The organism is Janthinobacterium sp. GW821-FHT03C08 (genome assembly GCF_059420905.1).
In genome coordinates this window covers 112,606-224,986 of record NZ_JBWKUP010000011.1, presented here as the reverse complement: position 1 = coordinate 224,986, position 112,381 = coordinate 112,606, and the positions used below count along the sequence as shown (strand labels likewise).

Below are 112,381 nucleotides of genomic sequence, written 5' to 3'. Positions count from 1 at the left end.
GTATGCATGAATTCCTGGTGTTCCCGCTGCGCGTTGTTGACCATCGCCAGCGTCGGCGCGGCAATCGCCGCCAGGCGCGCAATTTCTCCCGGATGGTTCATGCCCATCTCGATGACGGCCGCCTTGTGCTCTGTATTCAGGCGGAAAAGCGTCAGGGGCACGCCGATTTCGTTATTCAGGTTGCCGCGCGTGGCCAGCCGTCCCTCGTCGCCAAAGGCCGCTGCCAGGATGGACGAAATCATCTCCTTGACGGTGGTCTTGCCGTTGCTGCCGGTGACGCCGATGACGGGCAGGCTGAAACGGCTGCGCCAGTAATGGGCAATGCGGCCCAGCGCCACCAGGGTATCGGGCACCACGATGGCCGGTACCGTGGCGCTGTCCCAGCCTGCGGGCAGGCGCTCGAGCACCACGGCGGCGACGCCGCTGGCGGCCACCTGGCCGAGGAAGTCATGTGCGTCGAAGCTCTCGCCGCGCAGGGCGACGAACAGCGAACCGGCTTGGGCGCTGCGGCTGTCCGTGGATATGCCGGAAAAACTGGCGTCGCCCGTCAGCTGCGCGCCTTGCAGCGATGGCATCAGTTCCGTCAGGGTTGCGTGCATGAGGCGATCCATCAGTTCGTCCTCATCATGGTCAGGCGCGCGGACAGGGCCAGCTGCGCATGGTCGGCATCGGAGAACGGCAGTTTCTTGCCCTTGATTTCCTGGTATGGCTCATGGCCCTTGCCCGCCAACAGGATCACGTCCGGCTTGGCCGCGTGCTTGATGGCCGACAGGATGGCCGCGGCGCGGTCTTCGATGGCCTGCGGCTGCGGGCCGTCGGCACGCATGCCGGCGACGATCTGCGCGATGATGGCGTGCGGATCCTCGCTGCGCGGATTGTCGCTGGTGACGAGCACGTGGTCGGCCAGCTGCGCGATGGCGCCCATCTGCGGGCGCTTGCCCGGATCGCGGTCGCCGCCGCAGCCGAACACGCACCACAGGTCGCCGCCCCGTTCCTGCGCCACCTGGCGCAAGGCGGTCAGGGTCTTTTCCAGCGCGTCCGGCGTATGCGCGTAGTCGATGACGACCATCGGCGCTTCCTGGCCGCCCACCTGCTGCATGCGGCCCGGGGCCGGCTGCAGCGATTCGATGCCGTCGATGGCCGCGCGCAGGCCGGTGCCGTGCGCCAGCAAGGCCCCCAGCACGGCCAGCGCATTACTGATATTGAAGTGGCCCACCAGCTGCGTCTTGACCAGCGCCACGCCGAGCGGGCATTCCAGGTGGAAGTCGGTGCCGGCATTGCGGCTGCGGAACTGGCTGGTGCGCAGCATCAGCACCCCCGGCAGGTCGGGCAAGGCCGCCGCATCCTGCAAGGTGTAGCCGATGACGGGATACTCGCCGGCCAGCTTGCCGTCCACATGGCGCGCCAGGCGCAGGCCCATGGCGTCGTCCAGGTTGATGACGGCCGTTTTCAGGCCGGGCCAGTCGAACAGCTTGACCTTGGCCGCCTCGTAGGCAGCCATGTCGCCGTGATAATCGAGATGGTCGCGCGTCAGGTTGGTAAACATGGCGACGTCGAAATGCATGCCTGCCGCGCGTTCCTGGTCCAGGCCGATCGACGACACTTCGATGGCGACGGCCTGCGCGCCAGCATCGCGCATGGCGGCCAGTTTGCGCGCCAGCAGCACGGCGTCGGGCGTGGTGTAGCCGGTGACGTCAAAGTCGATCCCGCCGCGCGGGCGGCACAGGCCCACGCCCAGTGTGCCGATCACGGAGGAAGTGACACCGAGGCGCGCCAGCGCCTGCGCCAGCCACAGGGCGCACGAGGTCTTGCCGTTGGTGCCCGTCACGCCGGCGCTGAACATGGCGCTGTCCGGCATGCCGTAGAACGCGTGGGCGACAGGGCCGGCCAGGCGTTTCAGCCCGGCCACGGCCAGGTGCGGCACGTTCCAGGCCGCGTCCCAGGAAAAGCCGGCATCGTCGAACAAGATGGCGGCGGCACCCTGCTCGATGGCCGCAGCGATGAAATGGGTGGCGCCCGCATAGGCGAAAAACACGTCGCCGCGCTGCACGCGGCGCGAATCGGACGTCAGCTGCCCGGACGGGGCAGCCGCTTTGATCCACAAACTGATGTCTTGTATGGTCATGAGTGACTTCACATGGCCTCCGGGCCGGCATTGGCCGGGACCACGATTTCGGTAACGGAGGAGTCGGGCGGTACGTTCATCGCGCGCAGCGCGTTGGTCGCAATCGCCGCGAAAGCGGGAGCGGCAACCTGGCCACCATAGTGGGCCGGGCCGGTCGGTTCATCGATCATCACGGCAATGATGAAGCGCGGCGCCGACATCGGCACCATGCCCACGAAAGAGCCGATGTATTTGCGCGGCATCGCATAGCGGCCGTTTTCAACCTTGTAGGCGGTACCCGTCTTGCCGCCCACGCGGTAGCCGGCGACCTGGGCGCGCTTGGCCGAGCCGTGCGCGCCGGAGACCACCAGCTCCAGCATGGCGCGCATTTCGGCGGCCGTCTTCGGCTTGATCACTTGCTGGCCCACGGGCAGTTCATTGACCTTCTGGAACGACAATGGAATCGTGTCGCCATCGCGCGCGAACATCATGTACGAGCGCGCCAGCTGGATCAGCGAGACGGAAATGCCGTTACCGTAGCTCATGGTCGCCTGCTCCACCGGGCGCCACGATTTATACGGACGCACGCGGCCGGCGACGGCGCCGGGGAAGCCCCATTTCGGCTGCTGGCCGAAGCCCACCTTGGTAAACATTTCCCACATTTCCTGCGACGGCATGCCCAGCGCGATCTTCGAGGTGCCGATGTTCGACGACATTTCGATGATCTCGGAGACATTGATGACGCCATGCGGCTTGGTGTCCGTGATCGTGCGGTCGGCGATGGTATAGCGGCCCGGCCCCGTGTCGATCAGGGTGGTCGGCTTGACCCGGCCCGTGTCGAGCGCCAGCGAAACGGTGATCGGTTTCAGCGTGGAGCCGGGTTCGAAGGTATCCGTCATGACGCGGTTGCGCAACTGCTGGCCCGTGAGCTTGCGGCGGTCGTTCGGGTCGTAGCTGGGGTAGTTGGCCAGGGCCAGCACTTCGCCCGTGTGCACGTCGAGCACCACGGCGCCGCCTGCCTTGGCATTGAATTTTTCCACCGCTTCCTTCAGCTGCGTGAAGGCGATGTACTGGATCTTGCTGTCGACGGACAGGGTCAGGTCCTTGCCGTCATGCGGTTCGTGGATGAAGCCGATGTCTTCGACGATGTGGCCCAGGCGGTCCTTGATCACGCGGCGGCTGCCGGTGGTGCCGACGAGGGTTTTCTGCTGCGCCAGCTCCATGCTTTCCTGGCCCACGTCTTCCACGTTGGTAAAGCCCACCACGTGGGTCATCACTTCGCCCTGCGGGTAAAAGCGCTTGTATTCCTTGCGCTCGTCGATGCCGTCGATGCCCAGCTTGGAAATCTTGTCGGCCACGTCCATCTCGACCTGGCGCTTCAGGTAAACAAAGCTGCGGTCCGAATCGAGCTTCTTGCGCAATTCGTTGACGTTCATTTCCAGCAGGCCGGCCAGCGCGTTGATTTTTTCCGGCGGCGCCTGCAGCACGTCGTCGGGAATCGCCCAGATGGCCTTCACGGGGACGGACGAGGCGAGCACCTGGCCATTGCGGTCGGTGATCTTGCCGCGCGTGGCGGGCAATTCCAGGGTGCGCTCATAGCGCGCCTTGCCCTGCTTTTGCAGGAACTGCGTCGACACGCCCTGCAGCCACAGGGCGCGCGCGCCCAGGCCGGCGAAAGCGAAGAACAGCAGGAACAGCACGACGCGCGAACGCCAGACGGGCAGACGCACCGCCAGTACGGGGTTCTTCGAGAATGGCACGCCTTTCGATGCCGCCACCCGGCCGTTGCTGTTACCGCCCAACTTCATTATTCACCCTCCGTCAGGTATTGCGTACGTGCCGCCGTCAGCGGCGTCATGCTCAGGTCGCGCCGTGCGATGGCTTCGATGCGTTCATGCTTGCCCAGGGTCGACTGGTCCAGCTGCAGCTGCGCCCAGTCGATGTCGAGCTGGCGCGACAGCGCCTGTGCGCGTTCCAGGTCGATCAGCAGGTGGCGCGACTGGTACTGCGCGTTCACCAGCGACAGGCCGCAGCACACCAGCAGGGCCGACAGCACGACACACAGCTTGCCAGTCATCGGGCGCCGCCATGTGCAGGGGCAGCCAGCGGCAGACGCTGCGCCACGCGCATCACGGCCGAACGCGAGCGCGGGTTCGCCTCGATCTCGGCATCGGACGGCTTCATCTTCGAAATCAGTTTCATTTCCGGCTGCGGCAAGTCGACGGCGCGGATCGGCAGGCGGCGGTCAGGCTGCGCCACGTTCGCCTTCGAGGCGAAGAAGCGCTTGACCATGCGGTCTTCCAGCGAGTGGAAGCTGATCACGGCCATACGCGCGCCGGGCGCCAGGCAGGCATACGCCTGGTTCAGGCCGATCTCGAGATCCTCGAGCTCTTTGTTAATGAAAATGCGGATTGCCTGAAAGGTGCGGGTAGCGGGGTCCTTACCCTTCTCGCGGGTCTTGACGGCGCCTGCCACGATGCCGGCAAGCTGTCGTGTGCTTGAAATTGGCTGGACTGCCCGGCCAGCAACAATCGCCTTTGCAATCTGAAAAGCAAACCGTTCTTCCCCATAATCGCGTATCACTTTCTCTAAATTCTGCTCGGTTTCCACCGCCAGCCATTCGGCCGCGGAGATGCCGCGCGTGGTATCCATGCGCATGTCCAGCGGTCCGTCGTTGCGGAAGCTGAAACCGCGCGCCGCGTCGTCGACTTGCGGCGACGAGATGCCCAGGTCGAGCAAGATGCCGTCCACCTGCTGCACGCCGCGCTCGGCCAGGCTGGCCGTCATGGTGGCAAAGCTGTCATGGACAATTTCAAAACGGGGATCGCCGATCTGTTCGGCCGTGGCGATGGCCTGCAAGTCCTTGTCGAAGCCGATCAGGCGCGCATCGGGCGCCAGGCGCGACAGGATCAAACGGCTGTGCCCGCCGCGGCCAAACGTGCCGTCGACGTAAATGCCATGCGCGCGGTCGCCCGACAGGTCGAGCGCATCGACCGCTTCATCAAGCAGCACCGTGCGATGCTGAAATTCCGGCACCGTGAGTAGTGTCATTACGGAGCCTTAGAAAGAAAAATTGGAAAGTACATCGGGAGTGCCGGCATCGATCGCCTGCTGTTCTTGTTCGGCCAGTTTGGCGGCATCCCATATTTCAAAGTGGCTGCCCATGCCGATCATCATCACTTCGCGCGACAGCCCCACGGCGTTGCGCAATTCAGGCGAGATCAGCACGCGGCCCGCCGAGTCGAGTTCCACGTCAACGGCGTTGCCGAGGAAGATGCGCTGCCAGGCGCGCGCCGACATGGGCCAGGTGGCGATTTGCTGGCGGTGGCTTTCCCACACGGGGCGGGGAAAAAACAGCAGGCAGCCGTCAGGGTGTTTGGTCAGGGTCAAGCGGCCTTCGCATTGAATCGCCAGCGCGTCACGGTGCTTGGCAGGGATAGACATCCTGCCTTTGGCATCGAGATTGATTGCGGACGCGCCTTGAAACACGGAAGACCTTTTTGAGCTTGGGTTGTGATGCCTTGGCATCACGCCGATATGGGGAAATTTCCCACAAAAATACACTTTTTCACACAGTTGCCCACTTTAGAGTAAGCAAAGATAGTGGTCAAGCGGTTTCCGATTGGCAAAACAGGAATTTTATTAATGAAATTAAGGACTTAGCGCATATCGTTGAAGGAGTCTCAAATAAAAATATATCGATAAATTAGATACTTATGGAACATAGTGAATGTGGTACCTCATCTGCACACATGTGTTTTCCTACCGTAAACATCGAAAAAGACGAAATCGAAAAATTGAATTTTTTACAGTTAGTTGACACACGACAATAGTTTCGTCGTGCGAGCACAACGGCAATTTACACCCAAGAAACACTTGGTTTTCGGCAAAAAATTACCGCAGATGGCAGCCGCTGCCGCCATTTACCGGGGCTGGCATCGCCAGCGAAAACTTTTTTTGCATTGCAGCAATTAATTGGAATCAAGAAACTTTAACCAATTGTTCATTTTTAGTTGTCTATACAACTTTATCTTAAACGCTATATTTTTAGAAACAAAAAAAGCCCCGTTGCGGGGGCTTTTGGACGGTGCGCGGCAGGCATGCGCCGCGGCCGGTATGCTCCCCCCTGCAAGCCGGGAAGCCAAGAATTCAAGTGAAGCAGGCCGGTAGGCCGGATTTTGTTACGGCGCCTTCCTTGCGGTCGGCGCTATGACAGTCATTCCTCTAGGCGCCAGATTACTCGGGCGCTCAAGCTTTCTACCCGCACGCTCCGCGAGCAGCATCATCGCGTGCCTATTTGAAATTGCACCAGGTGGAGGTTACCGCGTTTCACCGTAACTTAATACGCTCGTCTCTGTGGCCCTATTCCTCGCCTTATACCTTGCGGCTTTCAGCGGACGGCCGTTAACCGTCACCCCGCTCTATGGAGTCCGGACCTTCCTCCCGCCAGCGCATTGCTGCACCGGCCAGCGACTGTCTGGCCTGCTTCACCCGCCATTGTACCGCGCCGCAGCATGTTTCTGCAAAAGGCCCGTGCGGGCGCGGCACCGCGTGCCGGAGGCCCTCGCTCGCCGCCGCCCCGGGGGATTGTGTAATTCGGTGTCGCCATTTCAAAAGCCGGGCCAAATCGGCTCACATAGAATGACGCAAGCTGCGCGCATCCCGATGCGGCGCATGCGCTCCGTTTGCCCGATTTTTCTTTGCCATTCAACTAGAACATAAAGAGCCGAACATGACGCAACAACCCCGTACCGGCGGCCAGATCCTGGTCGATGCCCTGCAGATCCACGGTGTCGACACCGCCTTTGGCGTGCCTGGCGAAAGCTACCTCGACGTGCTCGACGCCCTGCACGACTCGGGCATCCGCTTCATCATCAACCGCCAGGAGGGCGGCGCCGCCTTCATGGCCGAAGCCTACGGCAAGCTGACCGGCAAGCCGGGCATCTGCTTCGTCACGCGGGGACCGGGCGCCACCAACGCCTCGATCGGCGTGCACACGGCCTATCAGGATTCCACGCCGATGATCCTGTTCATCGGCCAGGTGGGCAATGATTTCGTCGACCGCGAAGCATTCCAGGAAATCGACTACCGCCGCATGTACGGCCAGATGGCCAAGTGGGTGGCGCAGATCGACCGCGCCGAGCGCATCCCGGAATACCTGGCGCGCGCCTTCCAGGTGGCCACCAGCGGCCGCCCTGGCCCCGTCGTGCTGGCCTTGCCGGAAGACATGCTCATCTCGCTGGCCACGGTGGCCGACACGCGCGCCTACCAAGCCGTGCAGGCGGCGCCATCCGACGCGCAACTGCAGCAGCTGCGCAGCATGCTGGCCGCGGCGCAACGCCCGCTGGTGTTGCTCGGTGGCACCACCTGGACGCCGCAGGCATGCGCCGACCTGCAGCAGTTCGCGGAAACGAATCACTTGCCCGTCGCCTGCGCCTTCCGCTTCCAGGACTTGCTCGACAATGCCCACCCTAACTACATCGGCGACGTGGGCATCGGCATCAATCCGAAACTGGCCGCGCGCGTCAAGGAGGCCGACCTGGTCATCGCCATCGGCCCGCGCTTGGGCGAAATGACGACGGGCGGCTACACCCTGTTCGACTCGCCCGTGCCGCGCCAGCGCCTCGTGCACATCCACACGGATGCCGAAGAGCTGGGCAGCGTCTACCAGGCCGAGCTGATGATCAACAGCGGCATGCCGCAGGCGTGCGCCATGCTGGCCGCCATGGCTCCCGTCGACGCTTCCGCATGGAAACACACGCCGGCCGCCGCCAGGGCCGAGCTGGTCGCCTATCAGGGGCAGCCGCCCATCTTCCAGGATGGCCAGGCGCCGCTGGACCTGTGGCAGGTGACGCAGGACATTATGGCGCAGGCACCAGCCGACACCATCCTGACGAACGGCGCCGGCAATTACGCCTCGTGGGCGCACCGTTTTTATCGCTACGGCGGCATGCGCACGCAGCTGGCGCCGACGAATGGCGCCATGGGCTATGGCGTGCCGTCCGGCGTGGCGGCGAAGATCGTGCACCCGGAGCGCACCGTGATCACCTTTGCCGGCGACGGCGAATACATGATGAATGGCCAGGAACTGGCCACTGCCGTGCAATACCAGGCGGGCGTGGTCATCATCGTCTTCAACAACCAGATGTTCGGCACCATCCGCATGCACCAGGAGCGCGACTACCCGGGCCGCGTGTCGGGCACGACCCTGCACAACCCGGACTTTGCGGCACTGGCGCAAGCGTATGGCGCCCACGGCGAAGTGGTGAATGCGACGCAAGAGTTCGCTCCCGCCCTGCAGCGCGCCCTGGCGCACGCGAAAACGCACAACTTGCCGGCCTTGATCGAGCTGCGCTATGACGGCAACCTGATCACGCCGAACGCGACGCTGGCCACCATCCGCGCGACGGCGGAAAAGGCGCAGGCGGCAAAGTAGGCCCGCGTCCAGGCGAGAAAATGCAAAGGCCCGGTCGAGACCGGGCCTTTTTCATGTCACGACAACAACATTGACTACGCGGCGGGCGTCTCGGCGCCATCCTGCGCGGGCACCGGCGCGGGCGCCTCTGGCATGGGCGGACATGGGGTGCACGTCTTCAAGGGGCGGCCGAAGTCACGCACGCGGCTCAGTTTCATGGGCATGCGCACATTGCCGCCGCAGTAATCGCCTTCCAGCGTCAGGGTTTGCCCGTCTTTGGAAAACTTGCCGACGATGGTGCGCTCTTCGTTGTCGGCGCCGGCGATGGTGAAGTCGAAGGCGCCCGTGGCCGCGTCCAGGTTGACGTCGTTGGCCACGATGGGCCAGCTCAGGGCCCCAGCCGTGAATTCATAGATGACGGAATCGGCCTCGGCAAAGCGGTGCAGGGTCACGCGCTGACCGCCGATCTCGCCGCTGTCCTTCTGCAGGCACAGGTCCGAATACACGGCCACGCCATAGCGCTCCAGGCCGGCAGGCTTCTTGCCCTTGGCGGCGGCAATGGCGGCGCCCGTGGCGCCGGCGAGCAGCAGCGCGGCCAGCATGGCAGCCAGGCGCGGCGATTTCAATGAATTCATGGCATTCCTTTACTTTAGTAACGGCAACATTATAACTGGCGCGCCCACGCAAAAACGCGCCGCCAGGACTAGCCTGGAGACGCGTTTCTTTGCTTTAAGACATCCCCGGAGGGATGCCTGCAGCGGTACTAAGCTTCGCTTGCGCGAATATTAGAACGAGTGACGAACGCCAACGTTGAAGGCTTTGTCGCCCGTACCGACGTTGCTGTTGTTGCCAACAGTGTAGCCAGCGAAGTTTTTGTTCTTGATCTTGGCGTACGAAGCGTAGGTGCTCGTGCGCTTCGACAGAGCGTAGGAGTAACCCAGTGCCCATTGATCAGCATCAGCGTTAGCCGAAGTTTTGTCGTTCGTGCGGATGAACGAAGCCATTACGGTGCCAGCTGGGCCGACAGGTACGGTTGCGCCAACCAGGATGTTGTTGCTGTCGGTGCTAGCAGCTGCCGAGGTGTAGTTGAAGGCGTTGACGGTGCCGTTGTTACGGTTAGCACTGTTGTTGCCTTTGTTCACGCCGTAAGCGATGTAGCCTTTAGCAACTGCGAAGTCGTAGTTAGCTGCAGCCAACCAGTTGCTGCCGCTACCTTGTTCGATGGTCGCGGTGTCGTTGCTGGTGTTGTTGTAAGCCAGACGTGCGTTCAGAGGACCGTTCGAGTAGCCAGCCGACGCGCCGATTTTGCGGCCGATTTTGTTCGAATCAGCGTTTTCGCCGAAGGTGTAAGCCACGTCAGCGTCAAAGCCGTTGAAGTTTGGCGAGGTGTACAGCACGGTGTTGCTGGTGCGGGTGTTCGATGGGAACAAGTTCTTAGCGGAACCAGCGTAGCCAGCTGCGAATGGATCAGCAACTTTCGACAGGGTGTTGTACCAAGGGGTGTATTGACGACCCAGGGTCAGGGTACCGGTCGTTTTGCTGCTCAGACCAACGTAAGCTTGACGGTTGAACAAGGTGCCCGAAACGTCTTGCTGACCGTTGTCAACGCTGAAGCCCGATTCCAGAACGAACAGAGCCGACAGGCCGCTGCCCAGATCTTCGGTGCCTTTGAAGCCCAGACGCGATGCCGAAGCAATGCCGCTGTCCAGTTTGTTGACGTTGCCGTTAACACCGCCGCGCTCGCTGACGAAACCAGCGTCAACGGTACCGTAGATAACAACGCTCGATTGAGCTTGGGCTACGCCAGTGGCTGCTGCCAGGACTGCCAGGGTGATCAGAGTTTTTTTCATTGCAATTTCCTTTAATTTTTGAAGCAAAAAGTAATACAGCCTATGCATCTCGAGCTGCGCTCTAACAGAGCGCTTTTTATGAGTGAGGGCAAGGTCTCCACCTGCCACATTGCTGTTCCGGTCAGGGGAACAGTCATATCGGTATCGGCACGCTATTGCACCGATAAGCTTGAAGGCTGCATGACGACCGTATTTTCGTGCGCCGGTTCGGTGCTCAAAGGGCACCGGAAGCGGCACTATAACGACCGTTTCACATTCCATCAAGTTCCAACATGTTACTTCCGGTACCAGGCCGAGGGCTTTTTCAGGCATCCCGACCATCGCCAACCGTACTACGCGACAGAGCCAGTGCCCCTTGCCAACCAATGCATTGGCCTGATTGACCATTCCATCATAGCGCATGCCTTGTGGACACCCGTTGTATTAGTGCAACAGTATCAGGCGCATGATTAAAACATCAACATGCTTCACCCATCATTCACCGTTCACGACTTACGCGACAAAGCGCACAGTTTGTAAGGTGATAATGGATAAACGGGACGAAGCATACACCGCATCGCCAATGTTTGCTGCGCAGCGCCCAAAAACGGGATATTCGGCGCCCTGTTTTGGTGCGTTGCCGCATTATTCAGGGGCGTAGGGCCGAATTTCGAGGTCGATGGCGGCGGCAGGAAAATAGCCAGAGTAACAATGGAATTACTGACTCATCGGTAATTTAAATTGCTCACATAGAAATGTTTTCCATGTTTTTTGCTGCCATTTCCCGCCCCCGGTTCGGCACCGCCGGGGACGACTCTTGCTTGCAAATTCCGCATCAATTGAAACAATTTCTTACAATGTTGTTTTCTCAATATGTGGATATATCTGTGTCAAAAAAACGACATATTGATCAAAATCAAGTTTATCCTTGGTCAATTTCTCAATCTTTTCTTTTTCTTTTGCTCATTTTTTGCTTAAAAGCATGTAATACGGCCACTAGCGGCGCCCTGCGCGCTTGAGCAGGCGCATGAAACCGCCCAGCAGCGGCAGCTTTTCATACAATTCCTCGGCCACATCCCAGTAATCGCGGTGCTCGGCCACCCTTCCCTGCGCATCGAAGCGCACGTGCGTGGCGCCACGGATGCATTGTTCGCCAGCCACCCGCCGCTTCATGCGGAAACGAAACTCCCACGTCAGGAAGGCTTGCCCGCCCTGCGCCATGCTGTCGAGCACGATGAAACGGGGCGCATCGACTTGCACGAACATGTGCTCGAAGATGGCCAGGATGGCGGCATGGCCCTGCACCTCGTTGAACGGGTCCTTGAAGCGGGCATCCGGCGCGTATACGGCCCCCAGTTGGGCCAGGCTTTCCAGGCTCATGTGCTCATAGAATGCCACCAGGCGCGCCAGCGCGCCCTCCACGTCCGTCATCGGCGGCATGCCGCTTGCTCCCTTCATAGTCCCGTCACCTTGCGGATCAGCCAGAAATAGGCGCGGTACGGCAAGAGCCGCGCCAGCCGCAGGAAATTCGTAAAGCGCCTGGGAAAGTGGATGTGAAACTGTCCCCGCTCGATGCCGTCGAGCATGGCCGCAGCCGCGTCCTGCGCCGTCATCAGGGCCGGCATGGTGAAATCGTTGCCGGCCGTGAGCGGCGTGTCGACAAATCCCGGGTTGATTTGATACACATCAATCCCGCGTGGATGCAGGTCCAGGTACAGCGACTCCGTCAGGTTGATCAGCGCCGCCTTGCTGGCGCCATACGCGAGCGCCTTCGGCAAGCCGCCGTAGCCGGCCACCGAGGCGACGATGCCGATGCCGCCGCTGCCCTGGCGCAGCAGCCATGGCAGGGCCTGCTCCAGGCAGTTGAAGACGCCGCCCACGTTCAGGGCCAGCAAGCCCTGCGCCCCTTCCAGGTCGAAAGCGTCGGCGCGCATGGCCTGGTAGCCGCCGGCCACCACGAGGATCAGGTCGATATGCGGCCACTGCCGCGCCAGTTCCCCGCACGCGGCCCGCACCTGCGCATGCTGGGTGATGTCGAGCGGCAAGGCCAGCGCCAGCGGCTGCCCCTCGCACAGCCGCTCCAGGCTGGCGCGGTGGCGGGCCGACAGGGCCACGCTGGCGCCCTGCTGCAGCAGCAAGGTGGCGCAGGCGGCGCCGATGCCGCTGGACGCGCCGATGATCCACACGCGCCTGCCGGCCCAGCTGCCGATCTTGCGGTTCATGGCGCCACCTGCGCGCGCTTGCTGAACGACAGGGTCACGGCGCCCAGGCTGACGCCGAACTTGCTCATGGCGGCGCGGTTGAGCATGACCTTGTCATCCATCAGGAACATCCAGTCCTCGAAATCGACGTGGTAGACCGTGCCATCGACGGGCAGCGCCAGCACATACTGCCAGCGCAAGGCATTGCCCGCCACCTCGCCGACGGCTTCCCCGATCACGTCGGGCGCCGTGCCGATGAAGCGCCCAGGCGCCGTCTTGCGCAAGGTCCACACGCGGCGCTGGCGGCTGCCGTCGGCATAGGTGAAGTCCTCGTCCAGAGTGCCCGTATCGCCCTGCCAGCTGGCCCGCATCAGCACCGTGAAACGCCGCACGACCTTGCCGGCGCGGTCCTGGAAGATGCCGTGCGCGTCCAGCGTGCCATTGAAGTACTGCTGCAAGTCGAGTGTCGGTGTTTCCTGCGCGTAGGTGGCCGGCGTGGGCGGCGTGGCGCAGGCACCCAGCGCCAGCAGCAGGAGCGCCGCACCCATGCGGCGTGGATAAAAAGTCATGAGGCGCATGCGTGCTTCTCCCGGTGAGCGCTATATATATGTTGCAGGGGGGCGCGCCACAGCAGCAGGGCCGCCAGCAGTTTCAGGGCGCACGGCAGCAAGGCATAGGCGGCGGACAGGGCCGGCAAGCCCTGGCTGCTCCCCGGCACATAGCCGAGCCAGGCCAGCCAAGGCAAGGCGAGGCCGGCCGCGAATGCCAGGCTCATCTGCACGCCCCAGTTCCACCAGCCGAAATACGCCGCCTCGTGGCGGCCCGCATGGCCGGCCGCGCCGATCAGGCCCGCCAGCAGCGCGGGCGGCAAGGCCAGGTCGGCGCCCAGCGCCAGGCCCGACAGCAGGCAGATGGCCGCAAACCCGCCGGCGGCCCCTGCGCCAAGGCCATACGCCCAGACGAACACGCAGGCGGCCAACAGCATGGCGCCACCCCAGGCGCGCGCCTCGCCAAAGCGGCGCGCCAGGGCCACCCAGGCGGGCATGGAAGCGGCCGCCGCGCAAAAATACAGGATCAGGAACGGCCCCGCATAGTGTCCCAATTGCAAGTAATCCGTGGCAAAGAACAGGAACAGGGTGGCCGGTATGGCGGCCGCCACGCCGTTGACGAGCAGCACGGCAAACAGCCAGCGGAACGGGCGCTGGCGAAACGGCGCGCGCCAGCCGCCAGGGGCATGGGCCTGGGCGGCGCCATGCGCGGCCGGGCGCGGGGCGCGCGCCAGCAGCAGGGCGCCCGCTGCCAGCAGGCAGACGGCAAAGGCCAGCGACAAGCCTTCATAGCCCAGCAGCGATGTCAGGCCCGCCGCCAGGATCACGCCCGCCAGGCCGCACGCCTCGCGCACGGCCGTCACGCGGGCGCGCAGCCCCCGCGCCTGGGTGAGCGCGGCGCCCCAGCTCTGATGGGCGATGCTGGCCAGGCCGTAGGCGGTGTAGACGAGCAGCAAGGAGGCCAGGAACCACGCCAGGGTGGCGGCCTCGGACAGGACGGGCGGATGAAACAGGGCGCCAAAGCCCAGCAGCAGCAAGGGCAGCGCTGCGCCGATGCAGGCGGCATAGGCGCCAGTGCCGCGCGCCATCCACGCGCCGATGGCCGGATCGATGAAGGCGGCGGCGATGCGGGCCGCCAGCAGCACGGCGCCGATCTGCGCCAGGCCCAGGCTGCTGCGCTGCGCATAGAATGGCGCCACATATATATAGATGGGCAGCGCCAGCATGGCCAGCGGCAGGCCGAACAGGCCGTAGTTGAACAGGGCTGGCAAGCCCAGCGCGCTGGCCGGCGGCGTCATGGCAGCGGCGCCGCGCCCTGCAGCAGCGCCGTGCGCAGCTTCGGTGCCGTCGACTCGGGCGATAGCCAGATGGCGAAGAAGGCGCGCGCGAACTCGCCATCGGGCACGTCGGCCAGGACGTTGCCATCGAGATAAAAACGCACGCCGGGCGCGATGCCGGCCCGGTAGGCGCCCGCGATGCGCTGCCCTTGCCGGACGTCGGGAAAGATGCGCTGCATGGTATCGCGCCAGGCCAGGCGCTGCGGCGGCGTGCCCACGCCCAGCTTTTGCATCTGCTCATAGCTTGCTTCAGCGATCTTCCTGCCGTCGAGCGCGCGCGCATAGCGCAATTCCAGCACGAACGGCGCCGTGGCGGACGCCGCGCCCTGGTAGCCTTGCGGCCCCACCCACAATTGCGCCTGATAAATACGCATGCCGAACCAGGTGTACTCGCCTTCGCCCGCCAGGCGGGCTTCGGGCACGTCCGCCGCGACAAAGGCCGGCGGGGCGGCCAGGGCGGCGAGCGTGGTCAACGACAGCACCGCGGCGGCTAGCAGCTGGCGCATGGTCACTCCTTGATCAGCGTAAATTGCATCACATCCGTGTTGTGCGCCTGGAAGGCGGCCTCGCAGTACGCCAGGTAAAACTCCCAGGTCAGCAGGAAACGCCCGTCGAAGCCCTGCTTTTCCAGCGCCACGCGCTGGGCCAGGAAACTGGCGCGCCACTGGCGCAGGGTTTCCGCGTAATCGAGGCCGAAGCTGAAGGCGTCTTCCACGCGCAGGCCCTGGGCTTCGGCGGCGCGGCGAAATTCGGCCGGCGATGGCAGCATGCCGCCCGGGAAGATGTACTGTTGAATAAAATCCGTGCTCTTGCTGTAGCGCTCGAACAGCTCGTCGGCGATGACGATGGTCTGGATGCAGGCGCGCCCGCCCTGCTTCAGGTTGCGCGCCACGCAGTCGAAATAGCCGGGCCAGTAGCTTTGGCCCACGGCCTCGAACATCTCGATCGAGGCGATGGCATCATACTGGCCGGTGCTGTCGCGGTAATCGCACAGCTGCAAGTCGGCCTGCGCCGCCAGCCCCGCCGCCTGCAGGCGCTGGCGCGCATACGCCAGCTGCTCGGTGGACAGGGTCAGGCCCGTCACGTGGGCGCCGTAGCTGCGCGCCGCCGTTTCTGCAAAGCCGCCCCAGCCGCAGCCGATTTCCAGCACGCGGGCGCCCGGCGGCAGCCGCAGCTGGTCCGCGATGCGGCGGTATTTCGCCTCCTGCGCCGCCTCCAGGCTGGCGCCTTCGGAAAACAGGGCGCTGGAATACGTCATCGACGGGTCCAGCCACAGCTGATAGAAGGCGTTGCCGATGTCGTAATGGGCGTGGATATTCTTCCGGCTGCCGGCGCGCGAATTGCGATTGAGCAAATGCCGGACCTTGTAGACGAGATTGCCCCACCAGTTGCCGTAGATCAAGGATTCGACCTGGGCGCGGTTGCGTATCATCAACTCGATCAGGCCCGGCAAATTGTCCGTGCGCCAGTCGCCCGCGATGAAGGTCTCCGCAAAACCGATGTCGCCCGAGCGCAGCACGGCCGGGCACAGGCGCCAGTTGTGCAAGTCCAGGGTGACGGGATGGCCGCCATCGCCATACAGCAGGACGCTGCCATCGGGCGTGCGCAGGCGCAGGGCACCCCATTGCAGCTTGTCGAGCAGGCGCAGGATCACGCGCGCGGACGCGGGCGCGTCCAGGTGCGCGTGGTCATGGCACGCGCTGCGTGCATGCAGGCCGGTCGGCAGGGAATCGGAGCTCATCGGGACACCTTTTCTTGTGGGGGAAGGGGTTTGCTGAAAAACGGCACGCGGCGCAGCCACAGGCGCAAGGCTTGCCAATGGATGCGGGCCATCACGCCCAGGGTCATCAGGGGATAGCGCAGCAGGGCGTGCGCGATGGCGGCGTCGCGCAGGGGCCGCGCCGTGCCGGACAGGCTCGTGCGTAGCAGCGGACCGTCCAGGTCGTCGTAATCGACCCGCGCCAGGTGGCGCTCACCGCCCTGTTCGCTGTTGCGCAGGAAGCGGAAGCGGTACTGCCCTTCCACCTTGCAAAATGGCGAGACGTGGAAAATCTTGCTGGCGCGCAATTCACTGCCATACGCGATGGGGCCGCCCTGGTCGAGCAGGTACAGGTGGCGCTCGCCAAAGGTATTGCGCACATCACACAGCACGGCGCGCAGCGCCCCGTCGGCACGGTGGCAAAACCAGAAACTGACGGGATTGAAGACATAGCCGAACATGCGCGGCATGGTCTGCAGCCAGATTTCCCCTGCCGCATCGTCCACGCCATGCTGGCGCAGCAAGCCATCGATCCACGCCAGCAGCGGCGTCGTGCCGTCGCCATGGTCGCTGTCGCGGAAAGACAGCACGTTGACGCCGTTGCGCGAGATCAAACGGGCAGGGAAATCCTGCAGCCCCATGCTGCGCAGGGGCAGGCGCAGGTAAAACATGCCATAGCTGAAGGCGTGCGGGCGGGGCCGCAGGCGCGCATGGCGCACCAGCCCCAGGCACAGCTGCGGCTGCGGCGCCGTGGGCGGGCCGGCATCACGCGGCATGATAGCGCTCCGCCGCCGCCATGCCGTTCAAGACCGCGGCCACGGCCAGGCCCGACTTCAAGCCGTCTTCATGGAAGCCGTAGCCAGTCCAGGCGCCGGCGAACCACGTGTGCTGCGTGCCCTGGAAGCCGGCCAGGCGCGCCTGGGCGGCGATGGCGGCCCCGTCGAACACGGGGTGGGCATAGGAAAACTCGTCGAGGATGGTCGCCGGGTCCGGTTCGTCGAGGGGATTGAGCGACACGAGGACGGGGGTGCTGAACGGCAAGGGTTGCAACTGGTTCAGCAAATAATGCACGCACACTTGCGGCGCCTCGCCGTCCTGCGCCGCGCGGCCCTGGTAATTCCAGGCCGACCAGGCCTTGCGGCGCTGCGGCAGGCAGGCAGCGTCCGTGTGCAGCACGGCCCGGTTGGGCTGGTAGCGCACGGCTTCGAGCACTTGCCGCTCCTCGTCGCGCAAATCGGCCAGCAGGGCCAGCGACTGGTCGCTGTGGCAGGCCAGCACGACATGGTCGGCATGCTCGACGCCGGCCGCCGTGTGCAGCTCGACCATGCGCGCTCCGCCCTGCGGCTGGCGCCGCACGGCCAGCACGGGACAGGCCAGGCGCTGCTGCGGGATACCTGCCAGCAATTTCTCCACGTACACACGCGAGCCGCCCCGCACCGTGCGCCACTGTGGCCGGTCATTGACCTGCAGCAAACCGTGGTTGTGGCAGAAGCGGATGAAGGTGGCGAGAGGAAAGGCCAGCATCTGGCGCGCCGGGCACGACCAGATGCAGGCAGCCATCGGCAACAGATACCAGTGGCGAAATTCCTCGCCATAGCCGTGCAGGTCGAGAAACTCGCCCAGCGACTGGGCCGGCGCCGGCACGGCGGCCATGGCCAGGGCGCTGGCCTGGCGGTTGAAGCGCAGGATGTCGCGCAGCATGCGCAAGAAGGCGGGGCGCAGCAGGTTGCTGCGCTGGGTAAACACGGTATCGAAATTGGCGCCCGCCCATTCCAGCACGCGGGCATCGGGCGACGTTCCCATGGGCATCTTCACGGAAAACGACATGTCGCTGTCGGCCGCTTCGACACCGAGTTCATCGAACAGCTGCACCAGATTCGGATAGGTGGCGTGGTTAAACACGAGAAAACCCGTGTCGACGCCATGCGTGACGCCATCGAGCGTGACATCCACCGTGTGGCTGTGGCCGCCGAAATAATCGCCCGCCTCATACAGGGTGACATCCTGGCCCGCCTGCGCCAGGCGATACGCACACGACAATCCTGCAATTCCCGCACCGACGACCGCAATTTTCATGAGTACACCTGTATTGAGTTTGTCCTGGACAAAACGAGCATCACGGATAATCGATGAAATACTGATTCATGTCAATGATTGCTCCCTTGCCGTTCACAAACTTATACGCCGGCCATTTCCAATCGGATTCAGCTATTTGGTCCGGGGCGACGGAAGGCGTAAAATGCATGCCACGTTCTTCCGCAAGCGAGCAAAGCCACCCTGGTATGGATACTGACCTGCAACCTACTTCCGCCTTCAGCATCAGCGATGTCGAACGCGACACCGGGCTGGCCAAGGAAACCTTGCGTGTCTGGGAACGGCGCTACGCCTTTCCCCAGCCGCAGCGCGACGCCTTTGGCGAACGCTGCTATCCAGCCGAGCAGGTGCAAAAACTGCGCATGGTCAAGCACCTGCTGGACCTGGGCTTTCGCCCGGGTAAAATCATGCAGCACAGCACCCTCCAGCTGCAGCAGCTGGCCAGTGCGGGCAGCGCGGCGCCGTCCTCGCCACAACCGCAACTGGCGCACTACCTGGCCCTGTGCCGCGGCCACCAGATGGCGGAATTGGGCGACGCCCTGCGCCAGGCGCTGGCCGTGCTGGGTCTGAAATCGTTCACCATCGACGTCATCGCCCCCCTCACCGGCATGGTGGGCGAGGCGTGGGCCTGCGGCGAGCTGGCCGTGTACGAGGAACACCTGTATAGCGAAACCCTGCAGACGGTGATGCGCCACGCGATTTTTTCATTGCCGCAGCAAAGCAGCCCCAGCACGCGTACGCCGCGCATCGTCCTCAGCACCCTGCCGCAGGAACGCCATGGCCTGGGCCTGCTGATGGCCGAGGCGCTGTGCGCAGCGGCCGGCGCGCACTGCATGTCGCTGGGCGTGGAAACCCCGCTGACGGACATCGTCGCGGCCGCGCGCGCGCAGCGGGCCGATATCGTGGCGCTGTCGTTTTCCAGCGCCAGCAAGCAAAGGCAGACGCGCGACAGCCTGCAGCAGCTGCATGCAAGCTTGCCTCCAAGCATGGAATTGTGGGCCGGCGGACGCAGCCCCGCCCTGTCGCGCCGCCCGCCACCCTTCCTGCACGTGCTGGACTTGCGGCAAGTCGAGGAAAGCATCGCCGACTGGCGCCGCCGCCATCAGATGGATGCCCTGCAAACCCATTAAACGCGAGGGAACTGCGGCGATCTCCGTGGATACCCGCGCAATGTTGCCAATCGAACAGTAAAGCATGAAGCGCCGGGCGCGCTCTGGTAGAATAGCCGGATCAACAGTGTCCGGCGCCGCCGGGCCTAAGGTCAGCACCCGCCACCACACATCCATGTTTAGTTTCTTCAAGAAAAAACCCGTCGCCCCCGAGGCCGCGCCAGCCGAGCCCCTCGTCCCTCCCGCCGCCACGCCGCCTGCCGCGCCAGCATCCGCTGCACCGGCCGCGCCATTGACTGGCGCGCCGGCCGAAGTCGTGCCCGTGATCGTGGCCGCCGAACCCGAGAAAAGATCGTGGATGACGCGCCTGAAGGCGGGCCTCTCCAAAACCTCGAACACCCTGTCCGTGCTGTTCGTCGGCGCGAAGATCGACGAGGCCCTGTACGAGGAGCTGGAAGCGGCGCTGCTGATGTCCGACGCGGGCATCGACGCCACCGAGTTCCTGCTCACGGAACTGAAGAAAAAGGTCAAGGAAGACAAGTTGCTCGACGCCGCCGCCGTCAAGGCCGCCCTGAAAGTGCTGCTCATCGACCTCTTGCTACCGCTGGAAAAGCGCTTCGAGCTGGGCCGCCACAAGCCGCTGGTGATGATGATTTCCGGCGTGAATGGCGCCGGCAAGACCACCACCATCGGCAAGCTGGCCAAGCACATGCAGTCGAACAAGCAGTCCGTGCTGCTGGCCGCCGGCGACACCTTCCGCGCCGCCGCGCGCGAGCAGCTGATGGTGTGGGGCGAGCGCAACAACGTCACCGTGATTTCCCAGGAATCGGGCGACCCGGCCGCCGTGGCCTACGACTCGGTGCAGTCGGCCAAGGCGCGCGGCATCGACGTGGTCATGGTCGACACGGCGGGCCGCCTGCCGACGCAGTTGCACCTGATGGAAGAATTGAAGAAAATCAAGCGCGTGATCGGCAAGGGCATGGATGGCGCGCCGCATGAAACCCTGCTCGTCATCGACGGCAACACGGGCCAGAACGCCTTGACCCAGGTCAAGGCCTTCGACGATGCCCTGCAGCTGAGCGGCCTGGTGATCACCAAGCTGGACGGCACCGCCAAGGGCGGCGTGCTGGCGGCGATTGCCCGCGTGCGCCCCGTGCCCGTGTATTTCATCGGCATCGGTGAGAAAATTGAAGACTTGCAGCCCTTCGTGGCTGCCGAATTTGTCGAAGCGCTGCTCGGATAAGCCCCTACATGATTGAATTTCAGCACGTCTCCAAGCAATACACCTCCGACGCAGTGGCGCTCAGCGACATTTCGCTGAATATTGCCAAGGGCGAGCTGGTCTTCCTGGCCGGCCCGTCCGGCGCCGGCAAATCCACCTTGCTGAAAATGATCGCCGCCATGGAACGCCCCACGTCGGGCAAGCTGATCGTCAATGGGCAGGACATGGCCAAGCTCAAGCCGGCCGGCGTGCCCTTCCTGCGCCGCAACATGGGCCTGATCTTCCAGCAGCAGAAACTGCTCAACGACCGCTCCATCCTGGCCAACGTCATGCTGCCGCTGCTGGTGGTCGGCGCGCATAAAGTGGCCGCCGAGCAGCGCGCGCGCGCCGCGCTGGACAAGGTGGGCCTGCTCGACCGCGCCCTCGCGCGCCCGCTGTCGCTGTCGGGCGGCGAGCAGCAGCGCGTGTCGATCGCGCGCGCCATCGTCAACCGGCCGCAGATCATCCTGGCCGACGAACCGACGGCCAATCTGGACCGCGCCAGCGCCGACAAGGTGCTCGATGCCCTGAAGGCCTTCCATTCCGTGGGCGTGACCTGCCTTATTTCCAGCCATGACGAACAGATGCTCGACGCCGCCGCCCGCGTGATCCACCTGAAGAACGGCCAGCTGGTCGCCATCGACAAGGCCACGCAGGCGCCCGTGTTCGCCCCGCCCGACCCCGATTTCGCGCCCGGCGTGGATGATGGCGAAGGAGAACGCGCATGAGGGGCTGGTTCCGTCAACACCGCTTCGCGCTCGGTTCGGCGCTGATCCACCTGCGCAAGTCGCCGGGCGGCTTTTTATTGAACGTCGTCGTCGTCGCCATCGCCCTGTCGCTGCCGTTCGCCGGCTTGACCATGCTCGACAATGTGCGCCCCATGTCGGAACAGATGTCGGTCGACCCGGAAATCAGCGTCTTCCTGAAGATCGACACGCCGCGCGAGCAGGCCGTGGCGCTGGCTGGCGAGATGCGCAAGATCGTGCACGACCAGAAGGCGAAGATCGTCTTCATCCCGCGCGAACAGGCGCTCGACACCCTGAAGAACAAGAACGGCCTGGCCGACGTGCTCAGCACCCTGGGCGACAATCCCCTGCCCGACAGCTATGTGCTGAAACTCGATGCCTTCAACAGCGCCAGCGAAGCGCAGGACGTCGATGCGGTGGCGGAACAGCTGCGCCACCTGCCCGGCGTGGAATCGGCGCAAGTCGATTCGGCCTGGGTCAAGCGCCTGGCGGCCCTGCTGGGCGTGCTGCGCCTGGTGCTGCTATTGCTGGCCATTACCCTGGGCGTGGCCGTCATCGCCGTGGTCTTCAATACCATCCGCCTGCAGGTGATGCAGCAGCGCGATGAAATCAGCATCTCGAAACTGATCGGCGCCACCGACACTTTCATCCACCGCCCCTTCTATTACACGGGCGCCCTGCTGGGCCTGTGCGCGGGCGCGCTGGCCCTCGGTGCCGTGGCGCTGGCCTTGCAGCCGCTCAATACCGCGATCGCCGAGTTTGCCCGCCTGTATGCATCTGAATTCCAGCTGGTGCCGCTGGCGCCCCTGCCGATGGCTGGCTTGCTGGCCCTGAGCGCCGGCCTGGGCCTGATCGGCGCCTTCCTCTGCGTGCAGCGCCACCTGGCGCGCCTGAACTGACCTTCCCTCCCATGGCGGCGCCTGCGGTGCCGCCATGCGCCCCCCCATCTGCTGTTATCTTGATATTTAGCAAGTATTCTTAAGGCTCGCTTCAGCCAGAGGCCGTAGACTGGCCATGTTGTCGTGAAGCGGCCTGCAGTGCTGTTCAGATCGCTGTTCAGACATATTTATCAAGCATTCATTCGCCATAGTATTTAGGCTATCAAGACGATTAAATGTGCCGATTGGCACTCTCAAGCAGAGAGTGCTAATATAGGGACATACCAAGGCAGAACCGCCATGGACGCCAGATGAAGATGGTGCCGCGATCTGCAAAGTGCAAGACCGAATACGCAAAACAGAACAGACAATCGGGCCACGTCGGGTGATGTGGCCAACTGGAACACAGCAAGACTACGAGGGAGAAAACATGACTATGATGTCCGCAACATCCGCATTGGTTCCGACCAAAAGTAATGCGCTGGGCCTCGGGTTCACTGGCAATCTGGGCAATATCGACGCCTATATTTCGGCCGTGAATCGTCTGCCCATGTTGACCCACGACGAAGAAATTTCGCTGGCGAAACGCCTGCGTGAAAAAAATGACCTGGCCGCCGCGCAAGAGCTGGTGCTGTCGCACCTGCGCCTGGTGGTCTCGATTGCCCGCGGCTATCTGGGCTATGGCTTGCCGCACGCCGACCTGATTCAGGAAGGCAATATCGGCTTGATGAAAGCCGTGAAACGCTTCGATCCGGACCAGGGCGTGCGCCTGGTGTCGTACGCCATGCACTGGGTGAAAGCCGAGATGCATGAGTACATCCTGAAAAACTGGCGCCTGGTCAAGGTCGCGACGACGAAGGCGCAGCGCAAGCTGTTCTTCAATCTGCGCAGCCACAAGACGGGCCTGGACGCGATGACGCCGAAGCAGATCGATGCGCTGGCCAAGCTGCTCGACGTGAAGCGCGAAGAAGTGATCGAGATGGAAACGCGCTTGAGCGGCCGCGACATCGCGCTGGAATCGCCGACCGACGATGAAGACGACAAGTTTTCGCCGATCGCCTACCTGTCGTCGGAGCAGAGCGAGCCGACCAAGGTGCTGGAAGCGGAACAAGTGACGCGCTTGCAATCGGAAGGCCTGGAAACGGCACTGTCCAAGCTGGACGCCCGTTCGCGCCGCATCATCGAAGCGCGCTGGCTGGCCAACGACGACGGTTCCGGCGCCACCCTGCACGCGCTGGCAGAAGAGTTCGGCGTATCGGCCGAACGCATTCGCCAGATCGAAGTGGCGGCGCTGAAGAAAATGAAGGGCGCCCTGGCGGCCTACGTGTAATCGCAAGCCATGCCGCAATGCAAAAGGCGCCGCAAGGCGCCTTTTAGTTTTGAATCTTGATGTTTATCAACAGATAAACATTGTCGGCCCTTACGCTGCAGCCAAGCCCTTGGTGATCAGTTCGGCAACGACGTCATTCAGATCCGCGCCGCGCTCCTTGGCGATGGTCTGCAATTGCAACACCAGATCGCTGTTCAGCTTGACGGCGAACGGCACCAGGCCCAGGGCCTGATCGCGCTTGCGCTGCTCGCGGCGGTCGACGACCACCGCTTCCTTACCGAATGCACCGGCGCCGGGAACATGCATCTTTCCCATCAGTTTCTTGGCATCGCTTTTGGCCAGGTCGGTTTTTTTCATGGTTGTTTCCTGATTTTCAAAACAGCCATTCTACGCAGTAATCGGCGCGCCGCGTGGCCGGCACGTCAATTCATCCGCAGCGCGCCAGGAGTGCGCCGGAAAAATATCATTTTGTTATTATCATTTTCATCCCACGCGTGGATGCCACGCCGGGGACGCGCCATCTGAAAGGAAAAAACATGCATTACCTCCATGACTCGTATCGCCGCTTGTTCCTGCCCCTGCTCATCGCCTGCCTGGCCGTGCTGGCCGGCTGCGGCGCGGCCAGCAGCGCCGGCGACGCGGAAAACACGCCGCGCAGCGTCACCTACGTGCTCTCGCCGGGAGAACAGGTGGCCATCACGGCCACCGATACCCTGAAACTCGAGCGCGTCAACGACAGCCGCTGCCGCAAGGGCGCCGTGTGCGTGTGGAAAGGCTACGTCAGCTACAGCTTCAGTTTGCTCAACAGCGCGGGCGCCACCGACATCGTCTTGTCCGAATCCATGCCCGGCGCCGCCAGTTCCGTCACCGTCAACCACCTGACGTTCACCCTGCTCGACGTCGACCCGGCCACGCCGCCCGCCCTCGACGCAGCCGAGCCCACCTACCGGGTCAAGGTCAAGATTACGCAGGGCGCGCTGCCCCGCTAAATACCGTGGCGGCGCTGGCTGTCGGCGGGCGCCTGCTGCCGCTCCAGCATGCCGTAATCGCGCACCACGCCGGCGATGCGCAGCCGGTAATCGTCGAACACGCCGTGCCGGCCGGCCGACTGCGCCGCCCGGTGCGCTTCCAGCTGCCGCCACTGCGCCAGCGACGCTTCGTCGCGAAAGAAAGACAGCGACAGCAATTTGCCTGGCTCGCTCAGGCTGCTGAAGCGCTCGATGGAAATAAAACCATCGACCTCGTCGAGCAAGGGCCGCAGCGCGGCGGCCAGGTCCAGGTACTCCTGGCGCCCATCGGCGCTGGGCCACACTTCAAAGATCACGGCAATCATGCTGTTTCTCCAGTGCTGAAGAGGGGGATGCGGGCATTTTGCGAAGGCCGGTACGACCAGCCCAGCGGCATGTGTTCCAGCCCATCGGCCCATGCCTGCAGGCAAGCCGTGGCGATGGTCTGCGCGATGGACTGGCCCGGACAGGCGTGGCGGCCATGGCCAAAACCTGACGCCACCCGGGCGGCGCTGGCCAGCACGACGACGATCATCTGCCCGGCCGGTATGCGCACGCCGAACAACTCCACGGCATCGGCCGTGTAGCGGCGCGTGTTGTGGATGGCGGGATCATGCCGAACCACCTCGCGCAGCATGGCCGGCCATCGCCGGGGCGCGGCACGCAACTGGGTCGATAACTCCGGCTGCGCGCGCAAGGCAACGATGGCATTGCCCAGCAAACCGGCCGTGGCGTCGCAGGTCTGCGACAGCAAGCCCACGAGGTTGGCCAGCAGGCCGTCCCCCATGGCATCCGCCTCGGCCACGATGTCGTGCAGCAAGCTGCCGGGCAAGGCATCCCCCTCGCGCAGCAACACGCTAAAACCGTGCAAGAGGGCATCGGCCGCTTGCTGCGCGCTGGCCAATTGTCCTCCATTGCTCAGCGGCGACAAACAGGCGACAAAGTCGCGCGTCCAGGCGGCCAGTGCCGGCCATTGTGCTGGCGCAAAGCCCAGCAAGTCCGCCATGGCGAACAGGGGCAGCTCAAAAATCGCTTCGTTCAGCTGCGCGGCGCTGCCGGGAACGCGGTCGCCGGCAATCTGCATCACCCGTCCATGCAGGCGCGCCAGGTCCACCCGGTCCAGCGCGCGCGCCAGCACCTGTTTTGCTACGGCATGCCGCTCGCCCTCGTTCATGCGCACCAGTTCCATAAAAATCGCGCCGCACGGCGTGCCTGCCAAGGTATCCGGTATCGGCTGGCCGGACGGGCGCACGCGGCAGGCGGGATGCGCGAGCACCGCCCGCACGCCAACGGCTCCCGTTGCCAGCCAGCAATCGAGCGACGCCTCGAAACGCAGCGGCGGGCCTTCCGCCAGGCGGCGATAGTAGTCATACGGCGCCGCGTGGGTGACGGCGGAAAACGGGTCGGCGAGCGGCATGCGCATTCCATTGCAGTGAGGTGGGGACACGAGTATGCTGGTCCTTCCACCACAACACTTCGCCCGGGAACGAATCATGGATGATGTACTCGCTTTCCCCTCGGCCGACATGGGCCTGGCGCAGCTGGCCGGCGCCATCGCCGAACCGGCGCGCGCGCGCATGCTGTGCAGCCTGCTCGATGGCCATGCGCGCACGGCCACGGAATTGGCCACCTTGGCCGAGGTAGGCGCCTCGACGGCCAGCGCCCATCTGAGCCGCTTGCGCGAGGATGGCTTGCTGTCCATGCTGGCGCAGGGCAAGCACCGCTATTACCGCCTGGCCAGCGTGGAGGTGGCGCGGGCGCTGGAAGCGCTGCTGGTGGTGGCCGGCGTGCCCGCAACGCCGTTTACGCCCTCCACGCCGGACCGCTTGCGCCATGCGCGCACCTGCTACGACCACATGGCCGGCACCGTCGCCGTCACCGTGCACGACCAGTTGCATGCGCAAGGCTGGCTGCTCGACGATGGCGGCGAAGGCCAATATTGCCTGTCGGAAGCGGGCGCGGCCGGCATGAGGGCGCTGGGCATCGACGTGACGCAATTGCAGCGCCAGCGCCGCCGCTTCGCCTGTGCCTGCCTCGACTGGAGCGAACGGCGCGCCCACCTGGGTGGCGCGCTGGGGGCCGCCCTGCTGCAGCTGGCCCTGCGCCAGCGCTGGGCCGAGCGCGAACTCGACAGCCGCGCCCTGCGCCTCACGCCCGATGGCGAACGGCGCCTGCTGGCCGCCATCGGCGGATTCTGAACGGCGCGGGCATTTGTATCTAGGAAGCAACTATCGAAAGAAAAAATGCGCTTTTATCATTGTTTTCATTCATCATATGCTGCGCCCTTCAGCGCGCATTTTCCCCTTTCCGCGATAGAAAGAGTCCATCTTGAAAACAGTGTCACCCAGCACGCATGCCGCCAGTACTTGCCATAACTGCAATACCGCTGCGCCAGGCAACTTCTGCAGCGCCTGCGGCCAGGCAACGACCTTGCACATGCCCAGCGCGCGTGAATTCCTGCATGAATTTGTCGCGCATTACGTGGCACTCGAAGGCAAGCTCTGGCGTACCCTGGCCCTGCTGCTGTTCCGTCCTGGTGCGCTGAGCAATGAATACATCGCGGGACGCCGCGTGCGCTACGTCGAGCCGCTGCGCGTCTACCTGACCTTCAGCATCCTGTTCTTTGCCATCCTCAAGTTCAGCAACCCCGACGTATTCTTCACCGTCCCCGGCCAGCAAGCCCAGGTGAGCGCCCACGGCGCCCATCAAGTTCCGGAAAACAAGACATCGCGCATGCAGGTCAGCATTTTGGGCCAGACACCCGCCCTGCCACGCCAATGGCAAGACTTTGTGCAGCTGCCCACGGCCGAGAAACAAAAACTCGTGGTGGAAAGCTTTTTCCATTACGCGCCGTACGCCATGTTTTGCCTGATGCCGCTGTTCGCCCTGTTCCTGAAAATCCTCTACCTGGGCAGCGGACGGCGCTATGGCGAGCATTTCCTGTTCGCCCTGCATACGAATGCCTTCGCCTTCATCACGATGTCCCTGATGACCTTGATTCCCATCGACCTTGTCCGCCTCGCGCTCGGCGCCTGGCTGCTCGTCTATCTGCCCTGGGCCATGTGGCGCGTGTATCCAAGCGGCAAACTCGCTACCGCCTGCCGCTGGCTGCTATTGATGGCCGCCTACGTGCTCGCCATGAGCCTGGCGATCGTCGCCTGCATCGCCATCGGCGTGATGTTGCGACATTAAATGGCGCCACTAAGAGCGCTCTAAGAAGTGCCCTGGCGGCGCCGTATCGGGCTATCATCCTGCACGCTACGTTTTTTGGGATGCATGATGATCGCCTTCGAGGGTTTATCCAAACAGTACGGCAGTTTCGACGCCGTCAAGCCGCTCACCTTGCAAGTGGGCAAAGGCGAAGTCTTCGGCTTCCTGGGCCCGAACGGGGCGGGCAAGACCACCACCATCCGCATGCTGATGGGCATCCTCGTGCCCAGCGCCGGCCGCGTGCTCATCGATGGCCTCGATTGCCACCGCGACGGCGCCGCCGTCAAGCGCAAGGTGGGCTATCTGCCGGACAATCCCATCTTCTACGATTATTTGCGGGGCCGCGAAATCCTGCAGTTCGTGGCCGAAATGCATGGCTATGCGCGCGCGGAAGCGGCCGCCCGCGCGGCGCGGCTGCTGACGGAATTCGGCCTAGAGGAGGCGAGCGAGGATTTCGCCGTGAATTACTCGCTGGGCATGAAGAAAAAGCTGGGCCTGGCCTGCGCCCTGATCCACGATCCGGCCGTGCTGATCCTCGATGAACCGATCAACGGCCTCGACCCGCGCGCCTCGCGCGACGTGCAGGAGCGGCTGCTGCGCATCGCCGCCGCCGGCACCACCATCTTCGTGTCCACGCATTTGCTCGACATGGCGCAAAAGCTGTGCAGCCGCGTGGCCATCATCCACCGGGGCGCACTGGCCGCCACGGGCAGCCTGGACGATATCCGCCAGCAACTGTCCAGCAATGGCAGCCTGGAAGACATTTTCCTGCAACTCACCGACGAAACGGCTGCCGCGTGATGCCCGCGTCACCGGGCAACTGGCGCGCCGTCTGGCTGCTGACCCGCTTGCGCCTGCAGCGCCTCGTCAACGTCAGCGGCAGGGGATTTTCTTTCAAGAAAGGCGCCAAGAGCCGCGCCGCCACGCCCGGCAAGAAACGGGGACGCTGGCTGCTGGGCGCGCTGCTGCTCTTGCCCATGCTGTTCTCCTCCGGCAATATCGCCCGCCACAACCTGCTGAACATGCATTGCCAGCTCGACCAGGTGGCCGTCTGCCAGGCGAAAGGCAGCATGCAGGCGGGCGAACGCCTGCTGGCGCCCGTCATCGCCCACCTGATCGAGCAACCATTCAGTACGGCGCTGGCCGGCGCCCTGACCCTGCAATTGGCACTGCTGTGGCTGGTGAGCCTGTTGCTGCCGCTGGGCATGGGCGAACTGTCGAAGCCGGACTGGGATCTGGAGTGGCTGGTCACCTTGCCGGTGGAGAAAGGCACGCTGCTGTGGGCGCGCGTGCTGGAACGCACGCTGGTCAACCCGGTCGGCTTGCTGGTGCTGTGGCCCTGCACCAGCATGATCGCCTGGTACTCGGGCCAGGGCTGGCTTGCACCACTGTCGGGCCTGCTCGCCTGCCTGCTCCTGCTGGCCCTGGCCGCTATGCTGCGCACCCTGGTCGACACGGGCTTGCGCCTGTCGCTCAGCCCCGCCCAGCTGGGCAACCTGCAGGCGCTGCTCTCGGTGGCCGGCATATTTCCCATGTACATAGGCATGTCCTTCGGCATGGGCACGGGCGGCCTTGCCCACGGGTGGGCGGCGGCCATGCCCGCCTGGAGCGCCTGGACGCCGCCCGGCCTGCTGGTGCGCCTGCTGAATGCCAACGGCGCCGCCACCTTGCTGCCGGCCGCCCTGCTGCTGGCGCAAAGTGCGCTGCTAATGCTGCTGGGCATGGCCATCCTGCGCCGCCAGCTGCGCCACGGCGTGGTGGGCGCGGGCCAGCGCGAAGCCAGCCGCAAGCGGTCTCCGGCGGCACCGCCTGCTGGCAGGTGGCGCGCCGGCATCGGCACGGTGATCCAGCGCCGCGAACTGACCTTGCTCTTGCGTGACCGCAATTTTCTCGTGCAAACCCTGCTGCTGCCCCTGCTGATTCTTGGCGGCCAGGCCTTGTTCTCGGGCCAGGCGCGCGACCTGCATGCGCTGCTGGCCAGTCCCGCCCTGCTGGCCTCGACGGGCTTTTTCCTCGGCAGCTACGTGCTGATGATGTCGGCCTTCCAGACCCTGAACAAGGAAGGTGCCGCGCTGTGGCTGCTGTACACCTTTCCCGTCTCCGTCGAGCAGGCGCTGCGGCAAAAGGCGCAGCTGTGGGCCGTGCTGGCCCTCGTCTACCCCACGCTGCTGTTCGCTGCGGCACTGGCCTGGCAACCCGCCTGGCAGTGGCAGATGGCGGGCCTGATGCTGCTGGCCCTGGCCGGCATTCCCCTGTATTCGATCATCGCCGTGGCGCTGGGCGTGTTTGCCAGCGACCCGCTGGCCACCGAGGCGACGGCAAAGGTGCACCCCACCTACATGTATCTGTATCTGCTGCTCACCAGCCTGTACATCGCGGCGCTGGCGGCCGGCAGCCTGGCGCAGCAGCTGGTGTTCGTCGTGCTGACGGCGGCGCTGGCCGCGGCCCTGTGGCAAAAGGCGCGCGACGAGATGCCGTATCTGCTCGATCCGGCCGCCTCGCCGCCGGCCAGGGTTTCCGCCTCGGATGGCCTGATCGCCGCCATGCTGTTTTTCACCCTGCAAACCCTGGCCTTGCTCCTGCTCAAGGGCAACGTGGCCTCGCCGCTGGGGCAAATAGCCATCGCCTTTGGCGGCGCCGGCGCGCTCACGTATGCGCTGGTGCGCCTGGTATTCTGGCGCAGCAGGACGGCCGGCGTGCCGCGCATCGCCCAGGGACGGCAGCCGTGGCGCTGGGGCGCGGCGGGCACGGCGGTGACGGCCCTCTTCGGCATCGGCTACACGCTCTTGCTGCAACTGCCCGCCGCCCCGCCCTGGGCCGGCAGCCCCTGGAACGGCCTGTGGCTGCTGGGCCTGACAGTCCTGGCCGCGCCCCTGTGCGAGGAATTCATCTTCCGCGGCCTGCTGCAGGGCGGCTTGCGCCGTTCGCTGGCCGCCTGGCAAGCCATCACCGTCGCCGCCGCCTTCTTTGCCATCGTGCATCCACCTGCGTCGATGCTGCCCGTCTTCGTGCTGGGCCTGTGCACGGGACTGGCCTACGAGCGCAGCGGATCGCTGCTGGCGCCCATGCTGGTACACGCGGGCTACAACGCCGCCATCCTGGCATTCCAGCTGGGCAGATGACGCGTTTTTGCTAGAATCGCACACGCCTTGTGTCTGTATTCCCAAACAATGACTACACACCGATCACGCATCTTCCACGCCGTGCCCGCCCTGCTGTGCTGTGCCGCCATGCTGGGCGGCTGCACCGTGCTGGCCCTGCAGCCCAACCGGGGCGTCGAAAACCGCACGTTTACCGTGCAGGAATCACCGCGCCTGCGCATCGACGCGCCCAAGGCGCGCATCCAGAACCCCATGCCCAGCGAGCATTTCATCGGCATCGCCCTGTCCGGCGGCGGCAGCCGGGCGGCCAATTTCTCGGCCGCCTCGCTGGAACAGCTGGAGCAGTTCGGCCTCGTCAGCGGTGCCTCGGCCATCTCCGGCGTCTCGGGCGGCGCCATCGCGGGCGGCTACTATGCGCTGCACGGCCGGCAGACGGATTGGCCCTTGCTGCGCAGCAAGCTGAAAACGGATTTCTTCGGCCAGACCATCCTCAAGCCGGCCAACCTGACGACGATGCTGTTGACCAACAAGACACGCACTTCCTTCCTGTCCGACGTGCTGGACGACGTGCTGTACGACAAGAAAACCTATGCAGACTTGCCCCACGACGGCCCCATCTTCCTGGCCAATGCGACGGACGCCACCGATGGCGGCAAGCGCGTGGTATTTTCTTACGAGTATTTTTATAACACCCTGCATTCGCCCATCCAGGATATCCGCCTGGCCACGGCCGTGTCCACCTCGGCCGCCTTTCCCGGGGTGTTCGATTCCGTCACCTTCGAACGCTTCCGGCCGAAGAACAGTTTCGTGCCGGAACTCGGTTCCGAATCGCGCGAATCGCCGTCCTACGTGCACCTGTTCGACGGCGGCGCGGCGGACAACCTGGGCGTGGAAACCCTGTGGGACGCGGCCCTGACGCAGCTGTACGGCAATGACATGGCCACCGTGCCGCCGCGCCTGGACAGCAAGCCCTTCATCCTCATTTCCATCGACGCCAACGCGCCCAATTCCAGCGCCGTGTTTGAAAAGGTGCCGGACGAGCGCCAGGCGCTGGACCGCATCTTCAACAAGAATATCTACGACGCCGTCGACGCCCTGTTTTCGCGCCAGCGCAAGGAAAACCTCGTCAAGATGGGCTTTGGCCAGGCCCGCTTCGACACCATCACGCACGAGAACTTTGGCGACCTGAGCCAGAAATTCGTCAAGGGCAAGCGCACCTCGGCCTTTGCCATCCCCGTGCTGTGCCGGCCCCACCTGGGCCAGTACCGCTGCGAAGTCGACGCGGCCGATCCCCTGCCGGGCCAGATCCGCACCACGCTGGAAGGCTTTGCCTGGCACATCTCCATCGATGAAATCGCCTCGCTGGCGCTGCGCCTGGCCAGCGACGATGCGCAGGTGAACTTTGCCCGCAAGCAGGAGCGCGCCGCCCTCGTCAAGCTGCAGCGCCTGGCCACGCAGACAAAGACTCACCTGAAACTGACGGGACCGGAAAACTGCAGTCCGGAAGTGCTGCAATCGGCCCTGTACAGCGCGGCGCGCGTGCTGATCCTCGACGACGAGGAATCGCGCTTCGCCCTGTGCGACTACATGCTGTCAGGCGGACTGATCAACAACGACACCGTCTGCAAGCAGCGCTTCGTGCACGCCACGCCCAGCTTCGCCATCGAAAGCGAAGACTTGCAGTACCGCAACCTGAGTTCGGACGGCAATTCCGTGAACGTGCCGATACGCTGCAAGAAGTGAGCGGCCTGCCCGACAAGGTTAACTCTTGATTGTAATCAAGACAGCCATGACGTCGACGAAGAAGAATGCACTATACGGCTGTTGCTGGAAATAAACCCATGCACCGCAGCCGCCTGTTCACCATTCATCGTGAAGGATAGCCCATGTTTTGCACGGCATGCGGGACGCAGCAAACGGAAGGCACGACGCACTTTTGCGCCAACTGTGGCGCGCGCAGCGACGCCGCCGAGGCACTGCCTGCCGGTGTGGCGGGTTGGAGCTGGGGCGCCTTCCTGCTGAACTGGATATGGGCGATCGGCAACCGCACGTGGATAGGCTTGCTCGCGCTGATTCCCTACGTTGGCATCGGGGTCGCCATCTGGCTGGGCATCAAGGGCCGTGAGATGGCCTGGAAAAATGGAAAATGGCAAAGTGTTCAACACTTCAACCAGGTACAACGAAAGTGGTCGCAATGGGGCATCGGTCTTTCGCTTGTCATCGGCGTGATCAGCCTGCTGCTGTCTTTCGCCTTGGTCGTATCGTGGTCGAAAGACATGAAGCGCGTTGACGCCAGCGCCGTCGAAACCCTGCTGGCGGCAGCGGAAACGTCCTCGCCAGAGGTGGCACAAGCGGCAATATGCCCCGCCAAAAGCGATGAGTAGCGCGTCGCACGCGCACAAAAAAGCCCGCACGATCGCTCGTGCGGGCTTTAGCGCAAGGATTCCTGGCGCCCGGCTGATTTAGATCAATCGACCTTAAATCAAGCGACTACGCCTGCGCATGTAGCTGCGGCTTAATGCACCTTCCAGTTCCTGCTCCGTTTTATGCTGGTTCACCGTGTACAGGGCCCACAGGGCCGCCGGCGCCCAGCCGATCACAGTGCACTGCAAGATCAAGGCGGCGGCACCGGCCAGCGGGCGCCCCAGCATGAAAAACGTGAGACACGGAAGTAGCAAGGCTATCAGCAATCGCATCACGACATACTCTCCTTCAAAATAGAGCAGCGGACAAGGGCCGGTATCCGGTCCGTCCCCCGCCCGCTGCGTACTGCTCCTTATAGATGCACTGAGATTTGGGGCATCAAGTCATCAAACGTCCGACCGTTGCCGTTTTCTCCGATGGCGTGCATCTTCCATTCGCCGTTATGGCGGTACAGCTTGGCCATGATCTGTGCCGTGTGGCTACCTTGCACAGACAGGTTGAAACGCGCGACTTCCTGGTTATTGCTCGCATTGACGATGCGGCAATAGGCGTTTTCCACCTGCGAGAAGTTCTGGCCAGTAAAGCTGTTGACGGTGAAGACGAGGCTTTTCACGTGCGCCGGCACTTTCGACAGATCGACATTGATCTGTTCGTCGTCGCCATCGCCCGCGCCGGTGCGGTTGTCGCCCGTGTGGACGATGCTGCCGTCCTTGCTTTTCAGCTGGCGGAACCAGACGATATCGGACGTGCCCTTGTTGTCATCGAACATGACGCACGAGGCGTCCAGGTCGACGGCTTCCGTCTTCGAACCAAAACCGAGGAAACCCTTGGTCTTGGCCGCATCCCAGCCAAGGCCCATGGTGATACGGGTCAGGGTGGTACCAGCTTCCTTGTCCAGAGAAATCTTCTGGCCCTTGCTCAAATTGACAGACATACGCATAGCTCCTGTTGGGTTGGTTACTGCTTGATTACGCCGGCTTGCTTTGGGTCCAGGCGAGGAAGGCCGCGCGGTTGCGCGAGCACACGAGAATTTTTCCCGTGCCCGAAAACTTCAGCACCATGCCTTCGCCGCTCGTCTGGCTATTGATCAGATTGCCCAGAAAGCCGCCGCTGCTGCCGGTCGTCATGGAAATTTCGTATTGCAGGCGGTTATCCCAGCACACGACGTGCGAATTGTCGATCACCACGTCCTTGCCGGGCGTCACTTCCAGTTCCGACATGGCGCCAAAACCGGACACCGCCAACTGGCCGCTGCCTGCCGTCTCGGTGATGAAAAAGCCACCGCTCTGGGCAAACAGCGCATTGCCAAGGCTTTGCGTGCGCACCTTCAATTCCACGCCAGACGTGGCCGCCACGAAGGCGCCGTCGCTGATCATGTATTGCTGGGCGCCAACCTCGAGCACCCGCATGGCGCCGGGCAAGGTGGGCGACAGCAGACAGTCGCCGTCGCCCCGCACGGCCTCGATATGCTGCTGAAAGAACGATTCGCCGTTGGCAAAGGTGCGCATCAGCGCGGCACCTATGCCGCCGGTCATCTTGCCTTTCAGCTCAAGATTGGTTTCCATCATCACCATCGCATCGGATTCGCAATAAATCTTCTCGCCCTTGGCCAGCGACACATGCAGAAACGGGTCGACATCCCCGGTAATAGTAAAAACTGGCATCTGACTGTTCCTTCCTCAACGATGATGGTGATGGCGGCGGCCCGCGCTGCGGACCGCCTTGATTATTTTCAACTTATACGCCGACGCCGAACGAGGCAGCCAAAGGACCTAAACCGCCTTTGTAGCCCTGGCCGATGGCCTTGAACTTCCAATCGCCGCCATTGCGGTAGATTTCGCCGAAGACCATGGCCGTTTCCGCCGAACCGTCTTCCGACAGGTCGAAGCGGGCAATTTCCGTGTTGCCGTTGGCATTGACGCAGCGCACATACGCCTTCGATACCATGCCAAAGTTCTGCTTGCGCGCCTCGGCATCGTGGATCGTCACGCAGACGGCGATCTTGTCGATGTCGGCCGGCACCATGGCCAGGTCGACAACGACGGTTTCATCGTCGCCATCGCCGGCGCCGGTGGTGTTGTCGCCCGAGTGGGTGACGGAACCGTCGCTCGACTTCAGGTTGTTGTAGAAAATCATGTCGACGTCGGCGCGAACCTTGCCGTCGGCCTTCAGCAGGAAGACGGAACCGTCGATGTCGAATGCGGCGCCATCGGTGGCGCGGGCATCCCAGCCCAGGCCGATGATCATCTTCGAGATGCCGGGAGCTTCCTTGCTCAGGTTGACGTTGCCGCCTTTTTGCAGACTGATTGCCATGATGTATTTCTCCTAAGTGGGTTGTATATGACCAAACACCTGGCGTCCTCCACCGGCCTGACTCCCCAGGCCGGCGGCGACGCTTGCTACAACTAGCCGGCAAACGGGTGCAGTCGTTTGCCGCGCATTCCTTACGCTGCCGTTGCCTTGACGGCGGGCAGCGCTTCCGTCTTGCCTTCCTCGAGGGCCATCCTGCGCTTGTAGCGGATCGACGACCACAGCGAGGCGAGAATGAAGGCCACGCCGATCAAGCCCGTGAAGATCTCGGGAATGTGGTACTTCATGCTGACCAGCATGATCACGGCCAGGATACCGATCGCATAGTGCGCGCCGTGCTCCAGATAAACGAACTCGTCGAGCGTGCCCTTGCGCACCAGGAACACCGTCATCGAGCGCACGAACATCGCGCCGATTGCCAGGCCCAGCATGATGATCACGACATCCTTGGTGATGGCAAACGCGCCGATCACGCCGTCAAAGCTGAACGAGGCGTCGAGCACTTCCAGGTACAGGAAGCCGCCAATGCCGCCGCGCTTGACGATGTCGCCCACGTTGCCGTCGCCGTTATCGCCTTCCAGCAAGCCGCTGACCACATCGACGCCCACGTAGGTCAGGATGCCCCACAGGCCGGCCGTCAGCACCACCAGTTTCTGGCCTTCGGCGATCATGCTCAGGCTGGCCATCAGGGTGCCCAGGGCGATCATCACGGAAATCGACGAGATCTTGCCCAGCGCGCCCAGCTTTTCTTCAATGCGGCCCAGCCAGTGCGTTTCCTTCTCCGAGTCCAGCAGGAAGTTCAGGAACACCAGCAGCAGGAAGATGCCGCCGAAGGCCGCCACTTCCGCGTGGTGGTTCGTCAGGTGCATCGAATACTGTTCCGGATTGCTCAGCGCCAGATTCCACACTTCCATCAGTCCCAGGTCCGCCGCTTGCGCCACGATGACCAGCGGAAACACCAGTCGCATGCCGAAGACGGCAATGATGATGCCCACGCCGAGGAACAGACCCTGCCAGAACTTGTCCCAGTTCTTCAGCACCGAGGCGTTGACCACCGCGTTGTCGAAGGACAGCGACACTTCCATCACGCCCAGGATCACCGCGATGCCGAGCGCCGCCAGCATCGTCTGCACGCCACCGTGCGTGTAACCCCACCAGGCGGAAATGCCCAGGCAGATAAATGTCACTAAAAATGACACTCTGAAATGTTTCATCGATAGTTCCCCTTTATCCAAATTCAATGGAGGAGAGTATAGGCACGTGTGACACATTTAAAAATAGAAGATAATGGAAGCATTACTTCGTAAAAACAGAAGATTGGACGTCGCGATGAAAACCACGGGTTTCAATTACCGCCATTTATACTTTTTTTGGGTCGTCGCCAAGGAAGGCGGCGTGACGCGCGCGGCCGAACGGCTGGGCCTGGCCGTGCAAACCATCAGCACCCAGCTGGCCCTGCTGGAAAAGGAGCTGGGCAAGTCGCTGCTGCAGCCGCAGGGACGGCGCCTCGTGCCGACGGAAGCGGGCCGCCTGGCGCTCGGCTATGCCGACCAGATTTTTCTCTTGGGCGAGCAGATGCAGGATGCGCTGGCCGACGCCGACGCGGAAAAGATGCGCCTGACGGTGGGCATTTCCGATTCCCTGCCGAAACTGATGGCCTACCGCATGCTCGACGCCACGCGCAGCCTGGAGCGGCCCGTGAAACTGGTGTGCCTGGAAGATGAATTCGAGTCCCTGCTGGCCGACCTGGCCCTGCACAAGCTGGACCTGGTCTTGACGGACCGCGCCGTGCCGGCCGGCGCCAGCCTGCGCGTGTCCAGCCATTTATGGGGAGAAAGCGCCATGAAGCTGTTCGCCATCCCCGCGCTGGCCGAACGCTACCGCGACGATTTCCCCCATCGCCTCAGCGGCGCGCCATTTTTGCTGCCGGCGCGCAATAACGCCCTGCGCGGACGCATCGACGAATGGATGGTGCAGCAAGGCGTGCGCCCCGACGTGGTGGGCGAATTCGAGGACAACGCCATGCTCAACGCCTTCGGCCGCAAGGGCCTGGGCCTGTTCTTCGCCCCGGCCAGCCTGGCGGCCGACATCGAGGAGCAGTTCGGCGCCGTGCTGGTGGGCGACGCCTCATCCCTGCGCGAACAGTTTTACGTCATCTCGAACGAGCGCAAGATCATGCACCCGGCGCTGGACGTGATCCTGGCGGCCATCCAGGGCCCGCCGAAGATTCACAAGGAAAGCTGATAAATCCATTCGAAAATAACGTTTGAATAATCAATCAAAAGCGATTGTAATGAAGCCTGAGACAAACGCGCGCCCTTCCCTCGCCGGCAGGGGGCGACCACCATAAAAAGACAGGAGCGGCACCATGTCCACGGCAGGCAAGACGATCGATATTCCCGATCTCATCAATAACAACCGGATCGGCTCCTTCCAGATCGGCATGCTGATCCTGTGCGGGCTGTGCGTCATCATGGATGGCTTCGACGTGCAGGCGATGGGCTATGTGGCGCCCGCCATCATTGCCGACTGGCATGTAAGCAAGGCCAACCTGGGCCCCGTGTTCGGCGCGGGCCTCTTGGGCATGCTGGTCGGCTCCCTCGTCTTCAGCATCACGGCCGACAAGTTCGGCCGCCGCCCCGTGCTGATCGGCTCGACCATCTTCTTCGCCCTGTGCATGCTGGTCACGCCCCTGGCAACGAGCATCGAACAATTGCAGCTGATACGCTTCATTACCGGACTGGGCCTGGGCGCCGTGATGCCGAACGCCATGGCGCTGGCGGGCGAATACAGCCCCCTGCGCAAGAAAGTCACCCTGATGATGCTGGTGTCCTGCGGCTTTACCCTGGGCGCCGTGCTCGGTGGCTTGTTGTCGGCCGCGCTGATTCCCGCCTTCGGCTGGCAATCCGTGTTTTACGTGGGCGGCATGGTGCCGCTGGTGATCGGCGTGCTGATGTTCTTCCTGCTGCCGGAATCCATGCAATTCCTGGTACTCAAGCAACGCAAGCTGGAGAAAGTTGCCCAGTGGCTCAAACGCATCGATCCCACCGTCAACATCACGGCCGACACGCACTACGTCGTGCATGAAAAGGAACACAAGGGCGCGCCCGTGCTGCAATTGTTTACGGGCGGCCGCGCCAAGATGACGATTTTGTTGTGGGTCATCAACTTCATGAACTTGCTGAACCTGTATTTCCTGTCCAACTGGCTGCCGACGATTGCCAAGGAAGCGGGCCTGTCGACGGCCAACGCCGTGCTGGCCGGCACGGCCCTGCAAGTGGGCGGCACCATCGGCACCCTCGTCATGGGCCAGCTGATCGACCGCTCCAGCTTCCGCCGCATCCTACTGCCGTGCTTCCTGGTCGCCGCCGTGGCCATTGCCCTGATCGGCCGTCCCGACGTGTCGCTGGCCTTCCTCTTCATCACCATCTTCATCGCCGGTTTCTGCGTGGTGGGCGGCCAGCCGGCCGTCAATGCCCTGGCGGCCAGCTACTACCCCACCACCCTGCGCTCGACGGGCATAGGCTGGAGCCTGGGCGTGGGCCGCATCGGCTCCATCATCGGCCCCGTGCTCGGTGGCGAGCTGATACGCCTGAACTGGCCCAACAGCACGATCTTCCTCGTCGTCGCCATCCCGGCGGTGGTCTCGGCCGCCATGGTGTTTGCCATGCGCGGCGGGCCGCAAACGGCGGCCAAAGGCTGAAATAGCGGGAAAATCCGGCCGCGCGCGCCCGCCTGCACGGGCGGCGCGCGCGGCTAAATTAGGCTATGCCGGCCTTCGTCGTTTAAGATGTCGTTTTTACAGCCCATCTTTTGCGCCCCCATGCACAATGTCTTGCTAGTCCTGCTCGCCCTCTTCCTGGTCGCGCTGAACGGTTTTTTTGTTGCCGCCGAGTTTGGCATCGTCACCTTGCGGCGCACGCGCATCCGCGCCATCGCCAAGACGCAAGGGCTGCGGGGCCGCATCCTGGCCAAGGTGCATGGCCAGCTGGACGCCTACCTGTCCGCCTGCCAGCTGGGCATCACCCTGGCGTCGTTGGGCCTGGGCTGGGTCGGCGAACCGGCGTTTGCCGGACTGCTCGAGCCGCTGTTCGGCGCCGTCGGCATCACCTCGCAAGAGCTGATCCACGGCGTGTCCTTCGTCGTCGCCTTCAGCGTCATTTCCTTCCTGCACATCGTCGTCGGCGAACTGGCGCCCAAATCGATGGCCATCCGCAACCCGGAAGCCGTCGGCCTGTGGAGCGCGATTCCCCTGTACGGCTTTTACTGGACCATGTACCCGGCCATCTACCTGCTCAACGCCAGCGCCAACTGGGTGCTGCGCCTGGCGGGCCTGTCCGGCAAGGGCGGCCACGATGCCCATTATTCGTCCGAAGAACTGAAACTGATCCTGCGCACCAGCCAGCCCGGCGAAAAGTTTACGCGCGATGAGCGCAACATCCTGGCCCAGTCGCTTGATTTCGAACAGATGACGGTGTCGGACCTGATGCGCCCGATCAATGAAGTGATCGCCCTGCATGCGTCCAGCACGCTGGAAGAAAACCTCGACACGGTGCTGCGCAACCGTTTCAGCCGCTACCCGTATTTCGACACCAACGGCGACGACGTGCTGGGCGTGGTGCACCTGAAGGACCTGTTCTTTGCCCAGCAGGCGGGCAAGCCCATCACCTCGCTCACGCCCTTCCTGCGTCCCGTGGACATCATTTCCGCGCGCACGCCCGCGCTGGAACTGTTCCGGCGCTTTCGCGACGGCGCGCCCCACTTCGCCCTGATCGGCGAAAAGGGCAAGCGCCCGCTGGGCTTCATCACCCTGGATAACTTGCTCGGCGCCATGGTCGGCGAAATCCGCGACGAATTCCGCCGCAATGAAAACGACTGGCTCAAGCAGAGCGACGGCACCCTGATCGGCAAGGCCAGCCTGCCCATCTTCTCGCTCGAACGCATCCTCGGCATCGATATCGAAAACGAGGAACTGGGGCTGGACGACGTGGAATCCGTGGGCGGCTTGATCATGGTCAAGCTGGGCGACATTCCCAAGCAGGGCCAGCGCATCACCTTCGTCGACTTCGACATCGTCGTCAAGAAGATGAACGGCCCCCGCATCGTGCTCATCAAGGTGATCCCCAAGCAGGAACGCGATCTCGATGCCGATCTACGTGATTAGTCTTTCTTCAAGGTCAGCGTATCTTTGCCCTGCGGCACGGTGGTCTCGCCCACCGTCCACGTTTGCAGCAGGCTGTACAGCACCGCCAGCAGGGTCGGCCCGATAAAGATGCCGACGAAGCCGAAGGCCAGCACGCCGCCCAGCACACCGAGCAGCACCAGCAGGAACGGCAGGCTGCTGCCGCGGCTGATCAGCATGGGCTTGACGACGTTATCCACGCCGCTGATCAGCAGCGCGCCCCACACCAGCATGAAAATGCCCCAGCCCGTCTGGCCGTCGGAAAACAGCCAGATGGCGGCGCCGCCCCAGATCAGGGGCGGGCCCACGGGGATCAGCGAAAAGAGGAAGGTGGCCACGCCCAGCAGCGCCACGGCCGGCACGCCGGCGATCAGGAAGCCCACCACGGCTACCAGCGCCTGCGCCAGCGCCGTGCCCAGCAAGCCGTACATGACGCCGCGCACGGTGCGGCTGATGGTCAGCGCCACGCCCGGCGCGCTGTCGCCGATGATGCGCCCGGCGCCCGTCATCAGCACGCGACTCAGCTGCTGGCCGTCGCGGTAGAGGAAGAAGCTGACGAACACGGCCAGACTGGTCTGCGCCAGGCCCGTGCCCAGCACGATGCCGCCCGAGGCGAGGAAATGGCGCGCCGGCTCCAGCATCGTCTTGCCTAAATTCAATAACTCCTCACGGTCGTCCAGCAGGCGCCGCACGTAGCCATCGATGGTTTCGCCCACGACGGGAATGCTGGCCAGCCAGGCGGGCGGATGCAGGCCGCCCGCTTCCAGCGCGGCGCGGATCTGCTCGTAGATGCGCGACACGTTGTCGGCCAGGTTGTAGGTGACGAGGGCCAGGGGCAGGACGATGACCAGGATCAGGGACAGGGTCATGATGGCGGCCGCCCAGTTGCGGCGGCCCTTCAGGCGTTCGAGCAGGAGGATGTACAGGGGCCAGCTGGAAATGCCCACGCAGGCGGCAAACAGCATGGCGGCAAGGAAAGGCCGCAGGACGAAGAAGCAGCCGATCAGGAGAAAAATGATGGCCGCCAGGCGGGCGTAAGGCTCGAAACGTTTTTCCATGTACCGCTGATCCTGAAGATGGCGCCCCGCGGGCGCGACCGGGTCAGGATAGCAGAAGTTTAAGATCGTGCGCGATGGTGGCCGGTTTTTCGCCGTGGCGCACGAACAGGCGGATCTTGCCGTCGCGGTCGAACACATAGGTGCCGGCCGTGTGGTCCACCGTGTAGCTGCTGTCCGTCTCGCCCTCGACCTTGGCGTAATACACCTTGAATTCCTTGGCCACCTTGGCCGTCTGATCCAGGCTGCCATACAGGCCCACGAAACGCTTGTCGAAGGCGGGCACGTATTGCGCCAGCAGCTCCTGCGTGTCGCGCTCCGGGTCGACGGTGACGAACAGCACCTGCACCTGGTCCGCCTGCGGCCCCATTTCCTGCATCACCTGGGCCATGTCGGCCATGGTGGTGGGACAGACGTCCGGGCATTGCGTGTAGCCGAAGAACATCAGCACCAGCTTGCCCTTGTAGTCGGCCAGGGTGCGCGGATGGCCCGTATGGTCCGTCAGGGCAAACTCGCGCGCGTAGCCCAGGCCCGTCACGTCCGTGTTCTTGAATTCCAGCTTGGGCGCGGCAGGTTTGCCGCAGCCGGCCAGGACGGCGACCAGCGCGGCCGCCAGCAACAGGGTCAGGGTTTTTTTCATGATCCGAGGGGAATGTAGTGGTCGACCAGCAATGCCGCGAACAGCAGGGCCAGGTAAATGATGGAAAACGTAAATGCCTTGCGCGCGATCAAGTCCGTGTAGTGGCGGTACATCTTCCACGCGTAATACAGGAAGCCGGCATTGAGCACGACGGCCGAGACCAGGTAGATCAGGCCGCTCATGCGCACGGCGTACGGCAGCAAGGTGGTGGCGGCCAGCGCGATCGAATACAGCCAGACGTGGAATTGCGTGAATTGCATGCCGTGCGTGACGGGCAGCATGGGCAGGCCCGAGCGCGCGTAATCGTCGCGGCGGTACATGGCCAGCGCCCAGAAGTGCGGCGGCGTCCAGACGAAAATGATCAGGACCAGCAGCCAGGCCTGCATCGGCACGTCGTTGGCGACGGCGGCCCAGCCCAGCGCGGGCGGCATGGCGCCGGACAGGCCGCCGATGACGATATTTTGCGGCGTGGCCGGTTTGAGCACCATGGTGTAGATCAGGGCGTAGCCGACGAAGGTGACAAAGGTCAGCCACATGGTCAGCGGATTGACGAGGTGGTACAGGATCGCCATGCCCAGGCCGCCGATGAGCAGCGCGAACACCACCGTCTGTTTCACCGTGATGTCGCCCATGGCCATGGGGCGGCGCGCCGTGCGGGCCATGCGCGCATCGATTTCGCGCTCGGCCAGGCAGTTGACGGCAAAGGCGGCGCCGGCCAGCAGCCAGATGCCGACAGTGCCGAACACCACCGCGTGCCAGTCAGGCAACTCCTCGCTGGCCAGGAACATGCCGATGACGGCGCAAAACACGGCCAGCTGCGTCACGCGGGGCTTGGTCAGCGCCCAATACTGGGCGATGCGGGGGGTAGGTTTACGGCTGAGTGTCTGAGTAGTCATTTATGCGATACGGGAAGAACTGGCTGGTGCCGTGGGCACTGGCGCGGCGGCGGAGGCAGGTGTCCGCGCTACATCGAGTTGGAATTTAGCCTTGTAGTTTAACATGGTCAGCAACAACACGAGCAGCGCCGCCCCGCCGTTATGCAGGACGGCAATCGACAATGGCCAGCTCAGGTAAATCGTCGCGAGGCCCGTGGCCGCCTGCAGGGCCAGCACCACGGCAATCCACCGCGCCGTGCCGCGCAGGGATGGCAGTTTCCACGCGCGCCACACCGTGTAGCCGACGCCGGCCAGCACGACGAAGGCGAAGTTACGGTGCACCCAGTGGATGGCCGTCAGCGCGGAAAACGGCAGGTAATGGCCGGCGGCCGTCTTGCCCAGTTCGCGCCACAGGTGGAAACCATGCTCGAAATCCATTTCCGGAATGACTTTCCCGCCGCACAGGGGGAAATCCGTGCAGGCCAGGGTGGCGTAGTTGGTGCTCACCCAGCCGCCCAGCGCGATCTGCACTGTCAGCAGCACGAGCGACAGGACGGCCAGCGCGCGCACGGGACGCAGCACGGACGCGGCCGCATCGGCGCGTTGCAGGGGAGAGACGGCGTTATCCTGGCGTCCGCCCAGCCACGTCAGCATGGCCAGCAAGCCCATGCCCAGCAGCAAGTGGATGGTGACGATCACCGGCTGCAGCTTCAGGGTGACGGTCCAGGCGCCGAACGCGCCCTGCAGGCAGACGAACAGGAACAGCGCCGTCGGCAACGCGGGAGCAAACTCCTCGCGGCGATGTTTGCGCCACTGGCGCCACGCCTGCACCATCATCGCCACGATCAAGACGCCGATGGCCATGGCCAGGTAGCGGTGCGTCATCTCGATCCACGCCTTCACCACCGTGACGGGGCCCGTCGGCATCATGGTCTCGGCCGCCACGATGTGCTCGTGCGCAAGGAAAGGATTGGCAGAACCATAACAACCGGGCCAGTCAGGGCAGCCCAGGCCGGAATCGGACAGGCGCGTGAAGCCGCCGAACATGATCAGGTCCACCGTCAAAAAGACGGCGATCCACACGAGCTTGCGGTACTTATTGGCGTCCGCGGACACCCAGACCATGGTCAAGGGCAGCAGCGCCACCAGCAAGCCCGTCAAACCCAGCTGGGCCAGCGCGGAAAGGTGCATCGTCGGCATGCGTGCTCCTCAACCGATCGCCGAAGCTTTGAGCAGCTTGGCGATGTCTTTCTTGACCTTGCTCGGGTCCGCGTCTTTCGGGAAGCGCATCATCAGGTTGCCCAGCGGATCGATCAGGTACAGGTGGTCGTCGGCCTTGCCGCCCGGCTCCACGGGCAGCCATGCCTTCAGGGCGTCGCCATTCACGCGCAGCATGCTGGTGCCGTCGAATTCGCGCATCACCAAGGTGTCGAGCGGCTGCGCATCCGTCACCAGCCAGACGCGCTCGATGCGTTCGCGTTCCTTGCCCTGCATCAAGCGCAACTGTTGCATTTCAAACAGGCTTTTCTTACACGCTTCCTGGCAATCGGCCGGCCCCGTCTGCAGCAGCACCCACTTGCCCTTGAATTGCGCCAGCGGCGACGCCTTGCCGTCCAGTTGCGTCACGTGCAATTGCTCTTCGGGAATCGGGTGCAAACGGGGGTCGATGAGGGCGCCGTAATTGTTGCGGCCCGTGGGCTTGATGATGTAATACGTGAAATACGAGGCGATGATGGGAAAGGCGCACACGGTCACGACGGCCAGCAGTTTCCAGCGTCCGCTGTTCTGCGTCTGTTTGCCGGTGCTGTCTTGCATTGCTTCAGGGTTGTTTGTTTGCACGTCGAAATCCTGTAAAGACAAAAAATAAAAAAGCCATCAGTGCCAGTGCATACCACTGGAATGCATAGCCGCGGTGCTTGTCGGCCCCCAGGTCGGGCGCCGGCCAGTCGCGCACGGGAAGCTGGCCGGACGCTGGCGCCGTGGCTGCCGCATCGACTGGATCAACTGTTTGTTCGATGAGCAGGGGTTGCAGTGCCAGGCCGCTGGCCGTGGCCAGCTGGACGATATCGGCATTTTGCACGATGGCGTGCGGCGCCAGGGGCGGCGCCGTGCCCAGTTCCATCACATGGCCCGCATTCAGGCGCGCGATGCCGGTGATGGTGACGGTGCCGGCCGGCGTGGCGTAATCGGGGATGCGCGTGCGCTCGGCATTGTTGCGCGGCAACCAGCCCTGCGCCACCAGCACGTGCATGGGCGAGCCGTCGATCTGGAACGGCGTGAGCACGTGGAAACCCGCCTGGCCCTGGTAGGGGCGGTTGTCCAGGTACACGGTCCAGGCGGGCACGAAATGGCCCGTGACGGTGACGCGGCGATATTCGATGGCTTGCGCATCGGCCGGCAGCAGGGGCTCAGCCGTCAAGGCCAGGGGCGCGGCCTCATTGCCTGCCGCCAGCCGGGCGGCGCGGGCGATTTTTTCATCGCCGCGGCGCTGCTGCCATTGCGCCAAAGAAATCCCCAGCGCCACCAGTAGCAGCATTACAACAAACGGAATCCATCTAAAATGGAAGCGGATACGCATTACAATGAAACCTCCTCAAGCCTGGCGCTACCATCCATGAAAATCCTCGTTGCCATCGCCTTCATCCTGATCCTGGGCAGCCTGGGCTCGGCCCTGTTCTTCCTCATGCGCGACAAGGGCAAGAGCAACCGCACCGTGCAGGCGCTGGCCCTGCGCGTGGGCTTGTCGATCACCCTGTTTTTGCTGATCCTGCTGGCGCACAAGCTTGGCTATATTCAGCCCACTGGAATTCATTAACACCCGACATTGCCTGATTGGCAAAATCTTCACGCTAAGAAAAAAGCCGTACCCAGGATGTCCCGGTACGGCTTTTTTTATGGTGCCGGCGCACGCGTCAAGCACGCGCGCCCTGCCCCGCCATTATAACCAATACACGACGACGTACAGGCCCAGCCACACGACGTCGACAAAGTGCCAGTACCAGGCGGCGCCTTCGAAGCCGAAGTGGTGCTCGGGCGTGAAGTGGCCTTTCAGGACGCGGTACAGGATGACGGACAGCATGATGGCGCCCAGGGTCACGTGGAAACCGTGGAAGCCCGTCAGCATGAAGAAGGTGGCGCCGTAGATGCCGGACGTCAATTTCAAGTTCAGTTCGCTGTAGGCATGAATGTATTCGTAGACCTGGAAGCCCATGAAGATGGCGCCCAGCACGATGGTGGCGAACAGGAACAGGGCCGTCATGGCGCGGTGGCCGGCACGCAGCGCGTGGTGCGAGATGGTCAGGGTGACGCCCGACGTCAGCAGCAGGGCCGTATTGATGGTCGGAATCCAGAACGGCGTCATGGTGGTGAATTCCTGCACCGTGCCGGCCGGGCCCGTATTGCCCCAGTGGGCGGCGAAATCGGGCCAGATGACCTTGTGGTCGAGGTCGGCCAGCCACGGCATCGAGATGCTGCGCGCATAGAACAGGGCGCCGAAGAAGGCAGCGAAGAACATGACTTCCGAAAAGATGAACCAGCTCATGCTCCAGCGGAAGGAGTGATCGATGCGCTCGCTGTACAGGCCCTGTTCCGACTCGCCGATGGCGTCGCCGAACCAGAAGTACAGCACCAGCAGGATGCCGGCGATGCCGATGAAGTTCGCGTACGGTCCCCAGGAGACGTCGTTGACCCAGGCGGACGCGCCGACCATGGTCAGCAGCAGGCTGGCGCCGCCCAGCAGGGGCCAGCGCGACGGCCCCGGCACAAAGTAATAGGGTGCGGCGGCGTGGTTGGAACTCATCATCATCTCCTCAAAAAACTTGTAGGGTGGTTTTTATACGTTATAGATATCGATGCAGCAAAAACTCATGAGACAGCGAATTTGACCAGGGACAACAGGATGCCGATCAGGCAAGCGACCACCAGCAAGCCGGCGATGACGATGTGCACGGGATTGAGCTTGGCCGAATCCGTGTCGAAATCGCTCTTGCGGCGCAAGCCCGTAAACGACCAGACGACGGCCCGCAGCGAATACAGGAACGACGCTTTTTCAGGCTGCTTGGATTCGCCCATGGTGCCCTCCTATTGGACGGCCGGGGTTTGAGCCTGGCTCAGACCGGCAATCTCGAAAAACGTGTACGACAGGGTGATGGTTTTCACCTCTTTCGGCAGGGCCGGATCGAGGAAGAACACCACCGGCATCTGCCGCGCCTCGTGCGCCTTCAAGGTCTGCTGCTTGAAGCAGAAACACTCGACTTTCTTGAAATGCGGCGTCGCACTCTGCGGTGCGTAACTGGGAATGGCTTGCGCGTTCACCACGCGGTTTTGCGTGTTGACCACTTCGTACATGACGGTGACCAGCTCGCCCGGATGCACCTGCATGCTCGATACGGTGGGACGGAAGCGCCACGGCCCCTGCGCATTGCCGTCGAATTCGACGGTGATGCTGCGCGTCGTGTCGACCTGGGTATTGTTGTCGTAGGCTACCGTGCCATCCTTCTGCGTCAGCACGTTGATGCCCATCACTTCGCAAATCTGCTTGTAGACGGGAATCAGGGCGTAGCCAAAGCCGAACATCAGCACGGCAATGACGAGCAGCTTGCCCAGCATCTTGCGGTTCAGGCCGCGCGTTTCCTGTTGGTGGGGCGTCGTCACGACAGCCACAGCCGCTTGGCGAACACGGACAGGAAGAAGAAGGCCGCCAGGGCGGCCAGTATCAGCCCGGTACGCAGGTTGTTCGGTTTCTTACGTTCGGTCATGGCAGGCACTTTATTCAAGACGGGCCGGAGCACGCGCCGGCCCGGGATACCTCATTTCACGGTCGGCGGCGTTTCAAACGTGTGGAACGGGGCCGGGCTCGGCACGGTCCATTCCAGGCCTTCCGCGCCTTCCCAGGGCTTCGCCGGGGCCGCCTTGCCGCCGCGGATGGTCGGCAAGACTACGAAGAACAGGAAGTACACCTGCATCAGGCCGAAACCGAAGGCGCCGATGGAAGCGATCATGTTGAAGTCCGTGAACTGCGCCGGATAGTCGGCGTAGCGGCGCGGCATGCCGGCCAGGCCCAGGAAGTGCATGGGGAAGAAGGTCACGTTGAAGGTGATCAGGGACAGCCAGAAGTGGATCTTGCCGCGCGTCTCGTTGTACATATGGCCCGTCCATTTCGGCGACCAGTAGTAGAAGCCGGCAAACAGGGCGAACAGCGAACCGGCCACCAGCACATAGTGGAAGTGCGCCACCACGTAATACGTATCCTGCAGCTGGATGTCGATCGGCGTGACGGCCAGGATCAGGCCGGTAAAACCACCCATGGTGAAGACGAAGATGAAGCCCACCGAGAACAGCATCGGCGTCTCGAACGTCATGGAGCCCTTCCACATGGTGGCGATCCAGTTGAACACTTTCACGCCCGTCGGCACGGCGATCAGCATGGTCGCGTACATGAAGAACAGCTGGCTCGTCACCGGCATGCCGGTGGTAAACATGTGGTGCGCCCAGACGATGAAGGACAGGATGGCGATGGACGCCGTGGCATACACCATCGAGGCATAGCCGAACAGGGGCTTGCGGGCAAAGGCGGGCAGGATCTGCGAGACGATGCCGAAGGCCGGCAAGATCATGATGTAGACCTCGGGGTGGCCGAAGAACCAGAAGATGTGCTGGTACATGACGGGGTCGCCGCCGCCAGCCGCATTGAAGAAGGACGTGCCGAAATGGCGGTCCGTCAGGGTCATGGTAATGGCGCCAGCGAGCACCGGCATGACGGCGATCAACAGATATGCGGTAATGAGCCAGGTCCAGCAGAACATCGGCATCTTCATCAGGGTCATGCCGGGCGCGCGCATGTTGAGGATGGTGACGATGATGTTGATCGAGCCCATGATGGACGAGGCGCCCATCAGGTGCATGGCGAAGATCGCCATGTCCATGCCGGGGCCCATCTGCGTCGACAGCGGCGCGTACAGGGTCCAGCCGGCGGCCGTGGCGCCACCGGGCACGAGGAAGGACGTGGCCAGCAGGATGGCGGCCGGCGGCAGCAGCCAGAACGAAAAGTTGTTCATGCGCGCAAATGCCATGTCGGAGGCGCCCACCTGCAGCGGGATCATCCAGTTGGCATAGCCGACGAAGGCCGGCATGATGGCGCCGAACACCATCACCAGGCCGTGCATGGTGGTCAGTTGATTAAAAAATTCTGGGTGGAAGAATTGCAGGCCGGGATGGAACAGTTCCGTGCGTATCATCAGGGCCAGCACGCCGCCCGACAGCAGCATGATGAACGAGAACCACAGGTACAGGGTGCCGATATCCTTGTGGTTGGTGGCAAACAGCCAGCGGCGCAGGCCTGTCGGGTGGTCGTGGGCGTGGTCGTGATCGTGACCGGCGTGGTCCAAGGTGCTAGTGCTAGTGCTCATGTACGGCTCCTAATTACTTGCGTGCAGCCACGATTTCGGCTGGTTGAACGATGTTCTCTTCGGCCTTGTTCGACCACGAATTGCGCGTGTAAGTGATCACTGCGGCGATTTCCGTGTCGGACAGCTGTTTCCACGCCGGCATTTCAGCGGGGAACTTGCCGCTCTTTTGTCCGTTCAACAAGACATGGATCTGTGCCGCCTTCGGACCATTCACCACGGCAGAGCCGTCCAGCGCGGCGAACGCCCCTGGCACGCCCTTGCCCGTCGCCTGGTGGCAGACGACGCAGTTGGCCGCATACACTTTCTCGCCCTTGACCTTCAGCTCGTCGATGGTCCACACCTTGCTTGGATCATCAGCCAATGCGGCCATTTCCTTTTGTTTGACATCAACCCAGGCCTTGTAATCATCGGCGGAGACGACCTTGACGACGATGGGCATGAAGGCGTGTTCCTTGCCGCACAGTTCGGCGCAATTGCCGCGGAAGGTGCCGATATGGTCGGCCTTGAACCAGGTGTCGCGCACGAAACCGGGAATCGCATCCTGCTTCACGCCGAAGGCGGGCACGGACCAGGCGTGGATGACGTCATTGGCCGTCAGCACCATGCGGATCTTTTTATTGACCGGCACGACGACTTCGTTATCGACTTCGATCAGGTAGTTTTCACCGCGTTTTTCCGTCGGCGGCATGCCGGGCGCGCCCACTTGCGAGCGCGGCGTGGCCAGGTTGGAGAGGAAGGAAATGCCTTCGCCCTCGCCTTTCAGGTAGTCATAGCCCCACTTCCACTGCATGCCGGTGGCCTTGATGGTGATGTCGGCGTTCGACGTATCCTTCATGCCGACCACGGTGCGCGTGGCAGGCAGGGCCATGCAGATGACGATCACGAAAGGCACGACGGTCCAGGCGATCTCGACGGTGGTGCTTTCGTGGAAGGTAGCCGGTTTGTGGCCCAGGGACTTGCGGTGCTTCAAGATGGAATAGAACATGACGCCGAACACGGCCACGAAGATCACCAGGCAGATGATCATCATCAGGGTGTGCAAATCGTAGATTTCATGGGCGATCTGTGTCGCCGGCGGCTGCAGATTCATTTCCAGCGGTACGGGACCGCCGGTGCCGGGATAGGTGCTGGCAGCCGGTGCCGCCGTGGCCCATCGCCCGATGCCAAACGCTGTCAAAGACAGCCCGAGCAGCAACGATTGAAGTCGCTTTGCATGTGTCATGTTTTCCCCAACCACCCAAAAATAATGATATTTTAAACGGCTGCGGACTTCTCCGTACTGGACCGCTGCCGCTCCTCCATGAAAGCACCGCGGCCAAAACATGGCCACGGGCGTCAAGCACCAGCGAATTCCATGCTGGCTGCCGCGCCAAAAACGGCGGCGCCCAACCATGCTGGAACCCTGTTTTTCTTCCCCACGGCGAAATGGCCCCGGGTGGAAGATGGTTACTATACTAATGCAGTAACTTCCAATAAGTCTTGCTTTGTTTTTTTTATTTTGTATGCAGCCCTTGTTTTTTATAATTAACAAGCTGACAAAACAATCAACGATTATAATCAAGTAAACTTGAATCCATCAAGCAATAATCGGCATTGTGCGCGCCCTTCCCCTGGCCGCCGTGCGCTTTGCAACGCTTGCTGCAACATCAACATGCGCATGGCGACCAAGTGTCGGTTTCTTTCGGCTTTTTTGCCGCTGTTGCGCGGCTTTTATCTGGGCTTGCGCGGCAGGTCGAAGCGGATGATGGCCTCGCCATCGCGCGTCACGCGCGGCGCCGGACGGAAGGCGTGCCCATAAATGATTTCGAAACTCAGGCCCAGCTTGCCGTCGGGGCGGCGCATCTTTTCCAGCGCGGCCAGCATGCGCTGCCATGCCGCCTTGCCCATCAAGCCACGCCGGCGCGTCGTCAGGGGGTTGCCGCCGAAGGCGCGCACGTCCGCCAGCAGCTTTTCCGCCGTGTCATACGTGACCGTGATGATTTCCATGTCCAGCACGGGCGTGGAAAAGCCCGTCTCGACCAGCATGTCGCCAAAGTCGTGCATGTCCACGAAAGGCAGGGCGTGCGGGTACAGGTCCGCCTCGGCAAAGGCGTCGCGCACTTCGCGGAAGGTGTCGGGACCGAAGCAGGAAAACATCAGCAAGCCGTCCAGGCGCAGCGCGCGCCGCCATTCGGCAAATACGCGGTCGGGCTGGGCATGCCAGTGCAGGGCCAGGTTCGACCACACGAGGTCGATGCTGCTCTGCGCCAGCGGCAGGTCGCCCAGGTCGCCGCACAACAAATCCACGCCTGTCTTGGCCGGCAATAATTTGCTGAGGAACTGGTTCAGGCTGGCCAGTTTCGACGCCGGCGCGCGCGCCGCCTGCATCATCGCTTGCGCTGCGTCGAGACCGATAATCTGCGCGGCGGGATAATCCTTTTGCAGCTGCGCCAGGTCCGCGCCGGGGCCGCAGCCCGCGTCGAGCACCCGGCGCGGCGTGATCTTCACCAGCTCCAGGCGTTCGTGCATGCGTGCCGACACTTCGCGGCGCAGGAAGTCCGACGGCGCGACGCGCGCGGGACGGGAAAAGAAATCGCGTACTTGCACCGCATCGATGGGCGCACTCATTTTGGGCGGAGTGGTGGGAACTGGCATGTTGAAACCGGTGAGGTGAGATAATGTCGGCAGTGTACATGGAACGACGCCATCGCGATGCGGACCGCCACCCGACACCGCCTTGACGCCGCCTGGCAGTCGCTGCGCCAGTGGCTGGGCGCGGCCGTGCTGCCGGCGCAATGCGCGCTGTGCGGCATGGGCTGCCCGGAAGTGCTGTGCCCGCCCTGCCGCGCGCAATACCTGGGACACCGGCGTGGGCGCTGCCGCCAGTGCGCCAATCCGCTCGCCGACACGGAGGTGGCGCTGCTGTGCGGACGCTGCCTGCGCCGGCGGCCCGCGTATGACGCCACCGTCACGGGGTTTGATTATGCGGCGCCCGTCGACCAGTTGCTGCTGCAGCTGAAATTCGGCGCGCGCCTGGCGCTGGCGCCCCTGCTGGCAGAACTGCTGCATGTTGCCATTCAGCAACAACAAGGGTGGGATGCGCCGCAACTGCTGTGTCCCGTGCCGCTGGGCCCGGCCCGGCTGGCCGAACGGGGTTTTAATCAGGCGCTGGAGATTGCCCGCCCGCTGGCGCGCCTGCTGGACGTGCCCTTGCAGCCCCGACTGGCGCTGCGCGTGCGCGAGACGCGGGCGCAAAGCAGCGTCGCGCCGCAGGAACGGCAAGCCAACCTGGCGCAGGCGTTTGCCATCGCGCCAGAGCATGCGCCGCTGCTGCCCGGCTGCCACGTGGGCATCGTCGACGACGTGATGAGCAGCGGCCACACGGTCCACGCGCTGGCGGCGGCCTGCAAGAGCGCCGGCGCGGCCAGGGTCAGCATATTGGTGGCGGCGCGCACGCCGCCTCGCCAGCTTACCGACAGATTAGATTACTGACATATATAAGGAGAGCATTTTGTTTCACGTCGTCTTGGTAGAACCTGAAATCCCGCCCAATACGGGCAACGTCATCCGCCTGTGCGCGAACACGGGCGCGCAGCTGCACCTGGTCGAACCGCTGGGCTTCCCGCTCGACGATGCCAAGATGAAGCGCGCCGGCCTCGATTACCACGACTACGCCAGCATGAAGGTGCACAAGAACTGGGCCGCCTTCCTGGCCGACACGCAGCCGGACCCGGCGCGCATGTTCGCCATGACCACGCGCGGCTCGCGCCCGTTCGGCGACGTGGCCTTCCTGCCCGGCGACGTGTTCGTATTCGGTTCCGAGACGAAAGGCCTCGATCCGGCCCTGCGCGACGGCTTTCCTGCCGAACAGCGCATCCGCCTGCCCATGCGCCCGGACAACCGCAGCCTGAACCTGTCGAATACGGTGGCCGTCGTCGTGTATGAAGCGTGGCGCCAGCACGGCTACGCCGGCGGCGCGTAGCTGACACCGCACCCGGCCTGCTGCGCGGCGCGCTTTGCGGCCGGCGATGCTCACGCTACTGTAGCGCTGCGCTTCCCGGCCAAAAATCATCGCCGCTCGCTACGACGCGATGAGATGTTGATACTCCTGCAATTTACCGCAATGCCAGCTGCGCCGCGCCGCTGGTGTCGTCCAGCATCACCAGCTGCGTACGCAAGTCGCGCGTGGCGGACAGCTTGCCGTTCACGTACAGGTTCGTCTTGACGCCGTACACGCCCTGCGACACGCCGGCCGGCAAGGTCAGCTCGAACGAGTTTTCAAAGCGGCCGCCCGACTTGTTGCTGCTAGCCAAGGCTTTCGAGCCGGACTTGAACGGCTGGCCTTGCGGATCGAGCACCACCAGCTCTTCGCGCACGTCGTTGACGCTTTGCGCGCTGCCGTTGACCAGTTCCACGACGGACGTGACCTTGAACGGCTGGCCGCGCTTGACGGTGGAGGCGCTCAGCTGCGGCGTGTACGACACCACCTGCGGCTCGCGCGGCAGCGCGCCGCGGGCGCGGATGTAGTCGCGGTCCGCCTGCGCCGCCGTCTTGGTCTGGCGCGAATTGACATTGATGGCCAGGCAGCCGGCCGCCGCCAGGCCGCCGCCGATGGCCGCGCCCTTCAGCGCGCCATTCTTGCCGCTGACGAGGGCACCGAGCAAGGCGCCCACGGCCGCGCCGGCAGCCGCCGTCGCGCCCACGCTGCACGGGTCCTCGTCCGCCGCGCCAGCCTGCGGGTTCTGGCCACCTTGCGGACCTTGCGGATAATCCTGGCGCACGCCGTTCGGGTTCACTGGCGCCGTGGCGCAGCCGGCCAGCATGGCCGCGATGGTCAGCGCGGCAGCCGCGCGCAAGGTGGTTTGATTCATCATGTTTACTCCCAATAACTATTTAATCGTGGTTTCCGTCTGCAGCACCTGCCGTTCCCGATCGCGGATGCGGCGCGACAGGCTGTCGATGCGCGCATTGCCGGGATCGGCGCGGCGCGCGCTGTCCAGGTAAGTCTTGGCCGCATCGAACTTGCCTTCGTTCAAGGAACGCTCGGCATCGCGCAGGAACGATTGCGCCATCTCGTTGCGCATGGCCGCGCCATTGTCCGCGGGCGCAGTCTCCGGCACGCGGCGCTCCGCCACGGCCGGACGTTCGGCGATGCGCGCCGGGGCCGGCTCCGTCGGCACGGCGCGGACCGGCGCCGTTTCCAGCGGCGCCGCGGCCGGGGCGACCACGGGCGCGGGCGCTGCTGCCGCCGACAGCGCTTGCACGTCGGCCTTCAGCTGCGCCAGTTCCGGTGCTTCGCGGTCGATGGCTTCGAGCCGGGCGATGCCGTTTTGCGCCCCGTTCACATCCTTGCCATCGAGCGCCTGGCGCACGCCCACCTGCACGGACGCGGCCGCCGCCTGCTGGCGCGCCAGCTGCTTGCGCAGCGATTCCACGCTGGCGGCGCCTGCGCAATCGGCGTCGAGCGCGGCAATGCCCTTGGCGGCGCTTTGCAGGCGGTGGCCGTCGATGTCGCGCTCGATGGCGCGCACGCCGCGCTGGCAACCGCCCGATGCGGCGCCGGCCTTGGCGATGGCTGCCTGCAGATCGTCGGCCTTGGCACTGGACTTGCCCGTGCACGCGCTTTTCGCCGTCGCCAGCTTCTGCCGCGCGCCATCGAGGCTGCCATTCGCCACCAGGCTCAGGCCGCTGTCGATGGCGTCGTTGCACGCCGAGTCATTCTTGCCGCCCGGCGTGCCGTTCATGTAGACGATGACGGCACCCAGCGCGGCGATGCCGGCCAGCCATTTCAGCCAGCGGCGCGAAGGCGCCGGCGCTTCCACCGGCGCCGGCGACGGCGGCACGGGCTTCGGCACGGCGGCCGGCGCGATGTCCTTCACGCGTTCCGCTGCCGGTGCCGGTGCCGGCACCGGCACCGGCTTGGGCGCGGGCGGCGGTTTCGGCGTCGGTGGCGGCTTGGGCGCGGGCGCTGGAGCGGGCACAGGCGCCGGCTTCGGCGGCGGCTCGATGGCAGGCTGGGGCGGCGGCAGCGGCAGGGACGCGGCCGGTGGCAGGGACGCGGCCGGTGGCAGGGACGCGGCCGGCGGCAGGGACGCGGCCGGCGGCACGCGCGCCGCCAGCGCCTGCCCGCAGTAGGGGCAATGGCTGACGGCGGTGAGCAGGACGCTTTTACATGTGATGCAATTTTCCAAAACTGTCTTTCCCTAACGTTCAGCCCAGCGGTGGCGGCATCAGCGGTGGCGGTGCGCTGTGGAACAGCGGTGCCAGTTCGGCGAACTGGGCCAGGTCAACCCAGGCCGGCAAGCCGGCGCGCCACACCTTGGTCGTGCCTGGTGCGACCTGCCCTGCCTGCACGTACTGCACGATCTGCTGGGCCGTGAACGGCCCCTGCTGCTGGCCATTGATGCCCAGGAAGTACTGGTGTTCCACCAGCGGCGGCGGCATGCCGCCCAGCGGTGGCGGCGCCATGCCGAAGGCCGCTGCGGCCGCGCCAAACGGCGCCGCCGCGGCCGGCGCGCCGGCCGGACGCAGCAGCTGCTCCAGGCGCCCCGCTTCCAGCATCTCCGGCTTGATCGCGTATTTCAGGCGGGGCTGGCCATCCGCTTCCGGCTCGCGCACTTCCCAGTCGTAGGCATCGCTGTCGGAGTCGCCGATCACATTGGCCCACTCCTTCAGGCGGCCCAGCAAGGCTTGCACCGTGCGGTCGAGCTCGTCGCTGGCCATGCCCTTGCGGCGCGCCGATTCGCGCAGGCGCGCGCCCAGCTCGGCAGAAATGGCGCTGCCAAAACCGACGTAGGGCAGCTGCGAGCCGTCGGCCTGCGCCACCAGCTTGGGCGCATACACCGTGCGTTCATAGTATTTGGCCAGCGCCGCCATGGCCGCCGTCTGCACGGCGTCAAGCGCCGTCAATTTTTCCTCGATGCGCAGGGCGATGTTTTTCTCGTACGAGGCCGGCATGCCGTTCTGGCGGATGGCCCGTTCGTTGCCGATGCGGCGCAAGTCGCCCGGCTCGACGGCAAACTGGTACTGGCCGGGCGGCACGACACGGCCCGTGTGGCGCGTCAGCACGCCCAGCATGATGGCTTGCAGGAATTCGCCGAAGTCTTCCGCCAGGCGCTTCATCTCGTCCGTGTTCGGCGCGATCGGGTGCGTGAATTGCGTTGGATCAATGTGCGTGTGGGTCGGCGCCTTGTCGTTGTCGCCTTCCTTGCGGTAGCTGGTGCGCCAGCCTTCCAGGCCGCGCAGCACCGTCATCGGCACGCCGGCCAGCTCGCAATAGCAGACGGCGCGCCCGCGGATGCCCGTCTCGACGATTTCCAGCTGGCTCACCGTGATGCCCACCTGGGTCGGCACGCACGATTCGAGCTCGGCGCCGAACTTCGCCTTGAAGGCGGCCGCGTTGGCCACGCCGATCACGCACTTGAACTGGTCCGACACGACCGTGAAGTCGCCCGCCATGTTGGCGTCGATCCACGGCATGGAGCAGGCCAGCAGCTTGCGGAAGCGGTCCAGGCGTTCGGACACGTCCATCTGTTCCAGCGCTTCAAACAGGGGATCGGGCGTGCTCGTCGCCCCTTCCGCCAGGCCCGCCGTGGCGATCATGTTCTCCGCCATGCGCGTCACCTTGGCCAGGATCAAGCCCCGCTGCGCCGGTTCGCCCAGCATGGGGAACAGGGCTTTCGAGCCGCCCATGTCCTTGAACGCTTCATCGGCCCACTGGCGCAAGGTGGCCGCCGACGGCAGCGCAATGTCTTTTTCCGTGACGGGAATGACGATCAGGGTCGCGTGTTCCTTGTCCAGGTCCTTTTGCAGGATGGTATTGGCCGTTTTGAGTTCCGCCAGCATGGCCAGCACGCCTTCGCGGCCCGATTGCAGCTCGCCCACGAGGCCATTCCACTGGGCGCGGCCCTGCGCATCGACGCCGACCCGGTTGCCCAGCCAGCGCGACAATTCGCCCAGCAGGATGACGGACTCGTCCGCCGCCTTGGCGCGCAGATGGAATTTCAGGGCATTCGCCATTTCCGTGCGCAGATGGTCCATCACCACGCCGGCCTGCTTTTCGCCATTGCTGAGGAAGCCGAAGGTGCTGCGCGTCTGCTCCAGGTTGTTCAGCAGGCGCTCGTATTCGCGCGAGCGCACGGCTTCCTTGATTTCGCGGTAGCGCTCGGCATTGTTGCCGATCTGCGCCGTCAAGCCGCTGCCGGGCGCCTCGATGCGGTCCTTGATCTGTTCCACCAGCGACAGCACGTATTCCAGGCCGCCGAATTCTTTATTATCAAGATAGCCATACAGCTGGTCGCGCACGACCTTCTTGACGTCCTCGAGCACTTCGCGGCGGCGCTTGCTGATGCGGTCTTCCGTCGTGTCGGCCGTGGAATCCTGGTCGCGCACGGCGTCGCGTTCCAGGTGCTTCATGGCGTCGCGCACCTGGGCCGGCCATTCGCTGCGGTCAAAGCCCGTGCGGATATCGTTGATGCGCGTGTTGACCCGGTTTTCCACGCCGGCCAGCAGGTGGCCGTGGCGGTCTTCCAGCAATTCCTCGACGACGCGGAAATCGATGAAATCGCCGCTGGAGCGCTTCAGTTCGATGCTCTTGTCGGAAAACTCGGGGAAGTCGCTGAACGGCGTGCCCTTCAGGAACATGTTCGCGGCAAGGAAGTTATCGCGCTGCGTATCCGTGGCGCGGTTGGCGGCCGCATCCGTGCCGCCCACGCCGAAGAAGGCTTGCAGCATGGCACCGGCCCAGCGGTGGGCCCGCTCGTCGCGCGCCGCTTCCTGGCGCGTATCGAGCACGGCCATGCCGAACGAGGAAAAGCGTTTCGAAAAATACAGGCGCATGTCGCCGAAGCGGTCCTGCGGCACGGGCGCGTTGTACAGGGAATTCTTGTGCTGCGCCTGGTTGACGGCGATCGAGCGCTTGGCGCGCGCGAAGTCGGCCGAGGCGAAATCCTCGAACAGCGAGTCGGCCACCATGTGGTAGACGTCGCTGACTTCCTTGGTGTGCTGCTGGGCAAGATTTCCCGAATCGATGAGGTACACCTCGCTGTAGGGCTCGCGCGTCAGTTCCGGGCGGTCATACGCGTCCCAGCGGCCGACATAGCCCTTGTTGCCCATCATGGCCGATTCCAGTTCCATCAGGGCCGCGTAGCCGTTCGCCTCGACCCTGTCCTTGTTGGCCTTGGTGTAGCCGGTGGGCAAGAACAACATCAGTTCCACGTCGGCCGCGCCCACTTCGCTGCGCGCCAGCCAGCGCGCCAGCAAGCCCATGTCCAGGAAGGAGCCGGACCCCGTGCCGCCCGCCACGGAACCGACGATAACGATGCGGAAACGGTTCGTTTCCATGCGCAAGCCCAGCTCGGCCAGCTGGCGCTCGTGCGACAGGCCCGCCTTCAGGGCTTTCAGTTTCAGGCGGATCTTGTCGCGGATCTTGGCGTACTTGTCGAAGAAATACAGGCGCGAGACGGCGCGGATCTGGCCCGCGCCGCTGCTCATGTCGAAACGCAGCTCGCGGATGCGCTGCGGCGTCAATGGCAGCCATTCCTTGATGTGCGGATATTTTTCCAAGGAATCTTCGTCACGGCTGTACTTGTCCATGTCGAACGATTCGACTACCTTGTCATCGTCCGTGAACTTCACCTGGTCGAACTGCAAGTCCTTCGCCTGCGACTCGCCGCTTTCGATCACGGCGCCATTGTCGAGGTCGAAATGGATGAATTGCGCGATGGGAAAATCGGCCAGCCCCTCGATGCGCGTGCGGTTGCCCGCGCCGCCCCACAGGGTATTGAGGATGCGCCGGCGCACGCGCATCAGCACCTGCATGCCCGTGCCGCCGATGCCGATGAACAGGGTCGGGCGCAGTTCGATGATCTTGTCCTGCTTGCGCTCGCTGGCGCCGCCGGTAATGGTTTGGTTCAGGTTCTCTGCCATGGTGATTCCTTCGATGATGCGTGCAACGGCGTGTACTTAGCGGCGGCTCGAGGTAAATGTCAGCAACAGGGCGACGAGGCCCACCAGCACCAGCGGTCCCATGAACAGGGGCGCGAGGAATTTATGCGCATTCACGGCCGCCAGCACGACACCGGTCGCCAGGCTGGCCAGGAAGATGAACAGCCACCAGCCCGAGGCGTTGGCCTTGTTGGGCGGCACGCGCTTGGCCACGAGGCCATTCGCGTAGGCATTCTTGGCGAAGAAAAAGGCGATGAACAGCAGCAACAGCACGACGCCGCCGATCAGGGTGTCGCGCGACGAGGTGTCCGTGGTGGCGGCCGCGTCGAATGCAGGCGCAGGCTCGGTAGTGGCGGTGCTGGCCGCGGCGGAAGCGTCCGCGGCCAGCGGTGCCGACGCCGGGGCCGTTACCGGGGCCGGCAAAGTGAAACCGGTGTTGTCTTTGGGAGTGTCTTGCGCCATGGTATGCCTCTGATGGGTTTGAATAGTGTAAAAAGAAATCTTGGTCAGGCCAGGCTCAGCGTATGGCCCTCGGCCACGCGCACGACGTGCGGCTGGCCCAGGCCACGCTTGAGTTCGCCGATGTCGCGGCCGTTGTCATCGCGGATCTGCACGCTCTTGAATGGTTTGAGCAGCACCTGCCGCTGCACGCCGTCGGCCAGCACCTTGTAGCGCGTGGCGCGCGTACCAAGCAAGCCCAGCGCCAGCAAGCCCAGCACGAATGCCAGGATGCCGCCCAGCATCGCCAGCACGGGCAGCAGCGGATACTGTATGCGCACCAGCAAGGGGATCGTTGCCTGCGAGGCGCGCACGCTGTCGGGCGGCGTGAACATGTCCGAGATGGGGTCGCCGGGGAACAGTTCCTGCAAGTCCTTGCCAAAGCTGGACGCCAGCCCCAGCCGCTGCTCCGACAGGCCCACCTGCGCCTGCATGGGAAGCAGCACCTGCTTGCCCATGGCGGCGATCGCCTGCGCCGACCACGGCGACGGAATCTGCGCCATCGGCAGCGCAAACTGCACCTGCACGGACTGGCTGGCGCCCGGCTGCAAGTGGCGGATTTGATCTGGCGCAACATGCAGGGGCGCGTCCTGCCCCGCCAGCGTGGCATGCACCCTGGCGCTGTCGATCACGTACGGGAAGAACATGTTTTGCAGGGATGCCTGCAGCTGCACCTGCGGCACCAGCTTGGCCGCATCGACGTCGAGCACGATGGTGCGTCCGTCGCGGCCCAGGCTGGCGTGCACGTTGTCGCTGTTCTTGACGGACTGGGGCACGATGCGCACGGCATCCTGGTCCACCGGTTTCAGGCGCGCGGGCGGACGCGTCAGCACTTGCGACAGCCGCCCTTCCGCCAGGATGCGGTTCAATGCCTCGGACGCCGGCTGGCCGTACGCGAGCGCGTACACCATCAAGCCCTTGGCGCTGTACAGCTTGCCCTGCACCGGCATGCGCAGCGGAAACACCACCGTCTTGGTGATCGACGGCTCCAGGTGCAGCAGGCGGTAAAAGTCGCGGTTGCGCTCGGCCGTCTGGCTGTCGTTGTTCGGGCTGTTCTTATTGTTGGTAAAGATCCACACGATGCCCGAGGCGGACTGGAACGGCCCCGTGATGGTCTTCGTCACGGCTTCCTGGAAATCCGTGTCGGCCAGCGCGCCGCCGGCGCCCTTGCGTGCCAGGCCCAGCGGTGCCAGCTGGCCCGCCACGCCGGCGCCGCCCTGGCCTTGCCCCAGCAGCGCGGGCGACACATTGCCCCCGCTGCTCTGGCTGAAGGCCAAGGTATAGACTTTATCGGACGGGCTGGTGGCGGCTTGCGCCACGGCGCCCACGAGGGCTTTCAGCTGGGAGTGCTCATCCGTGTAGAACGGCTCCATCCAGCCCGAGTTCTGCACCAGGAAGGCTTGCTGGATGCCGGCCGCGTGCACGCTGGCCGCACTGAGCAAGGCGGCGCAGGCCGCGATCAGGGCGCGCGCCTTCATGCCTGCAGATTCCAGCCATCGATGCGCGACAGCAAGGGGTGATACGCCCACAGCATGCCTTCATGCACAAACAGGCGCAGACGCCACGGCTCGCTGACGGCGAAGGTGTGGAACACGGTTTCGCGCAGCTCATCGTCCTGCACCAGCTGGGCCGCCAGGCGGTCGCTCGAGCGCAGCACGCTGGACAGGCCAGCGCTGGTGGCGAACTTGACGCCGAAGACGCTGCCGCCCGTGCCCGATTCGAGCAGCGGCATGACGGCCTGGTTCTTGCCGCCATCGTCGCCGTGTTCCGGTTCTTCCCACGGCGCCGTTTTCAGCTTGGCGGCGAAGCGGTAGTTGAAGCTGCCCGAACACAGGCGCGGCGCCAGCGCGTCGGCCTGCTCCGGCTGGCCGCCCAGCTTCACGTACACATAGGTGCCGCGGCGGCTTTCAAAGCACAGCTGCCACAGGCCGCCGTCGCGCGACAGGTAGGGGCTGCCGAACTCGAAGTGCGGCACCAGCCCGTCGGGCCAGGGCATGAACGAGGCGGCCACGTTGCCGTCGGGCTGCAGCTGCAGGCGCAGCTGGCCGTTGGCACACGGCCAGACGGCCATGCGGTTGTAGGCCACGGGGGCGCTGACGGTACCCAGTTCCGCGATGCCGTCGAGCAGCACGTCGCTGCCCGGCTGTTGCGCCGCATCCAGGTTGACGAAGCGGATGCGGCCATCGTCGTCGCGCACGGGCGCCCACAGGCGGTTCTGGAACCAGACGGGGGCCGCCACGCATGGCGCGCCGCCCACGTGCTCGACCACGTAGGTGAGCGAAGGCACGTCGGGACGGATGCAGGCCAGGCCGTGGCTGGTCGGCAAGACCAGCACGCTGTTAAATTCGGGCACGAGTTCGGCGCGCCAGGCGCCGTGGGCAATGTCCGATTCGGCCAGCAAGCCGCCGTATTCCGGCTCCAGCGCCAGCCAGCGCTTCGAAGCGGGCAGCCAGGCGTGCAGGGCCGCCTTGCGCGGATCGAGCGCCAGCAACGCGGCGCCGCAGGTGCCGAACTGGGCGGAAAAGAATTCGTATTCGCCCGGCGGCGGCATGGGCAGGGAGGCGTCCGCCTGCGCATGTTCCTCGCGGGTGCGCTGGTCTGCCAGCTTCAGGGGCACGCCAGCCTGCCGCAGGCCGGCCGCGCCGGCCGGCGGCACGTCGCTGACGGGCTGCGCGCCGTAGGGCGGCACCCAGGGCGGCGCCGGCAGGTCCGGCGGCACCTGCAGGGCTGCGCCCGAGGCGGGATCGAAGGCGAATTCGGGCGGAAACTGGCGCACGGGCGCGCCGGCGGCGCCGGGCAGGCGCCGGGCGTGCATCAGCTTGCCGATATCGGCATTGCTCAGCAAGGGCGAGACGTTCTGGCCGTCCGCGCTGCGCTGCAAGGTCCAGACACCGGCGTCATCCACCTGCCAGACGCCAGACGGCAGCGGCCAATCCCCAGAAGTTTTAAGGTCCATGTATTTTCTATGACTAGCAATAAGCACCGTCGCGTGGCGCTACAACCGTAATGCACAAGATAACGACGCTGACGATGGCAGAACGTGCTGGGGCGGTCGAAACGAAGTCGCAGCCCTGGCAGTTCTCATAGTAACGTCTTTTTATCTGTATGGAAACATTTGCGAGGCGCCCCGCTACTGCGCCCGCACTTTCGTCAGCAGCTTGGTGGTCGAGCGGTCGTGCTCGAAATCGATGGCCACGGCCTGGCCGCCATACGCCAGCACGGCGCGGCCTTCCGGGATGGCCGTCATGTCGTAGTCGCCGCCCTTGGCATAGATTTCCGGCTGGACTTCCTGCACCACTTCCAGGGCGCTGTCTTCCGAGAACGGCACGACCATGCTCACCGCCTCCAGCGCGGCCAGCACGGCCATGCGGTCTTCGCAGCTGTTCAGCGGGCGGTCGTCGCCCTTGCCCAGGCGTTTCACCGAAGCATCAGTATTCACGGCAACGATCAGCGAGGCGCCCAGCGCGCGCGCCTGCGCCAGGTAGGTCACGTGGCCGCGGTGCAGGATGTCGAATACGCCATTCGTCACCACCACGGGTTTCGGCAGCGCCTGCGCGCGGGCGCGCAGCTCGTCGCGGCTGCATAGTTTGTTCTCAAAGTCAGGCATGGCACTCTCTTGTCAGGGTTAATACGGTCGTCATGGCGCCTGGCTATCGCCTTGGATGCCACCGGCGTCGCGGCGCCAGGCGTCGAGCAGGGCCACGATGGACGGCGCCAGGCTGGTTTCGGCGATGGTTTCCTGTCGAAAATAAATCATCCGCGCATACACGCCGGCCAGTTGGCTGACGGGCGGCGACAGCGCATATTCGTTGCCGCGCGCCGGCTGCCTGGCACGCCAGTAATTGATCGCCGCTTCCAGCGCCTGTATGCGCAGTTCCATCGTTCCCTCCCGCCATCGGCCCGTCCCGCATTATAGGGGGCGATCCGCTACAATATGCCATCGGCGCCACAGTTTGACCGTTTGCGCCACCTTTCATTCATTGCAAGTAAGCACTTCCTGTGTTTCAATCACCTTATGACACTGACTGAACTGAAATATATCGTTGCAGTCGCGCGAGCGAAACACTTCGGCCACGCCGCCGAAGCCTGTTTTGTTGCCCAGCCCACCTTGTCAGTGGCCATCAAGAAACTCGAAGACGAACTGGGCGTGGTCCTGTTCGAGCGGGGCGGCGCGGAAATCTCCGTCACGCCCCTGGGCGCGCAGATCATCGCGCAAGCCGAGCGCGTGCTGGAACAGACGGCCGCCATCAAGGAACTCGCCAAGCAGAACAAGGACCCGCTGGCCGGTCCCCTGCGCCTGGGCGTGATCTACACGATCGGTCCCTACCTGCTGCCGCCGCTGGTCAAGGCCATGATAGACCAGGTGCCGCAAATGCCCTTGATCTTGCAGGAAAATTTCACGGTACGCCTGCTCGAACTGCTGCGCCAGGGCGAACTGGACGTGGCCATCATGGCCCTGCCCCTGCCCGAACACGGCATGGCCATGCAGGACCTGTATGACGAACCGTTCGTCGTGGCCATGCCGCGCCACCATCCATGGACGGACCGCGAGACGATCGCCGCGCAGGACTTGAAGTCGGAAACCATGCTGCTCTTGGGCAATGGCCACTGTTTCCGCGACCAGGTGCTGGAAGTGTGCCCCGAAATGGCGCGCTTTTCCTCGCCCGGCAACGGCATGCAGCGCACGTTTGAAGGTTCTTCGCTGGAAACGATCCGCCACATGGTGGCCAGCGGCATCGGCCTGACGGTCTTGCCGCGCGCTTCCGTGGCGAACATGCACGCCACCGACGGCATGCTGGAATACCGCCCCTTCGCCGACCCCGTGCCGTCGCGCCGGGTGGTCATGCTGTGGCGCAAGAGCTTTACCCGCAAGGCCGCCATCGACGCCCTGTGCGCGGCCATCGCCAGCTGCGATTTGCCGGGCATCACTCCCCTCTGCGAAGACGAGGCTTGGCAGGCAGGCGCAAAATAGTACATTTGCGTACGATTTGCGATAATCGACCTTTCTGTTTAACAAGATCGAGTCTTCCATGAACAAGCTGGCGCTGTATTTCCGCCTGATACGGCTGGACAAGCCTATCGGTACCGTATTGCTGCTGTGGCCGACCCTGTGCGCGCTGTGGCTGGCGCAGCAGGGCGTGCCGGACTGGCGGCTGCTGCTCATCTTCACCCTCGGCACTTTCCTGATGCGCTCGGCTGGCTGCGCCATCAACGACTACGCCGACCAGGATATCGACAAATTCGTCAAGCGCACGGCCGAACGCCCCATCACCAGCGGGCGCATCAGCGGCAAGGAAGCGCTGGCCGTGGCCGGCGTGCTGACCGTGCTGGCCTTCTGCCTGATCCTGCCCCTGAACACGCTGACCAAGCAATTGTCCGTGGCGGCCGTCATCATCGCCGCCACCTACCCCTACTTCAAGCGCTTCTTTGCCATTCCGCAAGCCTACCTGGGCATCGCCTTCGGCTTCGGCATTCCCATGGGCTTTGCCGCCATCACGGGTTCCGTGCCCGTCGTCGCGTGGTTGCTGCTGGTGGGCAATGTCTTCTGGGCCGTGGCCTACGATACGGAATACGCGATGGTCGACCGCGACGACGACTTGAAGATCGGCATCAAGACATCGGCCATCACCTTCGGCCGCTACGACGTGGCCATCATCATGCTGTGCTACGCCGTATTCCTGCTGCTGTGGCTGGTCTGCGGCTGGCACCTGGGCTTGCGCTACTGGTACGTGGCGGGGCTGCTGGTGGCCGCCGGCTGCGCCGTTTACCACTACACCCTGATCCGCGCACGCGAGCGTATGCCGTGTTTTGCGGCATTCCGGCATAATAACTGGCTAGGAGCGGCGGTGTTTGCGGGAGTGGTGCTGGACTTTGCTTTCCGTTAATCAACGATCCTTGCGCCGCTGTAGCTCTTGAGGCGGCGCAAGACAAGCTGGCCGCTGCTGCCTACACTGGTATTTCACTGTGCAGTTTCACTTCCATGAGGTAATACATGAGCTCGACACATACCGGCAAATCCAGCAGCGACAACATCCTCGCCGACGCCGACAAGGCACGCGACAAACTGGTGGGCGACCTGAAAACCGTCATCAATGAAGCCGAAGACTGGCTCGACGGTGCCAAGGACCAGACGGGCGAGAATGTCAAAGCCGTCAAGGACAAGTTCATCGCCGCCCTGGAGACGGCCAAGAAAGACTTAATCAAGCTGGAAGAAGACTTGCTCGACCGTACCAAGAAGGCGGCCAAGGCCACCGACGAATACGTGCAGGACAATCCCTGGAAAGCCGTGGGTGCCGGTGCCGTCGTGGGCGTGCTGTTCGGCCTGCTGCTGTCGTCGTCGCGCCGCTAGGCGGGCGCACTGCCGCGGCGGCGCGTCCGCCGGGGTTCTCCGACGGCCTGGCCGTCCCCTGACGCGAAAGGCAGCATATGGCTATCGTGCATCATGTCGCCCAGGTCGCAGCGACCCTCGCCGCCATCGTCCAGACCCGTCTGGCCCTGGCGGCCGTGGAAATGGAAGAAGAGTCGCTACGCTTCCTGTCTTACCTGGCGCTGGCCATGCTGGCCCTGCTGTGCCTGTTCGTCGGCCTCGTGCTGATCGTGTTTCTCGTCATCGTGCTGTTCTGGGATACGCACCGCATCGCCGCCATCGCCGTCACGGCCGCCGTCTTCATCTTCGCCGCGCTGGCCACCCTGCTGGGCGTGCGCGCCAGTTTCCGCAGCAAGCCGAAACTGCTGTCTTTCACCATGAGCGAACTGAACAAGGACCTGGACGAGCTGCAGCACCTGGCGCGCCGGGGAACGGAGCAGCCATGACCACGCATCCCACCAAACTGTCCCACGTCCACACGGCCGCCAGCCTGGCGCAGCGGCGCGATGCCCTGCTGGCCGAATGCGCGCTGCAGCGCCTGGCCCTGGGCGTGCAGACGCGGCAACTGCTGGAGCCGCTGACGGGCGGCAACTTGCGCCACACCCTGGCCACGCGTTTCAAAATTCCCCTGATGCTGGGCGGCGCCGTGCTGGGCCTGGCGCTGATACGTCCGCGCCGCGTCCTGCCGCTGCTGCGGGCCGGCGCCTCGCTGCTCAAGCACGCCACGGCCGCCCTGCCCGTCGCCCTGGCACTGGCGCAACGTTTCAGCAAGAAAGCCGCACCGCCGTAAAATATTTTTGCCAGGCTGCATCCAAATGGGGGGCTCGCGGGTAGTACTGGTATCAGCCAGCCGGCTGAACCAACTACCAGGAGTCCGCCATGTTCTCGTCCACCACCCCACGCCATACCGCCCCCTCGCTCGCCGTCCTGGGCGCCGCCCTGCTGCTGGCCGCCTGCGCGCCCATGGGCGCACGTTACTCACAAGAAACGCTCCCCGCCGCCGTGAAGGTACCGGACGGCCATCAGGTGACCATGCAGACCGTGGGCGTGGGCAGGATCGCCTACGAATGCAAGGCGAAGAAGGACATGACGGGCCATGAATGGGCCTTCGTGGGACCGGACGCGGCCTTGAACGACCGCGGCGGCATGCAGGTCGGCACCTATGTCGGCCCGCCCGCCACCTGGGCCAGCCTGGACGGCTCGAAAGTGACGGCGACGCAAGTGGCCGTGGCGCCGGCCGGCGCGGGCAATATCCCGTACCAGCTGGTGAAAGCCAATCCGGCCACGGGCAGCGGCGCCATGCAGGGCGTCAGCTACATCCAGCGCGTGGCCACCCGCGGCGGCGTGGCGCCAGCCAGCCCCTGCGGCATGGAAAGCATCGGCGCCAGACAGTGGGTGCCCTACCAGGCCGATTACATCTTCTGGAAAAACGCCTGAATACGCGGCCAGGACGGTTGGCAAGCGGGTTTCTGGCCTATACTCGGCATTGAAAACTTGCTAACCGATAACTCCTGATAACTGCGTCCTGACGATTGCGCCGACCTTGCCAGCCCAAGCCGCCCCATACGACTACGAAGCCGCCCTGCGCGCCTGCGCCAGGGGCGAGCAGCAGGCATTGCACGGCCTGTACCAGCAGGAAGCACGCTACCTGCTGGGCGTGGCCCTGCGCATCGTGCGCCAGCGGGCGCTGGCCGAAGACGTGCTGCACGACGCCTTCCTGAGCATCTGGCGCCGCGCCGGCAGTTTCGACGCCACGCGCGGCACGGGCAAGGGCTGGATCTATGTGGTGGTGCGGCACCAGGCGCTGAACATGGCGCGCGCCCGCGCCCATGAAGTATCGGCCGACGAGGATAGCGTGGAAACCCTGCTGCACCAACGACAAGGCCATGACGCGGGCGACGCCTATGCCCTGCAAGCCGACATGGGCCGGCTGCACGACTGCCTCGGCCACCTCGACGACGCCAAGCGCAACAGCATCCTGTATGCCTATGTGGATGGCTGTTCCCACAGCGAAATCGCGCAGCGCCTGCAAGCGCCGCTGGGCACGGTGAAAGCCTGGGTCAAGCGGGGCCTGGCCGCCTTGCGGGAGTGCATGGGATGAACCGCCACGAAGAAGACGAACTGCAAAGGCTGGCCAGCGAATACGTGTTGGGTACGTTGGAACTGGCCGAACGGGTCGACGTGGAACAGCGTTTGCCGCTAGACGCCGCCTTGCGCGACGCCGTCGATGCGTGGGAACGGCGCCTGCATCCGCTGACGGCCCTGGCGCCGCCCGAGCCGCCCTGCGCGCAACTGTGGCCGCGCATCAGCGCCAGCCTGTTCACGCCCCAGGCCGTGCGGCAGGCGGGCGGCTGGCAAGCGTGGTGGAACAGCCTGGCCTTCTGGAGAGTGCTGGCCGGCGGCGGCTTGCTGGCCACGGCCGTGCTGGCCGTGCTGGTGAGCGTGCAGCTGCAGGCGCCAGCCGGACCCGGCTACCTGGTGGTGCTGGTGGCGCCGCAGGATAAATCGCCGGGCTGGGTCGTGCAGGCGGGCAGCCGGGGCGGCAAGGGCCGCGACTTGAATCTGATCCCGCTGGGACCGACCAGCGTGCCGCAGCAGAAAGCCCTGCAATTCTGGACCAAGGGCAAGGACTGGGGCGCGCCCGTCTCGCTGGGCCTGGTCAAGCCGGGCCAGAGCGTCAAGTTGCCCCTGGACAAACTGCCGCCGCTGCAGCCCGATCAATTGTTCGAGATCACCCTGGAGCCGGAGACGGGTTCGCCCACGGGCCGGCCGACGGGGCCAGTGCTCTACATCGGCCGCGCCGTGAAAGTGATGTAGAGCGGATTATTTGCCCAGCTCGTCACCCATCTCGCGCCCCCGCTGCGCGGCCGCCTTGATGCCCTTGACGATGGCCGCCTTCACGCCGCTCTCTTCCATGCTGGTCAAGGCCGCGTAGGTCGTGCCGCCCTTCGACGTGACGCGTTCGCGCAGCAGGGACACGGCTTCGCTGGAGTTCGCCGCCAGCTGCGCCGCGCCCGTAAACGTGGCAATGGCCAGCTGCGTGCCCTGCTCGGGCGTCAGGCCCAGCTCGGCCGCTGCCTGCTGCATCGCTTCGATAAAGTAAAACACATAGGCGGGGCCGCTGCCGGAGACGGCCGTGACGGGGTCGATCTTCGCTTCGTCGGCTAGCCACACCGTCTGGCCGACGGCGCGCAGGATGGCGTCCGCCGTCTTTTTCTGCTCTTCGCTCACGCCGCTGCTGGCCACCATGCCCGTGATGCCCATGCCGATCAGGGCCGGCGTGTTCGGCATGCAGCGCACGATGGCGCCATAACCGCCGAGCCAGCGCGACAGGTCCGCGGCGCGGATGCCGGCCGCGATCGACAGGATCAATGGCGCCCGCCCGCCGTCGAGGAAAGGCAGCAGCTGGGCCGCCACGTCGCGCATGCTTTGCGGCTTGACGGCCAGCACGATCACGTCCACGGCGCGCAGCGCGTCGCTGGCGGACGCAGCCGTCGTCACGCCGAACTGCGCCTGCAGTTTTTCCAGCGCGGGCGCATGCGGGTCGATCACGTGGATGTTGCCGCCCAAGGTCAGCTTGCCTGCCAGACCGGCGATCAGGGCCGCCGCCATGTTGCCGCCGCCGACGAAGGCGATGTTCAATTCTGTCGTCATGGTGATTCTTTCTATTAATCAGTTAGGAATAATGGCGGGAACCGAAGATGGCACTGCCCACGCGCACGATGGTGGCGCCCTCGAGCACGGCGGCGCGCAAGTCGGCCGACATGCCCATCGATAAAGTGTCGAGCGCCAGCCCTTCGGCATTCAGCTGTTCATACAGCGTGCGCAATTGCGCAAACGCACGGCGCTGCAGGGCGATATCCGTTTCCGGTTCGGGAATCGCCATCAATCCCCGCAAACGCAGACGGGGCAGCTGCGCCACGGCGCGCGCCAGCGCGGGCAAGTCGGCCGGCGACACGCCGCTCTTGCTGGCCTCGCCGCTGATATTGACTTGCAGACAGATATTCAGGTCCGGCAAGCCGGCCGGACGCTGTTCGCACAGGCGCACGGCGATCTTTTCCCGTTCCACCGTATGCACCCAATCAAAATGTTCGGCGATGGGGCGCGTCTTGTTGCTCTGGATGGGGCCGATGAAATGCCAGGCGGGACCGCCTTGCGGCAGCGCAAGCTTGACGGCGGCCATCTTGTCGAGCGCTTCCTGCAGGTAATTTTCGCCAAACGCCGCCTGGCCCGCGCGTACGGCGTCCAGCACGGCATCCGCGCCAAAGGTTTTCGAGACGGCCAGCAGGGTCACGTCGGCAGGCGCGCGCTGCGCCTCCAGCGCCGCCTGCGCAATAGCGCCGCGCACGGCTTGCAAGTTCTGTTCGATTGTGGACATAATCATTTTCTAATGGATACGGGGCACGGCCGTTTCAGGCAGCCCATCAATGCAGGCACAGGGATTATAAATGGACATCTCCGAACTACTCGCTTTCTCCGTCAGCAACAAGGCTTCCGACCTGCACCTGTCTTCCGGCCTGCCGCCGATGATACGGGTCAACGGCGACGTGCGCCGCCTGAACGTGGCGCCGCTCGAGCACAAGGAAGTGCACGGCATGATCTACGACATCATGAACGACAGCCAGCGCAAGGCCTATGAAGAAGCGCTGGAATGCGATTTCTCGTTCGAAATTCCCGGCCTGGCCCGTTTCCGCGTCAACGCCTACAACCAGGAACGGGGCGCCTCGGCCGTGCTGCGCACGATCCCGTCGAAAGTGCTGACCCTCGATGAACTGAACGCGCCGCGCATCTTCGGCGAGCTGGCCATGCGGCCGCGCGGCCTCGTGCTGGTGACGGGCCCGACGGGTTCCGGCAAGTCGACCACCCTGGCGGCCATGGTGAACCACGTCAACGAGCGCCTCAACCACCACATCCTGACCATCGAAGACCCCATCGAATTCGTACATGAACCGAAGAAATGCCTGATCAACCAGCGCGAGGTGGGTTCGCACACGCATTCCTTCAGCAATGCGCTGCGCTCGGCCCTGCGCGAAGACCCAGACGTCATTCTGGTCGGCGAGCTGCGCGACCTGGAAACCATCCGCCTGGCGCTGACGGCGGCCGAGACGGGCCACCTCGTGTTCGGCACCTTGCACACCTCGTCGGCGGCAAAGTCGATCGACCGCATCATCGACGTCTTCCCCGCCGAGGAAAAGGAAATGGTGCGCGCCATGCTGTCCGAATCCTTGCAAGCCGTGATTTCACAAAACTTGCTGAAAACCAAGGACGGCATGGGCCGCGTGGCCGCGCATGAAATCATGCTGGCCACGCCGGCGGTGCGCAACCTGATCCGCGAAGCGAAGGTGGCGCAGATGTATTCGGCCATCCAGACGGGCGCCAACGTGGGCATGCAGACCCTGGACCAGTGCCTGTCCGACCTCGTGCGGCGCGGTACGATCTCGGCGGAAACGGCCCGCTCGGCCGCCAAGTCGCCTGAAAACTTCCCCGGATAAGCCATGCAGACTACCCATGAATCCTACGGCGCCATGCACGCGCTGCTGGCGCAGATGCGCGAACGGGGCGGCTCCGACCTGTTCATCACGGCCAGCTTTCCGCCCGCCATCAAGCTCGACGGCAAGCTGACGCCGCTGGCGGGCGGCCCGCTCGCCGCGCAGCAGGCGGCCGGCTACGTGCGCGCCGTCATGAACGCGCGCCAGGCGGCCGAGTTCGAGTCCAGCCGCGAAGCCAATTTCGCCATCAGCCCGGACGGCCTGGGACGCTTCCGCGTGTCCGCCTTCGTGCAGATGGGCCAGGCCGGCATGGTCTTGCGATTGATCAATACCGCCATCCCCACCCTGGATGGGCTGGGCCTGCCCGCCATCCTGCAAGACGTGGTGATGAGCAAGAGGGGCCTCGTCATCATGGTGGGTGCCACGGGCTGCGGCAAGTCGACGACGCTGGCGGCCATGGTAGGCCACCGCAACGCGCACAGCCATGGCCACATCATCACCATCGAAGACCCCGTGGAATTCATCCATCCGCACGGCAACTGCATCGTCACCCAGCGCGAAGTGGGCGTCGACACGGACGACTGGGCCACGGCCCTGAAAAACACCCTGCGCCAGGCGCCGGACGTCATCCAGATCGGCGAAATCCGCGACCGCGAGACGATGGACCACGCCATCGCGTTCGCCGAGACGGGCCACCTGTGCCTGGCCACCCTGCACGCGAACAATGCCAACCAGGCGCTGGACCGCATCATCAATTTCTTCCCCGAGGAGCGGCGCCAGCAGCTGCTGATGGATTTGTCGCTCAATTTGAAGGGCATGATTTCGCAGCGTTTGATCCCCAGCAAGGAGGGCGGCGGGCGCAAGGCGGCGCTGGAAATCCTGCTCAACTCGCCGCTGATGAGCGACCTGATCTTCAAGGGCCAGGTGCACGAGATCAAGGAACTGATGAAAAAATCGCGCGAACTGGGCATGCAGACCTTCGACCAGGCCCTGTTCGACCTGCACGAGGCGGGCGCCATCAGCCACGAAGACGCGCTGCGCAATGCGGACTCCGTCAACGACCTGCGCCTGGCGATCAAGCTCAACGGCACAACGGCGCCGGCGGCGGTGCCGCAGCCAGGCGCCACCAGACTGGGACTCCTCTGACATGACCAGCATCCACGATTTCCAGGCCGATGCGCTGGACGGCACGCCCGTCGACCTGGCGCGCTACAAGGGCAAGGTATTGCTCATCGTCAACACGGCCAGCGCCTGCGGCTTCACGCCCCAGTACCAGGGCCTCGAAGCGCTGTACCGCGAATTCCACGACCAGGGCCTCGTCGTGCTGGGATTTCCCTGCAATCAATTCCGCCAGCAGGAACCGGGCTCGAATGCCGACATCGGCGCCTTTTGCGAAAAGAACTTCGGCGTCACCTTTCCCCTGTTCGCCAAGATCGACGTGAATGGGCCGCACGCCCACCCGTTATTTGCGCAATTAAAACGGGCGGCACCCGGCATTCTGGGCACGCAAGCGATCAAATGGAATTTCACCAAATTCCTGGTGCGCAAGGACGGCAGCGTGTTCCGCCGCTATGCGACGGCCAGCAAACCGGCTTCGCTGGCGGACGACATACGGCAATTACTACAGGAATAAGCAAAAAACATTTTGATTTATAACAAGATGCGTTGAAATCAAGCCATGCAGATTTATTTCATGCCTGATATCAATATTGTGTTTCCAATAGCAAATTTCGGTGATAATGTTTACATAATTATTCGCAGATATCGATCAAAAAACGATGCCAGTCTTTGGGAAAATATTATCTTCGTGGATGCGGATGGGCTGTTATTCCCGCCTCTTCATTCCTATTTTCCTCCTGATACTTGCCGTTTCCGCCGTCCGCTATCACGCCCTGCTCGATACGGAAACGGCGCTGGCCAATTCGCGCTACCAGAGCGATGCGCGGCAGCTCGACCTCTACCTGGCCAATACCGTGCTGCCGCTGGCCGTGCGCACGGGCGTGCAGCCCATGCGCGACAGCGTGGGCCAGGCGCTGCGCAGCGCCCTGCCGCTGAACCGCAGCCTGGCCGCCATCCGCTGGGACAGCGCATCCGAGCATATCGAAGTGCTGGCCGACCGGCAGTTGGCCGACCAGCTGGCGTCGGGCGTGCCGGCGTGGTTTGCGCGCCTGTCCGGCATCACGGCCATCAGCAGCCGCCTGACGGTGGCGCTGCCCGGCGGCGGCGACGGCATCCTCGACCTGCATTACGCGCCCGGCCTGCCACTGACGCAGGTGTGGCACAGCGTGCGCCACCAGGCCCTGCTCAGCGCCATCAATATCGCCCTCATCTTTTTGCTGCTGGGCCTGATCCTCGCCTCGCACCGCAAGCTGCTGCAGCGGCTGGTGCAAGCGAGCGACCGCTTCCGTGGCGGCGACTTCGCCGTGCGCCTGGCCGCCGGCGCCACGCCCGAGGCGCAAGCCCTGTCGCGCTCGTTCAACGGCATGGCCGGCGACATCGAGCAATTGCTGACGTCGCTGAAGACCAGCCAGCGCCAGCTGGGCGAACAGCTCAATGAAACCGTGCACATGCAGCAGGCGCTGCAAAAACTGTCGTGGCAAAATTACAACGACGTGCTGACGGGCTTGCCCAACCGGGCCGCGCTGGCCGCCCGCTTCGAGCAGGAACTGTTTCTCGCGCGCGAACGCCAGCGCCTGCTGGCCGTGTGCCTGTTCGACCTCGACCACTTCCAGGCCATCAACGACCGCTACGGCGCCGAGGCGGGCGATGAAATCCTCAAGCAGGTGGCGGGCCGCCTGCACGGCTTTACGGGCCAGGTGCACTACGCGGCGCGCCTGGGCGGCGATGAATTCGTCATGCTGCTGTGCGGCCAGGCCAGCATCGCCAGCATCGAACAGAACGTCACCCAGTTGATGAGCGAACTGAGCCGTCCCTACCAGTGCGACCAGCAGGCGCTGCACATGACGGCCAGCGCCGGCATCGCCGTGTATGCGGGCAAGGACCTGAACACGGAAAGCCTGCTGCGCCACGCCGACCACGCCGTCTACCAGGCGAAATTGACGGGGCGCAACCAGTACCACTTCTTCGACACCAATCTCGACGAGGAAGTGCGCACGCACCACAACCAGCGCACGGAAGTGCGCCAGGCGCTGATCAACGGCGAACTGCGGCTGTATTACCAGCCCAAGGTGAACATGCGCGCCGGCACGGTGGTGGGCATGGAGGCGCTGCTGCGCTGGCAGCATCCGCGCCGCGGCGTGCTGGCGCCGGCCCAGTTCCTGCCCCTGGTGGAGCAGACGGACCTGATCATCGACATCGGCGAATGGGTGCTGCGCCAGGCCCTGTGGCAGATGCAGCGCTGGGTGGCTTGCGGCAAGCACTGGGTCGTCAGCGTGAACATCGCGGCGCGCCACTTCCAGCAGCCCGATTTCGTCTCGCGCCTGAAAACCATCCTCGGCGAGTTCCCCGGCGTGCGCGCCAGCATGCTGGAACTGGAAATCCTCGAATCGTCGGCCCTGCACGACATCGAGCACGTGCGCCGCATCATCCGCGCCTGCCAGGCGCTGGGCATCACCTTCGCGCTCGACGATTTCGGCACCGGCTACTCGTCGATGTCCTATTTAAAACGCCTGCCCGCGAACATCGTCAAGATCGACCAGAGCTTCGTGCGCAACATGCTCAACGACCGCGACGACCTGCACCTGGTGCGCGCCGTCATCGGCCTGGCACGTTCGTTTTCCCTGACGGTGATCGCCGAAGGCGTGGAAAGCATCGAACACGGCGCGCGCCTGATCCAGCTGGGCTGCGACCTGGCGCAAGGCTACGGCATCGCCCGCCCCATGCCGGCCGACGCCGTGCTGGAATGGGCGGACCATTTCGTGCCGGCGCCGCAGTGGCGCATCGCCCAATTCAGCGAAGTACCTATTTGACGGGCGTCAAGGCCGCGTCAATCAACTCAATCCAGTGCCGCACGGGCGTTTCCGTCCCCGACTGCAAATGCGTGAGGCAGCCGATGTTCGCCGAGACGATCATGTCCGGTTCGCACGCTTCCAGGTTCGCCACCTTGTTGTCGCGCAGCTGCCGCGACAGGTCCGGCTGCAGGATCGAATACGTGCCGGCCGAGCCGCAGCACAAATGGCTGTCCGCGCACAAGCGCACGTCGACGCCGATGGCGCGCAGCACCTGCTCCACCTTGCCGCGGATCTGCTGGCCGTGCTGCAAGGTGCACGGCGGATGATATGCCACTTTTTTCAGTATGCGCCCCTGCAGCAGCGCCACCAGTTCCGCCTCAAACGCCGGCATGATCTCGGACAAATCGCGCGTCAGTTCGGTGATGCGCCGCGCCTTGGCCGCATAGCTGGCGTCGTGCGCCAGCAGGTGGCCGTATTCCTTGACCGTGGCGCCGCAGCCCGATGCCGTCATGACGATGGCTTCCGCGCTCTCCACGTACGGCCACCAGGCGTCGATATTGCGGCGCATGTCGTCCAGCGCCGCCTCCTGGTCGTTCAGGTGGTGGCGCAGCGCGCCGCAGCAGCCCGCCTTGGGCGCGACGATCAATTGCACGCCCAGCGCGTCGAGCACACGCGCCGTGGCCGCGTTGATGTTGGGCGACATGGCCGGCTGCACGCAGCCGTCGAGCAGCAGCATGGTGCGCGCATGCCGGCGTGCGGGCCATGCGCCGGCTTGCGCGCCGGGCCGCAATTTGTCCTGCAGGCTTTTTGACAGCAAGGGCCGCAGCGCCTGCCCCGCCTTGTACACGGGCGTAAACAGCCAGCGGCGCGGCAAGGCTTGCTTCAGGGCGAAGCGCAGCGCGCGTTCGCGCATGGGGCGCTGCACGCGCTGTTCGACGACGTTGCGGCCGATGTCGACCAGGCGCCCGTACTGCACCCCGGAGGGACAGGTCGACTCGCAGTTACGGCAAGTCAGGCAGCGGTCCAGGTGCGTCTGCGTCTTGGCCGTGACGGGCGCGCCTTCGAGCACCTGCTTGATCAGGTAGATGCGGCCACGGGGGCCATCGAGTTCATCGCCCAGCAGCTGGTAGGTGGGACAGGTGGCCGTGCAAAAGCCGCAATGCACGCAGGCGCGCAGGATGGCTTCGGCTTCGTCGCCTGCCGGCGTATTCTTGATGAAATCGGCGAGATTGGTTTGCATGCGCTCAAGTCATTCTGTGCGGGTTGAAGATGCCGGCCGGGTCGAAAGCCTGCCGCAGGCGCTGGTGGATGGCGCCGACGGCCGGCGCCAGCGGGTGGAACACGCCCACGGCCTTGTCGCCGCCGCGGAACAGGGTGGCGTGGCCGCCGGCGGCCGCCACGGCCTGGCGGATGCGCTGCGCGCCATCCGCATCGGCGTCGCCATCGAGCTTGAGCCAGCGCTGCGCCCCGCCCCACTCGATCAGCTGGCGCCCCTTGAGTATCATGGCGCTGGCATGCGGCGGCAGCGACAGCCGCCACAGGCTGCCCGCGCCCGCAAAGAAAGCGTGCGTCTGCTCGCGCAGGGACTGCCAGAAGGCGGCCGCGTCATCGGGCGCCAGCACCGCGCCGCCCAGAGACTGCAGGGCGGCCGACACGGCCGCCTCGGCGCCGGACAGGCGCACGCTCAGGACGCCGTCATGCCAGCAGCTGGCGGAAATGGGCAGCGGCTTGCCCGCCCATTCATTGAGCAGGCGCAAGGCGGCGATTTCCGCACAGTCCAGGCGCAAGGTCGCCTCGCGCAGTGGCAAGGGCAGCACCTTCAGCGACACTTCCAGGATCAGGCCCAGCGTGCCCATGGAACCGGCCAGCAGGCGCGACACGTCATAGCCGGCCACGTTCTTCATCACCTGGCCGCCAAAGGCCAGCCGTTCGCCGTGGCCGTCCATCAGCACGGCGCCCAGCACGAAGTCACGCACGGCGCCCGCGCTGGCGCGGCGCGGCCCGGACAGGGCGCAGGCGACGACGCCGCCCACGGTGGCGCCAGGACCGAAATGCGGCGGCTCGAAGGCCAGCATCTGGTTGCGCGCGGCCAGCGCCGCCTCGATTTCAAACAGCGGCGTGCCGCAGCGGGCCGTGATCACCAGCTCCGTCGGTTCATAGTCGATGATGCCCGCATACGCGCGCGTATCGAGCACTTCGCCTGCCAGCTGCTGGCCATACCAGTCTTTCGTGCCGCCGCCGCGCAGGCGCAATGGCGCGCCCGCCGCGCTGGCGGCCCGAATCTGCTGCCTGAATTGTTCCGCTATCGCTTGCAAAGGGGTCTCCGGCGGTTAAAAACGGGGCAGGTTGGCGAACGGCAGGCGTCCCGCCGTCACATGCATCTTGCCGAATTCGGCGCAGCGGTTCAAGGTGGGGATCGCCTTGTCCGGGTTCAGCAAGGCGTGGGGATCGAAGGCGCGCTTGACGGCAAAGAAGGCATCGAGTTCGGCGCGCGTAAATTGCACGCACATGGAATTGATCTTTTCCATGCCCACGCCATGTTCGCCCGTGATGGTGCCGCCGACGGCCACGCACAGGGCCAGGATGTCGGCGCCGAACGCTTCGGCGCGCTCGAACTCCCCGGGCTTGTTGGCGTCGAACAGGATCAGCGGATGCAGATTGCCGTCGCCCGCATGGAACACGTTGGCGCAGCGCAGGCCATGCGTCGTTTCCATGGCGGCGATGCCCGTCAGCACTTCCGCCAGGCGCTTGCGCGGAATGGTGCCGTCCATGCAGTAATAGTCGGGCGAGATGCGGCCAGCGGCGGGAAACGCATTCTTGCGGCCGGACCAGAATTTCATGCGCTCCGCTTCCGACTGCGAGACGGCAATCGCGCTGGCGCCCGCCCCTTCCAGCACGGCCGTCATGCGGGCGATTTCCTCTTCCACCTCTTCGTGCGTGCCATCGGCCTCGCACAGCAGGATGGCTGCCGCGTCGGTGTCGTAGCCGGCCTTGACGAACGGTTCGACCATGCGCGAGGACGTCTGGTCCATCATTTCCAGCCCCGCCGGGATAATGCCGGCGGCGATCACATTGGCCACCGCATTGCCGCCCGTGACGACGTCGCCGAACGAGGCCATGATGACACGCGCCGTCGCCGGTTTCGGCACCAGTTTCACCGTCACTTCCGTGACGATGCCCAGCATGCCTTCGGAGCCGATGAAGACGGCCAGCAGGTCCAGGCCGGGCGAGTCCAGGCATTCGCCGCCCAGTTCGAGCACGTCGCCGTCGATGGTGACGACGCGCACGCGCAGCACATTGTGCACGGTCAAGCCGTATTTGAGGCAATGCACGCCGCCCGAGTTTTCCGCCACGTTGCCGCCGATGCTGCAGGCGATCTGCGAGGACGGGTCGGGCGCGTAGTACAGCGCGTGGGGCGCGGCCGCCTCGGAAATGGCCAGGTTGCGCACGCCCGGCTGCACCACGGCCGTGCGCGCATACGCGTCCAGGCGCACGATGCGGTTCAGGCGCGCCGTCGACAGCACCACGCCGTCGGCGATGGGCAGGGCGCCGCCCGACAGGCCCGTGCCGGCGCCGCGCGGCACGATGGGCACGCCAAGTTCGCGGCAGACGCGGAGGATGGCGATGACCTGTTCTTCCGTGTCCGGCAGGGTCACCACCATCGGCAGCTGGCGGTAGGCGGCCAGGCCGTCGCATTCGTAGGGGCGCGTATCTTCCGCGTCGGACAGCACGCAGCGGGCCGGCAGCACGGCCAGCAGGGCCGCGACGACGGCTTGCTGGCGCGCGGCGGTCAATCCGGGTTCGGGGGCGGCATTGAGCATAAGATGAAAGGTGGGCAAAGTGCTTGGTCGTGCAACGATTGTAAGCACAAAAGTGGCGCGCACCGCATTTTTTGTCCGATTTGCCTGCAAATACGCTGCCAGGGGGCGCGCGGTGTCGTATGCTGCCCCCATTCTTCTTTACAGGACCAGCATCATGGGCAACCGACTTTCGAAAATCGCCACGCGCACGGGCGACAATGGCAGCACCGGCCTGGGCGACGGCAGCCGCACCAGCAAGGACAGCGCGCGCATCCACGCCATGGGCGACGTGGACGAACTCAATTCCAACCTGGGATTGCTGCTATGCGAAGCCATGCCCGACGCCTTGCGCGGCGAGCTGGTGGCCATCCAGCACGACTTGTTCGACCTGGGCGGGGAAATCTGCATCCCCGGCTACCAGCTGATCAAGGAAGAGCACGTGCTGCGCCTCGATGCGCTCCTGGCGAAATACAATGCGGACTTGCCGGCGCTGTCCGAATTCATCCTGCCGGCCGGCTCGCGCGCCGCCTCGCTGGCGCACGTGTGCCGCACCGTCTGCCGCCGCGCCGAGCGCAGCATCGTCGCGCTGGCCAATGCGGAAGCCCTGCACGAACATCCGCGCCAGTACGTGAACCGCCTGTCGGACCTGCTGTTCGTGCTGTCGCGCGTGCTCAACCGCTTTGCCGGCGGCAGCGACGTGCTGTGGCGGCATGACCGCACGCGGGGATGAGATAAAAACGGCGATGCCATCTGACAGCATCGCCGTGCCGCATCAGGCCCTAGCCGCAGGCCTGCAGACACGCCTTGTTGACACGCACGCATTCAGGAACCTTGAACTCCATGACACAGGCATCGAGCGCCATATAGCACTCGGATTGGCATTCCGAAATATCGGCGGTGCTGCTGGCCAGGGCATACGAGGCGCTGGCGCCCATGGCAAACAAAAAGAAACCCAGTTTTTTCAACATAAGTACTCCTTTAACATGACAAACATCACAAGGATGGCGGACAGGTGCGGCCCGCCGGCAGGACAGCATTAGCGCGCCTGGCACTCTTCCACGCAAATATTGAAGTTGATGTAACACAGTTCGCTGAGGCCGCCGGAAACATCCAGACATTCGCTCATGCCGGCGCTGCATTCGACCTTGCAGCTTACCTTCGCCGTTGCCGCGCCCGCGATGCCGAGGCCGATGGCAAACAGGAAAATAGCCAGTTTTTTATTCATTGCTTATCCGATCATATAGAAAACGACGAGAAAATCAGCCAGGAGTGCCTGGCAACGGGAAAAATCGATGGCCTTGCCAGCGCGCTCCTAGCGCAGGCATTGATTCAGGCACTCTCTGTATTGCTGCATGCACGCCGGCTGGTCGAATTCCACGCAGTCGAGCATGTTGCGTTCGCAGACAAAGGTGCAATCCGGGCTGCCCGCCTGCACGCTGAAGGACAGCGCGGCGCCGGCGGCGAACAGGAAAGCGGCAAGTTTTTTGAACATGGTCAGCCTTTCAAGCTAACAAGTTGCAACTTCAGCAAGTTGTAACGTCAGATTTTCTTCAGCGCCGCTTCCAGCGCGCCCGCATTGAAACCCTGGATCTTGCGGTTGCCGATCAGCACCACCGGCACGCCGCCGCCACCGAGTGCTTCATGGGCTTTTTTCGCTTCCGGCGATTTTTCGATATCGAGATCGACGAATTCGATCTTGTTTTCCTTGAAATAGGCACGCGTCTTGGCGCAATAACTGCACCAGTCCGTGCCATACAGCACGACTTTCGCCTGGGCATTCGGGTAATACGCCGCGTAATTGCCTTCCGTGTAATTCGATTTGAATAAACCAGGCAACAGGGACAGGCCATAACCGCTGCCCAGGCCGGCGGCCAGGATCACGCCATACATGGCGATGGTTTTAAGTTTTTTCTGCATCATAAGTATTATCAGGGGCGTCAATGAACGAAGGCGGCCGGCGCAACATGCGCTTGCAGCGCCGCCTCGCCATGCAAAAAAACGGCAATCAGGCGTCGGCCAGGCAGGCTCTCAAGCAACCTTTATAACTGGAGGCGCAGAATGGGGACCGGTCGCCATACATCATCTGGCATTCCCGCAGTTCTTCCTCGCAGCTATAGCAGCTGGTATCGGAAGCGATGGCATAGGAAGCACTCAATCCCAGGGTAAAAATAAATGCTGCAATCTTTTTCATTTACTACTCTCCATGTTGGCGATTCTCTGAGGCAATCGCGTCAGACCAGTCGTAAAAAATTCATAGCAATTTCGGCATTTGCTTGCGACAAAATCGAATATAGAGCGCGATTATTTTAGAGTCAACGTTTCCTTCTTATATATTTCCCTTTTGGAAAATATATGTAGGAAGCCCTTGGAATGTGGAATTTGGTGAGATTGACAGGCGCCAAACGTCTATACAATATGGCGCCGCATGCAGGAAAAGGCCGGCTGCGGGCGCAACCGGCCCAGCGGCTACAGGACTTCCAGGAAGCTCTTCAGGGCGATGATTTCCTCGGACGTCAGCTGCAATCGCTGCAGCAGGGGCGAGGTGACGGGGAACTTCGGATCGGCCACCTGCTGCGCGTTCTGCGGCACGGGGCGCGACATGCCCGCGTTGTACATGTTCAGCAAGCCCACCATCTGCGGGAACAGACCGTTGTGCATCCACGGCCCCGACTGCGCCACGCCGCGCAGGCCCGGCGTGCGGAACTTGCCCACGTCCTCATCCATGCCCGTCACCAGGTAGCGCCCCAGGTCTTCATATTTCTTGCGCCCGTAATACGTCAGCCCCAGGTTATGGAACTGCTGGTCCGTCAGCAAGGCGCCGCTGTGGCACGTCATGCAGCGCGCCTTGGTGCGAAACAGATGCAGGCCCAGCAGTTCACGGTCGTTCAAGTCCGCGCGCCGGCCTTCCAGGAAGGTATCGAAGCGCGTGACGGGCGGCAGCAGGGTGCGCTGGTAGTCGGCCAGCGCCGTCAGGATGCGCGGCAGGGTCACGCCCGCGCCCGGGCCGAAGGCGGCGTCGAATTGCGCCGGGTAATCGTCCAGCGCGGCCAGCTTGGCCGCCAGGGCCGGCACATCCATGGCCATCTCGTCCTGGTGCTGCAAGGGGCCCAGCGCCTGCTCTTCCAGTGTACTGGCGCGGCCATCCCAGAATAGCGGCTTGATCTGGCCCACGCCCAGCAGGCCCGGCGCGTTGCGCTGGCCCAGCCGTCCTGCGTGGCCGGCGGAAGTGCGCTTGCTGTCGGCAAAGCTGTGGGCGGGACTGTGGCAGCTGATGCAGGCCACCGCATTCGAGCGCGACAAGCGGGGATCGTTGAACAGGCGCTGGCCCAGCGCCGCCACCTGCGGTGCCACGGACGGCAGCTGCATCGCCGACACGGGCGCCATTTCCTGCGGCGTGACGCCCTCGGCCACCTGCGGGCGGGGCCAGCTGGCCAGGGGCGCCGCATACGTCTGGCGCAAACAGGCCATGTCCCAGCCCTTGTCCGCCGCGCAGGCAATGCTGGCTGGAACGGCATCGCTGGCGCGGCCATCCATGCTCATCAACAGGCCCGCGCCGCCCGCCAGCAAGGCGGCCACGGCGAAGGTGGTTTTTTTCAGGGGGGTTGCGGGTTTCATGCGCCTGCCGTCGTTGTCATTAGAAGCGGTAGCCGAGTTCCAGCGTGAACTGGCGGCCTTTTTCATACACGGTCTCGCTGGCCTGGAACAGCGGATTGCTGCGGTTGGTGACATTCTCGATGCCCAGGTTCAGGTAGCCTTCGCCCGGCCCCGTCTGCGGCAGCGCGTACTGCACGCGCATGTCCCAGGTGAAGGACTTGCCTACCGTTTCGTCCCGGTAGACATTGGCCACGCCACCCTCGAACAGCTTCGCCTCGCCCGTCGCGACCATGCCCGTTTCCGGCCCCCGCATGCGCAAGAAGTTATCCACCTTCAGGCGGTACGCGGGCACGTCGGTCGACAGCAGCAGGCGCGCCGTCCAGGGGCGGTTGTAATTATTCGCCGGACGGTCGATCCAGCGCACGAACTTGCCCTGGTAATAGATATACTCGTCCAGGTCGCCCGCGAGATTGCTCAGGGTGTCATCGTAACCGGCGTGCGACGAGCTGGTGCGCGTGTGGTCAAAGCCGAACTGCACCTGCGTGCTGCTGCCGCCCCAGCGCAGGGGACGGGCCGTTTCGGCGGCCAGCGTCCATACCTTGCTGTCGGTGCGGCCGATATTGTCCCAATAATAATTGGCGGCCGATGCCAGGTGCTGCACCATCTCGTCGCGGCCCGCGCGCAGCACGCGCTTGGCGCTCCACTTCACGCCGCCCCATAGATGGCTGATGCCCAGCATTTTCTCGTCCGTGTACGGCGTTTTCATGTCGCCCAGCTGGTACCAGGCCCAGTTGGCGGCCATCTCGGGCGCCGCCCAGTCCTTCAGCAAGCCGCCCGACAGGGTGCGCGTCTGCGCCTTCGTCTGCAGTGCCAGGCGCTTCGACTGCGCGTAGAAGTCGAAGAAATTGCGGCCATAGTAGCGGTTCGCGCCCAGCTCGACCTGCGTCGTGCCCTTGCCGGCCACGTCCCAGAAGGCGGACAGGCGCGGCGCGATGCTCGACTTCGGCGCCAGGTCGTCCGCATCGTAGCGCACGCCCAGGCGCACGCGCACATCGCCCGCCCGGATATCGTCCTGCAGGAAGGCGCCACGCGTCTTGTTGCTCAGCTCATAGGCCCCCGCGTAATAAATGATGCGCGACGCCAGGTACTGGCCGGCCACGTTGGCGGCGGCATTCCATGGCGTTGCCAGCGAGCAAAACTGCGTATCCACCCCGCCGCCCAGCATATTGCAGGTATTGGTATTGACCGACCCCGTGTACTGCTCATAGCGGGTGTTGCGGCGGTAGCTGGACGTCTGCGTGCCCAGTTCCAGGCCCGCCTGCACGGTGTGCGTGGCACCCAGCCATGCGGCAGGCTCCCACTTCAGCTTGCCTTGATAGTCGACGTTTTTCTGTTCCTGGTCCACGTCGCCCCAGCCGCCTTCGCTGCTGTTCCAGCCGGAGGCGCCCGTGCCCGTCTTGACGCCCCAGTTCTTGTCGCTCGAATAGCGCCACAGTTTCCAGTTGCTCTCGTCCGCACCGCGCGAGCTGGCCATTTTCTTCCAGCTCAGGCGGTGCTCCACCGTCGCATTGCCCAGCAGCGCCAGCGGATGGCTCAGGCCCAGGTTGTAGGCGTCGCCGCCGCTCTTCAGATGGAAGTTGCTGTTCCTGGCGCTGGCGATGAAATAGTCGCCATCGGACGGCGCATGCATGACGGAAAAGTCGGCCAGCACGCCGGGAGTGATGGTCCAGAAAGCGCGCACGAAGACGTTATCGTTGCCCCGTCGTTGCACCTTGCGGTTGGCGTCGCCTTCACTGATCAAGCCGTTGGCATAGCCTTTCAAGGGAATTTCCGACGTCTTGCGGATGAAACTGCCGATCAGGCTGAAATTCTCCGTCACCTTGCCCTGCAGCGCCGCGCGGTAGGTCCACTTTTCAAACTCGGGCTGCAAGGCGGCCGATGCCGACTGGGCGGCGCTGTCCTTCTGGCTGTCGCTGAGCTTGTATTGCATCCACGACGAGCGCGTGCTTTCGACGGACACCTGGCCGGCCAGCTTGCGCGTGGGTGCGCAGGTATTGGCCTTGACCACGCCGCCCTTGAAGCGGCCATATTCGGCGCCGATGTTCGCATCGAGCACCGTCACGTCGCACAGCAGGCTGGTGTCGACGGCAAAGCCCTGGCTGGCCGACGGCGGCGTGGCGTTGACGTTGGTACCGCTGCTGGCGGGGCCGATATCGTTGTTGAACGACATGCCGTCCATCTGGTACAGATTGTCGTAGAACTTGGCGCCGTTGATGCTGATGTCGGCCGGCGCCAGCTCGCCCTGGGTGGCGGAGGCTTGCTGCTTGTTATCAAATTGCACGCTGGGATTGATGCGCAACAAGCTGGTGATATTGCCGTCGATGCCATTCATCGCTTCGATCTGGCGCTTGTCCAGGCGCTGCTCGCCCACGGATACCCGCTCGGCCTGCAGCCGCACTTCGGGCAACACCTGCGGCGCGGGTTCTTCGGAGTCGGCTTCGGCGGCGTAGGCAAACGGAGTGGTGGCGCTGGCGCCAAAGGCCAGGCTGATGGCCAGCACGGACTGGCGCAGGGTAAGAATGGAAGACATGGACACCTTGCAACTGCGGATGGGAAAGGGGCAGTCTCATGATGCCGTCCTTCACCCATGCTGCCAGTGTCGCCTTCTCATGCTGCCAATTGCAAATGATAACTATTACCATTTGCAGTTACAATGCTTGAACATCAAGACGGCACTGTTTTTTTGACGTGCGTAAAAATTTCGCGGCGGCCTGTTGCTTCGGCGCCACGGCCTGGTGCTCAGGAGGGTGCCGGCGTGCCCGCTGGCTGCGGCTGCGCATGCAGATGGTCGCGCAGCAAGCCGCGCAGCAGCTGCACCTGCGCCACGGCGTCGGCTTGCAGGGGCGTCAGGCCGTCGCTGGCGCACGGGCCGGGCGCGGGGACGCCGGAGCTGCCGCGCAGCAGCGCATCGATCTCCGCGCTGACGGCGGCGATCCACTGCTGCAGCTCGGGCGTGGCCGGCTCGGCCTGGGGGCTGAGGCTGATGCGCGCCGTGCTGCCCGCCACGCGGCGCAGCAGCGGCAAGGTGCGCAGCGCCGCCAGGCCCACGCCGCTGCTGCGGTCCAGGCGCCGCTCGATGCGCAGGCGCTGCAGGACTTGCTCCGCGTTATTGCTGGCCAGCCCCGCCTCGCGGCGCAGGCCGGCGATGGCGCTATCCCACCGCCCCCCTGCCGCCAGCACGGCCAGCAGGTATTTCAGGTTGGCCGAGACAGCCTTCGCCAGGCGCTGGTCCAGGTCATCCGCCTCGCGGTCAGGCCACAGGAAGAACGTGGCCAGCAGGGCCAGCAGGCAGCCCAGCACATTGTTGCCCAGCCGGCTCATGGCATACACCATCTCGCTGGCCGGCGCCGCATAGTCGGCCACCAGCACGAAGGCGGGCGTCATGAACAGCACGTGCAGGCTGTAGCTGACGCGGCGCAAGGCCATGGTGGCGACGATCAGGGGAAACACCACCAGCGAGATGCCCAGCGGCGTGTGGATGACGAGGCCGATCAGCACGGCCAGCACGGCGCCCAGCACGCTGCCCGCCACCCGCTCGATGCCGCGCGGCCAGGTGGTCGACACGGACGGCTGCAGGATCAGCAAGGTGGCCATGGTGGCCCAGTAGCCGAAGGGGATTTGCAGCGCCTCGACGAGCAGGAAGCCGGCCGTCGTTGCCAGCGAGACGCGCGCCGCGTGGCGCCAGCTCAGCGACTGCGGCGTGGCGTTGACTTTCAGCGTCTGCCACGCCTGGCCCAGCGCCAGGAAGGCCGCCTCGCGCCACGGCAGCAGCATCGCGCGCGGCATGCCCAGTTCCATGAATTCCACGTTCAGGCGCAGCGGCAGCAAGGCGCCCAGCGCCGCTTCCAGGCGCCGGCCGCAGGCGGCCAGGCGGCGCTGCAAGGCCAAAGGCGGCGTTTCCGGCTGGCGCTGCACGGCCTGCCCCAGGCGGCGCAGCAGCACGGCCATCACTTCCAGGCTGCGCCGCGCGCGCGGGTCCTGGCGCAGGCGCTGCTGCTCGCGCTCGCAGGTATGCGTGACGGCGATCAGGTAGGCGAAGATGCGTTCGGCGTCGCTGAGCGCCAGCAGCAGGTTGTCGTACAGGGCGCTGCGCCCCGCGCGCGCGGGCGGCACGGCGGCCAGCGCCACGCGGGCCGCTTCCAGCGCGGCGCGCGCCTGCGAGCGGTAGCTGGCGCCATGCGCGGCAAAGCCGCCTTGCGCAGGATCATGTTCGAGAAAGCGCGCATTGTCGCGGGCGATGCCGGCCAGGCGCGAATACGCGGCGCGGATGGCACGCCGGCTGGGGCCGAACGGATGGATGCGCCACACGGTAAAGCTGAGCACGGTGGCAAACAGACAGCCGAACATGTACAGGCCCAGGAAGGGCGCACTCTGCGTCATCGACTCCAGCGGATGCGTGACCATCACCACGCAGGCCGTGGCGGCCAGGATGGCCACCTGCGCCGTGGCCGCGCCCCAGATGCGCGCCAGCGCGCCGGCCCAGGAAAACAGCAGCACGGCGACGGCCGCCGTCGCCAGGCCATGGCCGGCCGCCAGCGCCGCCAGGCCGCCGGCCACGGTGGACAGCAGGCCGAAGCCCACCATCGACACAAAACGCATGCGCCGCGTGCCGGCCGCATCCGCCAGGCAAGTCCAGAAGGCGCCGATGGCGGCCCAGGAAAAATCGGGGTGATCGAACAGCAGGCCCAGCAGCAGCATGGCGCTGGACGCGCAGGCGGCCCGCAAGCCTTCGGACAGATTCGTTTCGTCGATGGCCAGGGTGACCATCCACAGGGGACGGCGCTGCGCCAGGGTATCCGTGTAGGCGTGCAAGCCCGTCAGCCAGCGGCTGGCCAGCGCGCGCACCCGGCGGTGTAGTTTCCTGAAATGCAAGATCAGCTTTGAAAGGTATCAAAGCGTCATCGTAGCATTCCCCGGCGAAAAATGTTGCAGTGCAGCGTAAAATTCCTGCAGGCCAAAAAAAACGGCACCGCAGTGCCGCTTTCATGGGTCGAGCCTATCTTAGCTGACCATGGCCAGGCGCGGGCCGGCTGCGGGGAAGCGCTGCTCGATCGACGCGGCGATGCCGGCGGCGTCCAGGCCCACGCTTTTCAGCAGCTGCACGGGGTCGCCATGGTCGATGAAGGTGTCGGGCAAGCCCAGCATCAGGATGGGCTTGACGATCCCTTCCGCCGCCAGCGCCTCGGCCACGGCCGAACCGGCGCCGCCCATGATGCAGCCCTCTTCCACCGTCACCAGATAATCGTGCTCGGCAGCCAGCTGTTTCACCAGCGCCACGTCGAGCGGCTTGACGAAGCGCATGTTGGCCACCGTCGCGTCGAGCTTCTCGCCCGCCGCCACGCTCGGTGCCACCATGGAGCCGAAGGCCAGGATGGCGATGCGCTTGCCGTGGCGCTTGAGCTCGCCCTTGCCGATCTCGATGCTGCTCAGTTCCGGCACGATGGCCGCACCGGCACCGGCGCCGCGCGGATAGCGGATGGCGGCCGGGCCCGGGTAGTGGTAGCCCGTGGTGAGCATCTGGCGGCATTCGTTTTCGTCCGACGCAGCCATGATGACCATGTTCGGGATGCAGCGCAAAAACGCCATGTCGTAGTTGCCCGCGTGCGTGGCGCCATCGGCGCCCACCAGGCCGGCGCGGTCCAGGGCGAAGGTCACGTCCAGGTTTTGCAGGGCCACGTCGTGGATCAATTGATCGTAGGCGCGCTGCAAAAAGGTGGAATAGATGGCCACGACGGGTTTCAAGCCTTCGCAGGCGAGACCGGCGCCGAACGTGACGGAATGCTGCTCGGCGATGCCCACGTCAAAGTAGCGGGCAGGAAATTGCTGTTCGAACTTGACCATGCCCGAGCCTTCGCGCATGGCCGGCGTGATGCCCACCAGGCGCTTGTCGTGGGCGGCCATGTCGCACAGCCAGTTGCCGAACACTTCCGTGTACGTCATCTTGGCCGGCGCCGTGGCCGGCTTGATGCCTTCCGCCGGATTGAACTTGCCCGTGCCGTGGTACAGGATCGGTTCCGCCTCGGCCAGCTTGTAGCCCTGGCCCTTCTTCGTGACCACATGCAGGAATTGCGGGCCCTTCAATTGCTTGATATTTTGCAAGGTCGGGATCAGCGAATCGAGGTCGTGGCCGTCGATGGGGCCGATGTAATTGAAACCGAATTCCTCGAACATGGTGGCAGGCACGACCATGCCCTTGGCGTGCTCTTCGAAGCGCTTCGCCAATTCCAGCACGGGGCCGGGCAGGACGGACTTGCCCACATTCTTGGCTGCCGCATAGAACTGGCCCGACATCAGGCGCGCCAGGTGGCGGTTCAGCGCGCCCACGGGCGGCGAGATCGACATGTCGTTGTCGTTCAAGATCACCAGCAGATTGACGTCTTCCTGCACGCCCGCATTGTTCATCGCCTCGAACGCCATGCCGGCCGTCATCGAGCCGTCGCCGATCACGGCGATCGCATGCAGCGGGTCGCCCTTGATCTTGGCGGCCTGCGCCATGCCCAGCGCGGCGGAAATGGACGTCGACGAGTGCGCCGTGCCAAACGTGTCGTATTCGCTCTCGTCGCGTTTCGGGAAGCCGGAAATGCCGTCCTTCTGGCGCAGGGTGTGCATGCGTTCGCGCCGGCCCGTCAAGATCTTGTGCGAATAGGTCTGGTGGCCCACGTCCCAGACGATGCGGTCGTGCGGCGTGTTGAACACGTAGTGCAGCGCGACGGTCAGCTCGACCGTGCCCAGGTTGGACGACAGGTGGCCGCCCGTCTTGGAGACGGAGTCGAGCAGGAAGCTGCGCAGTTCCTGCGCCAGCGGCACCAGTTGCGAGCGGGCCAGCTTGCGCACTTGCGCTGGTTCATTGATGGTTTCTAACAGTTTCATTTATGCCTTCCGCTGCACGACCAGGTCTGCCAGCTCGCGCAAACGGCGTGCCTTGTCCCCGAATGGCGCCAGCGCCGCATGGGCGTCGCACCGCAATTGTTCTGCCAGGGCCCGCGATGGTTCCAGCCCCAGTATCGATACGTAAGTGGGCTTGTTGGCGGCCGCATCCTTGCCCGCCGTCTTGCCCAGGGTGGCCGAATCGGCCGTCGCGTCGAGCACGTCGTCGACCACCTGGAAGGCCAGGCCGACGGCGCGCGCATAGGAGTTCAGCGCCGTCATCTCGTCGGCCGCCAGCTCCTTGCCGGCCAGCGCGCCGAGGATCACGGCCGCGCGCAGCAAGGCGCCCGTCTTGAGCTGATGCATCTGTTCCAGCTGCGGCAGGGTCAGGGCCAGGCCGACGCTGTCGAGGTCGATCGCCTGGCCGCCGCACATGCCGCTTGACCCGGAGGCGTGCGCCAGCAGCTTGATCATGGCCATCTGCCGCGCCGGGGGAATGGCCGCGCCGTCGGCCAGCAGCATGAAGGCTTGCGACTGCAGCGCGTCGCCCACCAGCAGCGCCGTCGCTTCATCGTAGGCGATGTGCACGGTGGGCTTGCCACGGCGCAAGGCATCGTCATCCATGCACGGCATGTCGTCATGCACGAGCGAATACACGTGGATCATTTCCAGCGCACACGCAGCGCGCGCGAGGGTGTCTTGATCGGCGTCAAACAGTTCGCCGGCCGCCATCACCAGCAGCGGACGCACGCGCTTGCCGCCGCCCAGCAGCGCATAGCGCATGGCGGCGTGCAGCTTGTGCGGCACCACGTCTGCCGCCGGCAGGAACTCGTCGAGCCGGCCTTCCACGCCGGACTGGGTGGCTTGCATCCAGTCGCCGAAGGTCACGCCGTCTTGTTGCATGCTGGCCATCATTGGGCGGCCTCGCCGGCATCCGTGAACGGTTTGAGCATGTCGCCTTCCAGTACTTTCACCTGCGCTTCCACGCTATCGAGCTGGGTGGCGCAATACTTGACCAGTTCCGAGCCGCGCTGGTAGGCCGCGACCGATGCTTCCAGCGGCAACTGGCCCGCTTCCATTTGCGTTACCAGCTGCGCCAGTTCCGCCATGGCCTCTTCAAACGAGGCCGGCGCTGCGGCAGCGGCAGTTAATTTCTTCGACATAGACTCAGATCTCTTCGTGGCACGAGGGGCTTGTAGGGAGACGCCGGGGACTCCCGGCCAGCATAGAAGCGTTATTTTAGAACAAACCACACTATTAAGTGAAAACTAAAGCGCAATCGGCGCGCTCAAAGGAGGGATGTTGCCAGTTGCTCAGTGGATTTTAGCCGAATCGCCCCCATCTGCCGGAAATTGCACGGTAAATGACAACGTTTCTCATTAAAGTGCCGGAATTGCTGGGGGTTTTGGCAATGCCGAGGCCGATCCGCGCTATAATCGCCGGTTCTGTCCGAAATACCGTTTCAACAATTTTGAATTCAGGTCTTTGCGGATTCTTTCTCTCTGTAGCGGTTGCCCAGGGAATGGCCTGGGGCACTGCTGACCGTTGTACATTTATGGGGGGTTGGGATGTCCGATCTGGCTACTCACGCCAAGCTGGCGCGTTCAAACGCGCAACTTCCGGTCCACGTCTATTTTGACGAAACGCTGTTGCAGCGTGAAATGCAGCAATTATTCCAGGCCGGCCCGCGCTATGTCGGGCATGAGCTGATGGTGCCGGAAACCGGCGATTTTGCGACCCTGGCGTCTGAGAACGAAGGGCGCATGCTCGTGCGCAACGCCAACGGCATCGAAGTGCTGTCCAACGTGTGCCGTCACCGGCAGGCGCTGATGTTCAATGGCCGCGGCAACGCGAATAACATCGTCTGCCCGCTGCACCGCTGGACCTACGACCTCAAGGGTGAATTGATCGGCGCGCCGCATTTTCCCGAGACGCCGTGCCTGAACCTGTCGAAAACCCCGCTGCAAAGCTGGAATGGCTTGCTGTTCGAACAGAATGGCTACAACGTGATGGAAAAACTGAAAAGTTTGTCCGTCTCGAAAGACCTCGACTTTTCCGGCTACATGTTCGACCACGTGGAAATCCACGAGTGCGACTACAACTGGAAGACCTTCATCGAAGTCTACCTCGAGGACTATCACGTGGAACCGTTCCACCCGGGCCTGGGCAGCTTCGTCAGCTGCGACGACCTGCGCTGGGAATTCGGCAAGGATTACAGCGTGCAGACGGTGGGCGTGCACCGCGGCCTGCAGCAGGCCGGCTCGCCCGCCTACAAGAAATGGCAGGAGCAGGTGCTGCAATTCCGCGGCGGCGAACCGCCGCCGTACGGCGCCATCTGGCTGACCCTGTATCCGAACATCATGGTGGAATGGTATCCGCACGTGCTCGTCGTCTCGACCCTGTGGCCCGATGGCCCGCAAAGGACGCGCAACGTGGTGGAGTTCTATTACCCGGAAGAAATCGTGCTGTTCGAGCGCGAACTCGTCGAAGCGGAACGGGCTGCCTACATGGAAACCTGCGTCGAGGACGATGAAATCGCCCAGCGCATGGATGCGGGCCGCAAGGTCCTGATGGCGCGCGGCGTGAACGAAGTGGGCCCTTACCAATCGCCCATGGAAGACGGCATGCAGCATTTCCACGAGTGGTACCGCAGCAATATCGAACTGTAATTCCCTCAAGGGCCGCATTGCGCGGCCCTTTTTCATTTTCATCGTCAGGATTTACTCATGCAGTCACTTTGGATGCTGTTTGCCAGTTTTATGTTCGCCATCATGGGCGTGTGCGTGAAGCTGGCGTCGGATCTGTATTCGACCTCGGAAATCGTCATGTACCGCGGCATCATCGGCATGCTCGTCATGAGCTGCACGATTCTGTACCAGGGCGGCAGCTTCAAAACGACGATGCCGGGCCAGCATCTGTGGCGCGGCGTGGTGGGCGTGATCGCCCTGTGGCTGTGGTTTTATGCCATCGCCATCCTGCCGCTGGCCACGGCCATGACGCTCAATTACATGGCGCCCATCTGGATCGCCGTCATCCTGCTGGCCGGCGGCTGGTGGAAAGGCATGCAACAGGTCGAGTGGCCGCTGGTGGCGGCCATTGCCATGAGCTTTGTCGGCGTGACATTGCTGCTGCAGCCCGTGTTCGAGACGGATCAGCTCAGCGGCGCCATCACGGCCTTGATTTCCGGCATGCTGTCCGCCCTCGCCTACTTGCAGGTGCGCAAGCTGGGCTTGCTGGGCGAACCGGAATACCGGGTCGTCTTCTATTTCTCGGTCGTCAATTTCCTGGCCGGCGTGATCGGCCACGTGGCCAGCGCCGGCGGCGGCCCCGTCGTCTGGCATGCGCACACGAGCGCCTACGGCATCGGCTTGCTGGCCGCCATCGGCCTGTGCGCCACCATGGCGCAGATGGCCATGACGCGCGCCTACCGCCTGGGCAAGACCCTCGTTGTTGCCAATTTGCAATACACGGGCATCGTCTTTTCCAGCTTCTGGGGCGTGGTGATCTTTGGCGATTTGTTCGACTGGCATGGCTGGGCCGGCATCGGCATCATTCTCGCTTCCGGCATCGCGGCAACCTATTACAATACCCGCAACACGGCCCGTGGCGCCGCCATCGCGCGCACGGATCCCATCGCCAGCGAAGTGTAAAGGAGCGTTCCTGATGTACACCACCCTGATCCAGGCCAGCGAACTGGCCAGCCACCTGCATGACAGCAACTGGGTGATCCTCGATTGCCGCCACGACTTGCTCAAGCCCACGGCCGGCAGCGACGCCTTTGCCGCCGGCCACATCCAGAACGCGCAGTTCGCCGACGTCGACACGGCCCTGTCCGGCCCCAAGACGGCGCGCGGCGCGAACTTTACGGGACGGCATCCCTTGCCCGACCGCAACGCCCTGCTGGCCACCTTGCGCGGCTGGGGCATCGATGACGACACGCAAGTGGTGGCCTACGATGGCCAGGGTGGCATGTTTGCCGCCCGTTTGTGGTGGCTGCTGCGCTGGGTGGGCCACGGCGCCGTCGCCGTACTCGACGGTGGCCTGGCCGCCTGGCAGGCGCAAGGCTTGCCCCTGGTCACGCCCGTGGCGCCGCGCCCTGCCGGCAACCTCACGGAACAAGCCAGCCTGGTGCGCACGGTCACCGTGCAGGACGTCATCGCCAATCTGGATACGCAGGCACTGCAGGTACTCGACGCGCGCGCCCCCGACCGCTACCGGGGCGAAAACGAAACCATCGATCCGGTCGGCGGCCATATCCCCGGCGCGAAAAGCCGTTTCTTCAAGGATAACCTGCAAGCGGACGGCCGCTTCAAGTCCGCTAAAGAACTGGAGCAGGAATTCGCGGGCCTGATCAGCACGGCTGAATCTACGATTCTGCAATGCGGCTCCGGCGTGACGGCGTGCCACAACCTGCTGGCCCTGGAAGTGGCCGGCTTGCCTGGCGCGGCCCTGTATCCGGGCTCGTGGAGCGAATGGTGCGCCGATCCGGCGCGGCCCGTGGCGACGGGGAATTAAAAAAATGGCGGACCAGCTGGTCCGCCATTTTTTCACCCGTGGATAACTATGAACTTATCCCCGGCGATTGATTCAACTGCGCCCGTTCCGCCAGCCACGCCTTATGGAAGATCGGACACTGCGCCTGCAAGACGGCGCCTCAACCGCCGTGGCGCTTGTGCGTCAAAAACAGCACGATGCACACGCCCAGCGCGATCAGGAGCACTTGCGGGATGGTTTCGCGCAAGGTGGCGCGGCGCTGCATCTGCGGCATCAGGTCGCTCAAGGCGATATAGATGAAGCCGGACGAGGCGAACACGAGCACGTAAGGGATCAGGTTGCTGGCGCGGTCCAGGGTGAAGTAGCCCAGCAGGCCGCCCGCCACCGCCATCAGGCTGCACAGCAGATTGAAGACATAGGCGCGCAGGCGCGAGAAACCGGCGTTGAGCAGCACGATAAAATCGCCGATTTCCTGCGGAATTTCATGCGCGATGATGGCCAGGCCCGTGACCAGGCCCAGTTTCGGATCGGCCAGGAAGGCGGCCGCGATCAAAATGCCGTCCGTAAAATTGTGCATGCCGTCGCCGACGAGGATCATCCAGCCGGACTTGCCCGCTTCGTGCTTGTCGTGGCCGTGCGCATGGTGGTGGCCGTCGCCTTCGTGGTGGTGCGAATGGCGCAAAATCGCGAATTTTTCCAGCATGAAGAAGGCCAGCAAGCCCGCCAGCAGGGTGGCGAACAGGCTGCGCGGGTCGGCCTGCGACTCGAACGCTTCGGGCAAGGCGTGCAGCAAGGACGTCGACAGCATGATGCCGACGGACAAGCTGACCATGCGCTCGACCACCTTGGACAGGAATGCAAACGAAAAGATCGCCGCCGCAGTAATGCTGAACACGCCCGCGATCGTGGTCGCGAGCAAAATGGATATAAGGACGGGATCGATGATTTTCTTACCTCAAAATGGCGCCGGGTCACGGGCGCCCGCTGTGCTGGCGTCTGGCCTGATGACTATTGCTTATTATTTAATTTTTTTGCGCGCATGGCGGCGGCGTAGCGCTGCGAAGATGCAATTGTACTGCATTGACACGAACCGGGCATTTTACAGCCCGGTGCGCTTCTCGCGGCAACTTCTGGAAAATGCAGCTATTTTCTGTTGCGGCTCACGCCACGCCGTGGCTCTTGAACCAGGCTAAACAACGCGCATAGCCGTCTTTCGCATCGGCCGCCACATAGCTGGGGCGGTAATCGGCATTGAAGGCGTGGCCCGCATCGGGATACACGACGAACTCCGATTTGTTGCCGCCCTTGGCCAGCGCCGCCTTCATCTTCGCGATCGATTCCTGCGTGATGCCCGTATCCTTGCCGCCGTACAAGCCCAGCACGGGCACCGTCAGGGTGGCGGCGATATCGATGGGGTTGCTCGGCTGCAAGGCAGTCGCTTCGCCCACGAGGCGGCCATACCAGGCCACGCCCGCCTTGACGGCGGGATTGTGCGCCGCGTACAGCCAGGTGATGCGCCCGCCCCAGCAAAAACCCGTGATGCCCAGGCGGCTCGTGTCGCCGCCATTCTGTTTCGCCCACGCGACAACGGCATCGAGGTCCGCCATCACTTGGGCATCCGGCGTCTTGGAGATGATGCCTTTCATTAACTCGGGAATGCTGCTGACCTTGGTCGGGTCGCCCTGGCGCACGAACAGATCGGGCGCCAGCGCCAGGTAGCCCTGCTTGGCGAAACGGCGCGCCATGTCGGCGATGTGCTCGTGCACGCCAAAGATTTCGGAAATGACCAGCACCACGGGCAAGCCCGTCTTGCCTTCCGGCTGCGCCGCATACACGGGCACGGCCTGGCCATCGACCATCACGGACATGGTGCCTGTCAGCAAGCCCGCCGTGTCCGTCTTGATGACGTTTTGCGCCGCCACGGGCAGCACGGCCACGGCAAAGCCCGCTCCCAGCGCCACCTTCAGGAAACCACGCCGGCCATCCGGCCCGGTCACGCTGCTCTGGCCCAGCAAACTTTCACAATCGGTGATCATGTCGCTCATGCGTTTCTCCTGAAAATGTTGCGTTTATAAATTAATGCGCTTCGTCCCAGTTCTTGCCGACTCCCACCTCGGCCGTCAGCGGCACCTTCAGCGCGGCCACGCCCGCCATCAGTTCCGGCAGCTTGCGCTTGACCAGTTCCAGCTCGGCCTCCGGCACTTCCAGCACCAGTTCATCGTGCACCTGCATGATCATCTTCGTTTGCAGCTTGTCCGTTTCCAGCCAGCCCTGCACGACGATCATGGCCAGCTTGATCAGGTCGGCTGCCGTGCCCTGCATGGGTGCGTTGATCGCCGCCCGTTCCGCGCCCTGGCGGCGCGGGCCGTTCGGCGAATTGATTTCCGGCAACCACAAGCGGCGGCCGAACACGGTTTCCACGTAGCCGCGCGCCTTCGCCTGCTGGCGCGTGTCTTCCATGTACTGTTTCACGCCCGAGAAACGGGCGAAATAGCGGTCGATATAGCTTTGCGCGGCCGCGCGGTCCACGCCCAGGTTACCGGCCAGGCCGAAGGCGCTCATGCCGTAGATCAAACCGAAGTTGATCACCTTGGCGTAGCGGCGCTGCTCGCTCTGCACTTCCGCAGCCGGCACGCCGAAGATTTCGGCCGCCGTGGCGCGGTGGATGTCGATGCCGTCGGCAAAGGCGCGCAGCATGGCTTCGTCGCCCGAGATATGCGCCATGATGCGCAATTCGATCTGCGAATAGTCGGCCGAGACGATGTGGCTGCCCGGCGGCGCGATGAACGCTTCGCGGATGCGCCGGCCTTCCGCGCTGCGGATGGGGATATTCTGCAGGTTCGGATCGTTCGACGCCAGGCGCCCCGTGACGGCCACGGCTTGCGCATAGTTCGTATGCACCCTGCCCGTCGTAACATTGATCATCTTCGGCAACTTGTCCGTGTAGGTCGATTTCAGCTTGGCCATGCCACGGTATTCCAGCAGCACTTTGGGCAGCGGATAATCCTCGGCCAGCTTTTGCAGCACTTCTTCATCCGTCGAGGGCGCGCCCGTCGGCGTCTTCTTGACCACCGGCAGCTTCAATTTCTCGAAGAAGATTTCGCCGATCTGCTTGGGCGAGCCCAGGTTGAACGGCTGCTCGGCCAGTTCATACGCCTTCGTTTCCAGTTCCAGGATCTTCACGGCCAGCTCGGCCGACTGGATGTTGAGCAATTCGTCATCGATCAGCACGCCGTTGCGCTCGATCTTTTGCAAGACCACGGCCGTCGGCATCTCGATCTTTTCGTAGATGAAGGTCAGCTTCTCATCATTGGCCACATTGCCCCACATGGCATTGTGCAAACGCAAGGTGACGTCCGCATCCTCGGCCGCGTATTTGGCCGCCTGCTCGACCTCGACCTGGTTGAAGGTGATCTGCTTGGCGCCCTTGCCGCACACGTCCTCGAACGGGATCGTCGTGTAGTTCAGGTGGCGCAGGGCCAGGCTGTCCATGTCGTGCTTCTTGTGCGACTCGAACACATACGATTCAAGCAAGGTATCGTGGGCGATGCCGCGCAATGTCACGCCATGGTTGGCGAAGATATGGCTGTCGTATTTCAGGTTCTGACCCAGCTTGGGCTTGTTTTCATCTTCCAGCCACGGGCGCAGCTTCGCCAGCACGTGTTCGCGCGACAACTGTTCCGGCGCGCCCGCGTAGTCGTGGGCCAGCGGGATGTAGCAGGCGCTGTGTTCGGCAACGGACAGGGAAATGCCCACCATCTGCGCCGTCATCGGTTCGAGCGAGGTGGTTTCCGTGTCGACGGCCGTCAGGGGCGCCGCGTCGATCAGGGCGATCCATTTATCGAGCTGTTCTTCCGTCAGCACGGTTTCATAGTCGGCGGCAGGCGCTGGCACCGCGTCGGCGAACATGTCGCCCGTGGTGTTCGCAGCCGATGCGCCAGCCGTTACCGGTGCGCCGACAGGCGACATCGGCGGCGGCGTGGCGCCCAGTTCGCGCAGCAGGGCCTTGAAGCCGTAGCGCTGGAAGAAGGCCAGCAAGGCTTCCTTGTCTTCGTGTTTTGCCACCAGCGAGTCGGCGATGGTCGTCATGTGGCCGGACAGATCGCAGTCGGTCTTGACGGTGATCAAGGCGCGCGCCTGCGGCAGCCAAGGCAGGGCCGTGCGCAGGTTTTCGCCCACGGCGCCGCCCACACTGGCCGCGTTTTCCATGATGCCTTCCAGGCTGTCGTACAAGGTCAGCCACTTGACGGCCGTCTTCGGGCCGCATTTCGACACGCCCGGCACGTTGTCGACCGTATCGCCGATCAGCGACAGGTAATCGATGATGCGGTTCGGCGGCACGCCGAACTTGGCCAGCACGGCCGCCTCGTCGAGCTTTTCATTGCTCATGGTATTGATCAGGGTTACCTGGCTGTTGACCAGCTGCGCCAGGTCCTTGTCGCCCGTCGACACCACCACGTTCATGCCGGCGGCGGCCGCCTGCACGGCCAGGGTGCCGATGACGTCGTCCGCTTCCACGCCATCGACCATCAGGATCGGCCAGCCCATGGCGCGCACGGCTTCGTGGATGGGTTCGATCTGCAGGCGCAGGTCGTCCGGCATCGAGGCACGCGTGGCCTTGTATTCGGGATACATGTCATCACGGAAAGTTTTACCCTTGGCATCGAAGACGCAGGCGATGTAGGCGGCCGGGTAATCGGCGCGCAGGCGGCGCAGCATGTTGACCATGCCGTGCATGGCGCCCGTGGGATAACCATCCGGGCTGCGCAGGTCGGGCAGCGCATGGAAGGCGCGATAAAGGTAACTGGAACCGTCGACTAACAGCAGGGTGTTTTGCATAATGCCAATAAAATAAGGTGGACCGCGCCTGCCTGGGAAGAGAGCGGCGGGCGGGTGGAATATCGCCCAATTATCGCAGAGTTTGGGGCCGCGCCACCGGCCGCAACGCATGCCGCCCTTGCCTTTTTTGCCACCCCGGCGGCCCCGTGCGGCCGCGCAGGCGCGCGCCCCAGCCAATTTCCGCGCATATTAAACAGCATTGCCTACCAGTTTGTTACAATGCCTTATAGATAAATTGACGGCATGACCACTGCATTTTCTGCAGTCCACCACATGGAAGCGAACCCATCATGATGCGTACATCGACACTCTGGACATTCCTCGCCCTGCCGTTGCTGGCATGCTCAGCCATTGCCAGCGCCCAGACGCCGGCCAAACCCAGCGACGCGCCGCCGCAGCTGGAGCGTATCGAGGAAATGGGCGAAGCGCCCATCACCGTGGCACCGGCGGCACCAAGACAGCAGATTACCGAGAAGCGCGAAGCGGGCGTGACGTCCGAAGTGAAAGTCACCAGCGGCGGCAGCACGTATTACATGAAGCCCGCTGCCGGCGCCGACCCGGCCAACAGCGCCACCTTGCGCGGCCCGCAATGGAAGGTGCTGGAATTTGACCTGGGCAAGAAGAAACAGAAACAGCACGACGAAGAGGCCGCTGACGTGCCGGCCCCGCCCGCACCGACGAAATAAGCAGCGCTCCTCACCTGCCCTGCCCCGGCCACACGCGGGGCAGCCGGCTTTTTACCCTCTTAGACTTCATTCTTTTTCCCCATGGCAGTTTTTACCGCGCTACACCTGGACGATATCGGCCAATGGATCACGCAATTTCCACTTGGCAAGCCTCTGGCCCTCAAGGGCATCGCGTCCGGCATCGAAAACAGCAATTTCTTCCTGAGCACGGAGCGCGGCGAGTATGTGCTGACGATCTTTGAAAACCTCAGCTTCGAGCAATTGCCGTTCTATCTGCAGCTGATGCGCCACCTGGCCGACCGCGGCGTGCTCGTGCCCGCCCCCATCGCCAATGCCGACGGCGCACTGGTGACGGCCCTGCAAGGCAAGCCGGCCGCCATCGTCAGCAAACTCGACGGCAGTTCGCAGATGGCGCCGCAAGCCGTGCATTGCGCGGCCGTCGGCGCCATGTTGGCGAAGATGCACCTGGCGGCGCAGGATTTCCCCCTGCAGCAGCCGAACTTGCGCGGCCTCGACTGGTGGAACGCCACCACGCCGCTCGTCCTGCCCCACCTGGACGACGCCCGCGCCCACCTGCTGCGCGCGGAAATCCATTTCCAGGACGCCTTTGCCGCCTGCGCTACATATAAAGCCATCCCGCGCGGTCCCGTGCACGCCGACTTGTTCCGCAACAATGTCATGTTTGACGGCGAACGCCTGACGGGCTTTTTCGACTTTTACTTTGCCGGCTGCGACACTTGGCTGTTCGACGTGGCCGTCACCGTCAACGACTGGTGCGTGGACCTGGACACAGGCGTGCTCGACACGGCCAGAGTGCGCGCCCTGCTCGACGCCTACCAGGCCGTGCGCCCGTTCAGGCACGAAGAAAAAACGGCCTGGCAGCCGATGCTGCGCGCCGCCGCCCTGCGTTTCTGGCTGTCGCGCCTGTACGACTACTACCAGCCGCGCGCCGCCGAAATGCTGACGCCGCACGATCCATCGCATTTCGAACGCATTTTGCGCGAACGGATTGCCACACCTGCTCCGGAACTGTTTTAAACATGGAAAAATTACCTGCAAGTACAGGCTGGCTCTGGGTGAAACAAGGCTTCGGCCTGTTTCGCAAGCAACCCGGCGGCATGTCGATGCTGTTTCTCGGCTATATGTTCTGCATGCTGGCCGTCAGCATCGTCCCCCTGCTGGGACAGTTGCTGCCCGTCATCCTCGTTCCCGTCTTTTCAGTGGCCTTCGTGCAAGGCTGTCTGAACATCGACCAGGGCAAGCGCGTCCTGCCCAGCCTGCTGATCTCGGGCTTCCGCAAGCCGGCCTTCCCCGTGCTGCTGGGGCTGGGCGTGCTGTACATCCTGATGGCCATCGTGGCCATCGGCGCCTCCACCCTCGTCGACGGCGGCGTGCTGTGGCAAATGGTCACGGGCCAGCTGGACCAGGAAGCGGCCAAGGAAGCCATCCTCAATTCCAACATCGGCCTGGCCATCCTGACGGCCATCGCCCTGTACGTGCCGGCCGCCATGGCCTTCTGCTTTGCCGCGCCGCTGATCTACTGGCAGCAAATCAGCCTGGGCAAGGCGCTGTTCTTCAGCTTTTTCGCCGTCTGGCGCTCGCTGTCGGCCTTCATCGTCTTCGCCGCCACGTGGTTCGCCATCAGCGTCGTCAGCAGCCAGTTGCTGGCCATCATCTTTGGCCGCAGCCCCATGATGATGCAGCTGATGATGCCGCTGTCGATGATACTCACCATCATCATGCATTGCTCGTTCTACGCCGCCTACCGCCAGATCTTCGGCGTGCCCGTCGATGCCAGCAAGACCGTGTCGCTGGATAAGCCGAACGACTGATTTTCACGCCGCATGAAAAAAGGGCAGCCTGCGCAGGCTGCCCTTCTTTTATGAGCGCTCGTGTATCAACGCCCTAATCTCTCCAGCTTGGCGATGCCCAGGTCCAGCACCTTCATGCCGTGCTGGCCGAAGTTGATCTGCGCGCGCGCATTGCCGCCGCCGCCTTCGATATTGACGATCACGCCTTCGCCGAACTTGGCATGCGCCACGGATTCGCCGATGCGCCAGCCGCCGCCCGTGGCTTTTTGCGCGATCTTTTGCGCAATCGCATTGTCCGAGCCCAGGCTGGCCACCTTGGGCGCCTCGTCCCAGGCTGATTTGCGGTTGCCGAACCAGTTCGCCTGCACCTTCGGCGACAGCCATTTCAGCGATTCCTCCGGCAATTCGTCGAAGAAGCGCGACTTCATGTTGTAGCGCGTCTGGCCGTGCAGCATGCGCGTCTGCGAGAAGCTCATATATAAACGCTTGCGCGCGCGCGTGATGGCCACGTACATCAGACGGCGTTCCTCTTCCACGCCGTTGTCTTCCTTTGAGCTGCTTTCGTGCGGGAACAGGCCCTCTTCCAGGCCCGTGATGAACACATTGTCGAATTCCAGGCCCTTGGCCGAGTGCACCGTCATCATCTGCAGCGCATCCTGGCCCGCCTGCGCCTGGTTGTCCCCCGCTTCCAGCGACGCGTGCGACAGGAAGGCGGAGAGGGGCGACATCACGGCCGGCAGCGGCGCGTCCGCGTCGAGGATCTCGATGCCATCCTGGTTGACGACGGGTGCGCCCGACTGCGCCTGGGCGGCAGGCCCCAGGTGGGCCGGTGCGCCCTGTCCAAAACCTTCTTCGGAAATGAACTGGCTGGCCGCGCTGACCATCTGCTCCAAGTTCTCGATGCGGTCGGCGCCTTCCTTTTCATTCTGATAATGTTGCAGTAAGGTACTCGCTTCCAGCACCACGCGCACCATTTCCGGCAAGGACAATTGCTGCGTTTCGAAACGCACGCCTTCGACCAGCTTGACGAAGCCGGCCAGCACGCTGCCCGCCTTGCCCGCCACGTAGGGCACGGCCGCGTACAGCGAGATGCCATACTGCTCCGACGCGGCCTGCAATTGCTCGATCGAGCGCATGCCGATGCCCCGCGTGGGGAAATTGACCACGCGCAGGAAGGCCGAATCGTTGTGCGGATTGTCCATCAATTGCAAATAGGCAATTGCGTGCTTGACCTCGGCGCGCTGGAAGTAGCGCTGGCCGCCGTACACGTGGTAGGGCATGCCGGCCGAGAACAGCGCGTGCTCGATCACGCGCGACTGCGCGTTCGAGCGGTACAGAATCGCAATTTCGCTGCGCGAGGCGCCATCGGCGATCAGGCTTTTCGCTTCCTCGATGATCCACTGCGCTTCCTGCAGGTCGGAACTGGCTTCGTACACGCGCACCTGCTCGCCATGGCCCGCGTCCGTGCGCAAATTCTTGCCCAGGCGCTTGCTGTTGTTGGCGATCAATACGTTGGCGCTGTCGAGGATGTGGCCGTGCGAGCGGTAGTTCTGCTCCAGCTTGATCAAGTTCTGCACCTGGAATTCGTGCTCGAAGGCGCTCATGTTGCCCACGTTGGCGCCGCGGAAGGCGTAGATGCTCTGGTCATCGTCGCCGACGGCAAACAGGGCGCCGCCAGCGCGGCTGCCATGGCCGGCCAGCAATTTGAGCCAGTTGTATTGCAGGTTGTTCGTATCCTGGAACTCGTCCACCAAAATGTGGCGGAAACGGGCCTGGTAATGCTCGCGCAAGGGCTGGTTGCGGCTGAGCAATTCATACGTGCGCAGCAGCAGTTCCGCAAAATCGACGACGCCTTCGCGCTGGCACTGGTCGTCGTACAGCTGGTACAGCTCGACCATCTTGCGCTCGTGCGCGTCGTACGCTTCCACGTCCGTCGCGCGCAAGCCCTGGTCCTTGGCATTGTTAATGAAATACATCACCGTCTTCGGCGGGAATTTCTCATCATCGATGTTGTTCGCCTTCAGCAAGCGCTTGATCACCGACAACTGGTCCTGCGAATCGAGGATCTGGAAGGTCTGCGGCAAGGCGGCGTCGCGGTAGTGCGTGCGCAGCAGGCGGTTGCACAGGCCGTGGAAGGTGCCGATCCACATGCCGCGCGTGTTGATCGGCAGCATGGCCGACAGGCGCGTGAGCATTTCCTTGGCGGCCTTGTTGGTAAAGGTCACGGCCAGGATGCCGGCCGGCGATACCTGCTGGGTCTGGATCAGCCACGCGATGCGGGTAGTCAGCACGCGGGTCTTGCCCGAGCCGGCGCCCGCCAGGATCAGCGCATGCTGCGCCGGCAGGGTGACGGCAGCGTATTGTTCGGCATTGAGGTTGTGAAGAAGATTTTGCATGCCGTGATTATACCGGCATGGCTAAAAATACTGTGCATTTGTCCAGCGGTCGCGCCGCATTCGCCGCGTGCACGCTACAATCGGCCTTCCCGTATTGTTGAGGAAAGCCGCATCCATGACACCTCCCAGCCATATCGACGGCGCCCGCGTCCTCGCGTGGGCCTGGTCCGCCCTGCCCTTCGGCCACGTTGCCGGCGACGCGGGCGCGGCCCCCGTCGCCATCCATGGCCTGGCTCTGTGCCAGTATGCGGGCGAGAACAGCGTCTACCGTTTCAGCTGCGATGCGCAGTGGGACTGCGTGCAGGACGAGCGCTACGCCAGCGTGGACGAGGCCAGGGCGCAGCTGCCGGCGCAATACCGCGCCGTGGCCGCCTCCTGGCATGCCGCCTGAGCGCCGTTTCAGCGCACCAGCCTGGCCTTGCCTTCGCTGAGCGCCTGGGCAATGACCTGGCGCGTGGTGCGGTCGGCCGCCTTCGACGCCTGCTCCTGCTGACGGCCCAGCTCGCCCATCTGCTTGCCCAGCGTTTCCATCGGCTTGCCCCGCTCATCCATCTGGCGCGACAGCGCGTCCGACTTGGCCATCTCACGCTCGGTCGCGCTGGCGATGCGGTCGTTGACCTCTTCCATGGCTTCCTGCGCATCTTCCATCTGCTGCTGCAGGCGTTCCACATCGCGCTCGGCGGCGCGGCGCGCGCTGTCCGAGCCAGCCTGTGCCTGGCGGCGCGACGCTTCGCCCAGCTTGCGGCCCAGTTCCCGCTGCTGGCGGCCCAGCGCCTGCAGCTGCTCCGCGTCACGCGTGCCGACCCGCGCCTGCGCCAGGCCATGGCTGCCCATCTTGCTGCCCAGCTCGCCCATCGCCCTGCCGTGGGCGCCCATCTGCTTGCCCAGGCTGCCCATCTGTTCGCCCAGCTGCTGCGACGGTTTCCACGCCGCGCTGACCCGGGCCAGCAGCGCCGGGTCCTGCGTGACGTAGCTCTTGCCATCGTCGCGGAACCACAGGAATTGCCCCTTGATGCTTGCCTTCAGCTGCTTGATCTGCTGGCCATCGATAGCGCTGCCGCTCATGGTCACGCTGTCCCGGCCGCTATCGACGAGGGCATAGCCGTCGCCGCTGCCCATGGAAATATTGATCTGCTTGCTCGGCGGCGCGGGCGGCGCAGGGGGCACGGGCGGCTCGGGCGGCTGCACGGCCAGCGCGCTGCCGCCTATCAGGATACCGGCCAGACTGAGGATCAAACGGTGGGAAATGGACATGGCTGCCTCGTTATCGATATTGTTGGAGCATGTACAGTAGCGTGGCCTCGCACCCCCTTCCAGCGCCGTGCGACAGGCTGCAAAAAAGGGCGCCTGGACGGCAGGCTGGCACGATGGACGGAAACGCCGGGCAAAAAAAATGCGGGGGTCGGAGTCCCCCGCAAAAACCGCCGTGGTACGGCGAGGTTTGACTGTAGCGCCGCGCCATCCATGCCTCCAGCGGCATGCGACAAATTGCCGGAATGACGGATTGAACGACAGATAGGCGCGATGAATGGGAAACGGCACGGCCGGCGCGGGGACAAAAAAACGGAGGCCGCAGCCTCCGCAAACCGCCGGGGTACGGCGTATTTCATTCAATAGGGCACGTCAGTACAGCACGACGGAGCGGATCGATTCGCCGCTCTTCATCAAATCGAAACCCTGGTTGATATCTTCCAGTTTCAAACGGTGCGTGATCAAATCATCGATATTGAGCTTGCCTTCCATGTACCAGTCGACGATCTTCGGCACGTCCGTGCGCCCGCGCGCCCCGCCGAAGGCCGAACCGCGCCATTCGCGTCCCGTCACCAGCTGGAATGGTCGCGTGGAAATTTCCTGCCCCGCCGCCGCCACGCCGATGATGAAGGACTTGCCCCAGCCCTTGTGCGTGCACTCGAGCGCCTGGCGCATCAAGGTCGTGTTGCCCACGCACTCGAAACTGTAGTCCGCGCCGCCGTCCGTCAGCTGCACGATGGCGTCGACGACATTGTCCACCTCGTTCGGGTTGATGAAATGCGTCATGCCGAACTTGCGCGCGATGGCCTGGCGCGCCGGGTTGATGTCGATGCCGATGATCTTGTCGGCGCCGACCATCTTCGCCGCCTGGATCACGTTCAGGCCGATGCCGCCCAGGCCGAACACGGCCACGTTGGCGCCCGCCTCGACCTTGGCCGAGAACAGCACGGCGCCCACGCCCGTCGTCACGCCGCAGCCGATGTAGCAGACCTTGTCGAAGGGCGCGTCTTCGCGGATCTTCGCCAGGGCGATTTCCGGCACGACAATGTAGTTCGAGAACGTGGACGTGCCCATGTAGTGGAACAGCGGCTGGCCATTCAGGGAAAAACGGCTGGTGGCGTCCGGCATCAGGCCGCGGCCCTGGGTGGAACGGATGGCCTGGCACAGATTCGTCTTTTGCGACAGGCAGAACTTGCATTGCCTGCATTCCGGCGTGTACAGGGGGATGACGTGGTCATCCTTCTTCAGGGTCGTCACGCCCGGACCCACGTCGACGACGACGCCGGCGCCTTCATGGCCGAGGATGGCGGGGAAGATCCCCTCCGGGTCGGCGCCCGACAGGGTGTAGTAATCCGTGTGGCAGATCCCGGTGGCTTTCAGCTCGACGAGCACTTCGCCGGCGCGCGGGCCGGCCAGATCGACTTCTTCGATGGTCAGCGGGGCACCCGCTTTCCAGGCAATCGCGGCTTTGGTTTTCATGTATGTCCTGTCAAAATTTTAAGGTGCGCTACAGCGCCAGCATTAACCATGATAGCAAGACAATTCGCCGATGACGAGTGCACGCCCGTTCGGAACGCCACGACGTCTGACAAAATCGTAGCGAGCGGATGTGAGTTGTGGCCGAGAAGCGCAGCTGTGCGCATGCACAGTGAGCATCGCCGGCCGCAAATCGCACCGCGCAGTAGATTTTCTCAGACGTTCTTCTTGGCCCGGTTGAGGAAGGCGCCGTGCAAGCCGTTCAGGGTTTCCTCGGCCAGCAGCAACTGGCTGGCGATTTCATTGATCTTGCGGCGGCTGGAGCGGGCGTGGTCGCGCAGCACTTCGAAGGCCGTGTTGCGGTCCGTCTGGAACTTGCCCATCAGCAAGCCGACGGCCAGGCTCGTTTCGCGCCCCGCAGCCAGGGCCGCGTTCAGGTTCAGCTCGGTGCGGCGCAGCTGGCGGATTTCGTCGGCGCGCGCCAGGCCCGCTTCGAAGGCGGGCATCAAACGGCCTTCGTCGACGGGTTTGACCACATAGCCGACGGCACCGTAGGCGGCCGCCTGCTTGCCCGATTCGCTGTCGCCGCTGCCGGACAGGAACATGAACGGCACGGCCGTTTCGCCATGCAGGCGCTTGGCCAGTTCCAGGCCGGACATGCCCGGCATGTGGATGTCGAGCAAGGCCAGGTCCGGCTCGCGCTGGGCGATCAGCTGCAGCGCCATTTCGGCGGAATTGGCCAGGGCCGTCTCATAGCCGGCATGGCGCAGGACTTCGCCAAGGAATTCCAACAGGAGCTGGTCATCGTCAACGATCAGGATAAGGCGTTTCGCGGCGGCTGGCTGACTCATGGGTAAGGAGACCTTGTAAATATAGATGCTCTTATTATATGCCGATTATTCGGCAAATCCCCCATCCGCTCCCATGCTCACGCCGCAAACAATTGATTAAATTGCTGCACTGCAATATTCACATCCTTCGCCTCGTCCATCTTGCCAAAGACACTGCTGATGGCCGCCACCATGTCGGCGCCCCGCGCCACCAGTAGCGCCGCATTCTCCGGCGTCATGCCGCCGATCACCACGCACGGCAAGGCGATCTCGCGCTTGGCTTGCAGCACGATATCGAGGGGCGTCGTCACCGGATATTTTTTCACCAGCGAGGGATAGAAGCCGCCAAAGGCCACGTAGCTGGCGCCGCCCGCCTCGGCCGTACGGGCCAGGGCCATGTCGCCATAGCACGAGGCGCCCACGATCTTCTCCTTGCCCAGGCGCGCGCGCACCTGCGCGACGGACGCATCCGTGCCGCCCACGTGCACGCCGTCCGCGTCCAGCTCTTCGCACAGTGCGATAAAGTCGTTGATGATGAAGGGCACGCCATATTTGCGGGCCAGGGCCAGCAAGGCGCCCGCCTGCTCGCGCCGCTGCGGCGCGTCGGCGCTCTTGTGGCGGTATTGCAGCAAGGCTACGCCTGCCTGCAAGGCTTGTTCGCTCACGTCGAGCAGGCGGTCGGTGTCGTCCCAGTTTGGGGTGACGAGATACAGTCCACGCATGATGATTTCCTTATTGAATGAATCGCTGCGGCATGAGTTGACCTGGCGCAATCGCATATGCGCCGGCCAGGGCCGCATGGCAATAGCTTTGCGCCAGATCAAGCGCTTCAGGCAATGCCTGCCCCAGCGCCAGGCGCGCCGCGATGGCCGACGCCAGGGTGCAGCCGCTGCCGTGAAATGCGCCGGGCAGGCGCGGCCAGCGCCAGGCGCGCCCGCCGCCAGCGGCGTCAAACCAGCGGTTGACGACCGTCTCGCCCTCGCCATGGCCGCCCGTCACCAGCACGTGCCGGCAGCCTTGCGCAAGCAGGTTTTCTACGCCGCCGAGGGCCAGCGCTTCCGGTCCGTTCGGTACGATCACGGTAGTCACCGGCAACAAGGGCGCCAGCGCCAGCACGGCATCGTCCCGGCTCAGCACGTCGCCATGGCCGCTGGCCAGCACGGGATCGAGCACGACGGGCAAGTCCGGCCTGGTTTGGCGCAATTGCCCGATCAGCTGCGCAATGGCGGCCGCATTCGCCGCGCTGCCAGGAATGCCGATTTTCACGGCATGAATCGCCATCTTGTCGATCAGCGCCTGCGCCTGCCGGCGCAGCAGCTCCGGCGCCACCGGTTCGACGGCAAACACGCGGTCATTGTCCTGCACCGTCAGCGCCGTGATGACGGGCAAGGCATGCGCGCCCTGGGCCGCAATCGCCAGGATGTCGGCGGCGATGCCGGCGCCGCCGGACGGATCGGCGCCGGCAAACACCAGCACGCTGTGACGCCGCGTCACCGTCACGCCAGCCGGCCCGCCATCGGCGACGACGGCGAGGCGGCGAACTTGCGCGGCATGCGCCCCGCCAGGAACGCTTCGCGCCCCGCCCGCACGGCCAGCTTCATGGCGCGCGCCATGCGCACGGGATCGTGCGCGCCGGCGATGGCCGTATTCATCAGCACGCCATCGCAACCCAGTTCCATGGCGATGGCCGCGTCCGACGCCGTGCCCACGCCCGCATCGACGAGCACGGGCACTTTCGCCTGGTCGATGATCAAGGACAAATTCCACGGATTCAGGATGCCCATGCCCGAGCCGATCAATGACGCCAGCGGCATGACGGCCACGCAGCCGATGTCTTCCAGGATCTTCGCCTGGATGGGATCGTCGCTGCAGTAGACCATCACGTCGAAGCCATCCTTGACCAGCGCCTCGGCCGCGACCAGGGTTTCTGGCATGTGCGGAAACAGCGTCTTTTCATCGCCCAGCACTTCCAGCTTCACCAGGTTACGCCCGCCCAGCAGTTCGCGCGCCAGTTGCAAGGTGTAGACGGCGTCTTTCGCGTTGTAGCAGCCGGCCGTGTTCGGCAGTATCGTGTACTGGTCCGGCGGCACGAAGTCCAGCAGGCTGGGCGCGTGCGGGTCCTGGCCGATGTTGACCCTGCGGATGGCCACCGTGATGATCTGCGCTTCCGCCGCGTCCGTCGCTTCGCGCGTCTGCGGCAAATCCTTGTACTTGCCGCTGCCCACCAGCAGGCGCGATTGATATTGCTTGCCTGCGATGGTCAGCAGGTCCTTGTTTGTTTCCGTATTCATATTCTGTTCCTTGTCTTTTCTCAACTTAGCCGCCGCCGATGGCGCGGACGATCTCCACCTGGTCCTGCGTCTGCAAGACCTGTCCCGGCCACGCCTTGCGCGGCACGACGTTGCGGTTGACGGCCAGCGCCAGCGCCTGGTTTTCCAGCGACAGGGCGGCGATCAATTGGTCGAGTGTCTGTCCCCGCGGCACCTGATGCGGTGCGCCGTTGAGCGTGATATGGATCAATGCAGTCATCGCGCCCTCCTTCAGACCTTGCGGTACAGCTCGGCGCCGTTCTTGATGAATTCGATGGCTTTCACTTCCATGCCCTGCTGCAGCGCCTTGTCTTCCGCGATGCCCATGCCGGCCGCGTATTCGCGCACTTCCTGCGTGATCTTCATGGAACAGAAATGGGGGCCGCACATGGAGCAGAAATGCGCCACCTTGGCCGAATCCTTGGGCAAGGTTTCATCGTGGAATTCGCGCGCCTTGTCCGGGTCCAGGCCGATGTTGAACTGGTCGTCCCAGCGGAATTCGAAGCGGGCCTTCGACAGGGCGTTGTCGCGGATCTGCGCACCCGGATGGCCCTTCGCCAGGTCGGCCGCGTGCGCCGCGATCTTGTAGGTGATGATGCCGTCCTTGACGTCGTTCTTGTTGGGCAAGCCCAAATGCTCCTTCGGCGTCACGTAGCACAGCATGGCCGTGCCGTACCAGCCGATCAGGGCCGCGCCGATGCCCGACGTGATGTGGTCGTAGCCGGGCGCGATATCGGTGGTCAGCGGGCCCAGGGTGTAGAACGGCGCTTCGCCGCACTGGTCCAGCTGTAAGTCCATGTTTTCCTTGATCAATTGCATGGGCACGTGGCCGGGGCCTTCGATCATCACTTGCACGTCGTGCTTCCAGGCAATTTGGGTCAGCTCGCCCAGGGTCTTCAGTTCGCCCAGCTGCGCCTCGTCGTTGGCGTCGTAGATGGAGCCGGGACGCAAGCCGTCGCCCAGCGAGAACGACACGTCGTAGGCCTTCATGATTTCGCAGATCTCTTCGAAATGCGTGTAGAGGAACGATTCCTGGTGGTGCGCCAGGCACCACTTTGCCATGATGGAGCCGCCGCGCGAAACGATGCCCGTCAGGCGCTTGGCCGTCATCGGCACGTAGCGCAGCAACACGCCCGCGTGGATGGTGAAGTAGTCGACGCCCTGCTCGGCCTGCTCGATGAGGGTGTCGCGGAAGATTTCCCACGTCAGATCTTCGGCCTTGCCGTTGACCTTTTCCAGCGCCTGGTAGATGGGCACGGTGCCGATGGGCACGGGACTGTTGCGGATGATCCATTCGCGCGTCTCGTGGATATGTTTACCTGTGGACAGATCCATGACGTTGTCGCCGCCCCAGCGGATGGCCCAGGTCATCTTTTCCACTTCCTCGCCGATGGACGAAGTCACGGCCGAATTGCCGATATTCGCGTTGATTTTCACCAGGAAATTGCGGCCGATGATCATCGGCTCCACTTCCGGGTGGTTGATGTTGGCGGGGATGATGGCGCGGCCGCGGGCGATTTCCTCGCGCACGAATTCGGCCGTGATTTCGGCGGGAATGCTGGCGCCGTAGGCCTGGCCCGGGTGCTGGCGGCCCATCAGGTCGGCCAGGCGTTCGCCCATGGGGCCGGACGCCTTGAGTTCGCGCAAATACTCTTGCCGGCGCATGTTTTCGCGGATGGCGACGAACTCCATTTCCGGCGTGATGATGCCTTGCCGGGCGTAATGCATCTGCGTCACGTTCTTGCCGGCGATGGCGCGGCGCGGCTTGCGGTGCAGGTTGAAACGCAGCTCGGCCAGTTTCGGGTCCGCCAGGCGGGCGATGCCGTAATCGGACGTCGGCCCCGGCAGCTCTTCCGTATCGGCCCGCTCCATGATCCATGGCAGGCGCGGCGTGTCCAGGCCCGAGCGGATGTCGATCTGCACGTCCGGGTCCGTGTACGGGCCGGAGGTGTCGTAG

General features: G+C 63.9%; 111 protein-coding genes and 1 other RNA gene (2 of these 112 running past the window's edge). 40 read left to right on the top strand and 72 right to left on the bottom strand.

The genetic code is table 11. The features are described 5' to 3' along the window. The 7 genes from AC07VL_RS17810 to rnpB all read right to left on the bottom strand — a co-directional run. On the bottom strand, positions 1-599 hold the start of the coding sequence (locus tag AC07VL_RS17810; protein WP_494807006.1) for a UDP-N-acetylmuramoyl-tripeptide--D-alanyl-D-alanine ligase. The gene continues 832 nt to the left of window position 1, outside the view; only the first 599 of its 1,431 coding nucleotides appear in the window; the start codon lies at positions 597-599; its stop codon lies beyond the left edge, outside the window. 11 nt (positions 600-610) lie between these two features. Next, positions 611-2,125, bottom strand: a complete 1,515-nt coding sequence (locus AC07VL_RS17805) for a UDP-N-acetylmuramoyl-L-alanyl-D-glutamate--2,6-diaminopimelate ligase (RefSeq protein ID WP_494807005.1) — start codon at positions 2,123-2,125, stop codon at positions 611-613. Between the two features lie 8 nt (positions 2,126-2,133). Next, positions 2,134-3,912, bottom strand: coding sequence for a peptidoglycan D,D-transpeptidase FtsI family protein (locus AC07VL_RS17800; protein WP_494807004.1), 1,779 nt, complete (start codon positions 3,910-3,912; stop codon positions 2,134-2,136). Continuing rightward, positions 3,912-4,181, bottom strand: a complete 270-nt coding sequence (gene ftsL / locus AC07VL_RS17795) for a cell division protein FtsL (protein ID WP_010394930.1) — start codon at positions 4,179-4,181, stop codon at positions 3,912-3,914. The genes AC07VL_RS17800 and ftsL overlap by 1 nt, the downstream gene beginning before the upstream one ends. Next, entirely contained in the window at positions 4,178-5,155 is a 978-nt protein-coding gene (gene rsmH / locus AC07VL_RS17790; RefSeq protein ID WP_494807003.1) for a 16S rRNA (cytosine(1402)-N(4))-methyltransferase RsmH, read from the bottom strand. The genes ftsL and rsmH overlap by 4 nt, the downstream gene beginning before the upstream one ends. 9 nt (positions 5,156-5,164) lie before the next feature. Then, positions 5,165-5,593, bottom strand: a complete 429-nt coding sequence (mraZ, locus tag AC07VL_RS17785; protein ID WP_290601205.1) for a division/cell wall cluster transcriptional repressor MraZ — start codon at positions 5,591-5,593, stop codon at positions 5,165-5,167. A gap of 662 nt (positions 5,594-6,255) precedes the next feature. Beyond that, positions 6,256-6,593, bottom strand: an RNA gene (gene rnpB / locus AC07VL_RS17780) — RNase P RNA component class A. A 243-nt stretch (positions 6,594-6,836) separates the two neighbouring features. On the opposite strand from rnpB, the gene AC07VL_RS17775 reads away from it, so the two are divergent. Continuing rightward, positions 6,837-8,540 (top strand): thiamine pyrophosphate-binding protein, encoded by a 1,704-nt coding sequence (locus tag AC07VL_RS17775; RefSeq protein ID WP_494807002.1) that lies wholly within the window; start codon positions 6,837-6,839, stop codon positions 8,538-8,540. 74 nt (positions 8,541-8,614) lie between these two features. Here the strand turns inward: AC07VL_RS17775 and AC07VL_RS17770 are convergent, their stop codons facing one another. From AC07VL_RS17770 to AC07VL_RS17725, 10 genes are all read right to left on the bottom strand, one after another. Then, entirely contained in the window at positions 8,615-9,154 is a 540-nt protein-coding gene (locus tag AC07VL_RS17770; RefSeq protein ID WP_494807001.1) for a hypothetical protein, read from the bottom strand. A 150-nt stretch (positions 9,155-9,304) separates the two neighbouring features. Then, the gene (locus tag AC07VL_RS17765) at positions 9,305-10,369 is read right to left on the bottom strand and encodes a porin (protein ID WP_290601273.1); all 1,065 of its coding nucleotides are present in this window, start codon (positions 10,367-10,369) and stop codon (positions 9,305-9,307) included. A 975-nt stretch (positions 10,370-11,344) separates the two neighbouring features. Beyond that, positions 11,345-11,806 (bottom strand): nuclear transport factor 2 family protein, encoded by a 462-nt coding sequence (locus AC07VL_RS17760; protein ID WP_494807000.1) that lies wholly within the window; start codon positions 11,804-11,806, stop codon positions 11,345-11,347. Further along, entirely contained in the window at positions 11,803-12,570 is a 768-nt protein-coding gene (locus tag AC07VL_RS17755) for an SDR family NAD(P)-dependent oxidoreductase (protein WP_494806999.1), read from the bottom strand. The genes AC07VL_RS17760 and AC07VL_RS17755 overlap by 4 nt, the downstream gene beginning before the upstream one ends. Continuing rightward, complete coding sequence (locus AC07VL_RS17750; RefSeq protein WP_494806998.1) at positions 12,567-13,127, bottom strand: DUF3833 domain-containing protein; 561 nt, start codon at positions 13,125-13,127, stop codon at positions 12,567-12,569. The genes AC07VL_RS17755 and AC07VL_RS17750 overlap by 4 nt, the downstream gene beginning before the upstream one ends. Beyond that, positions 13,115-14,395 carry an MFS transporter gene (locus AC07VL_RS17745; RefSeq protein ID WP_494806997.1) on the bottom strand — a complete coding sequence of 427 codons (1,281 nt, stop codon included), beginning with the start codon at positions 14,393-14,395 and terminating at the stop codon, positions 13,115-13,117. Before AC07VL_RS17745 ends, AC07VL_RS17750 begins: the two co-directional genes overlap by 13 nt. After that, positions 14,392-14,940, bottom strand: a complete 549-nt coding sequence (locus AC07VL_RS17740; protein WP_494806996.1) for a chalcone isomerase family protein — start codon at positions 14,938-14,940, stop codon at positions 14,392-14,394. Before AC07VL_RS17740 ends, AC07VL_RS17745 begins: the two co-directional genes overlap by 4 nt. A 2-nt stretch (positions 14,941-14,942) precedes the next feature. Continuing rightward, the gene (locus tag AC07VL_RS17735) at positions 14,943-16,175 is read right to left on the bottom strand and encodes a class I SAM-dependent methyltransferase (RefSeq protein WP_494806995.1); all 1,233 of its coding nucleotides are present in this window, start codon (positions 16,173-16,175) and stop codon (positions 14,943-14,945) included. After that, on the bottom strand, positions 16,172-16,969 hold the full coding sequence (locus tag AC07VL_RS17730; RefSeq protein WP_494806994.1) for a DUF1365 domain-containing protein: 798 nt from the start codon (positions 16,967-16,969) through the stop codon (positions 16,172-16,174). The genes AC07VL_RS17735 and AC07VL_RS17730 overlap by 4 nt, the downstream gene beginning before the upstream one ends. Then, positions 16,959-18,269 carry an NAD(P)/FAD-dependent oxidoreductase gene (locus AC07VL_RS17725; protein ID WP_494806993.1) on the bottom strand — a complete coding sequence of 437 codons (1,311 nt, stop codon included), beginning with the start codon at positions 18,267-18,269 and terminating at the stop codon, positions 16,959-16,961. The genes AC07VL_RS17730 and AC07VL_RS17725 overlap by 11 nt, the downstream gene beginning before the upstream one ends. A 167-nt stretch (positions 18,270-18,436) precedes the next feature. Between AC07VL_RS17725 and AC07VL_RS17720 the strand changes: the two genes are divergently transcribed. The 5 genes from AC07VL_RS17720 (at position 18,437) to rpoH (ending at position 23,611) form a co-directional block, all read left to right on the top strand. Next, positions 18,437-19,417 (top strand): MerR family transcriptional regulator, encoded by a 981-nt coding sequence (locus tag AC07VL_RS17720; RefSeq protein WP_494806992.1) that lies wholly within the window; start codon positions 18,437-18,439, stop codon positions 19,415-19,417. A gap of 154 nt (positions 19,418-19,571) precedes the next feature. After that, positions 19,572-20,639 carry a signal recognition particle-docking protein FtsY gene (ftsY, locus tag AC07VL_RS17715; RefSeq protein ID WP_494806991.1) on the top strand — a complete coding sequence of 356 codons (1,068 nt, stop codon included), beginning with the start codon at positions 19,572-19,574 and terminating at the stop codon, positions 20,637-20,639. 8 nt (positions 20,640-20,647) lie between these two features. After that, positions 20,648-21,385 (top strand): cell division ATP-binding protein FtsE, encoded by a 738-nt coding sequence (locus AC07VL_RS17710; RefSeq protein WP_494806990.1) that lies wholly within the window; start codon positions 20,648-20,650, stop codon positions 21,383-21,385. After that, on the top strand, positions 21,382-22,302 hold the full coding sequence (gene ftsX / locus AC07VL_RS17705) for a permease-like cell division protein FtsX (RefSeq protein ID WP_290601183.1): 921 nt from the start codon (positions 21,382-21,384) through the stop codon (positions 22,300-22,302). The genes AC07VL_RS17710 and ftsX overlap by 4 nt, the downstream gene beginning before the upstream one ends. 415 nt (positions 22,303-22,717) lie before the next feature. Beyond that, positions 22,718-23,611 carry an RNA polymerase sigma factor RpoH gene (gene rpoH, locus AC07VL_RS17700; protein WP_070222520.1) on the top strand — a complete coding sequence of 298 codons (894 nt, stop codon included), beginning with the start codon at positions 22,718-22,720 and terminating at the stop codon, positions 23,609-23,611. A 90-nt stretch (positions 23,612-23,701) separates the two neighbouring features. Here rpoH and AC07VL_RS17695 read toward each other — a convergent pair whose 3' ends face one another. Then, positions 23,702-23,968: a hypothetical protein gene (locus tag AC07VL_RS17695; RefSeq protein ID WP_494806989.1), complete on the bottom strand. Its 267-nt coding sequence runs from the start codon at positions 23,966-23,968 to the stop codon at positions 23,702-23,704. Between the two features lie 179 nt (positions 23,969-24,147). Here AC07VL_RS17695 and AC07VL_RS17690 point away from each other — a divergent pair, with 179 nt between their 5' ends. Continuing rightward, the gene (locus AC07VL_RS17690; RefSeq protein ID WP_494806988.1) at positions 24,148-24,600 is read left to right on the top strand and encodes a hypothetical protein; all 453 of its coding nucleotides are present in this window, start codon (positions 24,148-24,150) and stop codon (positions 24,598-24,600) included. On the opposite strand, the gene AC07VL_RS17685 is transcribed toward AC07VL_RS17690, so the two are convergent. Both AC07VL_RS17685 and AC07VL_RS17680 read right to left on the bottom strand, forming a co-directional pair. Beyond that, on the bottom strand, positions 24,597-24,944 hold the full coding sequence (locus AC07VL_RS17685) for an antibiotic biosynthesis monooxygenase family protein (RefSeq protein ID WP_494806987.1): 348 nt from the start codon (positions 24,942-24,944) through the stop codon (positions 24,597-24,599). The two genes, AC07VL_RS17690 and AC07VL_RS17685, sit on opposite strands and share 4 nt — an antisense overlap. Continuing rightward, entirely contained in the window at positions 24,941-26,035 is a 1,095-nt protein-coding gene (locus AC07VL_RS17680; protein ID WP_494806986.1) for a cytochrome P450, read from the bottom strand. Before AC07VL_RS17680 ends, AC07VL_RS17685 begins: the two co-directional genes overlap by 4 nt. Positions 26,036-26,111: 76 nt before the next feature. Here AC07VL_RS17680 and AC07VL_RS17675 point away from each other — a divergent pair, with 76 nt between their 5' ends. The 6 genes from AC07VL_RS17675 to AC07VL_RS17650 all read left to right on the top strand — a co-directional run bounded on the left by AC07VL_RS17675 (position 26,112) and on the right by AC07VL_RS17650 (position 33,313). After that, entirely contained in the window at positions 26,112-26,816 is a 705-nt protein-coding gene (locus AC07VL_RS17675; protein WP_494806985.1) for an ArsR/SmtB family transcription factor, read from the top strand. 139 nt (positions 26,817-26,955) lie between these two features. Further along, complete coding sequence (locus AC07VL_RS17670) at positions 26,956-27,810, top strand: DUF3667 domain-containing protein (protein WP_494807050.1); 855 nt, start codon at positions 26,956-26,958, stop codon at positions 27,808-27,810. 84 nt (positions 27,811-27,894) lie between these two features. Next, on the top strand, positions 27,895-28,629 hold the full coding sequence (locus AC07VL_RS17665) for an ABC transporter ATP-binding protein (protein WP_494806984.1): 735 nt from the start codon (positions 27,895-27,897) through the stop codon (positions 28,627-28,629). Further along, positions 28,629-30,950: a CPBP family intramembrane glutamic endopeptidase gene (locus AC07VL_RS17660; RefSeq protein ID WP_494806983.1), complete on the top strand. Its 2,322-nt coding sequence runs from the start codon at positions 28,629-28,631 to the stop codon at positions 30,948-30,950. Before AC07VL_RS17665 ends, AC07VL_RS17660 begins: the two co-directional genes overlap by 1 nt. A 48-nt stretch (positions 30,951-30,998) precedes the next feature. Beyond that, complete coding sequence (locus AC07VL_RS17655) at positions 30,999-32,672, top strand: patatin-like phospholipase family protein (RefSeq protein WP_494806982.1); 1,674 nt, start codon at positions 30,999-31,001, stop codon at positions 32,670-32,672. Positions 32,673-32,815: 143 nt separating this feature from the next. Beyond that, on the top strand, positions 32,816-33,313 hold the full coding sequence (locus AC07VL_RS17650) for a zinc ribbon domain-containing protein (protein ID WP_494806981.1): 498 nt from the start codon (positions 32,816-32,818) through the stop codon (positions 33,311-33,313). A gap of 93 nt (positions 33,314-33,406) precedes the next feature. Here AC07VL_RS17650 and AC07VL_RS17645 read toward each other — a convergent pair whose 3' ends face one another. The 5 genes from AC07VL_RS17645 to AC07VL_RS17625 form a co-directional block, all read right to left on the bottom strand. Further along, a complete protein-coding gene (locus AC07VL_RS17645) occupies positions 33,407-33,625 on the bottom strand; it encodes a hypothetical protein (protein ID WP_034784905.1) in 219 nt (72 codons plus the stop codon). Between the two features lie 80 nt (positions 33,626-33,705). After that, on the bottom strand, positions 33,706-34,287 hold the full coding sequence (locus tag AC07VL_RS17640) for a TerD family protein (RefSeq protein ID WP_494806980.1): 582 nt from the start codon (positions 34,285-34,287) through the stop codon (positions 33,706-33,708). 34 nt (positions 34,288-34,321) lie between these two features. Then, on the bottom strand, positions 34,322-35,017 hold the full coding sequence (locus AC07VL_RS17635) for a TIGR00266 family protein (protein WP_494806979.1): 696 nt from the start codon (positions 35,015-35,017) through the stop codon (positions 34,322-34,324). Between the two features lie 73 nt (positions 35,018-35,090). After that, positions 35,091-35,666, bottom strand: coding sequence for a TerD family protein (locus AC07VL_RS17630; RefSeq protein WP_494806978.1), 576 nt, complete (start codon positions 35,664-35,666; stop codon positions 35,091-35,093). 131 nt (positions 35,667-35,797) lie between these two features. After that, positions 35,798-36,877 carry a DUF475 domain-containing protein gene (locus AC07VL_RS17625; RefSeq protein WP_494806977.1) on the bottom strand — a complete coding sequence of 360 codons (1,080 nt, stop codon included), beginning with the start codon at positions 36,875-36,877 and terminating at the stop codon, positions 35,798-35,800. 115 nt (positions 36,878-36,992) lie between these two features. Between AC07VL_RS17625 and nhaR the strand changes: the two genes are divergently transcribed. From nhaR to AC07VL_RS17610, 3 genes are all read left to right on the top strand, one after another. Continuing rightward, positions 36,993-37,907, top strand: coding sequence for a transcriptional activator NhaR (gene nhaR, locus AC07VL_RS17620; protein ID WP_494806976.1), 915 nt, complete (start codon positions 36,993-36,995; stop codon positions 37,905-37,907). A gap of 124 nt (positions 37,908-38,031) precedes the next feature. Next, complete coding sequence (locus AC07VL_RS17615) at positions 38,032-39,366, top strand: MFS transporter (protein ID WP_494806975.1); 1,335 nt, start codon at positions 38,032-38,034, stop codon at positions 39,364-39,366. A 120-nt stretch (positions 39,367-39,486) separates the two neighbouring features. Next, on the top strand, positions 39,487-40,827 hold the full coding sequence (locus AC07VL_RS17610; RefSeq protein ID WP_494806974.1) for a hemolysin family protein: 1,341 nt from the start codon (positions 39,487-39,489) through the stop codon (positions 40,825-40,827). Here the strand turns inward: AC07VL_RS17610 and AC07VL_RS17605 are convergent. Genes AC07VL_RS17605 through AC07VL_RS17580 form a run of 6 tightly spaced genes read right to left on the bottom strand, consistent with a single transcriptional unit; the run spans position 40,824 to position 45,993 of the window. Further along, on the bottom strand, positions 40,824-41,903 hold the full coding sequence (locus tag AC07VL_RS17605) for an AI-2E family transporter (protein WP_494806973.1): 1,080 nt from the start codon (positions 41,901-41,903) through the stop codon (positions 40,824-40,826). The genes AC07VL_RS17610 and AC07VL_RS17605 overlap by 4 nt on opposite strands. Before the next feature lie 43 nt (positions 41,904-41,946). Next, on the bottom strand, positions 41,947-42,540 hold the full coding sequence (locus AC07VL_RS17600) for an SCO family protein (protein WP_494806972.1): 594 nt from the start codon (positions 42,538-42,540) through the stop codon (positions 41,947-41,949). Beyond that, entirely contained in the window at positions 42,537-43,436 is a 900-nt protein-coding gene (gene cyoE, locus AC07VL_RS17595; protein ID WP_494806971.1) for a heme o synthase, read from the bottom strand. Before cyoE ends, AC07VL_RS17600 begins: the two co-directional genes overlap by 4 nt. Continuing rightward, the gene (locus AC07VL_RS17590; protein WP_494807049.1) at positions 43,437-44,606 is read right to left on the bottom strand and encodes a COX15/CtaA family protein; all 1,170 of its coding nucleotides are present in this window, start codon (positions 44,604-44,606) and stop codon (positions 43,437-43,439) included. A gap of 18 nt (positions 44,607-44,624) precedes the next feature. After that, positions 44,625-45,230: an SCO family protein gene (locus AC07VL_RS17585; protein ID WP_494806970.1), complete on the bottom strand. Its 606-nt coding sequence runs from the start codon at positions 45,228-45,230 to the stop codon at positions 44,625-44,627. Between the two features lie 4 nt (positions 45,231-45,234). Beyond that, positions 45,235-45,993, bottom strand: coding sequence for an SURF1 family protein (locus tag AC07VL_RS17580; RefSeq protein WP_494806969.1), 759 nt, complete (start codon positions 45,991-45,993; stop codon positions 45,235-45,237). A gap of 36 nt (positions 45,994-46,029) precedes the next feature. Here AC07VL_RS17580 and AC07VL_RS17575 point away from each other — a divergent pair, with 36 nt between their 5' ends. Next, positions 46,030-46,230: a twin transmembrane helix small protein gene (locus AC07VL_RS17575; protein ID WP_034748996.1), complete on the top strand. Its 201-nt coding sequence runs from the start codon at positions 46,030-46,032 to the stop codon at positions 46,228-46,230. A 123-nt stretch (positions 46,231-46,353) separates the two neighbouring features. Here the strand turns inward: AC07VL_RS17575 and AC07VL_RS17570 are convergent, their stop codons facing one another. The 7 genes from AC07VL_RS17570 to AC07VL_RS17540 all read right to left on the bottom strand — a co-directional run bounded on the left by AC07VL_RS17570 (position 46,354) and on the right by AC07VL_RS17540 (position 52,429). Next, positions 46,354-47,214 (bottom strand): cytochrome c oxidase subunit 3, encoded by an 861-nt coding sequence (locus tag AC07VL_RS17570; protein ID WP_494806968.1) that lies wholly within the window; start codon positions 47,212-47,214, stop codon positions 46,354-46,356. A 65-nt stretch (positions 47,215-47,279) separates the two neighbouring features. Beyond that, positions 47,280-47,486, bottom strand: coding sequence for a DUF2970 domain-containing protein (locus AC07VL_RS17565; protein ID WP_494806967.1), 207 nt, complete (start codon positions 47,484-47,486; stop codon positions 47,280-47,282). Positions 47,487-47,495: 9 nt separating this feature from the next. Beyond that, positions 47,496-48,068 (bottom strand): cytochrome c oxidase assembly protein, encoded by a 573-nt coding sequence (locus AC07VL_RS17560; RefSeq protein ID WP_071653822.1) that lies wholly within the window; start codon positions 48,066-48,068, stop codon positions 47,496-47,498. Continuing rightward, positions 48,065-48,172: a cytochrome oxidase small assembly protein gene (locus AC07VL_RS17555; protein ID WP_217635101.1), complete on the bottom strand. Its 108-nt coding sequence runs from the start codon at positions 48,170-48,172 to the stop codon at positions 48,065-48,067. The genes AC07VL_RS17560 and AC07VL_RS17555 overlap by 4 nt, the downstream gene beginning before the upstream one ends. A gap of 51 nt (positions 48,173-48,223) precedes the next feature. Then, positions 48,224-49,822 (bottom strand): cytochrome c oxidase subunit I, encoded by a 1,599-nt coding sequence (gene ctaD, locus AC07VL_RS17550; protein WP_290601135.1) that lies wholly within the window; start codon positions 49,820-49,822, stop codon positions 48,224-48,226. Between the two features lie 13 nt (positions 49,823-49,835). Continuing rightward, positions 49,836-51,044, bottom strand: a complete 1,209-nt coding sequence (gene coxB / locus AC07VL_RS17545; RefSeq protein WP_494806966.1) for a cytochrome c oxidase subunit II — start codon at positions 51,042-51,044, stop codon at positions 49,836-49,838. A 488-nt stretch (positions 51,045-51,532) separates the two neighbouring features. Beyond that, positions 51,533-52,429 carry a methyltransferase domain-containing protein gene (locus tag AC07VL_RS17540; RefSeq protein WP_494806965.1) on the bottom strand — a complete coding sequence of 299 codons (897 nt, stop codon included), beginning with the start codon at positions 52,427-52,429 and terminating at the stop codon, positions 51,533-51,535. An 84-nt stretch (positions 52,430-52,513) separates the two neighbouring features. On the opposite strand from AC07VL_RS17540, the gene AC07VL_RS17535 reads away from it, so the two are divergent. Beyond that, on the top strand, positions 52,514-53,293 hold the full coding sequence (locus AC07VL_RS17535; protein ID WP_494806964.1) for a ComF family protein: 780 nt from the start codon (positions 52,514-52,516) through the stop codon (positions 53,291-53,293). Positions 53,294-53,312: 19 nt separating this feature from the next. After that, entirely contained in the window at positions 53,313-53,783 is a 471-nt protein-coding gene (trmL, locus tag AC07VL_RS17530) for a tRNA (uridine(34)/cytosine(34)/5-carboxymethylaminomethyluridine(34)-2'-O)-methyltransferase TrmL (RefSeq protein ID WP_290601131.1), read from the top strand. Positions 53,784-53,916: 133 nt separating this feature from the next. On the opposite strand, the gene AC07VL_RS17525 is transcribed toward trmL, so the two are convergent. From AC07VL_RS17525 to AC07VL_RS17490, 8 genes are all read right to left on the bottom strand, one after another. Continuing rightward, entirely contained in the window at positions 53,917-54,675 is a 759-nt protein-coding gene (locus AC07VL_RS17525) for a hypothetical protein (RefSeq protein WP_494806963.1), read from the bottom strand. A 15-nt stretch (positions 54,676-54,690) separates the two neighbouring features. Next, on the bottom strand, positions 54,691-55,992 hold the full coding sequence (locus AC07VL_RS17520; RefSeq protein WP_494806962.1) for a hypothetical protein: 1,302 nt from the start codon (positions 55,990-55,992) through the stop codon (positions 54,691-54,693). A 19-nt stretch (positions 55,993-56,011) separates the two neighbouring features. Next, positions 56,012-59,728 (bottom strand): tubulin-like doman-containing protein, encoded by a 3,717-nt coding sequence (locus AC07VL_RS17515; protein ID WP_494806961.1) that lies wholly within the window; start codon positions 59,726-59,728, stop codon positions 56,012-56,014. A 36-nt stretch (positions 59,729-59,764) separates the two neighbouring features. Further along, a complete protein-coding gene (locus tag AC07VL_RS17510) occupies positions 59,765-60,208 on the bottom strand; it encodes a hypothetical protein (protein WP_494806960.1) in 444 nt (147 codons plus the stop codon). A gap of 44 nt (positions 60,209-60,252) precedes the next feature. Then, a complete protein-coding gene (locus tag AC07VL_RS17505) occupies positions 60,253-61,722 on the bottom strand; it encodes a hypothetical protein (protein ID WP_494806959.1) in 1,470 nt (489 codons plus the stop codon). Continuing rightward, positions 61,719-63,149, bottom strand: a complete 1,431-nt coding sequence (locus AC07VL_RS17500; RefSeq protein WP_494806958.1) for a hypothetical protein — start codon at positions 63,147-63,149, stop codon at positions 61,719-61,721. The genes AC07VL_RS17505 and AC07VL_RS17500 overlap by 4 nt, the downstream gene beginning before the upstream one ends. A 225-nt stretch (positions 63,150-63,374) precedes the next feature. Beyond that, complete coding sequence (rfaE2, locus tag AC07VL_RS17495) at positions 63,375-63,851, bottom strand: D-glycero-beta-D-manno-heptose 1-phosphate adenylyltransferase (protein WP_494806957.1); 477 nt, start codon at positions 63,849-63,851, stop codon at positions 63,375-63,377. 30 nt (positions 63,852-63,881) lie between these two features. Beyond that, positions 63,882-64,124: a DUF3717 domain-containing protein gene (locus AC07VL_RS17490; protein ID WP_494806956.1), complete on the bottom strand. Its 243-nt coding sequence runs from the start codon at positions 64,122-64,124 to the stop codon at positions 63,882-63,884. 135 nt (positions 64,125-64,259) lie between these two features. On the opposite strand from AC07VL_RS17490, the gene AC07VL_RS17485 reads away from it, so the two are divergent. The 8 genes from AC07VL_RS17485 to AC07VL_RS17450 all read left to right on the top strand — a co-directional run bounded on the left by AC07VL_RS17485 (position 64,260) and on the right by AC07VL_RS17450 (position 69,428). Next, complete coding sequence (locus AC07VL_RS17485; protein WP_290601118.1) at positions 64,260-65,216, top strand: hydrogen peroxide-inducible genes activator; 957 nt, start codon at positions 64,260-64,262, stop codon at positions 65,214-65,216. A gap of 58 nt (positions 65,217-65,274) precedes the next feature. After that, a complete protein-coding gene (ubiA, locus tag AC07VL_RS17480) occupies positions 65,275-66,129 on the top strand; it encodes a 4-hydroxybenzoate octaprenyltransferase (protein WP_494806955.1) in 855 nt (284 codons plus the stop codon). A gap of 107 nt (positions 66,130-66,236) precedes the next feature. Then, positions 66,237-66,593, top strand: coding sequence for an ElaB/YgaM/YqjD family protein (locus tag AC07VL_RS17475; RefSeq protein WP_290601116.1), 357 nt, complete (start codon positions 66,237-66,239; stop codon positions 66,591-66,593). 77 nt (positions 66,594-66,670) lie between these two features. Beyond that, entirely contained in the window at positions 66,671-67,057 is a 387-nt protein-coding gene (locus AC07VL_RS17470) for a phage holin family protein (protein WP_494806954.1), read from the top strand. Continuing rightward, positions 67,054-67,401 carry a hypothetical protein gene (locus AC07VL_RS17465; RefSeq protein WP_494806953.1) on the top strand — a complete coding sequence of 116 codons (348 nt, stop codon included), beginning with the start codon at positions 67,054-67,056 and terminating at the stop codon, positions 67,399-67,401. The genes AC07VL_RS17470 and AC07VL_RS17465 overlap by 4 nt, the downstream gene beginning before the upstream one ends. 89 nt (positions 67,402-67,490) lie before the next feature. After that, positions 67,491-68,048 carry a DUF3455 domain-containing protein gene (locus AC07VL_RS17460; RefSeq protein ID WP_494806952.1) on the top strand — a complete coding sequence of 186 codons (558 nt, stop codon included), beginning with the start codon at positions 67,491-67,493 and terminating at the stop codon, positions 68,046-68,048. A 106-nt stretch (positions 68,049-68,154) separates the two neighbouring features. Then, on the top strand, positions 68,155-68,712 hold the full coding sequence (locus AC07VL_RS17455) for a sigma-70 family RNA polymerase sigma factor (RefSeq protein ID WP_494806951.1): 558 nt from the start codon (positions 68,155-68,157) through the stop codon (positions 68,710-68,712). Continuing rightward, positions 68,709-69,428 (top strand): anti-sigma factor, encoded by a 720-nt coding sequence (locus AC07VL_RS17450; RefSeq protein ID WP_494806950.1) that lies wholly within the window; start codon positions 68,709-68,711, stop codon positions 69,426-69,428. The genes AC07VL_RS17455 and AC07VL_RS17450 overlap by 4 nt, the downstream gene beginning before the upstream one ends. A 6-nt stretch (positions 69,429-69,434) precedes the next feature. Here AC07VL_RS17450 and proC read toward each other — a convergent pair whose 3' ends face one another. Together proC and AC07VL_RS17440 are read right to left on the bottom strand one after the other, a co-directional pair. Then, positions 69,435-70,265 (bottom strand): pyrroline-5-carboxylate reductase, encoded by an 831-nt coding sequence (gene proC / locus AC07VL_RS17445; RefSeq protein ID WP_494806949.1) that lies wholly within the window; start codon positions 70,263-70,265, stop codon positions 69,435-69,437. 22 nt (positions 70,266-70,287) lie between these two features. Then, positions 70,288-70,989 (bottom strand): YggS family pyridoxal phosphate-dependent enzyme, encoded by a 702-nt coding sequence (locus AC07VL_RS17440; protein ID WP_494806948.1) that lies wholly within the window; start codon positions 70,987-70,989, stop codon positions 70,288-70,290. 70 nt (positions 70,990-71,059) lie between these two features. Between AC07VL_RS17440 and AC07VL_RS17435 the strand changes: the two genes are divergently transcribed. From AC07VL_RS17435 to AC07VL_RS17420, 4 genes are all read left to right on the top strand, one after another. After that, entirely contained in the window at positions 71,060-72,103 is a 1,044-nt protein-coding gene (locus AC07VL_RS17435; RefSeq protein WP_290601103.1) for a type IV pilus twitching motility protein PilT, read from the top strand. Positions 72,104-72,106: 3 nt separating this feature from the next. After that, the gene (locus AC07VL_RS17430) at positions 72,107-73,246 is read left to right on the top strand and encodes a PilT/PilU family type 4a pilus ATPase (RefSeq protein ID WP_494806947.1); all 1,140 of its coding nucleotides are present in this window, start codon (positions 72,107-72,109) and stop codon (positions 73,244-73,246) included. Between the two features lies 1 nt (position 73,247). Then, a complete protein-coding gene (locus AC07VL_RS17425; protein WP_494806946.1) occupies positions 73,248-73,733 on the top strand; it encodes a glutathione peroxidase in 486 nt (161 codons plus the stop codon). Positions 73,734-73,917: 184 nt separating this feature from the next. Next, on the top strand, positions 73,918-76,029 hold the full coding sequence (locus AC07VL_RS17420) for a putative bifunctional diguanylate cyclase/phosphodiesterase (RefSeq protein ID WP_494806945.1): 2,112 nt from the start codon (positions 73,918-73,920) through the stop codon (positions 76,027-76,029). Here AC07VL_RS17420 and glcF read toward each other — a convergent pair. Genes glcF through AC07VL_RS17405 form a run of 3 tightly spaced genes read right to left on the bottom strand, consistent with a single transcriptional unit; the run spans position 76,022 to position 79,832 of the window. Further along, entirely contained in the window at positions 76,022-77,251 is a 1,230-nt protein-coding gene (glcF, locus tag AC07VL_RS17415) for a glycolate oxidase subunit GlcF (protein ID WP_494806944.1), read from the bottom strand. The genes AC07VL_RS17420 and glcF overlap by 8 nt on opposite strands. Before the next feature lie 4 nt (positions 77,252-77,255). Beyond that, positions 77,256-78,326 (bottom strand): glycolate oxidase subunit GlcE, encoded by a 1,071-nt coding sequence (gene glcE, locus AC07VL_RS17410; RefSeq protein ID WP_494806943.1) that lies wholly within the window; start codon positions 78,324-78,326, stop codon positions 77,256-77,258. Positions 78,327-78,341: 15 nt separating this feature from the next. After that, complete coding sequence (locus AC07VL_RS17405) at positions 78,342-79,832, bottom strand: FAD-linked oxidase C-terminal domain-containing protein (protein ID WP_494806942.1); 1,491 nt, start codon at positions 79,830-79,832, stop codon at positions 78,342-78,344. A gap of 154 nt (positions 79,833-79,986) precedes the next feature. Between AC07VL_RS17405 and AC07VL_RS17400 the strand changes: the two genes are divergently transcribed. Beyond that, a complete protein-coding gene (locus AC07VL_RS17400; RefSeq protein ID WP_494806941.1) occupies positions 79,987-80,541 on the top strand; it encodes a cob(I)yrinic acid a,c-diamide adenosyltransferase in 555 nt (184 codons plus the stop codon). Positions 80,542-80,590: 49 nt separating this feature from the next. On the opposite strand, the gene AC07VL_RS17395 is transcribed toward AC07VL_RS17400, so the two are convergent. Next, entirely contained in the window at positions 80,591-80,779 is a 189-nt protein-coding gene (locus tag AC07VL_RS17395) for a hypothetical protein (RefSeq protein ID WP_494806940.1), read from the bottom strand. A gap of 44 nt (positions 80,780-80,823) precedes the next feature. Between AC07VL_RS17395 and AC07VL_RS17390 the strand changes: the two genes are divergently transcribed. Beyond that, positions 80,824-81,348 carry a hypothetical protein gene (locus AC07VL_RS17390; protein ID WP_494806939.1) on the top strand — a complete coding sequence of 175 codons (525 nt, stop codon included), beginning with the start codon at positions 80,824-80,826 and terminating at the stop codon, positions 81,346-81,348. A 2-nt stretch (positions 81,349-81,350) separates the two neighbouring features. On the opposite strand, the gene AC07VL_RS17385 is transcribed toward AC07VL_RS17390, so the two are convergent. From AC07VL_RS17385 to AC07VL_RS17350, 8 genes are all read right to left on the bottom strand, one after another. After that, positions 81,351-81,731 (bottom strand): glutaredoxin family protein, encoded by a 381-nt coding sequence (locus tag AC07VL_RS17385; protein WP_494806938.1) that lies wholly within the window; start codon positions 81,729-81,731, stop codon positions 81,351-81,353. 85 nt (positions 81,732-81,816) lie between these two features. Continuing rightward, positions 81,817-82,002, bottom strand: a complete 186-nt coding sequence (locus AC07VL_RS17380; RefSeq protein WP_494806937.1) for a hypothetical protein — start codon at positions 82,000-82,002, stop codon at positions 81,817-81,819. 275 nt (positions 82,003-82,277) lie between these two features. Continuing rightward, positions 82,278-83,426, bottom strand: coding sequence for a cytochrome-c peroxidase (locus AC07VL_RS17375; protein ID WP_494806936.1), 1,149 nt, complete (start codon positions 83,424-83,426; stop codon positions 82,278-82,280). A gap of 19 nt (positions 83,427-83,445) precedes the next feature. Continuing rightward, positions 83,446-85,995: a TonB-dependent receptor gene (locus AC07VL_RS17370; protein WP_494806935.1), complete on the bottom strand. Its 2,550-nt coding sequence runs from the start codon at positions 85,993-85,995 to the stop codon at positions 83,446-83,448. Between the two features lie 209 nt (positions 85,996-86,204). After that, positions 86,205-88,337, bottom strand: coding sequence for an FUSC family protein (locus AC07VL_RS17365; protein ID WP_494806934.1), 2,133 nt, complete (start codon positions 88,335-88,337; stop codon positions 86,205-86,207). A 129-nt stretch (positions 88,338-88,466) separates the two neighbouring features. Then, a complete protein-coding gene (dxs, locus tag AC07VL_RS17360) occupies positions 88,467-90,335 on the bottom strand; it encodes a 1-deoxy-D-xylulose-5-phosphate synthase (RefSeq protein ID WP_494806933.1) in 1,869 nt (622 codons plus the stop codon). Next, entirely contained in the window at positions 90,336-91,235 is a 900-nt protein-coding gene (locus AC07VL_RS17355; RefSeq protein WP_494806932.1) for a polyprenyl synthetase family protein, read from the bottom strand. 8 nt (positions 91,236-91,243) lie between these two features. Further along, a complete protein-coding gene (locus AC07VL_RS17350) occupies positions 91,244-91,495 on the bottom strand; it encodes an exodeoxyribonuclease VII small subunit (RefSeq protein ID WP_092803165.1) in 252 nt (83 codons plus the stop codon). A 405-nt stretch (positions 91,496-91,900) separates the two neighbouring features. On the opposite strand from AC07VL_RS17350, the gene AC07VL_RS17345 reads away from it, so the two are divergent. From AC07VL_RS17345 to AC07VL_RS17335, 3 genes are read left to right on the top strand one after another with little or no spacing between them, the layout of a single operon-like run. Next, positions 91,901-93,001, top strand: coding sequence for an aromatic ring-hydroxylating oxygenase subunit alpha (locus AC07VL_RS17345; protein WP_494806931.1), 1,101 nt, complete (start codon positions 91,901-91,903; stop codon positions 92,999-93,001). A gap of 57 nt (positions 93,002-93,058) precedes the next feature. Beyond that, a complete protein-coding gene (locus AC07VL_RS17340) occupies positions 93,059-93,982 on the top strand; it encodes a DMT family transporter (RefSeq protein WP_494806930.1) in 924 nt (307 codons plus the stop codon). 13 nt (positions 93,983-93,995) lie between these two features. Further along, positions 93,996-94,847, top strand: coding sequence for a sulfurtransferase (locus AC07VL_RS17335; RefSeq protein ID WP_494806929.1), 852 nt, complete (start codon positions 93,996-93,998; stop codon positions 94,845-94,847). 139 nt (positions 94,848-94,986) lie between these two features. On the opposite strand, the gene AC07VL_RS17330 is transcribed toward AC07VL_RS17335, so the two are convergent. The 3 genes from AC07VL_RS17330 to polA all read right to left on the bottom strand — a co-directional run bounded on the left by AC07VL_RS17330 (position 94,987) and on the right by polA (position 99,665). Then, complete coding sequence (locus tag AC07VL_RS17330; protein ID WP_101483850.1) at positions 94,987-95,745, bottom strand: ZIP family metal transporter; 759 nt, start codon at positions 95,743-95,745, stop codon at positions 94,987-94,989. 241 nt (positions 95,746-95,986) lie between these two features. Then, complete coding sequence (locus AC07VL_RS17325) at positions 95,987-96,871, bottom strand: dienelactone hydrolase family protein (protein ID WP_494806928.1); 885 nt, start codon at positions 96,869-96,871, stop codon at positions 95,987-95,989. 31 nt (positions 96,872-96,902) lie between these two features. Further along, on the bottom strand, positions 96,903-99,665 hold the full coding sequence (polA, locus tag AC07VL_RS17320) for a DNA polymerase I (RefSeq protein WP_494806927.1): 2,763 nt from the start codon (positions 99,663-99,665) through the stop codon (positions 96,903-96,905). A gap of 290 nt (positions 99,666-99,955) precedes the next feature. Between polA and AC07VL_RS17315 the strand changes: the two genes are divergently transcribed. The 3 genes from AC07VL_RS17315 (at position 99,956) to AC07VL_RS17305 (ending at position 102,183) form a co-directional block, all read left to right on the top strand. Further along, positions 99,956-100,351 carry a hypothetical protein gene (locus tag AC07VL_RS17315; RefSeq protein ID WP_290601066.1) on the top strand — a complete coding sequence of 132 codons (396 nt, stop codon included), beginning with the start codon at positions 99,956-99,958 and terminating at the stop codon, positions 100,349-100,351. Positions 100,352-100,432: 81 nt separating this feature from the next. After that, positions 100,433-101,389, top strand: a complete 957-nt coding sequence (locus AC07VL_RS17310; protein WP_494806926.1) for a homoserine kinase — start codon at positions 100,433-100,435, stop codon at positions 101,387-101,389. 2 nt (positions 101,390-101,391) lie between these two features. Beyond that, positions 101,392-102,183 (top strand): BPSS1780 family membrane protein, encoded by a 792-nt coding sequence (locus tag AC07VL_RS17305; RefSeq protein WP_494806925.1) that lies wholly within the window; start codon positions 101,392-101,394, stop codon positions 102,181-102,183. A gap of 65 nt (positions 102,184-102,248) precedes the next feature. On the opposite strand, the gene AC07VL_RS17300 is transcribed toward AC07VL_RS17305, so the two are convergent. Further along, positions 102,249-104,558: a UvrD-helicase domain-containing protein gene (locus tag AC07VL_RS17300; RefSeq protein ID WP_494806924.1), complete on the bottom strand. Its 2,310-nt coding sequence runs from the start codon at positions 104,556-104,558 to the stop codon at positions 102,249-102,251. Positions 104,559-104,673: 115 nt separating this feature from the next. On the opposite strand from AC07VL_RS17300, the gene AC07VL_RS17295 reads away from it, so the two are divergent. Beyond that, the gene (locus AC07VL_RS17295; protein WP_494806923.1) at positions 104,674-104,949 is read left to right on the top strand and encodes a hypothetical protein; all 276 of its coding nucleotides are present in this window, start codon (positions 104,674-104,676) and stop codon (positions 104,947-104,949) included. Between the two features lie 8 nt (positions 104,950-104,957). Here the strand turns inward: AC07VL_RS17295 and AC07VL_RS17290 are convergent, their stop codons facing one another. From AC07VL_RS17290 to thiC, 8 genes are all read right to left on the bottom strand, one after another. Further along, a complete protein-coding gene (locus AC07VL_RS17290; protein ID WP_494806922.1) occupies positions 104,958-105,812 on the bottom strand; it encodes a hypothetical protein in 855 nt (284 codons plus the stop codon). Positions 105,813-106,181: 369 nt separating this feature from the next. Continuing rightward, the gene (locus AC07VL_RS17285) at positions 106,182-107,288 is read right to left on the bottom strand and encodes an S-(hydroxymethyl)glutathione dehydrogenase/class III alcohol dehydrogenase (protein WP_465047078.1); all 1,107 of its coding nucleotides are present in this window, start codon (positions 107,286-107,288) and stop codon (positions 106,182-106,184) included. Positions 107,289-107,500: 212 nt separating this feature from the next. Then, positions 107,501-108,136, bottom strand: a complete 636-nt coding sequence (locus tag AC07VL_RS17280) for an ANTAR domain-containing response regulator (protein WP_494806921.1) — start codon at positions 108,134-108,136, stop codon at positions 107,501-107,503. 77 nt (positions 108,137-108,213) lie between these two features. Continuing rightward, entirely contained in the window at positions 108,214-108,837 is a 624-nt protein-coding gene (thiE, locus tag AC07VL_RS17275; protein ID WP_494806920.1) for a thiamine phosphate synthase, read from the bottom strand. A 10-nt stretch (positions 108,838-108,847) separates the two neighbouring features. Then, on the bottom strand, positions 108,848-109,609 hold the full coding sequence (gene thiD, locus AC07VL_RS17270) for a bifunctional hydroxymethylpyrimidine kinase/phosphomethylpyrimidine kinase (RefSeq protein WP_494806919.1): 762 nt from the start codon (positions 109,607-109,609) through the stop codon (positions 108,848-108,850). Between the two features lie 2 nt (positions 109,610-109,611). Next, on the bottom strand, positions 109,612-110,406 hold the full coding sequence (locus AC07VL_RS17265; protein WP_494806918.1) for a thiazole synthase: 795 nt from the start codon (positions 110,404-110,406) through the stop codon (positions 109,612-109,614). A gap of 25 nt (positions 110,407-110,431) precedes the next feature. Beyond that, the gene (thiS, locus tag AC07VL_RS17260) at positions 110,432-110,635 is read right to left on the bottom strand and encodes a sulfur carrier protein ThiS (protein WP_494807048.1); all 204 of its coding nucleotides are present in this window, start codon (positions 110,633-110,635) and stop codon (positions 110,432-110,434) included. Positions 110,636-110,655: 20 nt separating this feature from the next. Continuing rightward, a protein-coding gene (gene thiC / locus AC07VL_RS17255) for a phosphomethylpyrimidine synthase ThiC (protein ID WP_494806917.1) crosses the window boundary here: on the bottom strand, positions 110,656-112,381 show its 3' portion. It continues 188 nt past the right edge of the window; 1,726 of the gene's 1,914 nt are visible here — the last part of the coding sequence; the start codon falls outside the window, past its right edge — the gene reads right to left on this strand; the stop codon is at positions 110,656-110,658.

Coding starts and splice junctions, on each gene's coding strand:
- AC07VL_RS17805 (WP_494807005.1), bottom strand. CDS start 2,125: ATGACCATACAAGACATCAGTTTGTGGATCAAAGCGGCTGCCCCGTCC.
- AC07VL_RS17800 (WP_494807004.1), bottom strand. CDS start 3,912: ATGAAGTTGGGCGGTAACAGCAACGGCCGGGTGGCGGCATCGAAAGGC.
- ftsL (WP_010394930.1), bottom strand. CDS start 4,181: ATGACTGGCAAGCTGTGTGTCGTGCTGTCGGCCCTGCTGGTGTGCTGC.
- rsmH (WP_494807003.1), bottom strand. CDS start 5,155: ATGACACTACTCACGGTGCCGGAATTTCAGCATCGCACGGTGCTGCTT.
- AC07VL_RS17775 (WP_494807002.1), top strand. CDS start 6,837: ATGACGCAACAACCCCGTACCGGCGGCCAGATCCTGGTCGATGCCCTG.
- AC07VL_RS17770 (WP_494807001.1), bottom strand. CDS start 9,154: ATGAATTCATTGAAATCGCCGCGCCTGGCTGCCATGCTGGCCGCGCTG.
- AC07VL_RS17765 (WP_290601273.1), bottom strand. CDS start 10,369: ATGAAAAAAACTCTGATCACCCTGGCAGTCCTGGCAGCAGCCACTGGC.
- AC07VL_RS17760 (WP_494807000.1), bottom strand. CDS start 11,806: ATGAAGGGAGCAAGCGGCATGCCGCCGATGACGGACGTGGAGGGCGCG.
- AC07VL_RS17755 (WP_494806999.1), bottom strand. CDS start 12,570: ATGAACCGCAAGATCGGCAGCTGGGCCGGCAGGCGCGTGTGGATCATC.
- AC07VL_RS17750 (WP_494806998.1), bottom strand. CDS start 13,127: ATGCGCCTCATGACTTTTTATCCACGCCGCATGGGTGCGGCGCTCCTG.
- AC07VL_RS17745 (WP_494806997.1), bottom strand. CDS start 14,395: ATGACGCCGCCGGCCAGCGCGCTGGGCTTGCCAGCCCTGTTCAACTAC.
- AC07VL_RS17740 (WP_494806996.1), bottom strand. CDS start 14,940: ATGCGCCAGCTGCTAGCCGCCGCGGTGCTGTCGTTGACCACGCTCGCC.
- AC07VL_RS17735 (WP_494806995.1), bottom strand. CDS start 16,175: ATGAGCTCCGATTCCCTGCCGACCGGCCTGCATGCACGCAGCGCGTGC.
- AC07VL_RS17730 (WP_494806994.1), bottom strand. CDS start 16,969: ATGCCGCGTGATGCCGGCCCGCCCACGGCGCCGCAGCCGCAGCTGTGC.
- AC07VL_RS17725 (WP_494806993.1), bottom strand. CDS start 18,269: ATGAAAATTGCGGTCGTCGGTGCGGGAATTGCAGGATTGTCGTGTGCG.
- AC07VL_RS17720 (WP_494806992.1), top strand. CDS start 18,437: ATGCCACGTTCTTCCGCAAGCGAGCAAAGCCACCCTGGTATGGATACT.
- ftsY (WP_494806991.1), top strand. CDS start 19,572: ATGTTTAGTTTCTTCAAGAAAAAACCCGTCGCCCCCGAGGCCGCGCCA.
- AC07VL_RS17710 (WP_494806990.1), top strand. CDS start 20,648: ATGATTGAATTTCAGCACGTCTCCAAGCAATACACCTCCGACGCAGTG.
- ftsX (WP_290601183.1), top strand. CDS start 21,382: ATGAGGGGCTGGTTCCGTCAACACCGCTTCGCGCTCGGTTCGGCGCTG.
- rpoH (WP_070222520.1), top strand. CDS start 22,718: ATGATGTCCGCAACATCCGCATTGGTTCCGACCAAAAGTAATGCGCTG.
- AC07VL_RS17695 (WP_494806989.1), bottom strand. CDS start 23,968: ATGAAAAAAACCGACCTGGCCAAAAGCGATGCCAAGAAACTGATGGGA.
- AC07VL_RS17690 (WP_494806988.1), top strand. CDS start 24,148: ATGCATTACCTCCATGACTCGTATCGCCGCTTGTTCCTGCCCCTGCTC.
- AC07VL_RS17685 (WP_494806987.1), bottom strand. CDS start 24,944: ATGATTGCCGTGATCTTTGAAGTGTGGCCCAGCGCCGATGGGCGCCAG.
- AC07VL_RS17680 (WP_494806986.1), bottom strand. CDS start 26,035: ATGCCGCTCGCCGACCCGTTTTCCGCCGTCACCCACGCGGCGCCGTAT.
- AC07VL_RS17675 (WP_494806985.1), top strand. CDS start 26,112: ATGGATGATGTACTCGCTTTCCCCTCGGCCGACATGGGCCTGGCGCAG.
- AC07VL_RS17665 (WP_494806984.1), top strand. CDS start 27,895: ATGATGATCGCCTTCGAGGGTTTATCCAAACAGTACGGCAGTTTCGAC.
- AC07VL_RS17660 (WP_494806983.1), top strand. CDS start 28,629: ATGCCCGCGTCACCGGGCAACTGGCGCGCCGTCTGGCTGCTGACCCGC.
- AC07VL_RS17655 (WP_494806982.1), top strand. CDS start 30,999: ATGACTACACACCGATCACGCATCTTCCACGCCGTGCCCGCCCTGCTG.
- AC07VL_RS17650 (WP_494806981.1), top strand. CDS start 32,816: ATGTTTTGCACGGCATGCGGGACGCAGCAAACGGAAGGCACGACGCAC.
- AC07VL_RS17645 (WP_034784905.1), bottom strand. CDS start 33,625: ATGCGATTGCTGATAGCCTTGCTACTTCCGTGTCTCACGTTTTTCATG.
- AC07VL_RS17640 (WP_494806980.1), bottom strand. CDS start 34,287: ATGTCTGTCAATTTGAGCAAGGGCCAGAAGATTTCTCTGGACAAGGAA.
- AC07VL_RS17635 (WP_494806979.1), bottom strand. CDS start 35,017: ATGCCAGTTTTTACTATTACCGGGGATGTCGACCCGTTTCTGCATGTG.
- AC07VL_RS17630 (WP_494806978.1), bottom strand. CDS start 35,666: ATGGCAATCAGTCTGCAAAAAGGCGGCAACGTCAACCTGAGCAAGGAA.
- AC07VL_RS17625 (WP_494806977.1), bottom strand. CDS start 36,877: ATGAAACATTTCAGAGTGTCATTTTTAGTGACATTTATCTGCCTGGGC.
- nhaR (WP_494806976.1), top strand. CDS start 36,993: ATGAAAACCACGGGTTTCAATTACCGCCATTTATACTTTTTTTGGGTC.
- AC07VL_RS17615 (WP_494806975.1), top strand. CDS start 38,032: ATGTCCACGGCAGGCAAGACGATCGATATTCCCGATCTCATCAATAAC.
- AC07VL_RS17610 (WP_494806974.1), top strand. CDS start 39,487: ATGCACAATGTCTTGCTAGTCCTGCTCGCCCTCTTCCTGGTCGCGCTG.
- AC07VL_RS17605 (WP_494806973.1), bottom strand. CDS start 41,903: ATGGAAAAACGTTTCGAGCCTTACGCCCGCCTGGCGGCCATCATTTTT.
- AC07VL_RS17600 (WP_494806972.1), bottom strand. CDS start 42,540: ATGAAAAAAACCCTGACCCTGTTGCTGGCGGCCGCGCTGGTCGCCGTC.
- cyoE (WP_494806971.1), bottom strand. CDS start 43,436: ATGACTACTCAGACACTCAGCCGTAAACCTACCCCCCGCATCGCCCAG.
- AC07VL_RS17590 (WP_494807049.1), bottom strand. CDS start 44,606: ATGCACCTTTCCGCGCTGGCCCAGCTGGGTTTGACGGGCTTGCTGGTG.
- AC07VL_RS17585 (WP_494806970.1), bottom strand. CDS start 45,230: ATGCAAGACAGCACCGGCAAACAGACGCAGAACAGCGGACGCTGGAAA.
- AC07VL_RS17580 (WP_494806969.1), bottom strand. CDS start 45,993: ATGCGTATCCGCTTCCATTTTAGATGGATTCCGTTTGTTGTAATGCTG.
- AC07VL_RS17575 (WP_034748996.1), top strand. CDS start 46,030: ATGAAAATCCTCGTTGCCATCGCCTTCATCCTGATCCTGGGCAGCCTG.
- AC07VL_RS17570 (WP_494806968.1), bottom strand. CDS start 47,214: ATGAGTTCCAACCACGCCGCCGCACCCTATTACTTTGTGCCGGGGCCG.
- AC07VL_RS17565 (WP_494806967.1), bottom strand. CDS start 47,486: ATGGGCGAATCCAAGCAGCCTGAAAAAGCGTCGTTCCTGTATTCGCTG.
- AC07VL_RS17555 (WP_217635101.1), bottom strand. CDS start 48,172: ATGACCGAACGTAAGAAACCGAACAACCTGCGTACCGGGCTGATACTG.
- ctaD (WP_290601135.1), bottom strand. CDS start 49,822: ATGAGCACTAGCACTAGCACCTTGGACCACGCCGGTCACGATCACGAC.
- coxB (WP_494806966.1), bottom strand. CDS start 51,044: ATGACACATGCAAAGCGACTTCAATCGTTGCTGCTCGGGCTGTCTTTG.
- AC07VL_RS17540 (WP_494806965.1), bottom strand. CDS start 52,429: ATGAGTGCGCCCATCGATGCGGTGCAAGTACGCGATTTCTTTTCCCGT.
- AC07VL_RS17535 (WP_494806964.1), top strand. CDS start 52,514: ATGCGGACCGCCACCCGACACCGCCTTGACGCCGCCTGGCAGTCGCTG.
- AC07VL_RS17525 (WP_494806963.1), bottom strand. CDS start 54,675: ATGATGAATCAAACCACCTTGCGCGCGGCTGCCGCGCTGACCATCGCG.
- AC07VL_RS17515 (WP_494806961.1), bottom strand. CDS start 59,728: ATGGCAGAGAACCTGAACCAAACCATTACCGGCGGCGCCAGCGAGCGC.
- AC07VL_RS17510 (WP_494806960.1), bottom strand. CDS start 60,208: ATGGCGCAAGACACTCCCAAAGACAACACCGGTTTCACTTTGCCGGCC.
- AC07VL_RS17505 (WP_494806959.1), bottom strand. CDS start 61,722: ATGAAGGCGCGCGCCCTGATCGCGGCCTGCGCCGCCTTGCTCAGTGCG.
- rfaE2 (WP_494806957.1), bottom strand. CDS start 63,851: ATGCCTGACTTTGAGAACAAACTATGCAGCCGCGACGAGCTGCGCGCC.
- AC07VL_RS17490 (WP_494806956.1), bottom strand. CDS start 64,124: ATGGAACTGCGCATACAGGCGCTGGAAGCGGCGATCAATTACTGGCGT.
- AC07VL_RS17485 (WP_290601118.1), top strand. CDS start 64,260: ATGACACTGACTGAACTGAAATATATCGTTGCAGTCGCGCGAGCGAAA.
- ubiA (WP_494806955.1), top strand. CDS start 65,275: ATGAACAAGCTGGCGCTGTATTTCCGCCTGATACGGCTGGACAAGCCT.
- AC07VL_RS17475 (WP_290601116.1), top strand. CDS start 66,237: ATGAGCTCGACACATACCGGCAAATCCAGCAGCGACAACATCCTCGCC.
- AC07VL_RS17470 (WP_494806954.1), top strand. CDS start 66,671: ATGGCTATCGTGCATCATGTCGCCCAGGTCGCAGCGACCCTCGCCGCC.
- AC07VL_RS17465 (WP_494806953.1), top strand. CDS start 67,054: ATGACCACGCATCCCACCAAACTGTCCCACGTCCACACGGCCGCCAGC.
- AC07VL_RS17460 (WP_494806952.1), top strand. CDS start 67,491: ATGTTCTCGTCCACCACCCCACGCCATACCGCCCCCTCGCTCGCCGTC.
- AC07VL_RS17450 (WP_494806950.1), top strand. CDS start 68,709: ATGAACCGCCACGAAGAAGACGAACTGCAAAGGCTGGCCAGCGAATAC.
- proC (WP_494806949.1), bottom strand. CDS start 70,265: ATGACGACAGAATTGAACATCGCCTTCGTCGGCGGCGGCAACATGGCG.
- AC07VL_RS17440 (WP_494806948.1), bottom strand. CDS start 70,989: ATGTCCACAATCGAACAGAACTTGCAAGCCGTGCGCGGCGCTATTGCG.
- AC07VL_RS17435 (WP_290601103.1), top strand. CDS start 71,060: ATGGACATCTCCGAACTACTCGCTTTCTCCGTCAGCAACAAGGCTTCC.
- AC07VL_RS17430 (WP_494806947.1), top strand. CDS start 72,107: ATGCAGACTACCCATGAATCCTACGGCGCCATGCACGCGCTGCTGGCG.
- AC07VL_RS17425 (WP_494806946.1), top strand. CDS start 73,248: ATGACCAGCATCCACGATTTCCAGGCCGATGCGCTGGACGGCACGCCC.
- AC07VL_RS17420 (WP_494806945.1), top strand. CDS start 73,918: ATGGGCTGTTATTCCCGCCTCTTCATTCCTATTTTCCTCCTGATACTT.
- glcF (WP_494806944.1), bottom strand. CDS start 77,251: ATGCAAACCAATCTCGCCGATTTCATCAAGAATACGCCGGCAGGCGAC.
- AC07VL_RS17405 (WP_494806942.1), bottom strand. CDS start 79,832: ATGCTCAATGCCGCCCCCGAACCCGGATTGACCGCCGCGCGCCAGCAA.
- AC07VL_RS17400 (WP_494806941.1), top strand. CDS start 79,987: ATGGGCAACCGACTTTCGAAAATCGCCACGCGCACGGGCGACAATGGC.
- AC07VL_RS17395 (WP_494806940.1), bottom strand. CDS start 80,779: ATGTTGAAAAAACTGGGTTTCTTTTTGTTTGCCATGGGCGCCAGCGCC.
- AC07VL_RS17385 (WP_494806938.1), bottom strand. CDS start 81,731: ATGATGCAGAAAAAACTTAAAACCATCGCCATGTATGGCGTGATCCTG.
- AC07VL_RS17380 (WP_494806937.1), bottom strand. CDS start 82,002: ATGAAAAAGATTGCAGCATTTATTTTTACCCTGGGATTGAGTGCTTCC.
- AC07VL_RS17375 (WP_494806936.1), bottom strand. CDS start 83,426: ATGAAACCCGCAACCCCCCTGAAAAAAACCACCTTCGCCGTGGCCGCC.
- AC07VL_RS17370 (WP_494806935.1), bottom strand. CDS start 85,995: ATGTCTTCCATTCTTACCCTGCGCCAGTCCGTGCTGGCCATCAGCCTG.
- dxs (WP_494806933.1), bottom strand. CDS start 90,335: ATGAAACTGTTAGAAACCATCAATGAACCAGCGCAAGTGCGCAAGCTG.
- AC07VL_RS17355 (WP_494806932.1), bottom strand. CDS start 91,235: ATGCAACAAGACGGCGTGACCTTCGGCGACTGGATGCAAGCCACCCAG.
- AC07VL_RS17350 (WP_092803165.1), bottom strand. CDS start 91,495: ATGTCGAAGAAATTAACTGCCGCTGCCGCAGCGCCGGCCTCGTTTGAA.
- AC07VL_RS17345 (WP_494806931.1), top strand. CDS start 91,901: ATGTCCGATCTGGCTACTCACGCCAAGCTGGCGCGTTCAAACGCGCAA.
- AC07VL_RS17340 (WP_494806930.1), top strand. CDS start 93,059: ATGCAGTCACTTTGGATGCTGTTTGCCAGTTTTATGTTCGCCATCATG.
- AC07VL_RS17335 (WP_494806929.1), top strand. CDS start 93,996: ATGTACACCACCCTGATCCAGGCCAGCGAACTGGCCAGCCACCTGCAT.
- AC07VL_RS17325 (WP_494806928.1), bottom strand. CDS start 96,871: ATGAGCGACATGATCACCGATTGTGAAAGTTTGCTGGGCCAGAGCAGC.
- polA (WP_494806927.1), bottom strand. CDS start 99,665: ATGCAAAACACCCTGCTGTTAGTCGACGGTTCCAGTTACCTTTATCGC.
- AC07VL_RS17315 (WP_290601066.1), top strand. CDS start 99,956: ATGATGCGTACATCGACACTCTGGACATTCCTCGCCCTGCCGTTGCTG.
- AC07VL_RS17310 (WP_494806926.1), top strand. CDS start 100,433: ATGGCAGTTTTTACCGCGCTACACCTGGACGATATCGGCCAATGGATC.
- AC07VL_RS17305 (WP_494806925.1), top strand. CDS start 101,392: ATGGAAAAATTACCTGCAAGTACAGGCTGGCTCTGGGTGAAACAAGGC.
- AC07VL_RS17300 (WP_494806924.1), bottom strand. CDS start 104,558: ATGCAAAATCTTCTTCACAACCTCAATGCCGAACAATACGCTGCCGTC.
- AC07VL_RS17295 (WP_494806923.1), top strand. CDS start 104,674: ATGACACCTCCCAGCCATATCGACGGCGCCCGCGTCCTCGCGTGGGCC.
- AC07VL_RS17290 (WP_494806922.1), bottom strand. CDS start 105,812: ATGTCCATTTCCCACCGTTTGATCCTCAGTCTGGCCGGTATCCTGATA.
- AC07VL_RS17285 (WP_465047078.1), bottom strand. CDS start 107,288: ATGAAAACCAAAGCCGCGATTGCCTGGAAAGCGGGTGCCCCGCTGACC.
- AC07VL_RS17280 (WP_494806921.1), bottom strand. CDS start 108,136: ATGAGTCAGCCAGCCGCCGCGAAACGCCTTATCCTGATCGTTGACGAT.
- thiE (WP_494806920.1), bottom strand. CDS start 108,837: ATGCGTGGACTGTATCTCGTCACCCCAAACTGGGACGACACCGACCGC.
- AC07VL_RS17265 (WP_494806918.1), bottom strand. CDS start 110,406: ATGAATACGGAAACAAACAAGGACCTGCTGACCATCGCAGGCAAGCAA.